Origin of the sequence: Allorhodopirellula solitaria (assembly GCF_007859855.1) — a bacterium.
GTDB lineage: Bacteria > Planctomycetota > Planctomycetia > Pirellulales > Pirellulaceae > Rhodopirellula > Rhodopirellula solitaria.
In genome coordinates this window covers 242196-357538 of sequence record NZ_SJPK01000003.1, presented here as the reverse complement: position 1 = coordinate 357538, position 115343 = coordinate 242196, and the positions used below count along the sequence as shown (strand labels likewise).

The window sequence follows — 115343 nt, the reverse complement described above, 5'->3', positions numbered from 1 at the left end:
CCTGAAGTCAACCTTCATCAAGAACCCTTCCTTTGCGTTCCATCGAGAACTGAACACCGCAGCCGAAGAATGTTTCCAGCGGCACCTGCAACCGGCAACCCAATCGTCTGTGCTGCAGATCCTCAAGGAGCGAGCCGATCAGGAAGCCATCCAAGTCTTCGGCAAGAACCTCCACGAATTGCTGATGGCCGCCCCAGCCGGACCGCGGGTGACGATCGGTATCGATCCGGGCTTTCGCACCGGCTGCAAGATCGCCGTAGTCGACGGAACAGGGAAATTCCTGGCCAACACCACGATCTATCCCACACCGCCGAAAAGCGATTTGGAACGAGCAGGCAAAACGCTGCTCGGACTGATCGAAAAACACGGCGTCGAATTGATCGCGATTGGCAACGGTACCGCCTCACGCGAGACGGACGCCTTCGTCGGTAACCTCATCAGCGAACACAAACTCGACGTGACCAAAGTGATGGTCAGCGAATCGGGGGCATCGATCTATTCGGCCAGCGAATTGGCGGGCAAGGAGTTTCCCGACCTTGATATCACCGTGCGGGGAGCGATCAGTATCGCTCGCCGACTGCAAGATCCGCTCGCCGAGCTCGTCAAAACGGACCCGAAATCGATCGGCGTTGGTCAGTACCAACACGATGTCAATCAAACGCAACTGCGCAAATGTCTCGATCGCACGGTCGAGACCTGCGTCAATCGCGTCGGCGTGGATCTGAACATGGCCAGCGTCCCGCTGCTGTCGCATGTCGCAGGCATCGGCCCCAAGCTCGCCGAGAATATCGTGGCGTTTCGAGACACCAATGGCCGTTTTAACAGCCGCCGGCAATTGACCAAGGTACCCAAGCTGGGCAAGAAAGCGTTTGAGCAGGCCGCTGGATTCTTGCGGATCCGCGGCGGAGACGAGCCGCTGGACAATTCTGCCGTCCACCCAGAAAGCTACCCCGTCGTCAGCCGTATGGCAGCCACGCTGACCGCAGATCCCAATGCACTCGTCGGCAACGCGACACTCAGCCAAAAACTCAAGCCGGAACAGTTCGTCGATGAGCAATTTGGTCTGCCCACCGTCCGCGACATAATCGCCGAACTGGGCAAACCCGGACGCGATCCGCGGAGCGAGTTCAAGGTCGCCCACTTTGACGAGTCGGTTAACTCGATGGAGGACCTTGCTGTCGGAATGGTGCTCGAAGGCGTGATCACCAACGTCACCCACTTCGGTGCCTTCATCGACCTCGGTGTTCACCAGGATGGGCTGATCCACATCTCGCAGCTCGCCAACACCTTTGTCAAAGACCCCAACGACATCGTTTCGGTCGGTGACGTCGTTAAAGTGAAAGTGCTCGAAGTCGACCTGGACCGCAAACGCATCGCCGTCACACGAAAGTTCTGACCTGAGAACGCCTTGCCAGCGCTATCCCCCCCGGCTCAGCGAGGTGCTGTGAGACCGCCGGGGATTTGGAATGGCATGCTGGGGCCGCCGGGAGCTGCAGGCTGGGCCGCTGCTGCAGCCGCTTCTGGGCTGGTCAACAACTCGTCGCGATTGATTCGCAGTTTCCGGTAGGTTTGCTCAGGAATCACGTAATACCAATCCGCAAAGCGGGCGTTCAGGTCACTCACCCGGCGCGCGGCGGCGTTGAGCCGATCCTTGCGGGCGTCGAGCAGACGCGTATTCGCTTTGAGAATCTTCTCCTGTTCGGCCTCGAGTCGCTCGAACTGCTCTTCCTCCGTCAAGTCAGCAAAAGTGATCTCACCGGATTCAGCTTCCGCATCCGCAGGAGCTTCCGTATTGGCGGGAGCTTCCGCATCGGCGGGAGTTTCCGTGGCAGGGCTCGAAGCCGCTGAGTCACCGGATTCATCAGCAGGCTCCGGCGAAGCATCGTCTTGGGCTTGGCCTTGCCCTTCGCCCGTGGCCTCGCCACTACCGTCGACCTCGATTTCCTCGGTCACCGGAGTTTCTTCTTTGGCAGGTTGATCTTCGGCGGGTTGCTCGTCGGAGGCGGCGTCTTCCTCAGCGTCTGCTTCGGAGGCGGGCTGGTCCTGCATGGCTGGTTCTTCCTCGCCGGCCGCTTCCGCTGGCTCCTCGTCGGCCGGTGCTGGCTCGTCTCCCGAGTCAGTTTCTTCCGTTTCAGCGGGCTGTTCTTCCATCTCGGCAGCTTCTGAGTCCGCAGGGCTTTCCTCCTCCTCCGCAGGTGCCTCCTCGGTCGGCTCTTCGGACGTTTCCTCGCTCGATTGCTCAGCGGGGGGAGTGGATTCGTCTGCTGCGTCTTGCGTCATTTCAGCATCGTCAGCCGCAGTCGATTCTTCGCTGTCGGAGTCGGCCGGAGTTGATTCTTCGGCTGGCGTCGATTCCCCGTCCGCTGGCATCGTCTCGCTCTGAGGCTCCTCGGCTGGCGGGGCCTCCTCTTTTTCAGCTGATTCACCGAGCATGGCAGCGAGCTCTTCAATCGACTGGGGGACAACGAGCAGATCGGGTGCAGGGAACTGTGACTCATCAACGCGAGCGGTGACGAGCATATAACGATTCACAGCTGTCTCAGACGACTCTTCGTCTTCGCCACCGGAATCCTCATCGGCCAGGCCAAACACGTTGCCGAAGCGGAGGACGTACTGCACACCATCGGTGAGCGTGACGTCGAGTTCACCGTTAGCGGACAAGACTTCGACTTCGGCGTTGGCCCCGGCTTGAACGGGAAAGAAGCCGCGAGTCGCCAATGAATTGACCGCTTCGTTATCAGAGATCAGAGATTTATCAGCGCGAAGATTAGCACTCATGCCGTCTGGTTTGCGAACCACATCGACGATTTCGAGTTCATCGAGAGCATTCTTGAGGTCGTCGATTTTCTCTTGATTGACGACCTGGTCAGGCCCCACGGCGACTTCGACGGGTTCGGCGAGCGCTTCATCGGAGGGATACTCAAGCAACTGCTCCAAACGCCACTGAGTACCGTCGGCAGCCAACTCGGCGGAGTAGTTACGATCGAGCGCGACGCCTCCACGCGGGCTCATCGAAGCGGCGTAGTCCTCAATCTGCATGGATTTGATATCGATGCTACTGAGTTGCAGGAGATCTTTTTCGATCCACGTTTGAAACTTGGTCGACACGGCTCCCTCTTCGAGCTCGACCACGTAGACGGGATCTTGGCCGGGTTTACGCACATACCGGCGGCTCGCTTCGTCCTTGACCGGTTCACCGATAATCAGCGAAGCCAGGTCTTTCTGAGATTCGTCGCGGAACGTAACCAGCCGACCGACCCCGATATCACCGGCCTCGAGGATTTCGAGTTTGGGTTCGACGACACCGAGGGCGACATGATCTTCGGGGTTACTGGTTTGGACGTCGAGGATTTCCAGGCCGACCAAGGCATTGGCGGCGTTCTTCATCTGCTCAACGGCGTCGGCGGGATAACCTTTGCGTGACGGAATCGTCCACATTCCCGACTCACGGTCTTTGCGCACTTCGAACGTATCGACTTGGCCCTGGGCCTCATCGAACGACACGATCTTCACACTGGCGGCAGCCAACGGATCTTTGAAGTTGGGGAACAGCGGTTTGCCGGCGGCCACGGAGGTCTCGTCACGCTGCGAGGCGGGCCACGAGACGAACAGACCGACGGCCAGCATGACCGCGCCGATCACACAGAAAAGTCCGGTTTTTTGTCCTTCGTTCACTTTGAAATCGTCTTTAAGAGGGAAGCGTTTGGGGGAGTGGAGAAAACAGGTGGCTGTCGTTTAATGAAATTCATCATTAGAGGCGACCGCTCACGGCATGCTTACTTGAGGCGGCTCTTGCTGATGTGTTCACGTTCACGCAATCGGCGAGACGCAAAGACCATGATGCCGACGATCAACGGGGGGATGCACGGCAACACAACCGCCAACGTCTTGACTTGGTTTTGAATTTCCGTCACATCCCGATCGGCTTCGCGGCGGACGGTAGCAATCTTTTGGTCACGTTCGTTCTCCATGCTCTTGCGACGCACGTTGAGAACGCGTTGTTGATTGTCCTGCTTGATCTGGAACGCGATCAGCTTCTCTTGCAGAACGCTCTGCGGCACGGTGCCGTCTTCGCGTTCCTCTTCGAGCTTCTCGACGTCCTCACGAAGTGCCTGCAGTTCCGTATCGATTTTCTCTTGAGCAACTCGGATCTCTTCGTCGAACTCTTTCTGGAATTCACGACTGCGTTTGCGGACCTGTTGATTAGCCTGTTCTTGACGTGCATCGATCATTTTCAAGCTAGCAAAATTCATCTGGTGACTTCGCACATCGATGAAATCAGTCTGGCCCGTCAACCAATCCACCGCGTTGAGCGCGAAGGTGACGTTCTGTAACTGCAATCGCAATTCCATCTGCTTCGGGTCGGCTCGAATGACGAGGAACTCAGGCAAGATGATATCGGAGTCGGCGATGTAGACGACTTTGATACCCCTGTTGGCATTGGATTGCGTTTCGTTGTCCGAACCTTCTTCGGCCGCTGCACCGTCGCCGCCCTCGATGGCCATGGCGATCGGCATGTTCGGGTTAAGGCCTTGGATTTCTTGAGCCAACGTGGCGGCTCCGTTCATGATCTGTGCTGTCGAATTCGCATCGAGCGTGCCCGACACGGCTCCCGTATTCAATAGGGGCGTGTGTTTGAGCGTGCTGTTGGCTTTAGCGCGAACGCCGCCAGCGAAAATCGCCAAGACCTGTTTCAGGCCTGCCGTGATCGGGCTCTCGTCACTGAGCGATTCGCCCGACTGTTTCGCGATCGCTTCGTCGATGAACAACCATAGTTCATTGGCGGCTTCGAGAGCCGGATAGGGATTGTGTTGCTGCCAGGCAAGATCCGGAGTGTACAGACCCTGGGCTGCCGCGGTTCCAGGAACCTCGATCTCCAAAAGGTCCCACAATCGCCGAATATCGCCCTTGGGCTGCGGCCCACCGCCGCCCATGCCCATGAACCCGCCGCCGGCTTGTTTCGGGTCGCCCGTCGCGGTGATGTACGAAGCTCCGACCGGCCGTGGATCTTCAAAAATTGCCGTCGGCACGCCTGCTTGAATCGCGGTGACGAGCCGATCAAATTCTGCCGGTCCCAGCGATGAGGGCTGGACCACGAACAGGGCATCGTACATGTCGGGTGAAACCGGGGCACTCAAATCGACTTCTTCGACCTCGTACTGTTTCGCCAACTCATCGATCAGGCGGTGTTTGTCGATCCGCTGCATCTGCATGCCCGCCATCGTCACGCCGCCCATTAAATTGGCGTCCGACTTGACGATCCCGAGCCGTTTGCGGGTACCGCTGGCGACGGTATCGATCGAGCGAACGAGCTCATACTCGACAGGGATTCCGTATTCGAAAATCGGCACAGTGACTTTCTCGAGCCCCGATCGGAAGGCGGCTCCCAGGATCAACTGTTTCTGCGTGTAGGCGCCTTTCTCGCGAAAGGTGCGCGTAACCGGCTCGATGCCAAACCGCTTGGCCGCGAGGGTGGCTTCGTCACTGAACAGATCGATGCCGTCATGCAAATTGACCTCGATCGTCCGATTCTTCTTGGCCGCTTCGGCTCGGAATTCTTTGAGCAGGTTGATCAATTCGTAGCGGGTTTGAGCGTAGAGCTCAGGTACCTCATTGCTAATGAACGCATCGATCACGATCGGGCGATCGTCGTTCAAGTTCTGGATCAGGTCCTTGGTCGCTGGTGCGAGCGAACTGACGCGTCCCTCGGTCATGTCCGTGCGGCCGAGCTCATGGGTCCGGAAAAACATCACCGCGCCGACCGTGAAGACGACCAGCGACAACGCGCGAAGCACATAGTGCCACGCCATCTGGTTACCGTCTTTCCCGCCCCTCCAGTGCCGCCGCCCGATCAAGATCATGCAGACGTACAGGGCCACCGCAGCGACCAACAAAAAGTAGATGACCGACGAGGAAGAGATCACTCCGCGGCCAAAATCGTCGAAAGGGCGTGCGATACCGCTGTTTTGAACCCACTCGGCAAAACGGCGACTCGGGCTGACCGCATCGGCCAGCGATGCGAATGCCAGGGGAGCATTGAACAACGCACCAAGAATGAAACCGACGGTCAGGTTGCCGGTCAAAAACGACGCGATCATGCCGATCGCAATCATCGTCAAACCCACGAACCAATAACCCAGGTAGGTCGTGAAAATCAGACCGATGTCCAGCGATCCCTCGGTCAAGATGGACAGGGTCGTGAACGTGCTGAGCTGGCTAAATAGCAGCGAAGCGGTGAAAATGGCCGCCGCTGCCATGTACTTTCCAATCACGATGTCAAAATCACTCGCCGGCAGCGTGAGCAGCAACTCGTCGGTTCCCTGGCGTTTTTCTTCTGCCCAGATACTCATCGTGATCGCTGGGATGAAGACCAGCATGATCATCGGGAACCAGTAATTGAGCTGGTCCAGCGTTGCCAGGTTGGAGTTAAAGAACTCATACGGCCAAAACGCCGCCACCGAGGTCAAGAAGACGAAAATACACAGGAAAACGTAACCGGTCGGGTTGCTGAAATAGCCGACAAAGTTGCGTTTCATGACCGCGAAGGCGGCCCGTTTCGTGTACGCGAGCAGCAGGACGATCGCGAGCAACAACAACAGAAATACCGCATCGTAGAGCAGTACACTGAGCAGGGACATCGAAACGTGATTGAGCGCCATGGGGACGATTGAAATTTGGAGAGGTGGATCGAATAGGAAGCGACGATTGGCGAACAGCGAGCGGCGGCTCGCACTGCGTGATCGAGAGAGAGAGTTAGATCTCGCTGTGGCCGGTCAGTTCATGGAAGGCTTCGTTGACATCACCGTGCCCGGTCTCACGAAGCCCGTCGACATCGCCGTCGTAAACCTTGCGGCCTTCATTGATCAGAATGACCCGGTCCGCCATCGCTTCGACTTCCTGCAGAATATGCGTCGAAAGTAAAATCGTTTTGGTCTCACTGAGCTTCCGCATCGTACGGCGCACTCCACGAATTTGGTTCGGATCCAAACCGGCCGTGGGCTCATCGAGGATCAGCACATCGGGCTCGTGCAACAATGCCTGACTCATGCCAACACGCTGTTTGAAACCTTTCGACAGCTTGCTGATCGGTTTGTAGATCACCGAACTGAGGTCGCAAATTTCAATGACCTTGTCGATCTGATCCTTTTTCGTCCCCAGCGGGAGCCCGCGTGCATCAGCGAAGAACTCCAACATCCCCATCGGTGTCATCTCGGGATACAGCGGCCCATTCTCAGGCAGATACCCCAGTCGACGACTGCCGGCGATGCGGTCGTCCATCATGTTGTGACCGGCAATCCTCGCATAACCTTCGCTCGGGGCGATGTAGCCCGTCAACATCTTCATCGTGGTACTCTTGCCAGCACCGTTGGGGCCGAGAAAGGCAACCAGCTCACCCTTTTTGACGCTGAACGAGACGTCCCGCGCGGCCGCGAAAGGCCCGTAGAACTTGCTCAAACCCACGGCCTCGATCATCGTCGTCGGTGACGACGCTGAGGATGCCGCGGTGGGAGAGGATTGATTAGAAAGCTCGATTGCGGCCGAATCGGATTGGCGTGCAGGTTCTGCCATCGAGTCGATGTCCGAAGGGGAAAGAGGTCAGAGAAAAAAGGAGGGAGCCGGCGGGGTTACGCCAGGCCTTCGCGTTTGATGATCTCGTCGGCGCCCGGCGTCATGCGGCGGAGCTTCCGCGCCGCCTCAGCCTTGTCGATCGTGCCCGCTTTGACGCGGTTGAGAAGTTGCGAAGTTTTTTTGCGACGGGCACGCAGGCGGGCGATTTCACGACGACGTTCGGTTCCAGGCATGGTCTTTATCGATCAGTTTTGGGAGTAAAATTCGGCGTAAGCATCAACCGCTTCGCCTATTGCTGCAGGATTATCATGCGATTGGGCGAATGGGGAAGGGGGGAGTCGACATCCCGGACGCAATCCGCCATGTCCCGAGCAGCCTCCGAAGGGAATTTTGGTCGCGGCTGCCAATTTTTCAGTGGACGCACGGCGCCATCACTTTGTTCGGAAACAGTCCACGCGATCAGTTTTGAAATAACGCTTCGGCGAAGGAATCGGGGTCAAAGGCGGCCATGTCGTCGAGCCCTTCGCCGAGACCAACAAACTTAACCGGCAGCTGAAATTGCTCGTGAATGGGCAGCACCACGCCGCCCTTGGCTGACCCGTCGAGCTTGGCCAACACGATTCCCGTACACGCGGCAGCGGCGCTGAACCCTTTCGCTTGGCTGATCGCGTTCTGACCGGCCGTGGCGTCGAGCACCAACAGCACTTCATGAGGGGCACCCGGCAGACGCTTGTCGATCACCTTGCGGATCTTCTGCAGCTCCTGCATCAGGTTACTCTGGGTCTGCAGCCGGCCGGCGGTGTCGATGATGGCATAGTCAGCACCGGTTTCCATCGCCTTGTCGACGCACTGGAACGCGACGCTGGCGGGGTCAGCACCGCTTTTCCCCGTCACGATCTCACAACCGATCCGGCCCGCCCAAATGGTCAGCTGTTCGACGGCGGCGGCGCGGAAAGTATCGCCCGCCCCGAGGACGAGCGAGTGACCGCCGCTGCGCAGATGGTTAGCGAGTTTGCCGATCGACGTCGTCTTGCCGCTACCGTTGACGCCCACGACGAGAATCACCGTGGGGCCAGAATCCGCCTTGGCGAGGCCGCCGTGATCCTGCCGCAGCTGCTCGCGGATCTCGGTGGTAATGGTCGCGACGACTTCCTCCAACTGCACGACGCGGCCACGATATTGCTTGGCCACCTCGTCGCGAATTTTGTTGGCGGGGCCTGTCCCCATGTCGGTTCGGATCAAACGGGCGAATAGCTCGTCAAGAAACTCCTCGTCGACCAGCCGGCCTTCACTTTTGAACAAGTCACGGATGTCGGTGCCGAGCACCCGCCGTGTCTTCTGCAATCCGCTGCTGAACTTGGTAAACATGCCTCCCTGGCCCGCCTGATCCTCGGCGGGTGGCGTCTCGCCACTTTCCGGTTGGCTCGGTGCTGTTTTCGATCGCCAAAACGCCATCGGTATCGGTTTCCTAAGAGCCTATCCGAAAAGGGGTCTGACCCTTTGGAGGCGAGCAATGGACATGTTTTTTAACAGCCTCGCCCGAGAGGGTCAGACCCCTTTTCGGATAGGCTCAAAGAAGAAATCGGTGAAGGCAACCGCCGTTGGCGGTGTGGATGCTGCCCTCAAACCATATCAAACGCCTGCGAACTGTTCGACCGGTGGCTACTGCGAAAAGGGGTGCAAGATCGCGGGTAATTGGCGATAAAGGAACCGTGGCAGCATCGCCAAATAGCGATCTGAGACCGGGTCATGCTCGATAAAAATGAGCGTGTCGGCGTGCTCCGCGGCGTCACGGATCCGCTGCAGTATTTGATCGCGTTGGGGACCGAGTTCGTCGCCAATCACCAGCAGCGGCATGCGGTCATAGGTCGCTGCCGTGCCGACCCACCAGTGACTCGGGTCCGCCATCCGCGTTTGCAGCCCCAGCGGTGCGAGTGTCTCGGCGAGCATTTCGCCGGCTGGCTGATCGGCATAGGGCAGGACGAGCTGTCCGGGGGTCAGTCGCCGCTGGCGGGCATCGTCCCAGTTCACGACGCAGGTTGCCCCATTGAGCCGAGAGGTCCGCCGCAGCAGCCCCGCCAAGGTGATCGCGGTATCGAGCTGCGAACCGGACTTGCCGCCCTCGAGCAGCGGCCATTGTTCGGCCAGCCGTTCGGGTTGATCGGAATCGCTGTCTTTTTTCAGTAACAAACCTTCGGCACGAACCGTCCAATGCGCCAGCGCCGGCTCGGGTAGCTTCGACGGCAGGCCACGGGCCAACCGCAGGCAGTCTGTCGCCAGCGCTTTTAGATTGAGCTGTTCTCGTTCATTCCAAAGTGGATTGCTGGCAAACCGCTCGGCGAGCGACTCGGCCGACTCTTGCTCGGATCCGAAATCGTCCGTGGCCAAAACGGCTCGCAGGCTCTCACGGGCATCCTCCGGGCTGGCAGTAAGAAACAACCGCGCTTCCTCCTGCTCGAATACCACGCCGGAATCACTTGCAATCGCATCCATCAAGGTCCCGACCGGTTTCCAACCCGGGGTCGCGTCGCGAACCTTCTGCGACATCGAAATCCCCATCAGATCGAACGTGAACCAATCCAACTGGATGGGGACCTGAGTCAATTCACTGAAGACCAACACCATTCCCGCCAGTGGGTACCCATCAGACTGGACGGCGACCCGGAGCTTGAGCGCGTTGTCAATATTCACTTCCGGTGGCGGAGTCGCCAGCAACATGGGGTCGAGCATCGCATCGGCGGCCTGATCGATAATCAGATCAGCAACCGGGACCTCGGGCGTGCGCACTGGTGGAGCATCCGGGGCATCGCCTGGCAAATTGAGCAGATCGACAAAAGAGGCGAGTTCGGGGGGCAGGTCGGTCAAAGGATCCGCCGCGGGTTCGTCGGTCTGCCCCGAGACAACGCTGTCGCCGTTGCGGGCGGGACGATCGGCGGGGTCGCTGCGGTCTCCACCGAGCACATCGACCGGCAGCAAATCCGATGGGATCTCCGGACTGCCACCGGCGGGAACCTGCTCGGACGCCGGCGCAGTTTCGTCCTCCACCTCGGAATCGATTGGCTCAGCGGGCTCGGACTGAGGCGACGATACGTTTCCCGAATCATTCGAGTCTGACTCAGACATGTCGGGGACGGGCTCTGACTCCGCCACTCGATCCGGTTCTGTCGCGAGTGCCTCTGGATTGGGGTTTTGGGCCGCAGGCGTGTTCTCAGCAACCGTCGGTGCCAGAGTTTGATCCGGGGGCGAATCGCTAATCAGCCACATCACGAACACTGCCACGATCAGCAGCGTCCCCGCGGTCGCGATCGCGATTAGCAGCCGTTGGCGAAACTTGCGTGTCGGCTCGCTCGTCCAGTTGGCAGTGCCCTGCCAGTCCTCCGATACTCCGGAGTCATGGGCGGGCGGCGAATCCACAGTGAACTCGGGCCGAGACGCCCCCGGTGCAACGGGAGGCTCAGGCGTGGCGAAGCCCCCATTGGCTTGTCTCGATCCATGCCCCGGATCGATTTCCTCTTCGCTGAATAGATCTCCCTGTGTGATCTCCTGGCTATCGACAGCGTCGCTGCCGACGACCATGGGCGGGTGGGGAGACTCCGCAGCCGACTGCGTTGGGGCGGGGGCAATCGGTGTCGCAGCCTCGGGGGAACCCGATTTGGGTGCATCGATTTGCACCATCGATCCGCAGCGTGGGCAGGCCACGATGGTGCCGACTAACGCCTCGTCGGTCACTCGCAAGCGACCGTGGCAACTGACGCACTGAACGGCAAAGGGAACAGACAAGGGTTATCGACGGTCCGCTTCGGTGATCATACTGGAGACTTCGGCGCTGACGAGAGAAGCCGGCAACGCGTAGCTGACCACGCGGCCAGCCCGGGCGATGTTGATTCCGATCACGCGGCCTTCGGTATCGAGCACAGGGCCGCCGCATTGCTCGGGGTTGAGCACCGTGTCGTGCTGGAGCGCCCGTTCAAACCCAGACAAACGCACGTTGCGGGCGCCGTTGACCCGCGCGTCATTCTCGGATTCTTGCATGACCGCGTATTCGCTCAGCTGCGCCGGAATATCGACCGTGCTGCCATCGCGTTCGATGGTCAGCCGCACGACCTCGCCAGGAAACATGCTCTTGAGCGTGGAGACGACGATATCGACATTGTTCTGAGCCTGTCCGTCGATGGCGATGATCCGATCGCCCGCCTCGAGCCCGGCCTCAGCGGCGCCGCTGTGCGGAAAGATGCTGCCTACCCGTGCGCCCGCTTCTTCGGTTCGCTGCAGGGCAATGCCGAGGCGCCCCTGATGACCGATCTTTCGCGGCTCGGCGCCAACGACACCGATTCCGATCACCCGCCCCGATCGATCCGGGCTCACCAAGAAACTACCGATCTGGGGAACGACAGGACTGAACTGGATCGCGTTAAGCGACTCGGCGATGGTGGTGGCATCGGCTTGGACGACCAGCAACGCCAGGTCGCTGGCCCGACGCACCGCCGCCACCCGGGCGGGCAGCAGTTGGCCGTCGGTCAAGCGGATGCGGATCGGGTCACCCGACAATTCGCTCCGCTTCGTCAAAATGTAGGCATTCTGCAGCTTCGAATCGCCAGTGGCAGTTGCCGTGGGCGGGATGGGAGCGTTTGGAGGACGACTGACGACGGTTCCCAACGCCACCGGCCGGCCGCTACTGATGACCTCGACCACACTGCCTTTGAATTCACCCGCGATCGGGTGGACGAGCTGCATCATCGCATTGCTGTCACGGCGATGGACGACACGGTCGACCAGACGCTGCTGCAACCACTCGGGGATCGGCGACGTGTCCTGAGCCTCCACCGACGATGCGGTGAAGACGGTAATGGCCGCTGCCAGGAGCGTAAGGAGGGTGAGTCGCGAGCCCCGATCGGTGCTAGCAAGGGATTGGTTCGGACTATTCATTGGCTCTTCCGATTTCGATAACCACTTGTACGAGACTGCCTTCACGTCGCAACCACACTTTCACGCGTTCACCCGGCATCGTGTCGGCAACGGCGTTTTTGAGAGATTCGAAATCGGAGATCGGCACATCACCGAATCGCTCCACCACATCGCCTTCTTCCACACCCGCCTCGGCTGCGGGCGACCCCGGATAGACCACTTTGACGTTGGCTTGGGTCGTCCCGTTGCCTTTGACGCCGAGAACCGGTTTGAATCCAGGCAGATATCCCCAGGACTCGCCTCGGCTCATCCGGTCCCAGGATTCACCAAAGTGATCGATGGGCACATGCAAATTGTCTGCCACATCGTTGCCGATCCGGCTATGCACGGCGATCAAACGTCCCGCCAGATCGAACAGGGGACCGCCGGAATCACCGCCGATCAGGGCGCAATCGGTGTCCAAGGAATCCTCGCGTACGTCCAGAATCCGGCCGACTCGAGTCACCATGCCACGCTCGCTATCGTATCCTCCCGGGTGGCCGGTCGCGATACACCACATCCCGCTGCGGAGATCCTCGCTTTTGCCGAGTGTGGCGTGTGGCCAGGGCTTGCCATTGTTCTGGCCAGCGTCGATTTTCATCAGGCCCGCGTCGACGTGGCGATTCATGCCGCGGGTGACTGCGGTCACCGTACGGCCATCAGCCAGCGTCAAGACAGCGGGTTTGCCCGGTCGCATGGCCACGTGGGCAGCCGTCAAAACGAATCCGCTACCCGTCACGATCACCCCACATCCCTGGGCGGGACCGATCTGCACGCTCACGGTCGACTGCTCGGCCCGCGCCGCGACCCGCTGTGATTGCCGCTGCAGAACCCGCAGGATATCGAGCGTCTCGGGCACGCCGCCCTCGTCAAGCAGCTTTTGCAAACTCGCCGGTGGAGCGACCCATGTGTCCCCTTTGACAGATCCTCCCTGGTTAGCGGCATTGCCTACGCCGCGATCGGAAAGGGCTTCGCTTTGAGACGAGATCGGCCCCTGAGCGACCAGGGGTGACGCCAAGGCGACGAGGAGGGCGGCCGCGAGCGTGCGAAACGCCGGGTGACGAGGAATCTTCGCCGCGGATGCGGAAGTCTTCAATTTCAAACTGCCTGCTCCGTTGCTAGAAAAAATCATTGATTGCCTACCGCGATGGCGGTCCGTCGATCTGACTGCACCCATTGCTGGGGTTGGAGCCTCGCCCCCTTGCTCCGATATTGTAACCTCTACACCCCGATTCGCCCACCTTTTTGGGGAAGACGCACCTAGAAACCGGATCCATTCGCCATGACAAAAAACACAATCGCTGTACCTTACCGCCGCCCCAGCCTACTGGTTGTGGGCTGCGGTTATCTCGGTGTCCGGGTGGGCGAGCAGGCACGAGCACGCGGCTGGACCGTCTCGGCAACCACGCGCAATCGCCTCCAAACGCTCGCCCAACAAGATTTTTTTCCTCTGTCCTTCGATTGGAACGACACCCGGGACTTGGGAACGATCGACCGAGCGATTCGGGAACACGACATTGATCGCGTCCTGATCTCAGTTAGCTACGATCGAAACAGCCGTGTGGGTCGATTTGATTCCCAGGTGGGAGGACTCGCGAGGCTCTTGCAGCAGATTCGCGTGACGTCGGAGCAGACCGGCCGGGCGACCCCAGATATCTGCTATATCAGCACCACCGGCGTTTATCACCAAACCGGCGGCGAGTGGGTCGACGAGTATTCCACCACCCGCCCGCAACGCGATGGTGGGCGGGCGCACCTGATCGCCGAAGCCAAACTGCGCAGCTGCCTCGGTGAGCGGCCCTGGACCATCCTGCGTCTGTCGGGGATCTACGGTCCCGGGCGTGTGCCCCGAGCCGCCGATGTCCGGGCCGGCCGGCCGATCGCTTCGCCGCCACAGGGACACCTCAATCTGATCCACGTCGACGATGCCGCCAGCGCCGTGATCGCTGCTCTCTCCTGGGGCGATCGCGACGATGCCGCTCGTCGCGAGCGGCTGTACGTCGCCAGCGACGATCGACCGATCATGCGCCGGCAGTTCTACGAGGAGATCGCCCGGCAAACCCGCTCCGCCGCCCCCACTTTCCTACCAGCCGCCGGGGATGGCCCCTCGCGGTACCGCAGCGAGACGGACAAGCAAATCTGGAACCATCGCTGCAAACGAGACCTGGTCGCCCAGTGGGAGTATCCCACCTTCGTCGAAGGCCTGCGAGCGATCCTCTGAGCGGCGTTCCTAAGCGGAGTCACGCTGATCGCGACGCCCCAAAGACGCTGCCCCGGGGAAGCGACTCAAGTAAATGCAATTCTTTTAGGCCGGAGGCCGACACAGGAACTGCCGATGGCGCCAGCCATCGGTCTGGCGTTTCTGTCTGAATTTCACCCTCCCGAGCGCAGCTGGGGAGGGTCGAGAAACGAGCCTTCAGCGAGTTTCTCGGGGAGGGCTCAGTCACGGCTTCACGGCAATGGATGCGTTTTCCCAGCGATCGGCCCCTCGTCGAAGAGGCTGCGCCCGTCGATTCTCCCCAAACTTCGGAGACTGCAGAAATACAAGCCCGTCACGACGCTCGGCTCACCTTCTCAGCGTTGCTTTTCTCGCTCGGCTTGCCGGGCGGGGAAATCGACGACGACGAGTTTTTGATTCGGCTCGTCCCAGGCGTATTCTTGGTAGTAGGGCAGCATCGGCAAACGGATGCCGTTGGGCTTGTCCGCCTTGATAATCTCCGCCATGAAGGTTTCGTGATCGAGTGGCCGGGGATCCTGAATACTCTGGGCATTGCGAAGCTGAATCGCTTTGTCCACCGACATCCCACCCAACTTGCCAACCGTGGTGCGGTAGGCATCTGCGCTAGCCATTAGGGGATTGCTCGCTTCCACCTTCGTACTAGCAAGGACACCGCCGTCGCCGAGGGCGGACTCGAGGTCGAGCACGTTCTGAGTGGTCTTGCCGACCGTTTCACGCGGGGTGGCTTCCTCCGCCGTCACTCCCGGCGTGGTGGATTCGCCGTTCTCCGCCGTCGGTGTTGAAGGCATGCACCCCGCCACCAGGGCGAACCCGCCCATCAAGGCTGTCGCAAGAATTGTCATCTTCATTGGTTTGATCCCGACTAGTGACCGCGTGATTAGGAAACTCCCGACTCGCTGCACACGATAGCAGATTCCGTGAGCTCAGGTTCACGGTAACGTTTCCGGGAAGCCAGCCTCACGGCCTATCGATCCCATGGACGGCGTAACCATTTGGATCTAGGTCCAATCCAGTCCGTCGTGGAGTTCGTTCAGGTCGAGGCAACCGTCTGGCGTGACGACCACCATATCTTCGATGCGGACGCCGCCAAGGTCACGACGATACAGGCCCGGTTCAATCGTCAGCGCTTCCCCAGCGAGTAGCGTGGGTCCCTTGAAATCGAGCAAGGGTGGCTCGTGAACTTCCAATCCAATTCCGTGGCCTGTCCCACATGTCATCGCGCAATAGAAATCGGGGTCGTCTTCACCGGGCAAGCCGATGTCGAATCCATTCGCTTGCAGCATCCCGATCGTGGCCACGTGAACGTCTTCGCCTGTCACACCTGCCTTCGTCGCCTGCTTGCCTGCCACGATGGCTTCACGCACCGCCGCGTGCATCGCCTTGATATCGTCGCTCACACTGCCGTGGACAACGGTTCGTGTGCAGTCGCCGTTGTAGCGGGTCTCTTGGCTGCGAGGAAAGATGTCAACAATGACGGGGCTTTCGGTCAGCAGCTCGCCAGCACCATGGTTATGACAATCGGCGCCCGCCGGGCCGCCTGCGATGATCGCTGTTGGGGTGGTAAAACCTCTCTTCAACAAAAACACATCAACCGAGGTCCGCACGCGCTCGGACGTCAGCGGTGCTCCGTCGTGATAGAGCACGCCCCCGCTCCTCGCTTCCGCCTTGGCGATCATTTCACAGGCGTACTGAATTGCTTGTTCCGTGACGCGCTGTGCTTCCCGCAGATGCTCGATTTCGACTTCGCTCTTCTGTCGACGCTCGACCACCCACAGATTTTCGTCACAAGAAACCTCAATGCCGGCGAGACCGAGGAACTTGGCGTAGATCAGCGGTAGGCTGCGGTCGGCGACGACGGACTTGACTCCTTGGCGGCGCAAATACTCGGCGGATGCCTGCGCCGTGGCTGTCTCGCGATCACCTGAGAGACCGCCCTCGGGCGTGAAGTCTGCGGGACAGCCCACTTGATCGACCTTGGCGAACTTCTTCGCCCGTTCGATCTCGACATCTCGCAACAGCAGCAACGAGTGGGTGCCCTTCTCCGCTGGCACCTCAATCAATACGGTCGGATCGCCGACGCTGAACTGGATGCGTCGATAGAGCGTGTTGTTGATGGCAGGAATTCCTGCGCAGATGGATGCAGTGGGCAATGAACTCATTCCGCAATTTTTTCGGTTGGTCGCTGGCCACTCGCTCCCAGCGGATTCAATAGGCGAACTCGTCGAGCAGAGGGTTCATTATCTGGTTGCTCGATAGGGGCGTCAACGTCCTTAACGGCCTCTCGGCGACTTGCCGTCGCCCGATCCGGCCTGGTCAAATTCCGAGACGGGTTCCTAAACAATGAGCGACTGACCGCCGTCGATCCAAACGGGGGTGCCGGTGATGTGAGCGGCGAGATCGCTCATCAGGAAGGCTGTCAAGTCAGCGACCTGTTTAGGTTCGCCGAACTCACCTTTGGTCAGCGGGATGTCGCCCTCGGGATACTCAATCGGCGTTTCGATCCTTTCAAGATGCTCGCGTTCCGTCTTCTCATGAATCTCTGACTCGATCGCGCCAGGACAGATGACATTGACACGAATTTTGACCTGGGCCAATTCGAGGGCCAACATTTGAGCCAAGGCGAATTGCCCCGCTTTGCTCGCTGCATACGCCGAAGCACCCTCATTGCTGAACGTGCGTGTTCCATTGATGGACGACATGATCACGATACTGCCTCGCCCTTGTTTGCGCATCAGCGGAACACAGTGATGAATGCAGAGATAAGTTCCAGTGAGATTGACATCGATCGTCTTCCGCCACTCTTCGGGAGTGAGTTCATCGATGGGGGCCCAGGTACCGTTGGTTCCCGCGTTGGCGACGAGCCCATCGATGCAGCCATAATGCGAGGCAATCTTATCCATCGCTGCGGCGACCTGATCGCTTTGAGTGACATCAGCCTGGGCGAACATCGCCGCGCCTCCCGCCGCCTCGATCTCGTCAACAACAGACTGCATCTCCTCGACATCTCGGCTGACGATCGCAACCTTGGCACCGCACTGGGCAGCGACCATGGCAATCCCTTTACCGATCCCCCCACTGCCACCGGTAACGATAATGACTCGGTCTGTTAAATCGATTTGCATCGAGTTTTCTCCGTGAGGGACTCGGGACGAACATCGTGGCTAGCGAAACCCTTTCCGCTCCTGAGAGCGGCGTGAGCTTCCAGCTTGCGGTCGGCAAAGATCGCAAGCTGGAAGCTTACGCCACTCTTAAACTCGCCACTTACTATCCCCACGCTCCTTAGCCGAACGCAGGATCATTTCGCCGGATGGTTGCAAACCGCATGCCGGAGTAGATAGGGCCGCCCCGTCGGGGCTGCCGCGAGGTGTCGGCATCAGAAAACCCAGGCGTTGCCTGGGGCTATCATAGGAATGCCCCGTTGGGGCGTCGATTTAGGCGTGTCCGGTGGTGCTCGCTGAGCTCGACCACCGGCTATTTTCTCCAACGCCGTCGGCGTAGGAAAACCTGTTGGTTAGAGGACGGCGCGTTGCCTGGGGCTCGCTAGGTCGGATTCAGATCTGGGAGTGCATCCTCAGCGCGACGCTTGACCCGAGGGTGTGCGAGTTCGCGGCGAATTTGGGCGAAGGTGCCCGCCAGCTGATTTCCCTGCCAGTGGGTTTCGCGTGCGGCGCCGGCGTAGAGCAACTTGGCTAGCGCCGCGGATTGTTGGTCGAGCTCGCTGACGAGCGCGGCCGATAGCCGAGACCGCCAGCTGGGATCGGAGGCGCCCATGGCGTGCTGCCAATCGATCAGCGCTACGTAGGCGGCCTCGGTATCATTGGACCGGCAAGCGGAGTGGAGTTGCTTCGCCGCCCGATTCACCGGGCTGTTCCGCTCGGCCTGCCAACGGGCAACGGCCTTGCTGATCGGCCGCCGCAATACCCAGACGCCAAGTGCTATCAATGCGATCGGGATGATGACGCTCATCGCTCTACGCAGTGGCGAAGCTGGCGGCTCGGCCGCATGCTGGGCAGCGGGCAGGACAGTGATCGACTTGCCCTCGAGTGTTTGTTTTTGGAGTGAATTGGATTTCGTGTCCCACCATACCAACGCAATGTCGGGAAGATCGAATGCGCCGCCGCGAGGGAACTGATACTTAATCGTGTCGATGCGTTGGGCATGAAACGCCCCCCGCTCGTTGTCATCTTGGACAACGGGATCGCGCGAATAGAGTTGCACGCCGGCGGGAGCGGCGGTATCGATGGGGCTGAACATCATGGCGGTCGTGTCATCGGCCTGACGCGTGATTTTGCGTTCGATTACGTCACCCGCCTTAATCGGGTCGGTGGTATCGGGATCCCAAGCCTGCGAATTTTCCATCCCGGACGCGGCCACGACGACTCCCATCTGTCGAGTACCAGGCGGTCGCTTGGACTGGAAATCCAGCTCCTTCGTCTTGCCGCTCATGGGCTCAGGATCGCCCGTGAACGTTCTCTTTCCTTCAAAACGGACTTGGAAGGTGGGAATGACGATTTCACCTTCACGCTGGGTATAGATCACGAACTCGTACAGCTGAGTGAACCAGGATTCACCATCGACTTCTTCGTTTTGAACGACGGGACTGCCGGGCGTCTTGATAATCGTGGTCAACGGTAGCTGCGGCAGATCAAAGGCAGGCGTGCCATCAAACGGCCCCGGAGAAAAGAGCTTGACCTGCATCGGCACCGCTTCACCCGTCCATGCCGTTTTCTTCTTGAGCGATGCTTCCACCGTTTTCTGCTGGGCCAGGCACGTGGAGGTCCACGCCATCACCAGAAGTAGGATTCCGAGGGACAACCGATTCATTTCGAATCCTCCTGGACAGAACCGACTGCATCTTGATAAGCGAATTTGGCTTTGAGGAACTCGGCAGGCTTTGTCTGCACACGCCGCAGCCACATCGCTTGCATGGCAGCATTCGAGATCGGCTGCTGAGCCTGCACGACGGTCTCCTGCCCTCCGGGCTTCTTTTTGTCGAATTTGATCTCGTCGGCACCCTCTTGCTGATCGCCTAAGTCGCCGCCTTCTTGAACGACACGTTTGGCTCGGATGACCGCGATCTCACGATTGGTCACCGCATCGGGGAAGTCCGGTTGTTTTTGGATCGCGCGGTCGTACGTCTTGATGGCCGCTTCGTACTTGCCGAGCATCACTTGAGAATTGGCGCGGTTGTAGATCGCATCGGGTGTTGAAATCCGAGCGAAGGATTTTTCTGCTTTCTTGAATTCCCCAGCTCGGAACCAGGCGATCCCTTGGCGCATGGGATCTTGGAATGCGGCAGCGGCTTGGGAAAACTCGCCGCGGTCGGTCAAACGTTGCCCCTGTTGGTCTGGGGAGAACCACAGATTGGACCAAGCCAAAGCGCCGATGATCAGGAATGTTGCGGACCCTTTCATGCCAGTCGCTCCTTGGGAAGCGTGGAGATGGTCCGCCGAAAGCGGATCAAGGTAAGAATCGCGAGAATCGGAATCAGCCACCAACCCGATTCGGCCCAGCGGGTTCCCTTGTCCGCCGCAGCCACACTCTGCGGCGCCCGAGCGGCTCGGCGAACGAGGGCTCGAACGTCCGCGTCGTCGGGAGTGATCGCGGTCACCCGGGCATTCAATGCCGAGGCCGCCGTCTCCATACTCGATGCATCGATGGATTCCGGTGGGACGACACTCAGTACCTGGACGAGCAGATCGTTCGATTGTCGGAACCTGCTCAGCGCCGCGGCATCGCCCGCGGGCAGAGAATCGGCGATCACAATAATCGATCCACCACTCTCTTTGAGAGTTCGGGCGGCGAGTTGCAGGGCATCGACCAAAGCGTTGCCCGGCTTGGGCATAATCTTGGAACTGATTTCAGCGGCCATTGTCGCGACCACGGATGTATCGCGTGTCGGCGGCAGGACGAGGTGCGCCGTCCCGGCATAGGCGATCAATCCGAGTGGTTCGCCTTTGCGATCCTCAGCGATATCGGCCACCTTGAGACTGGCTCGCTCCATCCGGCTGGGGGCGAGGTCGTCGAGATCCATCGACTCATCGGCCGACAGGAGTAGCATCAGTGGCACGGGATCGTCTGAGAATGGCGTCGGCTCGAGATGCCAGGTGGGGCCGGCCAACGCAATCGTTGCCAATAACCAGGCGGCCAGGACCCCGACACTCTGCCATAGATCGCGGGTCGTGTCGCCCACTGTAAGCGCCTTCAAAAGTTCACCGTCGATGGACCGCCGCCAGCCGCGCAGGGGATCATGGGCACGCCGCGCCAGCCACCAAATCAAGATAATCACCGGGATCAGCCATAACCAACCAGGTCGGATGAAGTGGAAATTATCGAACATCGACCGCTCCCTTCTTCCCGCCGGACACGGCAACCGTCTCCAGCTCAAAGGTGCGTGGATTGACCTGCAGCCGCATCGATGATTTCTCCGGGGCCAGGGAGCGACGATTGACCAGCAGCATCCAAAGATGGCTCAGCAGTGAGATCAGCAGGGCCACCCCGAGGGGCCAAAAGAAGAGATCGCGGTGAGGGCGATAACTCACCGTCTTCACCTTCCGCGTTTGCACTTTGTCCAATTCCGCATAGACCTCGACGAGCTGTTTGCGATCGAGAGCGAGGAAATAGCTGCCGCCGGTTTCGTCGGCGACCGATCGCAGGGAAACTTGATCCAGTTTCTCTTCGCCGACTGTCTTTGGATTCCCCATCGCAATGGTGTAGATCGTGATGTCGCGATCCTTTGCCACCCGCGCTGCTTCCACCGGCGGTACCGAGCTCGCCGTGTCGTTCCCATCGGTCAACGCGATGATGGTTTTCATCGGCGCCTCGCTATTGTCAAAGAGATGGATCCCCAATCCGATCGCATCACCGAGAGCCGTCCGCGGTCCAGCCATGCGAACGGCGGTCTCGTCGAGCAACTGCCGGCAGAGTTCCAAGTCTGTCGTGAACGGGACCTGCAGAAAGGGTGCATTGCCGAAGACAACCAAACCCACGCGGTCACCCTCGCGGCGGGTCAGGAAATCGCCCAACACCTCTTTGACGGCTTCCAATCGTGTGATCGGTTTGCCACCGGCACTGGTGAAATCTTTTTGATCCATGGAACCGGATAGATCCACGAGCAACAACAGATCGCGAGTTGGAACATTCTTCTCTATCGGTGGTTCCAACCATTGGGGGCGTGTGAGAGCGAGCAGGACCAATAGCCACACGACCGCGAGGATCGCGAGTGAACTATGCATGGAGTCGCTCGCATCGGTATTGAGTTCTCCCGATGTGGCCTGACGCACCCGGTCGAGAAAGGGCGTGCGGACGGCGATGTTGCTATTGGTTCGAGGCGGCACGAACCGATAGACCAGAAAGGGCAGTGGGGCGAGCAAAAACAGCCACGGGTAGGCAAAAGTCAACATGCTGCGGACTCCGTCTGCGGCGTCCGACGACCGGCACTCGACAGGTTGCGGCCGTCGGGATGGTTCTTGATCCAAGCCGCTGCAAAGGACTTCAGCTCAGCCGTACTCGCGGTCGCTTCGTGGCAGTAAACCCCGCTCGTCAATTCTTGCTTCAGCTCTGCCGAGAGCGGCCCATCGACGGACTTCGCCAGGTGATCACACCACTGGGCGCCGGTCATCGAAGCGACATCGAGCCGGGGATAGGCGACCAGCGCGGCGCGTTTCAGAATCGCAGCGATATGCACGGTGGTCGCGGCGGACTCGAGTTCTGCCATGGCGGCGCGGCGGTAGGCGTTCGCACGCCAATGCAACCAACATTTCCATATCGCGTAACACAGAGCGAGCGTCAGGACGGCCATGACGATCCACCACCCCGGTGCGGGTGGCCACCACGGCACCGGCGGCAGCTCCGCGATATCGCGGAGATTGTCCAAGCTACCTGCGTCTTTTGCCTCAGTGCTCACGAGCGTTCTCCCATTGCCGCCATGACTTGGTCGGTCACCGGTTCGTGGGTGGAAATCGGCAGGATTGGGACTCGGATCGCACCGAGTCGCTCGCGCAACCGACCACAGCGTGCTCGGAAGGCATCCTGATACGATCGATCAAACTGCTCACCTCCCGGTATCGAGTACTGGATCTCGCCATCGGTCGCTGGCAAATGGCCTTGTGCGGGCAAGCGAATCCCTAAGGGGTCATAGATGAGACAGGCCAGCAAATCGTTGTGCGAGGCCATCCGCGTTGTCAGTCGCTGCGTCGCTTCGTTGTCGCCATTGTAGTCAGTAATCAGGATGACAAGACAATCGTGCTTGGCCACATTAACACAGAGTTGCAGGGCATCGTTGAGCCGTCCCGATGAATCGACCGGGGGAGATCCAGCCGACAAACCTTGGTTCATCCGGGTAATCTCATGGCAGATATGCAGCACGCTCTCGCGACTTCGCCGCGGCCGCAGTTCGATGGTATCGTGGTCATCAAACAGAATAGCTCCGACACGATCACCGCCATCCATCGCCCGCCATGCCGCGAGGGCCGCCACCTCGGCTGCGGTGGTCGCTTTGGTGGTCCGTGCGCTGCCGAAAAACATCGAGCTTCGCTGGTCCACGAGCAACAGGACCGGTCGCTCGCGCTCTTCGGAATAGACACGGATGTAAGGTTTGCGAAGTCGGGCTGTCGCCTTCCAATCCATCTGCCGGATATCGTCGCCCGGACGGTAGTCTCGCAATTCCTCGAACATTAATCCACGGCCGCGAAGCCGGGACGCATGCTGCCCGCTGAGCAAACTGTTAATAGGTTGCTTGGGCAGTAGCGAGAATCCGGCTGCCGCATGTCGCAGCCGAACGAGGTCCTCCAGTCGTGTGTGCGCATGACTAGCCATTTCGAGCGATTCTCTTAAGCGGTCACAGCGACACGTTGGATCACTTCACCGATCACGTCTTCACGAGACTTGCCGGCGGCTTCGGCCTCGTAAGACAGGTGCACACGGTGAGCTAAACAGGCAGGCGCGACAGCCTGAATGTCCGCTGGCGAAACGAAATCATTGCCCTGCAACCACGCCCGAGCCCGCGATGCCTTGTCCAGGGCGATCGTCCCCCGTGGGGAGGCTCCCAACTGGATCATGCTGGCCAGGTCAGCATCGTATTTTGCTGGATCACGCGTGGCGACGACGAGGTCGACAATGTATTGCTCGGCGGTCGGGGCGACGTGCATCGCATCGATTTCTTGGCGGATCTCAAAAATCGCTTTCTGGGAAACCGGGGCGAAGCTCGGTTGTTCGGCACCCGCGTTCTCGCTGCGAACCAAACGGAGAATAGACAGTTCGTTCTCTGCCGGTGGATAGGGGACCTGCACGTAGAGCAGGAAACGATCCATCTGGGCTTCAGGCAGCGGGTACGTGCCCTCTTGCTCGATGGGGTTTTGCGTAGCCAGAACCAAAAACAATTCCGGCAGTTTGTGGGTCTTGCCCGCAACGGTGACCTGATGTTCTTCCATCGCTTCGAGCAACGCAGCCTGGACCTTCGCTGGCGCGCGATTGATCTCGTCGGCGAGCACGAGGTTCCCAAAGATGGGCCCGGGTTGGAATTCGAAGGTCGCCGTTTGCTCCCGGTAGATCTCCGATCCCGTCACATCCGAAGGCAACAAATCCGGGGTAAACTGCACCCGCGAGAAATCACCTTCGATCAGCCGCGAGAGGGTTTTGATCGACCGCGTCTTGGCCGTGCCTGGCAACCCTTCCATCAACACGTTGCCACCGGTCAGCAGCGCGATCAATAAACGCTCCACAACGGTCTCTTGTCCGATGATCGCGGCGTTCATCGCCTCAGAAATCTTCAATATCGAATCACGTGATGCTGACATGGCGTTGGTGCTGATGATGACGGATCCAAACCCTTACCCGCGCCGTTGGGGTAAAATATTCGTGAACAAGTTTCCAGAGTGTACTGCATGCCTCCAACGGTGTCACGATAACCATCAGCGGCGTGGTGTTCGCACCACCTCGAGAGCTTCAGAGCGGATCGGGGGTAGCGCCGAGCACGGTGTATTCGAACCGAGATTCGGGGGTATCCGCACGCAGTCGTTCAAGCGTTTTGGGGATGGCATCGACGAGCGGTTGGTACACGCCCGCTACACTCTGGGGCGCGAAAGAGACCAACAGGATCACCAACCCCTTCGGTTGTGGGAACTGCTTGTAGGCAGCAAAAAGTCGATCGGTGACTTCCGAAGTCCGCGCGGCTTGCGTCTTTCCCTCCAAGCGAAACGAATCTCGCTGTTGCCCGGCTTCGATCGCAACGTTTCCGTTGCCATCGGCATGCACGGTCCAAATCTCGGCTCGCTTGAGCAACTCGTCGTGGCCGATTAGGAATCGGATCACCGCGTCGGGAGCAGCGCGGCCGAGGCGTTTGGCCTCCGCCACCGCCTGCTCGATAGGATCGTCGAGTGATGCCGGTTTCTTGTTGGAAGAGGTCTCGGTGATAGCGTTTTCGTCGAGCGTGAACCAGTCACCGATCAAGTCCATGGCGACTTGCATTTGAGCAGCCTGCGCATCGGTCTGCGCGTATGCCTGGTCCCGGGCCGCGCGGGCTTGGTCCCGCTGCCGCTCGAGTTCCCGCTGCTGCCTCTGCATGGCTTGACGAATCCCCTCGAGTTCACTGCGTTCGCGGGCGATCTCCATTGTCAATCGTTCGCGTTGGGATTGCAACGAAATCGCCTCCTGTTGAGATGTCTCGCGGACGTCGAGGAACTGCGCGAAGACAATAATCAGCAGCAGATCCATCAACGGAGTCAGCTGAAAACGGGTCCGCCGCGACCACCAGGATGTAGACAAACGCACATCGCCGGGGTGAGACGTCGGGCTGGGGCGAGACGTCGAACGGGGGCTCACGGGGCTGTGATTCTCTTGGTTCACGCGGTCGATTCCGCCTGCGTTGTCGGGGCCTGCGTTGCAGAGGCCTGTGTCTCCTGCGGCGGGTGAGTCGCCTCGTACACCGAGAGCTCTCGTTTGACCCGGCCCGCCATCTCGCGAACGTGCAGGCGGTTTTCCGAAAGTCGCGCAAACCCGGGTTCGACAATACTACTGATCAACATCAACACGATCGCGGCAGCCAAACCCGCGAAGGTGCTCCAGATCGCATCGCCGAAACGGCTGACGATGATGTTCACCGATGCCTGTTCGTCGGCGGCCAATGCCGAGCCGATTGCGAGGATCGTACCGAGCACCCCGGCGAGCGGATAAGCTTCGATCATCGTGCGGGCAACGTTCCAAGCGGTTTCGAATCGCAGCGATTGGAGATAATCTCGCCGCTCGTCGAGGATCCGAATGCGGTCGACGAGCTTCGCGCGATCGGGGCTGTGCGGGGGCTCGGCCAAGACATCGTTGATGTCAGCAACGAACGCCTCGATCTGGTCGGAGAGATGCACATGGAAATCCATCCGGCTGCGATGCGGCAGGCCCGCGGTGAAGCGTTCGAGCGTTTGAGCGATGCGTTTGCGATCCGCTCGTGCCCACAGGATGAGAACGCCGAAAGCGATCACGTGCGCCGCGGCAGCCGCGAGGATTGCAAACGTTGAATAAGAAGAGATCAGTTCCAACATAATCACTCAGTCGAGTTCACTGGGCGCCCATCCGGCATGGCGTCTGACCCGTTGAAGGCGAGGGTCAGCCCCCTTTTCAGACAGGCAGTTATTACATGATCGGGGCAGTTTCGCTATGGTTTCGAGCAATTCATGCGCCACGGTGCTCCACTCGATTCTCGACCATCCTTCTCCCGACCGCAAGAGACATCGCCGATGACGCTGCTGCGTTTCAACCCAGCCGGCGCCCTCGACTGTGCCAATGGTCTCAGCGCCGAACGCTTGGATTCGCTCGGCACCAGGCTTGCCGCGGCGCGAGACCAACTCAGCGAATCTGACGGCGATGCGTTTCACAACACGCTGCGCTACCCTGAGAAACTTCTCACCGATTATGAAGCGAAGCGAGAGAACTCCGAACTGGGGCGTGTTTTCCGCGTCGCCAACCGCCTGCATGACCATCTCGATGCAGTCGCCGTGGTCGGTGAACAGGCGACTCTATTGGCGCCTTCGGCGCTCATGCAAGCATGCTGCGAGCCGTTTCACAACGAACTGTCCCGCGCGGCGCGGGGGAGCAAGCCTCGGCTGTACTTTTCTGCTGCTAGCTTGGACAACGATGCCGTCGAAGGGCTGCTGAGGCGATTGGCCACCGGCGGCGACTCTACACACGCCGCCGAGCAGCGGTATGGCCTCGTCGCCATCGACTCGCCTGACAACCACGCTCTGGCGTCTCAGGCAACTGCTGTTTCGATGGGATTGATCGGGGAGCAACTCACCGCGGCGCACGGTGACGCGGCAGCGAAATGGATCCCCAAATTGATGATCCCGGTCTCGCCGGCAAAGGGTCCCGTGCGAGCCATGGCGGACCACTACCACTGCGCCCGCGACTTTCAATTCGACCGAGAGCGAGGCGGCCCGCTGGGCCTGTATTCAGCTGCCCATCTGCTGCCGGCCGCCCTGTTGGGCCTGGACTGCATCCAGTTGCTCGTCGGCGCCGCCGCGATGAACGAGCATTTCCAAAAAAGCAGCTTTGCCGACAACGCGGTGCTGCAGTTTGCGGCTGTCCATTGGGCGAGCGTGCTCGCGGAAGCGCATTACTGCAACGGCCTGCGGGTTTGGAACCCGGCGCTGGGTGGGATGGCATCGTGGTGCGGGCGAGTTCTCCCAATGCAGCCTGTTGGCTTGGAATCACCACCAGGTCGAGGCGTCATCCACCATCTCTGTGTGGACGCGCCGCGGACGGACCCTCTGCCTGCTCCGAACTTTCTTTCGGGCCGCCCACTCACTGGTACAACCTCTGCGACGTCGCCGCTAGACGAAGCCGGGGAGGCACCGACGTTGCCGGATCTCATGAAGGACGCGATCGCGGCGAAGGAACTCGAAGAGAGCGGCGCAGGACAAGCATCCACGCGTCTGACCCTGCCCCGTATCGACACCCACTCACTCGGTCAGTTGTACCAGTTCATCTGGCTAGCCCGCGAATGTCTGACCGCGGTTCACCCCCGCGACGGTGACCACAAGTTACCGACGACATAGTCGACCGACGGCTCCGCCCGTCGCGAGCCTCCCCCGCTGTTCCCCTAGTGAACGGGCTGTCGATTATCCACAAGTATCCCGGAAGGGATGATAGAAAATAGCCGTCGGTCAACGCAGCGCCACTTACGGTTGTTCGTTGAAGATGGAGCGTCGCCCCCGAAGTGGGTCGCAGACCTCGTCGTGAATGATCTTCAACCTCATTCGGGGTTGGCACGCGTGTTTCGCGCCGTTTAAGAATTCGACGTTCCCTGAGCGGCCTGGGCTTGCCGGTGAATCCGTGGGCGGATGATGTGGCTGGCCAAACCGATCATGCCGAAGCAGCGGATGACGTAGTAGTTCACGTCGATTTCCCACCACCGGTGCTGCACCGAGGCGCTCGCGGGGTCGGCATGATGGTTATTGTGCCAGCCTTCGCCAGCGGTCAGCAACGTCACCAACCAATTGTTGCGACTGTCGTCGCTGGTCTCGTAATTGCGGTACCCGAACATGTGGCTGAGCGAATTGACCGCCCACGTGATGTGCCAAACCCAAACCGTCCGAGCGACGACGCCCCACACAACGATGCTGGCGATCATGCGGTACGCGGTGGGTTCATTTCCGTACACTGCCAAGCAAACCGCAGTGGTAATCAGCGTGTAGATCAGAGCGTGGCCGAGCCAAAACAGGCCCGCGGCGGACGGCAGTTTCTCGATCCAACGGTAATAGGGATCGGCCAACACATCGCGGGCGTATTTCTCGTACATCGAAAAGGTCGCCAACCGAGTACGCGTCTCATGGACGAGCCAACGCACGTGTGACCACAGGAACCCCTCGCGGGGTGAATGAGGATCGTTCTCGTGATCGGAGTGAGAGTGATGCATTCGATGCCAGGCCACCCAGTGGGCGGGAGTCTCTTGGGCAGCACACATCGCCAGCGTCACCAGCGTGCGTTCAAACCATTTCGGGGTTCGAAAGCTATGGTGGGTGAGCAGTCGGTGGTAGCCGATCGGGATCGCCATCTGGCCGAACAGGACCACGCCTGCAAGGAACGCAGCGACGCCCGCCCAGCTGAAAAACCACGGCAACAGGCAGAGGATCGTCAACACATGCAGCGAGACGAAGAAAATGGTGTAGTCCCAGCGAATCGCTCCCCGTTGTTTGCTTTGGGATGCTCGCGCCGGTGTCGATTCGGTTGGTGCCGAATGCATCGAGGCCGAGGGATCTTGAGCGGTCGGTTGCGTGGGCGCAGCCGCCGGTTCGGGGAGGGTGACATCCATGCTGAGATTAGTATCCGTGATCGATGGGGCGTTAAGATGCCCATGATCGTAAGGGAAATCCAATTCAACACACTAGCAAAACTCAGGATTCAGCCCGAAATTCCCAAGCCGTGCCCGCAGCGATTCCCTCGTCAAGCGTACCCTCGGCAGTCTCTGCAACCGTAGTAAACGTCACCATTTCCCTGAACCGCCCCCAGCCGGGAGCCTATCGCAGGCCCGCACCGGTAGGTCGTTTGCCGAGTGCACCACGCACACCGAGTTGGCGAGGGTCGCGGGCAATCTTGTCGGTGAAGACGCGCACATCATCGAGAATGGGGCGAACCCGCGCCGTCGCTGCTTCGATGTTCTGCACGGTGCGGCGGATCTCGAAATACAGCTCATCGTCTTGGAGCAACCGCTTGACGGTACCATCGGAACCGTTGAGCGTTTTGCCAAACGTGTCGATTTGGATCAACGCATTGTCAACGTTGGTAAGGCTCCGCAGGATCTGCTCAGCAAACTCCTCGCTCCGCCGCCCGAATGGGTCGGTGAACGCCTCGACATTCTGGGCCGTTGCCCGAAAACTCTCGAGCGTGCCGCCCGCGGTTGTCTTCAGCTCCGTGATGGCTTGCTCAGCGACCGATCCTACCTGCTCGAACTGGTCTCCGACCTCAGCAAAATCGTCGAAGGTTTGTTGCGCGGTCTGAAGCGTCACGGTGGCTTGGTCAAGCACGCCTGGGAATCGTTCGACGGAATCACGCAGTCCCCGGCGAATCTCTTCATTGCCGAGAATCGACCGTGCATCGCGGATCGCACCCTGCAGTTCCTCAAGAGTCTCGATCGCTTCGTTTTGCAGTTCGACGAAGGTAGCTTTGCCGACGGAACTGTTCGGTCCACCGAGCGGCAGCGTCTGTCCCGGCGGCAGAGGCACGGCCGGTGCTTCACCCGGCACCGCTGGCGGGAGAGTCGACGGATCTTGATTGGCATAAGCCATCGTTTGGATCGCAGTCGCTGGAGCATCGCCAGTCGAAACTGCCGAAACCAAACGTACCGGATGCGCCCAAGACGGCGCCGGCGGCATCGCCCCAGAGGTTCCTGACTGCGCCGACCGCAATCGATCCGGCGCGGCCCCTTGCGTGGAGTGCGCTGGGACGAGCGAGGACTGAGGCGGGTACCCGGGCGTGCGGGCGTTGGAGCGTGGTTCGATCCCAATCAATCCACGCACATCGTGAACGAGCGAGCGGATGCTATCCCCCGTGCCTTGCACGGCATCGCCAGCATGCCGAATACTCGTGAACGTGGACCGCAACTCGTCCTCCATACCAAACAACAGAGTGAATGGGTCGGCGAGTTTTTGACCGTAATCGAGATGCTCCCCGTCGCTGTAGGTGCGATCGACCATCGCCAGGTCATCGCGGAAAAGAGCATCGAGTTCGGCCGGTTCAGCTTTGCGAAACTCGAGTTTCGAATCGCCCGTGATCAGCGAGCCAATGCCGATCTGAGGAATGTATTGGTGCAACATCGGGTACGCTTCGTCCATCGCGAGCGTCAGGGTAACACCCTCGTCGCGCAGCTGGATATCGGAAACCCTGCCAATTTTCACACCGTCGCGCAACACCGGCGTGTTGGTATTGATGCCTTGCGCGGAGGGAAAATTAACGGTCAGCGTGTATTCACGACTGAGGATGGCCGGAAAGGCTCCAAAGAGGAACATGAGGATCACACCGATACCAATCGCTGCGATCACCAGCACGCCCACACCGAACCGGAGTCTGCTGTCGTCCATGATGATTACGCCGTTGCTCGAGACATTTCACGAATTCGATCGCCCGCTTCCCCACGGACGAACTGACGAACCCGCCGATCCTCGGCGTGCTCGAGTCCGCTGGGCGGTCCGTCGAATAAAATTTGAGATTGTCCCGCGTCGAGCATTCGACGGGGGAAAAACATGATCACACGGTCGGCCACTTTCCGCGCCGTTCGCATGTCGTGCGTGACCACCACGCTGGTGACGGGATAGGTCCGCCGGGTATTCAAAATCAGTTCATTGATCACGTCGCTCATGATCGGGTCGAGTCCCGTGGTCGGTTCGTCATACACAACCAACTCCGGTTTCAGCACGAGGGCGCGTGCCAAGCCGACTCGCTTCTGCATGCCGCCGGAAATCTCGGCCGGATACTTGGCGGCAACCTCCTCGGGCAAACCCACTTCGAGGAGGTGCTGCCGGACGCGGCGGCGGACTTCATCCTCGTCCGTCTGCGGTTCGTTCTGGCGAATGGGAAAGGCCACGTTGTCGAAGATATTCATGCTGTCAAACAGCGCCGCGTGCTGAAACACGAAGCCAAAACGACGCCGAATTTGGGCAAGCTGTGCTGGCGATTGACGGTTCAAATCACGCCCGTCGAACATCACATGTCCCGTCGTTGGCTTGATCAGCGCGACGAGTGTTTTCATGAAGACGGTTTTTCCACAACCGCTTTCGCCAATCACAGCAACCGTCTGTCCCCGTTTGATACTGCGGGTGATCCCCGACAGGATCACGTGCCCATCAAACTCGACGTGCAAGTCCTTGACTTCGATCAGCGGAGTCGCATCAAGTTCCTCTGAGGAGACTTCATGCGACGGCATGGAGGTTTCAGCTAGATTCAAAACAGCACCGGTCCCTGCGGATAGATCATGAAGTAGATCGAATCCAAAGCGATGTTCAAAAACAAATCAACGGCGAGGATCAGGACAAAGGAATAAACGAACGCGGCCGTGGCAGCTTTGCCAACACCCTCGGCTCCCGGTTGGCAATGGAAGCCTCGGTAGCAACTGACGATCGCGATAATGGCCCCAAAAAAGAAACTCTTGAAAATCCCCATGAACAAGTCGAAGCCGACAACGCCCTCACGCGAATGGTGCAGATACGCAGCTCGATCAATCCCGAGAATGACCACGCTGTAAAAGTAACCGCCGACGATCCCCATGAAGTCGGCCATGATGGTCAACGCCGGGATCAGCAATAAACAGGCGAGAAAACGGGGGACGACAAGATAATGAATCGGATCGGCACCCATCGTCGTCAACGCATCGATCTGCTCGGTAACCCGCATCGTGCCAAGCACCGCGGCCATGGCACCGCCGACCCGACCGGCGAGCATAGTCGCCGCCAGCACCGGTCCGAGCTCGCGGACGAGGGATGTATTGATGACCACACCCAGACGGCTGGCCAACCCGATCGCTTCAAATTGATAATAGCTCTGGACGGCCAGAACCATGCCGATGAACGTCCCCGTCAGGGCGACCACGGGCAGGCTGAGTACACCGACTTGATAGAAGTTCGTCAACAAGGTGCCCCGGCGAGGCAACCTCGTGAACATCCACCCCAGCATCTGCCAGGTGAAACATGCCAGGTCGCCGATGGCCGAGATCCCTTCGACGATCGCGGTCCCCCACTGCATGATCCAGGCGTTCAGCGTTGGCGGCAGACGCGATTGTAACGCGTCGATCCGACGATATCGGTCGAGAGAACTCGTATCGCTCGACATGAAAGAAACCTCGCGATGAAACAACCCAGGGAAATTGCACCCATGCGGCCCCCCCTCACTCCACAGGAGCCAGGGCGCAGCGAGAGTGCTCACGTTGGATTGTATCGGCGAGATAAGAAATGCGGATTAGCGAAAATGAACCGATTATCGATCCGCTCAATCCGACTTGCGGTTGAAAAAACCCTTCTTGGGATCGCGTTTGGAGACCCCAGCCCGGTCCATCAGGGAGCTCTTCATCACTTCCTCGATGTAATTGTCGTCCGGCGGGGGCGGCCCGTAGGCGCCAAGCACCTGGGGATCGTACTCGAGGACGTAGTTGTGCCGGGCGATCGTGACTTTGCAGTTGGGGTCAGCACGCTTGCGGATCACAGGACGACCGTCGACCTTGGTCCCGTTTCGGCTGTTTAAATCACGGATAAACCAATATCCATTTTCCAAGGTCATCCGGCAGTGCTGGCTGGACACGTTGGGAAAGTCCAAGCAAATGTCACATTGCTTGCGGCGACCGATCAACAGGTTGTTCTTGATCAGGGGGATCGGGTCACCACCACCGGTCGGCGTCAATTGGCCAAAGGCACCCGCTAGTTCATCTTCTTTTTCTTCGCTCATGACAGGTCCACGGAAAAACTCGTTTCAATAAGGTCATTCAGCGGGAATGGAATAAATCGCTGAGATATTTATTATAGAAACGCTCTGTCCGGTACTCCAGAGACCAATTTCAGAAGAGATCAAGAATTCGCCGTATCCGCGCTGCGACGTGCGGATCGGGCTCGTCGACAACCCGTTGGCGGAGTGCGGCCAACACAGCCGCATCCTGGGTCTGAGCTAGTGCCGAGGCGGCCTGCAATCGCACCCTGCGGTCGGCATCACCGAGCAGCTCGAGCAACTCCTCCGAGCCGAGCGTGTCCAGCGACGCGTCTTCCTGGTGAGCGGCCACTTGGATGACGCCGTCAACGGGGCGACGGGCCGCGACAACAGCAGCCGGAGCCTGCAGGGTTTCGGGCACAGGACCTACAGCGACTGATTCCTGGGAGGAGACTCGTCCCAGCGGCACGGTGACGCCACGGGGAACCTCCTGCAATCGACCTTCGTTTCCCGGCGAAGACGCCGCGACGCCAAGCCGTGTCTGACCGGCGGTCGAGCGAACGATGCGAGCGGTCTGCATGCTCGCTGGCGGTGGCCAATCGGTCCAGCCCGATCGTTGGACAGGCGTCGACGGGCGGCCGCCAGATTGTACGGGCGTCGAATCTGCCGCTCCACGCAGCCTTGCCGCCGAGCGAACCAGCCTCGCGCGGGGAGCAGCGGATTGGGGAGCAGCAGGTTGAAGAGCAGGCGATTGAACCGCGGAGGCTCCAGCCACCTCGAGTTCGCCGAGCAAGCGATTGGCAGCGACGAGCAGCTCAGAATTGAGGGAAGGCGTGGCTGAAAATTCGAGCACGGATTGCTGCACCAGCTCCTGGGCTCGAGCTCGCGAGGCCGGACTGCAGCCCGCTCGCCTGCCCGCGGCATCGTTCGGCTCGACATTCGCCGGGGGTCCGAGCGAAACCGCAAAGGTATTCGCGATCGCATCGACCAACCGGTCATGAGCAGCCCGGCCGGCGGCCGGTGGAAGGGTGATCCAGTCGTTCTGCATTTTCCGCAGCAGCTCGAAGGCGGTCGCCGACACCGCCTCCTCGTCAGCCACCAACTGGCCGACCAGGGGAGCGATCGCGTCGGTTCCAAAACCCGCGATCTGCGTCAGGCGATTCTGTTTGCCCGCCGAGCCGAGTCCATCCAAACTCGCCACCAATTGAGAGAGCAAAAACTGCTTGCCGAAAAACAATCCTGTGAGCAGCAGGGCGGCCAACGCAAGAGTAGCCACGAGCGTCTTGGCGGCACGTAAAAAGCGAGATTTCGCCGTCGGTTCACTGGCGGCGAGTACGCGGGCGAAAGGGTTCGGCGTATCGCCCCATTGAGCCTCATTGCCCGCTTCGTAGCCAGACCGCTCGTCTGGACCAAGCTGGCCGCGTTGATTTTCGTGCGTCGACTCGCTCGCGACCGCATCACGGCGCGGTATCGCTGCGGTTGACGGGGGACGGGAATCGATCGATGGAGAGCGTTGGGACATGCCGCCGATTGTGCCGTCGCCTCGGAATCGACGGCAAGATCAATTCACCAGTCACAAAGCATGAATTCCCGTCCGGCACGCGGACAGGTGATTCGATTTAGCAGGCAATCATCACGACGTATGCAGCACCACGGCGTGGTTGAAATGCAGCTCGAGCGAACCATTGGGATCGCCGCTCAGAGCAGCCCGGCTATCGAGCAGCAACGGTGGCAGTTCACCGTTGATTTGAAGGAACTCCGCGATGTCGGGCCCAGACATGGTACCGTCGTTGGGATGCAAGCTCTGAGAGGGATCGGCTAGGCGGCAAACGACAATCAATTGCTCCTCGCCGCGGCGGAACTGCAACGCATAGCAACCACGCTCGGTATCGGTTCGCACGATCAGATGCTCGCCGGCCAGCAATCCCGATTGGGTGAACTCGCGCCGGACCGCAATCAGCTCACGATACCAGTGATGCATGGCGAGATTGCCCGCTGCGACGGCGCCGATGCGGGCTGACTCGAAAGCGTGCTCATCGGTGGGCAGCACACCCCCGGACCAATCGTGCTGGGGGTACTCGTGACGACGGCCTTCCACCACCGCCTGACGCAGCGACTCGTCACCGAAATCGACGAAGAAAGCGAACGGGTTCTCGCAGGCAAATTCTTCGCCCATGAACAGCATCGGTATCGCTGGCGAGAGCAACAGCAGGGTCGCCGCGGCGGCCTGCGTCTCGGGCGCTGTGATCTGATGAAATCTCTGGCCCAAGGGGTGGTTGCCGATGAAGTCGTGATTCTGGATGCAGTACACCACGCTCGACGTGTCGACTCGCTGGGCGGTGGCATCTCCCAACTCCTCCCGACCGCGATCGCCACCCACGTCGCCGCGAAACACGTATCCACGCTGCAGTGCTCGCGCCAAGTCTTCGTGGGGTTGATAGGTCCGGACGGTCAAACGGTCGTGGGACCGCACGCATGCCAACAGCGCATGAGCGAAGTCATCCCCCCATTGGGCGTCAAACCCACAGCCATTCTCATCCAACGGCGCTGTCATCGACCCATCGTACACATTCGTTTCCGCGATCAGCCAAACCCGCCGCTGGGCACGCTCGGACCACTGGCGAACCTCTCGGCCAAATTGACGCGTGATGTGTTCCTCACTGTGGTCACGCATGCAATGGATCGCGTCAACCCGCAGACCATCGAGGTGAAACTCGTCGAGCCAGTAAATCGCGTTGTCGATCACCAGACGGCGAATCGCGGTAGCCGAATCGCCAGCGTCAAAATTGGGGGACGCGCCCCAGGGCGTGTCATGACGGGTCGAGAAATAATCGCCCAGTTGCGACCAATAGTTGCCCTCGGGACCGAAGTGGTTGTACACCACGTCAGCGAAAACGTGCAGGCCGCGCGCGTGAGCGGCGTCGACCAAACCGCGGAGATCGTCGGGGGTGCCCATCGCGTTCATGGGCGCGAACCAGTGCGTCGCGTCATACCCCCAGTTCCATCGTCCCGGGCACTGGGCAATCGGCATCAATTCGATCGCGGTGATCCCCAGCTCAACGAGTTCATCGAGCCGCTCGATCGCGCCGGTGAACGTCCCTTCCTTCGTGAACGCGCCAATATGCAGCTCGTAGATGACCAACTCTTCTCGACGCTCGCAACGCGTGCGGTCGTCGTGTTGCCAAGGAAACTGTTGAGAGACGACCCGGGAGGGGCCGTGGACTCCCGCGGGCTGATACCGTGACGCGGGGTCGGGTATCGATGGTTGGCGATCCTCCACACTGGCTGCTTGAGAGCCAATTCGCAAGCGATAATCGGTTCCGACCGGGCACTCATCCACGCAGGCAGTGAAGAAACCCGACTGGTTTCGAGTCAACTCGACCGATCTGGGTTCACCCGCCGACGCATCATTCGGCTGGATCTCCAGCGTCAACGATTCGTGAGCGGGGGCGAAGACGGTGAACTGCGTGCGGCGGTGGCCCACCGGGACGGCGCCCCAGGCGAGCGGAAAGGCGGGCTCTTGGTCTGTCACGACGGACGTCTCACCCGCCAGCGAATCCTCCGGTTTCCAGCCAAACCAACGCAATCCTTCGAGCACGCCAGCCGTGCTCGATTGCGAGGCGAGCAACAGCCGGTCACTCCACCCTTTTTTCATGTGGGCGTCGTGGACGCGGGCGGCGTGCCGGCGGTCGGCGTTGGCAACGACAACGGCACGGTAGCCCGCAACGAGAGCGGCGTAGTCGTTGCCCGAATCGCCGCAAAACACAACCTCATCGTTTCGGTAACCCTGATCATGACACCACCAATCCAGCGCAAAGGCTTTGGAAACATTCGCCGGCAGCACGTCGACGAGCCCATCTCCGTTGAACGGATCGACGCTGCTGATCACGCCATAGGGAAGTGCATGCTGGGCAAGATAGGCCTCCACCATGACGTGACAGTCTTCGAGCGATTCTTCGGCAACGTAATAGCTCAGTTTGTGACGCTTTTGCTTGACCGGTTCTTGAAGCCGAAATCCAGGCAGCCCGGCGATTTCGCGGCGGACGTGTTCGATGTCGATCTCGCCGACGATCTCGTCGAGTCGATCAGCAAACCCCTGGCTCGGTCGATACTCCGCAGCGAGCGATGTGATCGCCTCTGCGGTAGCCTCACCTGACGCGGGCATCGCAGCATCCCCGCCGCCCGCGCCGGCCCCCCGCTCGCCATCGCAACGGGAGACCCGCTCGTACACACTCGTACCCACATCGCAGAGGATCCAGTCGGGCTGCGGAAGTTGCTCCTGGACGATGGCTTCCAAGACAAAGTCGAAATGCCGGCCGGTCACAAACGCTAACGGCAAGCGGCCTGACGCAAATTGGTCTCTTATTTGCTCCAAGGCCTGCTCAGCCGCCGAATCATTGTTCAGCGGGATAAAGGTGCCATCGAGATCCGTGGCCAATGCGTGAGGGCGATGAGGTGTTGTCATGCGAACTAATGTATAATGCAAGAATAAGTGATGGGTGCCAAACAGTTTGTTTCGTATCTGTGACGGCCTACGCTGCGAGGGGATTCGGCCCCCCGCTTCCACTGATTGTTTCTGAAAGGATATCCCCGCGACATGTCTAATAAACCGACCGCCATCATCGTAGGGGAAGTTTTGTGGGATTGTTTTTCGCCGGAGGACGGCGGGCAACGAGTGCTCGGCGGAGCACCGCTGAACGTGGCATGGAACCTGGCAGGCCTCGGCCTGAACCCTCTCTTTATCAGTGCTGTCGGCGACGATGAACTCGGTCAGGAAGTCCTATCTCGCATGACGGGCTTCGGAATGTCAACCGAGGGTGTCGCCATATTGCCCGGCGTGCCGACGGGTAGGGTGAACGTCTCCATCGTTGATGGTGAGCCTCACTACGACATTGTCAAGGACGTCGCCTGGGACCAGATCCCGGCTCCGGACGCGTTGCTTTCAGAGGCGATCAGCGACCGCTTGGCGGACTGCCATCGATCTGGCCGGCCGGCGTTGTTTTATCATGGTTCGCTGGCCTGCCGTGATGAGCGTTCACGCAACACGATCGTGGGATTGTGTGACGCGATCTTGAACGACCCCATCGACGCGCACATCTTTTTCGACGTCAACCTGCGAGCACCGCACTACGAACGGTCGGTACTCGATCAACTCCGCCAATCGGCCGCCTACCTCAAGATGAACCTGGACGAGTTGTCGGAACTCACCGACGGAATCCATGGCGATGCCGTTGAGAAAACCCTGGCGGCGGGTAAGAAGTTTGAAGAGGACCCCGGCGAGGTGCCTCTGTCGGGGTTGCTGGTTACACGCGGATCCGAAGGTGCTCTATGCTATACGCCTGGGTGCAGCGAGCCACTGCATGTGCATACACCCGAGCCTGAGAAAATGGTGGACACGGTCGGAGCGGGCGACGCGTTTGCCGCTGTCGTGATGCACGGAATCGTCACCGGCCGGCCGTTCACCAACTCCTTGCACGACGCAGTGGCATTTGCATCGAAGGTCTGCGGGCTAGCCGGTGCAACCTGTGACACTCCTGAATTCTATCAGCTACCCTCCAGATAAGTAATAATTATTGCTATGAAATCGCCGGACAATGACGGGCTTCGAATCACGCTGCTCAGCCTTCATGGGTTGATCCGCGGTCACGATTGTGAACTCGGTCGCGATGCCGATACGGGTGGTCAGATCAAGTACGTGCTCGAGCTCGCTCAAGAATTGGCGACACGTGACGAAGTTGCCTCCGTGGAACTCGTCACCCGTCAATTGTTTGATGATCGAGTGGGCCCGGACTATGCGCAGGTCGAGGAGCATCTCAGCGACAAAGCGAAGATCGTCCGCATCCCCTTCGGCCCCCGGCGGTATTTGCGCAAAGAGGCCTTGTGGCCGTATCTCGAGACGTTCATTGACCAGATGCTCGGCCACTATCGCCGCACAGGGTTGCCTGATTTGATCCACGGGCACTATGCCGACGCGGGGTACGCCGGCGCTCAGCTCGCCCGCCTACTGCATGTTCCCTACGTGTTCACAGGACACTCCCTCGGCCGCGTCAAGCGAGAACGTATGATCGCCTCGATGGCGAAATCTAAGAGCAAGAAAAAGCCTGAGGACTTGGAGAAGAAGTTCAAGTTCAAGGCGCGTGAGGAAGCCGAGGAGACGGCTTTGGAAACCGCCGCAATGGTTATCACGAGCACCGGCCAGGAGGTCGAGCAACAGTACTCGATCTACCACCATTACCAACCCGATCGGATGGAGGTGATTCCGCCCGGCGTGGACCTCACAAACTTCTATCCAGATGATCCTGCTGAACCTCTGCCGCCGATCTACGACCAGCTATTGCCATTTCTGCGGGATCCCGACAAACCCATGGTCGTCGCCATGGCCCGTCCCGATGAACGCAAGAACCTCGAGCAACTCGTCCGTGTCTACGGTGAAAACCCTAAGATGCAGGAAGCTGCCAACCTCGTGTTGGTGATGGGAGGCCGCGATGACTTGCGTGATCTGCCGCCCTCGCAGCGCAAGGTGATCACGAACGTCTTGCAACTGATTGACGTCCACAACCTGTATGGGAAAGTCGCTTATCCGAAGTCGCATCGGCCCTCCGATGTCCCCGACCTCTACCGGCTCACCGCCCGCCGCAAGGGGGTGTTCGTGAATCCGGCCATGACTGAGCCCTTCGGCTTGACGCTGCTCGAGGCTGCGGCCAGCGGCGTGCCGATCGTGGCCACCAACGACGGTGGCCCCCGCGATATTATTGCTAACTGCCAAAACGGATTGCTAATCGATCCCTTCGACCGGGAATCGATTGATCATGCGATCATGCGTTGCCTCAGCGAACCCGAACAGTGGGAGGAATGGTCGCAAGCAGGAATCAGCGGCACGCGGGAACATTACAGCTGGAGCACCCACGTTGATCGCTACCTGCGAGACGTTTCAGAGATCATCGACACGGCGCCGCCGCCAGTCCTCTCGCAGGCGGTCACGCGGACGTCCAAGAGATTGCCGGAGTTTGATCGGATCATCATGACCGATCTCGACAACACGCTGACGGGTGACAACGATGCGCTCAACGACTTCGTCGAGTTGATGAAGAACGCGGGCCAAGACGTCGGTTTTGGAATCGACACAGGACGCTCGCTCGCCGAGGCGATGTCGCTAATCAACGAACTCGGCTTGCCCCGGCCCGACGTGCTCTCGACCGCTGTCGGAACCGAACTCTACTACGGCAGCCGTCTGGCGCAGGACAAATCCTGGCACCAGCAGATTTCTCACCAGTGGGATGGTGCTCGCGTTCACGAAGTCCTCGACGAATACCCGGGCTTGTATCTGCAGAAAGACAAGGATCAAACCGAGTTCAAAATCAGCTACCGCATCGATCCCGAAGTGATTTCGTCGGTCGACGATGTGCGGCGGGAACTACGAGAAGCCGGTCTGCGTGTGAAGGCAATCCTGTCGCTCGGTTCGTTCTTGGACATTATCCCCATCCGTGGCGGCAGTGAACTCTCGTTGCGGCACCTCGCTTATCGCTGGGGTTTTGAACCCGAGCACATGCTCGTTGCCGGTGATTGCGGCAACGATGAAGGCATGCTCAAGGGAGGCACCCTGGGGGTGATTGTGGGGAACTACAGCCCTGAGTTGGAACAACTCCGTGGGCGGCCCCGGATCTATTTCGCCGAGGGTCATCATGCACGCGGTGTGATGGAGGGAATCGACTACTATGATTTTCTTAATCATATTCGCATCCCCAACGACCGTACCGAGGCGGATTCGTCCAAAGAGGATACCAACGAATCCCAAGCATCCAACTCCGAGGCGGCCTCGACTTCTCGATCGACGAGTTAGCACCCCTTCGACGCGGACCCGTTTCCGCTGTGGTCACGACACATCGGGACCGTGACCAGACCATCGCCGGAGGGCGTCCTCACGTCGCCCTCGCAGAGCATGGCCGACAGCCAATCGAGAATGCAGGCCTCGTAACGGCTGAGAACCTTGCCCACCCTTTGGGGTGGGTTCATGAAGTTGTGTCACATCACGGTCCCGCGATCCTCAGCGTGGATTCCCTCACCAAACCGCAATAATACGTGACAGACACGCATCTGTGACGTATATCACCTCATAGTGTCGCGGCGGGCTACGTTGGGGTTTCGTTCACCGCAGAAGTCGTCAAAACTTTCGGAAATTTACGCGGCGGATGGGAATATGTGGCACGCCCCTGCTACCCGCCATGGTTTTCACGCGCACGACATTGAATCACATCACTTTGAGACCTCTCGCTCTTTTTGCGAAAATATGATTGCCCTGAAACTGAATTCACGACCTCGCGACGGACACGGCGTTGCCGAGACCCGCAACGAGAAACGCGCCCGAATAGCGTTGGAGCGGATGCTGCCCACGCTCGAAGCGTTTTGGGAAGCGGAGGATGTCGAGCAGGTCGAAATCGATGAAGTGATGGAGCGACTGCAGCGCCACTGGCCCCGCTTGTTCGGGCTTCTGGTGGGTCTGTACGGGGAACAGTGGGATTTCTTCTATCATCTCGAGCAGATCGTGATGACGATGATTCGCGGTTGGCGGATGCGGGATGAGTCGCTGCGGCAATCCGATCGCCAGCGGATCAACAACCCGGGCTGGTACACATCGGAAAAGCTGGTCGGCGGGGCACTCTACGTCGATTTGTTCAGCGAAAACCTGGGCAAGCTCCGTGACCAAATCCCGTACTTTCAGAAACTCGGACTGACCTACCTGCACCTGATGCCCCTGTTCGCCGTCCGCCCGGGGAACAACGACGGCGGCTATGCGATCAGCAACTATCGCAGTATCGATCCACGCGTGGGCACGCTCGACGACCTCAAACAACTCGCCGCTGCGCTCCGCGAAGCTGGCATCCTGTTGGTGCTCGATTTTGTCTTCAATCACACCGCCGACGACCACTACTGGGCTCAACAAGCTCAGTCGGGAAATGAGGAATTCGAAGACTACTACTTCCTGTTCGACAATCGCACGGTTCCCGATCAATACGAACAAACCTTGCGAGAAATTTTCCCCACCGTTCGCCGCGGCAGTTTTACGTGGCACGATGGGATGCAGCGATGGGTTTGGACGACCTTCAATAGCTTTCAGTGGGACCTCAATTATCACAACCCGGAGGTCTTCCGTGCGATGCTCGCCGAGATGCTGTTCATCGCCAATACCGGCGTCGATCTGCTACGGCTCGATGCGGTTGCGTTCATCTGGAAACAGATGGGTACGATGTGCGAAAACCTGCCCGAGGCGCACGAGATCATCCAAGCTTTCAACGCTTGTGCGAGGATTGCCGCGCCGGGCCTGATCTTCAAGAGCGAAGCGATCGTGCATCCCGATGAGGTCGTGCGATACATCAGCGAGGAGGAATGCCAAACGTCCTACAACCCGACACTGATGGCATTGCTATGGGAATCGCTGGCCACACGCGACACGAAGTTGCTGCAACGATCGCTCGCCCGCCGGCATCAACTACCCAGCCAAACGACATGGGTCAATTACCTGCGTTGCCACGATGACATCGGGTGGACCTTTGACGATGACGACGCCGCTGCCGTGGGAATCAACGCCTATCATCACCGGCATTTCCTCAACGCCTTTTACACAGGCCAGTTCGAAGGGTCCTTCGCTCGCGGGGTCCCGTTCCAGCACAATGTGGATACGGGTGACATGCGAATCAGCGGCACATTGGCGTCGCTCGCGGGACTGGAACAGGCGATCGAGCTCGATCGTGTCGACCTCAAGGAACTAGCCATCCGGCGCATCCTGTTGCTCAATGCCTCGATGCTGAGCGCCGGTGGTATCCCATTGATGTACTTAGGCGAAGAGTGGGGCACGTTGAACGACTACGACTTCGTTAAGGATCCCGCCAAAGCAGGTGATACACGCTGGGTCCACCGGCCGAAGATGCAGTGGAACTACCTCGATGAACTCGGCGATGACGGGTCCATCCGTGGCCGAATTTTCAAGTCGCTGCAGAAGCTGATCGAGATCCGCAAGCAAACACCTGCGTTTTCTGGACTGGAGATGGAGCTCATCGCAACACAGTCGCCGCAACTGCTCGCCTACGTGCGGTCCAACGCCGGCAACCGCGTCATCGTGGTCTCCAATTTTAGCGAGCACCCGCAAACGATCGATAGCAACCGGCTGCGGACAGCCGGCATGGGGCGTTTTTTCGAGGATCTGTACACTGGGCAGACAATCACGACCGCTGAGGACGTGCATTTGGAACCGTATCAATTTTTGTGGCTGCACCGTGTGTGATCGCCTCCTCCACCGACACCCCGGCGTTGCATGACCCCATCGAATTTCACCGCGGCGGCTCAACTCGTCGACCAACTCCGCCGCTCCACTTCTCGGATCGCCCTGGCTGAGAGTTGCACGTGTGGGATGACCGCGGCGCTTCTCGGCGGCGTGCCGGGTGCGAGTGAGGTTTTTTGTGGCAGCGCGGTTACCTACCGGGAATCGGTGAAATCCGATTGGCTCGGTGTTGAGACAAGCACCCTGCGTGAGTTCACCGCCGAGAGCCAACAGACCACCGATGAGATGGCCCGCTGCCTGCTCGACCGCACGCGTGAAGCGGATTGGTGCGCGGCCATCACAGGGCACCTCGGCCCCAACGCCCCGAGGCCAATCGATGGACGCGTCTATGTTTCATTGGCCTGCCGCCCGGTTCGGCAGAGCGACGATCCCATCGTCTGCCGGCATGACTTTGTGCTGAAGGCCACCGCTCGCGTGGAACGCCAAGTCGAAGCGGCGCAGACTCTGATCGGCTGGATACTCGATCAGACAGCGACGTCCAGTCGGTCCTGAGCAAGCGACCTGCGGGTGCTCACTTCTTGATCAAACGGATCTTTCCACCGAGATCGGGAAAATCCACTGATTGCCACTGGGCGATATCGTCATCCGCTGCTCGGAGGATCACCCCGGAGGCTCGATCAGCCGCCATCGACACGACGTGGGGCAACTCAACGCTGCGGCTGACATTCAGCAGGTCCGGTGCGTCTCGATTGCGAGCTGGCAAATCGGTCAGCTCGAGTTCAGCGATACGGTCTTCGAAGAGCGAGGCATACAAGGCCCAAACGGCGGCGTCTCCGCGACCGATTAGATTGCGTGTGCCACCGACTCCGTCGATCGCGTCGATCGCTTGCAGGCCGCGACGCACGTCATAGATCTGCATCGATGCCGCGGTCTGACCGAGCAACATGAATCGCCGACGAAGATGAGTGCGCGTTTTTTTATCCGTCGACCACTGCGTAAGACCGACTCCACGAGGAGCCACGAAAACGGTCGCTGAACCCGACAACGACTCGCTAGTCGATTGCCAGAGTTCGGCATCAGATTTCACGCCGACAACAATCTCGGGAAACAGGTAGCTCCAGGCGGGAGCCATGTCGTCCCAGCCCTGTTGATCAAGAATGCGGACGTCGACAGCCTCCGCCGCGGAGGTCGATTCATCGTCGCCGGATTCTGACGGTGAGGGTTCCACAACAAACATCGTCAACCGATACGGCGACTGGGACGTGTATTCGATGGCGCGGACCAAACAACCGTCCTGCTGCGACTGAGCGACAACCTTCGAATCGAGAGCTTCCGAGGTCGACGAGGGCCATCCCCGAAACGACTTCTGCAGTAACGCTTCTTTCCAATGTTTGCTCTGTTTTTTGAGGTCCGAGTGCGATTGCGGCAGTTCCTCGGCAGTCACCTTCGGGACAAACGATTCGTGGATTTCGGTGACACGCTCGTCCACCGGCAGCTCATCGAAGACCTTCAGTTCGCCAGTTTCAAAATAGGGGGTGGCCACGGTCTCGATCAGCGAACGATCGTTCTTGAGAAATCGATTGAACCATCGGAATGCGTGTACCCGCAGCTCCTGAGTGTCCTGGTGAGGGCCTTCGGTGATCTGCAGCCCCAGCTTCGATTCGGCATCATAGAGTTCGTAGATGCGTCGGACCTTGCGATGCAGTTCGACAACACCATCGAGTGGAAAGATCGGATCTTTGTCCGAGTTTGAGATCAGCAGTGGCCGGGGCGCGACCAAGGCTGCGACCATGGGGTAATCCCAGCGGTACGTGTTGACCATGAACATACAGTCACAGTGCCCCTCGACGCATCCATCGACGACATGATTTTGCAGTGTAGTGATCCCAGCAACGGGAACCGCGGCTTGGATGCGTTCGTCCAATGCCGCGAGCCACCACGAATAGGCACCACCGCCACTACGTCCAGTCACACCGATTCGACCCGGATCCACTTCGCCGCGCGACTGCAGGTAATCGACCGCACGAATCGAGTTCCAAGCCTCCACTCCCGCTGGCGTGTAGCCGCGATTGTTCCACCACCACTTATCGTGTCGATAAGTGCCGTGGTGCATGCCTTCGATTTCGCCCAATTGAATTGTGTCGATAGTCAAGCAAACGTAACCATTGCGGGCGAACCATTCGCCGTGATGTTGGTAATGCGTTTTATTTCCGACGCTGACACCGTCGACTTCTTGACGCCCATGACCGCAGACGTACAGCACGGCGGGCAAGGCCCCATCGACCTGTCGCGGGCGATACAGATTCCCTGTGACGTAGAGCCCTGGCATCGATTGAAACTGCAGTTTCTCGACCACAAATTCGTCGGTCTCGAGCGTGCCTGTGACGACAGGATGCAAGTCGGTTCGTTCGGGCATGGGATCCAAACCGAGCATCTCATGCAGCTCGTCGCGGTATCCATCGCGGAGACGCTCCCAATCCTCGAGCGTCTCGATTTCAGCGAACGTCGCCTCGCTCAGCTTCGCGGTTTCGAGTGCAAAATACTCTGCGGCGAGCCGGTCGCCGTGCTCGGTCGGCGAGTTGGAATCTTCCGCGTGGCAGCAGTGTGAAAGAACGAGCAACGCGGCAATCGGGACAGCGGTCCGGTAGTGAAACATGATCGAGGTGGGCTAGAGAGGCGGGATGAAGTTCGCGATCTATCTTAGCCGCTACCGGCTACACCGTGGCGATTCGCTCTTCAACGGCCTGTTGATTGAATCGACGTTGGCGCCGCAATGTTGAGCCGAGTGTCTTGAGGCACCGGGTAGTGCCGCTTAGGAACGCAGGAGCAATAAGTGGGTCGCAGATCCCGTCGTGAATGATCTTCAACCCCATTCGGGGTTGGCGATTGCGTCTCACGACGTATCCGGTGGTGTTCGCTTGCGTGCAAACCACCGGCTATTTTCGGCTCATCCGACGGAAGCGTGCGCGGAGCACAGGGGAAGGTTTTTCTAGGCATGGCTCTCGTATCCAATAACCTTACAAAAATGCGTCCCTGACGAACAAACGCTCGCCAGGGACCGACAACACCATTGGCGTACCGCTTTTTCAGGGAAACGCTGGCGACCGAGATATCACTTGCCAAGCCAGCACCTCTGCAGAGCTCGGCTCCGTTTCTCCCGGCAGTGCCAGTCTAACATTGATAATCACATCCCAAAAATAAATCCTTCGATACGGGAGCCATGCCTTGAAAACCTCGGGCGCACGCTTCCGTCGGATGAACCCTATTTTCTTCAACGCCTTCGGCGTAGGAAAACGTGCGGGGCACAACAGTTCGTCGCCTTGTCCACCACAGGAAAAGCTTTCGCAAAATTCGCCGCTTCTTGATCACCCGGCCGCCCACGCGTCTCGGCTCAATAAATCGGCGGGGGTGTCGTTGGGTGAACGAAGCCTCTATTTCTTGGGAGCTCACTGACACGATCAGGCAGCCAAATCGTCGGTGAGATCGCTTCCGGGGAAATCAGTGGAACTCAATCGACCGCGCGCCGCCGGCTGGGCCGGGGGAGCCCCGTCGAGCATCTGCTGCAAGCGGTCGAGCGTCATCACCATCTCGGTCCACTGGCCCATCACCTCCATCGTCGACAATTGCTGCGCGTCATCGCGGTCGAATCCACGCTCGCCGACTCGCACGCGAGCGGACAGAACGGTGGCCGTTTCGGCCTGCGAGGCACTCGGCTGTTCCTCGGTCGGCAGGATCTGCTGCATGACCTCGTTCACTGCCCACAACGCAGCCTTGTGGCATGATTGAGCAGCGACAACACGACGAAAGGTACCGGATTGAACATAATATTTTGCCATGGGTCGTTCCTTGCGATTGAAATCGGTTCGTTGAGATGTTGACAGCGGGCAATTGCCGCCTCACAAGAAGTATCGGAGGTGGGGCGGACACGTTTGGTCAGGGATGTCGGTAGCCTCCCGCACTTCGCGGGCATTGTGGTAGGATCGTGGAGTAGAGATGATCCGTCCCGATCCCATCCCGGAGGTAGAAAACATGAAAACTGCTTTGTTCAGCCCTGCCACGCTTCTTTCTCGTACCACCCAGATGCTCTCGACTTCGTGTTGCTGGATCCTCGCCGGTGGCGCGATCCTGACTCCCCTAGCTGTGCAAGGAGCACCGCCGGCGGCGGTTTCGGGCGACGAAGCGACCGCAGCTGAGCAGTCAACCGAGCCTACGGCAACGATCCAGATCTTTGGCGACGCGGGCACGCTGGTCGTACCAGCTGATTTCAAGAAGGCTAAGAAAGCCAACAACATTATCGATCATGAATTTTCCGCCAGCGCCGGCGAGGGCGAAGACGTGAAAACCGCTCGTCTGACGATGATGCCCGCCAGCGGCGGAGTCGATGCGAATATCGACCGCTGGATTGGCCAGTTCAGTGGGACGAGCAAGAAAGTCAAGCCGACCCAGGAAACGGAGAGCGGCAAGTGGAATGTGTATGTCGTGGAGATCTCCGGTGATTTTGCCGAGCGGATGGGGGGCGGCCCGTTCGCAGGAGGGCGATTTGTCAAACGTTCCGATTACGCCATGATAGGCGCCATTCTCGTCGAGCCGGACCAGGATTCGCCTGGCCAGCCCGAGTTCGCCCACCACCGGCAGTACTTCGTCAAAATGATCGGCCCCGCGCCGGTGATCGCTGCCCACGGCAAAGCGTTCAAGAAAATGGTCCATTCCGTCGGTAAATAAACCAGCACGCTTGTGAATACTCAATCCTTTCTCGAACACCACGGTATTGTCCGCAACCCCTTCGCCGAGGAGGACGCGCAGACCGACCCGGTGTTCAAACAGCACTGCATCCGCAACGCCTACCATCCCGCCTGGGACAAGGTATATGGCGACCCGACCGAACCGGCGACCGCGATCATTTTCGGCCCCAAAGGGTCCGGAAAAACGGCGATGCGTTTGCAGATCGATCAGCACTTGGTGCAGTTCAACGCCGAACATCCCGACGACCGCGTCTATATCATTCGCTACGACGACTTCAATCCGTTCCTGGATCACTTCTGTGAGCGATTGGGCAAACGGGCGGCCCGCAAGCCAGAAAAGGCACTCGATGCCTGGCGTTTGTGGGATCACATGGACGCGATCCTCTGTATTGGCGTCACTGATCTGATTGATCAGGTACTGTCCGACGAAGACCGTCGTCGCGGCGATGATGGCAATCGCATCGACGCCGGGCGAGTTGCGAAGCTCGATCGAAACGATGCGCGCGACCTGTTGCTGCTCGCAGCGTGTTACGACCAATCCACCACATCGACCTTCACCGGTCGGTTTGCCCAGCTCCGCCAGCGGCTGGGGTTTACCAATTGGTGGGCCTCGATCGATTTTTACTTCGCGGTTTTCTGGTCCATCCTCGTCACGCTCGTCGTCGGCTGGATGTTCTGGAACTCGGCCGATGAACAGGGCGTGCGGACTTGGAACCTGCTATGGCTGATCCCGATTCTCGTCTTCCTGGGCAAACTGCCCTATTTGATTCGACTGACCAAGAACCATTTTGCTGCCGCCGGCATCCACCGGCACATGCGTGTGGGCAAGCGGGAAACCGGGTCGGTGCGCAAGGTCCTGATGCAGTTCCCCTCCGGTGAACTCGAGAGCCAGCCGGCCCCCCGCTACGATCGCACCGACGATCGCTATGAACTGCTGCGGAAATTCCAAGGCCTGCTCGCGCGGCTGGGCTTTGACGGCATGATCGTGTTGATGGACCGTGTCGACGAGCCGCACATGACGGGCGGCAAGCCTGAATTGATGCGGCGATTCGTCTGGCCCTTGCTCGACAACAAACTGCTCAAACACCCCGGGCTGGGATTCAAGATGATGCTGCCCGAGGAGTTGTACCGAGACACCGAGCGGGAGACGCGAGAGTTTCACGAACGAGCTCGACTGGACAAACAGAACGTCATCCCGGCCTTCCAATGGACTGGTGAATCGCTCTACGACCTGGCCCGGGCCCGGATGCGAGCCTGTGCCGCCGAGGGGCAGAGCCCCGAGCCACGCGACCTTTTCGAAGACTCACTCTCGTACGAAAAGATGCTGGTGTCGTTTGAATCGCTGCGAGTCCCACGGCATTTATTCCGATTTCTCTACCGAGTTGTTGCCGACCACTGCAACCGATTTACGGACTCGGACCCGCAATTCAAAATCGAAAAGTCCACGTTTGAGACGGTTTTAGCGGTCTACACGCGGGAAATGGTGCGCGAATAAATCGCGACCATTCCCATAATTCGGTAGAAAAGATACGATTAGGGTGATTTTGACGCGCCCTCATGCTCGATAGAATCGCTAAAGTCCCCGCCATCGTGCCCTCAATTGATCACGCCTTATGAGCGGAATGCGGCCTTGTCGTGTTCCGATCAGCCTCCCCTCTCTCGCTCTCTCATGATCGACACCAGCAATTCTTCGTCCACCTCCAAGACGATCGAAACCGTCTCGGGCATCACCGTCCGATTGTGCGGCGACTCGGGTGATGGAATGCAGTTGCTCGGCACCCAGCTGACCAATACGTCAGCGTTGGCGGGCAACGATGTGGCGACATTCCCGGACTTTCCGGCCGAGATCCGGGCGCCACGCGGTACCCGCGCGGGCGTCTCAGGGTTTCAGGTCCAATTTGCTAGCCGTGAGATCTTCACCCCCGGTGACACGCTCGATGCACTCGTGGTGATGAACCCCGCCGCCATGGTCACCAATTTGAGCGACCTTCGCAAAGGCGGCATTCTGATCGCCAATGAGGATGGTTTCAACGACAAGGAATACAAGCTCGCAAAGGTCGAGAGCAATCCGCTCGATGCTGACGTGATCGAGCAGTCCTACCGTGTCGTGCGGGTCGCGATGACTAAGTTAACCCGCGAGGCAGTGAGCGAATTTGGGCTGAGCACAAAGTTCGCCGACCGCTGCAAGAACTTCTTCGCGATGGGCCTCGTGTACTGGCTCTTCGGCCGCTCGCTCGACCCGACACTGCGATTTATCGAAGAAAAGTTCTCCAAGAAACCCGACATCATGAATGCCAACATCGCCGCCCTGCGGGCCGGTTGGGCATTCGGCGAGACGACCGAAGTGTTTGGGGAAAGCTACCAGGTCGAAGCGGCGAAATTGGCCCCCGGTACCTACCGCAACATCATGGGCAACCAAGCCCTCGCGTGGGGCTTGATCGCAGCTTCGAGCGTCAGCAAGAAGGAGATGTTCTACGGCACCTATCCGATCACGCCAGCATCGGACATTTTGCATGAGCTGACCCGGTTCAAGAATTTCGGCGTGCGAACCTTTCAAGCCGAAGATGAGATCGCCGCGATTGGCGCCACTATCGGAGCGGCGTTTGGTGGTTCCATGGCCGTCACGGCGAGCAGTGGTCCAGGGATCGCGCTCAAGGGCGAAGCGATGGGCCTTGGCATCATGCTCGAACTGCCGATGATCATCATCAACGTTCAACGCGGCGGCCCCAGCACGGGGTTGCCGACGAAGACCGAGCAGAGCGATCTATTGCAGGCCATGTACGGCCGCAATGGGGAGGCCCCCATGCCGATCCTGGCACCGCGATCACCCGGTGATTGTTTCGACATGGCCGTCGAAGCCTGGCGGATCGCCGTCGAGTGCATGGTCCCGGTGATGGTGCTCTCGGATGGCTACATCGCCAACGGCAGTGAACCGTGGAAGATCCCTGACGTCGCCGACCTGCCCGAAATTTCGTGCACCCATCCGGCCGGAGGTGAGTCCGAGGAACCCTTCCTGCCGTACTCTCGCAACGAGAATCTAGCGCGACCCTGGGCCGTTCCCGGCACACCCGATTTGATGCACCGCCTCGGCGGTTTGGAAAAGGAAGATGGCACGGGCAACGTTTCCTACGACCCCGACAACCACCAACACATGGTCGACACCCGGGCGGCCAAAGTGGCCAAGATCGCTGAGCGGATCCCCGACCAAGATGTCTTTGGTAACACGTCCGGTGACATCTTGGTGATTTCATGGGGCGGCACGTACGGGGCATGTTTGACCGCCGTCGCCCGATGCCGGGATGCGGGGCACGACGTCAGTCACGCCCACATTCGCTACATGAACCCGATGCCAGCGAACATCGGCGAGCTGCTCGGTTCGTTTCGGACGATTCTCGTGCCGGAACTGAATTCCGGGCAACTCCGGATGCTGCTGCGGGCGGAATACCTCGTCGACTGCATCGGGATCAACAAGATCCAGGGCAAGCCCTTTGCGGTCTCCGAACTTGTCGACGAAATCACTCACCATGCCACCACGCGGCGGCAGGACGCATCCGCACGCCGCACGGCCAAAGTGGGCTAGCGAAACGTTGCCCAGACGTTCGCTCCCCATCCGCCAAACCACTCTCTGTCCAACCTGAATCTTTCCCATGAATCTTCCAGTCCTCAAAGCTGCCGATTTCGCCTCCGACCAAGATGTCCGCTGGTGCCCCGGCTGTGGCGACTACTCGATCCTCGCGCAGATGAAGAAGGTCTTGCCCGAACTCGGGTACCCACGCGAGAAAACTGTCTTCATCAGCGGTATCGGCTGCAGCAGCCGGTTTCCGTACTACATGAACACCTATGGAATGCACAGCATCCACGGCCGTGCTCCGACGTTTGCAACCGGTTTGAAGTCCACGCGTCCCGAACTCATGGTCTGGGTAATCACCGGTGACGGCGACGCCCTGTCCATCGGCGGGAATCACTTCATTCACTGCCTGCGACGCAACCTGGACATCAACATTGTGCTGTTCAATAACCGCATCTATGGATTGACCAAGGGCCAGTACAGTCCCACGAGCGTCGAGGGCCAAGTCACCAAGAGCACGCCCATGGGTGCGATCGACCATCCGCTCAGCCCACTGTCGGTGGCTCTCGCGGCCGAAGCCACGTTCGTCGCTCGCAGTATCGACGCGCACGTCAAGCACCTCGGTCAAACGCTCAAGGCCGCTGCCGAGCACAAGGGTACCTCCTTGGTCGAAGTCTACCAGAACTGCAACGTGTTCAACGACGGCGCGATGGCGTACGCTCAAGAAAAGAAACAGCGGGCAGAGAACGTCGTCGAACTGGAGCACGGCAAACCCTTGATTTTTGGTGCCCAGAGCGACAAAGGCATCCGCCTGACAGGCAACCAGTTGGAAGTCGTCAACACAGCCGATGTGCCCGCGGATGACCTGCTGATTCACGACGCTCAGGCACCCAACCCCGCCATCCAAATGATGCTCGCCCGGATGCGATATCCGGAGATGCCCGAGCCCATTGGGGTGCTGCGGTCGGTCAAGGGCGTCACGACCTACGACGATCAGATTAACGAGCAGGTCACCGCCGCCAAAGCCAAACAGGGCGATGGCGACCTGAACGCTCTGTTTCACTCCGGGGATACCTGGCAAGTCGCCTAAGCAGGTGCTCGGGAGTCCTTCGGTGTCACCCAACGAGCCGGTGGGCGCTAGCCCCGGTTTTTTCACGCCAAACACGTAGCGTTTTGAGAACCGGTGCTAGCGTTCACCGACTCCTGTACCGAACAGTTGCTCACACCCCTTAGTGGTTCATCGGTGTCAACATTGAGTGTTGACGCTCAGGGATCATTGAGAGGCAATGGCCCGTTCGGATCGATTGGTTATGCAATCAGTTCCAAGACTGGAAACTTGACTTAAAGGATTAGATCATGGCTCGTGGAAAATCGTATGACAGTGTCACCCGTAGTATCGGTGACACACCAATGGTGCAAATCAACCGTTTGGTGCCCGCAGGCGGGGCGACGGTCTTTGCCAAGTGTGAGTTTTTTCAGCCGCTCAACAGCGTCAAGGATCGCATCGGCGTTTCGATGATCGAGGCCGGGGAACGCGACGGCAAGATCAATTCGGAAACGCACATCGTCGAGCCGACCAGCGGCAATACTGGAATCGCACTCGCCTTCGTATGCGCAGCCAAAGGTTACAAACTCACCTTGACGATGCCCGAATCGATGTCAGTCGAACGGCGCGCCTTGCTGCGTGCCATGGGCGCAAACCTGGTTCTCACGCCGGCCGGCGACGGCATGAACGGGGCGATCGAGACAGCAAAGAATCTCGTCGACAAAACCGACAACTCATTCATGCCGCAGCAGTTTGAGAACCCAGCCAATCCAGCCATTCATGAAGCGACAACGGGACCGGAGATCTGGGAAGACAGTGGCCATCAAATCGATGCGATCGTTGCTGGCGTGGGTACGGGCGGCACGATCACCGGGGTGGCTCGCTACCTCAAGAAAATGAACCCTGATTTCAAGGCGTTTGCCGTCGAACCCACCCATTCCGCTGTCATCAGCGGCGGCTCGCCGGGCAAACACCGCATCCAGGGGATCGGGGCCGGATTCATCCCGAAAAACCTCGACACATCGATCATCGATGATGTCGTCTTGATCGATGACGAGGATGCGTTTGCCTGGGGGCGTCGACTGGCCAAGGAAGAAGGCATTGTCGCCGGGATCAGTAGCGGTGCCAACATGTACGCCGCTGCCCAAGTCGCTGCCCGGCCGGAGATGAAGGGCAAGCGGATTGTGACGGTCATGTGCAGCCTCGGCGAACGCTATCTCAGCACTCCATTGTTTGGTGACCTGGGACTGTAGACTCGAATTTGGAAGATCACGGCGAGCCACGCGACTATTGGAAACTGCATTTCATCGTGTTCCTGTGGGGATTCACGGGTGTGCTCGGCGAACTGATCGACTTGCCGTCGATCGAACTTGTTTTCTATCGCTGTCTCTTGGCCTCGATCACGCTGGGCGTGATTTTGAGAAAGAAGCTGCGCGTGCCCGCCCGCCGCGCGATTGCCATGTTCGCAACCGGTGGTGTCATCGGGTTGCACTGGGTGCTGTTCTTCCTCGCGGTCAAAGTCGCGAACGTTTCGGTGTGCATGGTCGGGGCCGCAACGATTTCACTGTGGACCGCGCTGCTCGAACCGCTCATGGTCCGAGGCCGCGTTCTCAAACGCATGGACCTTGTGTTCGGGGTGCTCGTGATCGGTGCCGTCGCGATAATCTTCCAGAGTGAAACGCAGTACGCAGTGGGTTTCGCTATCGCCATCGCTGCGGCGATCGCGGCGGCTGTGTTTTCCATCATCAACGGATTCTTCGCTAAGCACACGCCACACCGTGTGATCACGTGGTACGAGTTAACCGGAGCCTGTCTATTCTGCGCCCTATGTCTGCCCATCTCCGCTCACTGGCTGAGCGAGGGGCGCGGCCTCGATCTCATGCCATCGGCCATGGATTGGTTCTGGATCGTTATATTGGCTGAGCTGTGTACGGTGTATGCGTATAGTGAATATGTCTCTCTGCTAAAGCGACTTTCCGTATTCACAATCAACTTTGCCAACAACCTCGAGCCTGTTTATGGAATCATCCTGGGAGGAATTATCCTCGGTGATTACCAACATCTAGGGGCGGGTTTTTACATCGGCACGGCGCTGATCGCATTACTCGTCCTCACCCACACCGGGATGTCGCGCCGCAAACGCTTGACGATCGGCTAAGCAACGCGTGGTCAATAATTGGCGAATTGAGCGAAAGCTTTTCGGTGGTGGACGAGGCGACGAACTGTTGAGACCCGCAAGCCTTCCTACGCCGAAGGCGTTGAAGAGAATAGCCGGTGGTTTGAGCGCAAGCGAACACCACCGGATACGACTTGTGGGTAACTGACAGGAGGCGACGAGTCCTGCGGCTTTGGACTCGTCGTCTCCTGTTGATTACCCACAAAATCGGATCCCCTGTCGGCTTGTCCGACAGGAATCCATGTTTTGTAGTTAGGAAGGCTCAAGCGTGCACCTCGCTCCCATGCGGGCTTGCCCCGCATGACAGCAAAGTCTTTCGGCTTGGTTTCCTGTCGGGCAAGCCGACAGGGGAACGACCATCGGTGCCACGGATTTCTAATTCCAAAACGTCGCTTCCCGTGTGGCAAGCACACAGGGGAGCAAACTTGTGGGTAAAGGACAGCTCGTCGTCTCGTCCACTACGACAGAAATTGATCGTGCGTTGCTAAGCAATAACAAGCGACCCGCACTGGCCTCTTGCTCCGCCAGACTGCTAGAGTCGACGCGGGCGGTACAGATCCAATTCCGCCCGCCCTGCTAACTGCGCGTAGATCTCGGTGATCCGTCGCCATCCAGCTCGAATTTCGTCGTCGGCTCGAGAGTGGTCCGCTGAAGCGATTTCAAAGAAGTAGTCAGCGGGCAAATCGAACTCTCGCTCAGTGGAATCGAGTGGCACGTCCGCGACGATGATGCACTCGCACTGCAGGGAACCGTTACCGTCTTTTCCGATAGGCTCGCCGCGGAGCGTGAGCACGAAGTCAGGTGGGATCTCATCATCACTCTCATCGGCACCTCCATTGGAGTCTGCCTCGGAGGCCCCTTCCTCGTCGACACTCACGTCAGCCAATGCCATCGACTCAACGAAGGTATCGGCAAAGCAACGCCCACGCAGGAGGTCGGTCTCGAGGATCGCTTGCAGGCCGTCTTGGATCCATTGCCGCATACTGATGGGCAGCGCACTCGCCTCCTCGTCACGCTGCGCCGCGATCGCTTCGGTCGCCAGCGGGGAGAGGCATTGATCGGGCATCATCGGCATGGCATCGTCCCAGCGAGATGCGATCGATTGCTCTCCCAGCCAGTGACGGGCGAACCAGTCATCTTGGAAGGTCGGGCCGATCCGCCCCGCGTCAGGACGCTCGGATGTCCAAGCATCGACCGCTGCGATCAACGTCACGTTGTAACCAAGGAATCGGCCATACAGGGCTGCTTCCACGCCGACGGGTGTCGTGCCCAGCACCACGATGGAACCGGGGGGATCGAGCGTCGGCAAGTCAGAATCGGAATCGGTGGTCATGGCGGCGTGGCGAGTGGGACGAGAGAGAGTGGGACGCTGAGTCATTTTAGTCGCCTTAGCGTCTCAGAAACATTGGTTGTCATCCACTCCAAAACGGCGTTAACGAGCGACCTGCGCTGAATCGCAAACGCCGACGAGACCGGCAACGCCCGGATCGACCCGAAGACTCAAGCCGGCAAGAGTGCCGAAGCGACTAAACAATTCTGGCAGCCCGCGTTCAGAAAGGTCTTCACATCCTCGGCATGGCGACACCCGCCCCCGGAGATCCATTGCCAGGCCGGCAGTCGCTCGTGGAAATCGCCGCAGAGATCGGCCGTGCGCGGGCCAGCCCCTGTCCCAACGGTGGCGACATCGAGCACCATGCCGCTGCGCAGGCCCGCTCGTTGGGCGGCGATGAGCCAGTCATCCAGTCCGGCTGGCGGACCGACGAACACTCCATCACGGAAATCCAAACCAAGGATGAGCGATCGAGATGAGAGCGACTCGGCGATTTGCCCCAGCCACTGCGATGAGGTTGCCGATTCACTCGCGATGATCCAATTCACGTTGGCGTATCGGGCGCTGATTCGCTCGATCCAGCCGATCTGGGAGGCGGCGTTCTGTTGGCTCATACCGACATCGACGAGCCAGCGGTCGGTGGGATCGCCGCAAGAGATGAGCGATTCGATCGCAGTGTGCTGGGCCGCTTTCCCCTGCAAGGCATCCAAGTCCGCAATATAGAACTGGCGAATTGGGAGCCGGCTGCGGTACCAATCCACCAACGCCAGCGGATCTCCATCGGCGGCCCGTCCCAATCGGCGCAGTGGCTTGACGGCCGCGTAGTGCTGGCGATTGCCTGCGATTCCGTGCACAGCGACGCCGTCCTGGAGATCAATCACGCCGACGAGGTGATCGACCACGCTCGCCCAGTCTGAGCGATCGCGCACTTCGGACTACTCCGGCAAACTGAACAGCGACTCGACTTTGACGATCGCGTAGTCGTCGGGAAACGTGTGGATCGCCTGAACGAGCATGGAGTTCAGACGCGTCTCGATATTGACGTAACTGATCGCGCCCAATGCCATCCGCCCGCTCGAGCCAAAGCGATGCAGTAACCCTTCGGTTTGGCCCTTGCCGAGTTGTTTCCCGACCATCCAGAACATGTCCGCACCGACGGTTTCGAGCTGAAAGTGGGTGCGATACTCCAACCCGCCCTGGCAGGTCGCCTCTTCCGTGCGGCTGCCCTTAAGCGATTGATGAACGAGACAACGCCGGGTGGGCAGCGGCTGCTGAGCGCTGGTGGCCACCTCACAAAGAGTGGACTTGCCGCCATTGAACGTGATGACATGCCCACAATTGGTGATGTCGACTTTGGCGTTATAGTGTCCACGCTGGATCATTCGCGACTGTTGCACGACGATCAACTCAGGGTGAATCGGTCGACTGAACAGGTGGAAGGCGAGTTCAGCGACTTTAGGGCGAACCGAAATCACGTCGATGAGTCCAAGAAGGAGGCAAGACAAGCGAATGAGCAAACGCGGCGAAAGCGACAACTCTCTTCTCGAATGAAAAGGTCACGGGAATCTCTCGCTGGCCCCAATTATACGCCGACGCGACTCCAATTCTAAAGAGCGTTTACGTCTTGACTCGCTAAGAATATCCTTTCCGTTATTCTGATCCGAATCTCTCTTGACATTTCCAATTCTGTTTGCCGGAAAATTTTCATGTTGTTGGTCATCGATAACTACGATTCCTTCACCTACAACCTCGTGCAGCGTTTCGGCGAAATCGATCCCGCCATCGATGTGCGAGTGATTCGCAACGACGACTGCACCGTCGCACAGATCGAGGAAATGTCCCCGACCCGATTGCTGATCTCACCGGGCCCCTGCACCCCGAGTGAAGCCGGCGTGAGCGTCGAGTGTGTCCGCCACTTTGCCGGGAAGATTCCCATTCTCGGCGTTTGCCTGGGACATCAATCCATCGGCCAGGCGATGGGAGCCACCATCGTCCGCGCCCCCCAGCTAATGCACGGCAAGACCGACGAAATTGTCCATGACGAACAGGGCTTCTTCGCTGGGCTAAGCAATCCCTTCGTGGCGACACGCTACCATTCGTTGGTCATCGACCCGCCGACTTTGCCAGACGAACTCATCGTCACCGCCTGGACCGACACGGGCGGCGAGCGTCAGATCATGGGCGTCCGGCACCGCGAGCATGCCATCGAGGGATGGCAGTTCCATCCCGAGAGCTTCCTGACCGCTCCCGGGATCGAGCTGCTGACCCGATTCCTGAAGTCGTAGCGGCGGCGACCGCTGGTCGCAAATCAGACAGCGGGCTGTCGATTCGATCGCCGCCGCCGCAATGAGCCGAGTGTCGTGAGGCCCCGGGTAACACCGCCCACCCGGCAACTAAGCAACACACGATGAAGCAAGTGTCGGTTTTAGTAGTGGGCGAGGCGACGAGCTGTCAGTTACCCACAAAACCGGATCCCCTGTCAGCTTGTCTGACAGGAATCCCGGTTTTGTGATTACCCGCATGTATCCCGAAGGAAGCGTTCTTGAGCCCCAACGGGGCGGCTGTATGAAAGCCCAGGGCATCGCCCTGGGGTCGGATAATCGGATAGCGAAATGTTTCGGTAGCCCCAACGGGGCGGCCCTCATGTTCGCCGCAATCCTGCCGTTCGGATGGCATGTGCAAATAGAGCCGCCCCCGTTGGGGCTAACGCGAGGTGGTGGCGTCTGAAACCCCAGGCGTTGCCTGGGGCTTTCATAGAACTGCCCCGTTGGGGCGTTGTCATGAGCTATCTTCAGCAATCGATAGAATGCTGCACTTGTGAGTAATCAACAGGAGGCAACGAGTCCTCCCGCTGCCTGGCCGACAGGCGGACCTCCTACTGGCGGCGCACAAAAAAAGCCACCGATTGGAAAACCGGTGGCTTTGAAAAGAGCGGCTGATCGGATTCGAACCGACGACAATCACGTTGGCAACGTGATGCTCTGCCAACTGAGCTACAGCCGCGTGGCAGGACAGGAGTCGGGGACACCCAGAAAGCGTGCAACCACGTTTCTGGCGTGAGTGGCTACTTTGCTGCGACTCACCTCCTGTCGTGTGGGCTAGAGTATAAGAGCGTCGGGCCAGGTGACAAGGGCGTCTGGCAATCTTTTTTCACTCCCAGGCATTTTTTCAGAAGGCGGCCGGAATCTGCGGTCATCTTTTCGACTATCGGCTTGCCCTTTTGCCTCATTGGGCATTACACTTGCAGGATTCTCACGGTCAGTGTGCCTGCAAAGAGGCACCGACCGAAAACTCAAACCATCCCCGTCCCGCGGCGGCCCCTCCCTTTCGGGACGCCCTCCTCTGGCATAAGTAAGAATACAGGATGTCCACGTCCGTCGACATTGATCCCACCGCGACCGATGAGTCGCCTGAGAAGGCTCCGCTGCAGCTGGAAGTCACCGTGGAAAAACCACAGGCGTGTCTCCGCGAAGTCGTGGTTTCCATCCCACGCGGCGAAGTTGAACGCTATCTCAAAGAAGCCTACGACGAACTCGTCCCCGATGCCCAGGTGCCTGGGTTCCGCGCCGGTCGCGCCCCGCGGAAACTGGTCGAGAAGCAGTTCAAAGACCGCATCCAGGAGCGGGTCAAAGGCTCGCTATTGATGGACAGTCTCAGCCAAGTCACCGAGCAAGAAGACTTTTCAGCAATCGGTGAACCCGATTTTGAATACGAGTCGATCCAACTGCTCGATGAGGGACCGTTCAAGTACCAGTTCAGCATCGAAGTTCGCCCAGAATTCGACACCCCAGACTGGAAGGGCATCTCGCTCACCAAACCGGTCGAAGAGGTTTCCGAAGAGGACATCGACAAAGCTCTCGAGCGTGTTCTCTCTCGCTACGCTTCCCTCGAAGCCAGCGAAGAGCCCGCTCAAATCGGCGACAAGCTGTTGATCACTGCCGTCTTCCGAGACGGTGATGCAGTGCTCTCCGAAATGGACGAAGAGCGGGTTACCCTCGCCAATCGATTGAGCCTCTCCGATGCCGTCTGTGAGAACTTCGGCGAAATGATGACCGACGCGAAAGAAGGCGACGTCATCACCGGCAAGGCTAAACTGAGCGAAGGGCACAGCGACGAGTCGGTTCAGAACAAGGAAATCGACGTCGAATTCACCGTCGTCGAAGTCCTCAAGTTGGAACTTCCCCAACTGACTGCCGATTTCTTGGACGAACTGGGTGAATTCGAGTCCGAAGCCGAACTGCGAGACTTCGTTCGCAATTCGCTCGAACGACAAGCCAACTATCGCACCGAGCAGGCAATGCGAACCTCGATCGTCGAGCAACTGCTTTCGACGGCCGAATTCGAACTGCCACCAACACTCGTTCGCCGGCAAACCAAACGTGAACTCGACCGCAAAGTCCTCGAGTTCCGTCGCAGCGGTTTCGATGAAGACATGATCCGTCGCTTCGTCAACGCCAGCAGCCAGAACCTGCAAGCGGGAACCGAAGCTTCACTGCGTGAACACTTCATCCTCGAACAAATCGCCGAGAATGAGAACATCGACGCCTTGCCCGAAGAGTTTGAGGCCGAGATCCAATTGATCGCCGAGCAAAGCGACTCGTCGCCGCGGAAGATCCGGGCCCGCTTCGAGAAATCGGGACAAATGGATGCACTGCGAAACCAAATCGTCGAACGCAAGGTGATCGAAACCATCTCCGCTGCGGCCAACGTGACCGAGGAGCCTGTCTCCAAAGAAGCGGAATCCGAAGACGAAGAATTCGCGGTCTACCACGAGGTCGTTCCCGTCCGTGACCTCGATGCGATCCCAGAAGCCAAGTACGACGACAACACCCCCAAGGGTGCCGAAACCGAAATGGAAGACTCGAAAGAGTAACCATCTCGACTGATTCGCACCGCACCGCGGCAGCGATGACGATCACCAGCAAAGGGAAGTCCGGTTCATCCGGGCTTCCCTTTCTTCATGGGCAGGAGGCTAGGTCGTGTACAGCGAATTGAAACGCACGTAGTCCTCGGTTAAATCACTCGACCAGTATTTGGAATCGCCTGGCCCGTCGCCGACGGTCAGCTCAAGCTTGACTTCGGAAGCTCGTTTCATCCGCCCACTCATGTCGGCAGCATCAAAAGCGAGCGGCTGGCCGTCGCGAAAGACACAATGCTCCTCGATCAGCAACGACATCCGCTCAACATCGATCGGAGGCCCCGCGTAGCCAGCCGCCGAGACGATCCGCCCCCAATTGGGGTCGCCGCCTTGGATCGCCGTTTTGACGAGCGGACTCGCTGCGACGCATCGAGCGATGCTCAGGGCATCGGCATCGCTTGCCGCCCCTCGGACAGCGACCTCAAAAAATCTCGCCGCACCCTCGCCGTCGGCAACCAAAAGCTTGGCCAGCTTCAAACACACGTCAGCGGCGGTTTCAACAAACAGGGAGGCGTCCGATTCCGAGGTGACCCAGTCACCTTGGCCACTACTGAGCAAGACCACGGTATCATTCGTACTGGTGTGCCCGTCGACGCTGACGCGGTTGAACGTTCGCTCGACGATTCGCCGCAATGAGGACTGGGCCAGCTCACTGCTGAGAGGAAAATCGGTGACGATGACGCCGAGCATCGTTGCCATATTCGGCGCGATCATCCCCGCGCCCTTGCACATCGCTGCAATCCGATAGGTTTGCCCGTTGGCTCGAAATGTCGCCGACGCCGTTTTCCGGAAGTTGTCGGTGGTACAGATGGCATCGGCCGCGGACAGAAAATCGCGTTCACTGTTGCCCAACGATTCACTGGCCCGATCGATGCCGCGTCGCACTTTCTCCATCGGCAGACGCTGGCCGATGACACCGGTGCTCATGACCAACACGTCCTCAGCGGCGCAGCCGATGCGAGCAGCCGTCTGCTCGCACATGGCTGCAGCATCCTCGAGTCCCTCCTGACCAGTACACGCGTTGGCATTGCCGCTATTGGTGATGACGGCACGACAGGTTGTCCGCGGTGTTCGCTGGCGGCAGAGCAGGACGGGTGCGGCGAAGACCTGATTGGTGGTCGTGACTGCAGCCGCGACACAGGGATCGTCTGAAACGATCAAAGACGTGTCCGACTTGCCACTGGCTTTGATACCACCAGTAGCACCGGCGAATCGGAACCCGCGTGGCAGTTCGTGAGGGCTTTCCGGTTCGGATTTTTCCGTTGGACTCATGAGATGGGGTCGGTGGGCAATGAGGAATTCAAAAATGGAGATCGAGCCTGAGCTCCCTGCTATTGTAGAGGGCGGCGTGAAAGGGAGTCGAGGCACGGTCCGGGAATCTTCCATCTACCCCAGCCTTCCCACTACCCCTTGTTTTCTTGATATTCTCTTGCTCAGACTAACTATGATGTTGGCTTTGACTCTTTTGCCTTGGAGGTGCTTTGTGATCCGGTTTGTCTCTTTTGTCGTTGTCGGTTGGATGGCCGTCGTGTCAGTCTCGGCCCAGCAGCTGAGTAATCCCAAGCATGTCGACTCGGCGGACAAGTTCCACACGATCCAAAGTTGGTTGCCCACCCCTGGGGTGTACCGCACCGCATCGGGAGCCCCCGGTCCGATGTACTGGCAACAGCGCGCCGACTATGACATCGATGTGACACTCGACGCCGAGCAGCGGAGCCTCACAGGGAACTGTCGAATCACGTATCACAACCATTCTCCCCACACGCTTTCTTACGTCTGGGTTCAGCTCGACCAGAATCGCTTCCGCACCGACTCCGCCGCGATCATGAGCCGCACAGCTCCCTCGCTGACCGGACGGTCGCCTTTTTCATCGATCCAAACCCTGCTGACTGAACAGACATTTGACGGGGGCTACAAACTCGATTCAGTCACCCAGGGAGCCCCGGACCAAGAGCAAGGCGATCCAGCACCGCACCTCATTGTCGATACGATGATGCGAATCGACCTGTCCGAGCCGTTGGAACCAGGGGAATCGACGACGTTCGGGATCGGTTACCACTACAACATTGTCGACGCCAAGTTGATCCGAGCCCGGGGTGGTTACGAACACTTTGAGGAAGATGGCAACGACATCTTCGAAATCGCTCAGTGGTATCCACGGATGACTGCATACACGGACTACACCGGCTGGCAGCACAATCAATTCCTCGGTTCCGGCGAATTCACTCTGGAACTTGGTGATTATCACGTCGACATCACCGCCCCCGCCGACATGGTTGTCGCCGCCACGGGAACGCTCTCGAACCCGCAGGAAGTGCTCAAGGAGGAATGGGTCGAACGTCTCAGCAAGATCGCAGGGAAAAAGAAACCGAGTTTCATCATCACGCCTGAGGAAGCCAAGGAGAACGAGTCAAAAGAATCAGACGAATCCGACGATGGCGAGACCAAAACATGGAGTTTTGCCGCCGAGAACGTGCGTGACTTTGCCTGGGCCGCCAGCCGCAAGTTCATCTGGGACGCGATGGCAGTGAAGGTCGGTGATCGCTCAGTGATGGCGATGTCCTACTACCCCAACGAAGCCGAACCGTTGTGGAGCCAATACTCGACCGAGTCGATCGCCCTCACGCTGGAAGTCTACGGCCGATACACATTCGATTATCCCTACGATGTCGCCATCAGTGTCAACGGGCCGGTCTACGGCATGGAATACCCGATGATCTGTTTCAACGGGCCCCGGCCCGACGACGATGGGACGTACTCCAAGGCGACGAAGTACGGATTGATCAGTGTGATTATCCACGAGGTCGGTCACAACTTCTTTCCAATGATCGTCAATAGTGACGAGCGACAATGGACCTGGATGGACGAGGGACTCAACACGTTCCTGCAATATCTCGCTGAGCAAGAGTGGGAAGAGGACTATCCGTCGGGTCGTGGGCCAGCGGAAAAGATCGTCCCTTACATGCGTGGCGGAAACCAACGCCCGATCATGACAGGCAGCGACCAGATCCTGCAGTTCGGAAACAATGCCTACGGCAAACCAGCCACGGCGTTGAATATCCTGCGTGAAACCGTGCTCGGACGCGAGCGATTCGACTTCGCCTTTCGGGAGTATGCCCGCCGCTGGAAGTTCAAACGGCCGACCCCCGCGGACTTTTTCAGGTCCATGGAAGACGCTGCCGGCACGAACTTGGATTGGTTCTGGCGAGGTTGGTTCTACAGCACCGATCATGTCGACATCGCGATCGATTCAGTCGAACTGTTCGTGATCGACAATGGCGACCCCGACGACGAGTTCGAGCGAAAACGCCGCAAGGAGGAAACCGAAGAAATCACCCTCGACGAGGAACGCAATCGTGAACTCCGCCGCCGAATCGATTGGCAGCCAGGTCTCAAGGACTTCTATAACGCACCTGATTACGACGAAGACAAAGTCGAAGAATCTGATCGCAAGGCCTACCAGAAACATCTCGAGTCTCTCGATGAAGAGCAGCGTGCCCTGCTGCGGCGGACGACAAAATTCTACGTCGTCAAATTTGTTAACGAAGGCGGATTGGTGATGCCGATTCCACTGCGAATTCACTACGCCGACAACACGCAAGAACACGTCGTCCTCCCACCCGAGATCTGGCGCCGCAACTCCAAGGAAGTCAAGAAACTGTTCCTGACTGAAAAGGAAATCGTACGCTTGGAAATCGATCCGAGGAAAGAGATCGCGGACACCGACAAAAGCAACAACCACTGGCCACCGAAACTAGAGCCCACCCGGTTTGATTTGTACAAACGCAAGAAGGGTGACTCCAATCCGATGCGCAAAGCTGTCGAGGCTGCCAAGAAGGCCGAAAAGGACGCTGACCAAGAGGATGACAAGGATGCGGACGAGGACGCAGACAAGGACGCCGATGAAGAAGCCTCGGAATCGTCGGATGCTGATGAGCAACAGGACGGTAAAGAAAAATCTCCCAAAGAGAGTAAAAAGGCTGACCCCAAATCTGAAGACGCCCCCAAGAGCAAAGGCAAATCAGCAGGCCAGCAGGAGGATTCGAAGAAGGATGCAAAGAAATCCGGCAAGCCACCTGCTAGCAAGGAGGATGATCAATGATCGCTCTGGCTTTCACCATGCTATCGGCCATGCTTCTCCACCCCGCCCAGGAGTCGCTTGCCGAGCTGCAGTACAACGAGGAAACGCAGCGTGTCGAGGTGGCCCTGCGTCTGAGCCTAGCTGATGAGCAACAATTCTTGACGTCGGCATCGAAGTCACCGATCGAGGATCTGATCGCGAGCCCAGCGGAACTCGAGAAAGCCGCCCTCGGCGTGCTGCGAACCCGCTTGCGGTTTGGGACCCGTGATGAGGTGACCGCCACGAAGGCTGCTTCGGAAAGCGCAAAAGCGTACCATTGGGTGGGGCGTGAAAGCGAAGGCGGCCACGTGTGGTGGTACTTTGCCTACGCGGGCACGCCCAAGCAGATCACGCACCTGCGCTGCACCCTGTTTAAAGCCCCCGGTCACGCCCGGCATCCATCTCGCAGCGCGACCGCCCACGACCATCTCCACGCCATGCCGGTGAGCACGTTCCTCGTGATGCAGCCCAACCAGGCCGGGGAACCGAACTCGTTCACCACCACGCGTGAAAAACCGGTACACCGGATCGAGTGGTAGGCCCAGCGACGATGAGACGCTGGGAGCGAACAAGGGCGGCAGCTTGCTCTACGCCCTGGCGGCCAACCGGGCTATCGATTTATTCGTTGTCAGTGAACTAGATAAAAATCAGGCTCATCCGACCGATGCGTGCGGTAACAAGCGTCTACGAACGGCACGGAACACGTGGTCGCCGCGAACGCCTGAACACCTCGTAAATGCTGATTTCGCCACTTCGGTTCATGGCTTTGGTTCTGTGAGATACTCTACCAGAAGAAATTCCGTGGCTCGAGCTCTCCTTCTAGCATTTGCGATGCATTCGTTATCGCTCGCTTGCATCGCCAGTGATCGGCGATCGGACAACACTGTGTGAGTTCAGCACTGACGCTGACGGCCTCGTCTCGATTGATCACAAAGGCCGCTTGCATTAGCAGTAGCAATGCCTCGCTTCGAGATGCTGATGGCTGCACCTGTCGAGCTGTTCTGACCGCATCTCGCAGTGCGATCTTTGCTTGCCCAAAACACTTGCGTTCAGCCAATGCCGCAATCTCCCACGATCGAACTGCGGATCTCTTGTAGTTGTCGTCGCATGCCGCAGCCGCATTTGCAGCTTGGGCGGCTATAGGCTGGGGATCCGCGTCAGTAAAACGCGCAACCCACGACAGTGCTTGCGCACGAAACCACGGATCGCTCACCGAACGCGCCTTCGCCAATGCCTTGCGAGCATCGGTCTTCGCGAGTTCGATGGCCTGATTGCGTTGTTCTGTAGCAGTCATCTATTGTCGCAAACCGTCGAGGATCAGCCGGCGGCGGCGGTTGATCTGCCACTCAAAACAAGCGGCTCATCCGACGGAAGCGTGCGCTGGAGGTTTTGGAGGCATGGCTCCAGTATCCAATGATTGATTTGTCGGAGGTGATAGTGGATGTTAGCTCGGTCGATGGTACGCCAATCGTGTTGCCGGTCCCTGGCGGACATTCGTTCGTCGGGCACCCATTTTTGTAAGATTGTTGGATACTGGAGCCATGCCTAGAAAAACCTTCCCCCTGTGCTCCGCGCTCGCTTCCGTCGGATGAGCCAAAAAAGCCTGACTTCGCCGCACGGTTGAATCGTTTAGTTACCCGCCAGTTTGAGCGTAAGTTGATTCAATCGCGGGCGGGGGAGCAATGTCGATTGCCACGGCGTCGCTGGGAGCGGCGAATGGCATTGGATTGATCATCCAGGCGGTGTAGATCATGCCAAGCACAGCAACAGAAAGCAGAACCAGGTTGGATGCAGCTGGAAGCCAAGCCGATCCGGCGCGTTTACGCCGATAAAGGACGAATAAATAAATCGACGCCAATCCGATGAACACCCAGGTGAACGAGGACAGATAGTCCGAGATTACATGAGCACGACTGAAAAGGGGAGTCTCAGGAATCGAAAACCGAGAGTAAAAATCTACTACGGTTGGACAGATGAAGACTGGGACGAAATACAGCGTGACCAACGCCAGGGCGTGGACCATCGTCAAACCAAGCGAGGAAAGACGGGATGGCGTCCGATCAGGTTGAGTATCCATCGGTGTATCCAGTTTGAGCTAGGAAGAACATTGGACTTCAGTCGGGTAACGCCGAAGGTCGCGGGATAACGTCGCACCCTAGCCGAGGCGGTGAAATGGCGAAGCCTCCGCCGGAGTGGAGACGACGCGTTACTCCAGTGCACCGCAGTAGTTCGTAACGCACCCTCGATCACACGCGTAGCAACACACGACGCGAGCGGAGGCACTCCAAATCGTATCGAACGGGGAAAGCACACGCAAGCAAATTCAGGTGACGGGCTTCTGGACGCCGGAAATCACGATTGTTGGATTAGTGTGCGATTAGCGAAGATTCGTGTTCGACTCAGTCTGGTTTTCACAAACACTAATCCGCACTATTCGAACACTAATCTCCAAGTCGCGACGGAGATAAAGACACAGATGAGTTACCCTCGTCTACGAACGTTTAGCGTAGCCGGGTGGCGACGGTTGACGTTGATTTCAAATTCAGCGTGAATCGCCACTCCGGTTCACGCTTTTGTTATCCGTCATTTCTACGGCGCGGATTTGTGAGCAAGTGACTCACGACTTCGATATCTGCGGCATTGCTGATGGGAGTCACAATGGGGTACACGAGATTGTAGTTGCCCTGCGGGTCAGATCGATCGAAGTAGAACCGTGCATCTTGATTGATAATGTACTCGTACCATTCGTTTGGTGTCCCATCATCGACCTCACTGCATTCGGCGGGAACTGGATCTGCAATCTTGCTTGGAGTGAGTGCCGCGATATCCAGAAACTCGCCACGCTCTTCATTGGTCAGCGTTCTCCACCATTCCACAACGGCGTCATTGTGTTGATTGTCGAGGGAGATCACGAGCGACTCGGGCAATGATTGATGTTCGCATCTATGGTGAACCAGCGAAAGGCGTCGGGCTTCGGCCAGCGCGTCATCAATAGTCGAGACCAGATCGTATTTGGCGCCGCCGGTTCGACATTCGCGACAGAACCAAGAACCGAAGTAGCCGGTTGATTCATCTCTGACGACGAGTTCGTACTGAACGCCGTCAATCTGTTCGGTGTGTTCCGATTCCTTCATTCGATTTGACGGCTAACGCCCAGCGTCACCGGGCAGGGGTGTGGAGTGGAGACGATACAATGCCGAAGGCAACCGTCATAACGGAGCACACCTGCTCCGCGTGCACGCAAAAGTTATCCGCCGCACGGGACGGGCGTTGGAGTTAGAGCAGAAACCGCACGGCGGAATCGACTGAAAGCCAGGCACCCACAGCAAAAGTGAAGGACATCATCCAAGGCCGCAACTTACGCCTCCGAGTGTAAACAATTGAAGCAATCGATGCTAACGAGGCAACGCCATAGATTAAAACTGGAGCAACGAAATACAGCGGGAGGTCAGGGGATTCAAGTATGACAATGGAATCGTAGAGCCAACTTGCGGCTACGTACGCGCAAAAGCAGAACGCAGCAAGCGAAATACTTGCAAGCAAATAGCCGAGAAAGGCGGCGACACCCCACGGGATGGATCGTGGACGACGCACCAAGTTTTCGCGGGGTGGACAATATGGATTTGGCGTAGTCGTCAAGCGTTCACGCAGTTCAACAGCGAGCTTCAGTCGAATAACGTAGAGGTCACCGGGTAGCGTGGCGCCGCAGCGGAGGCAGTAAAATGGCGAAGCCAACTGCCGGAGTGGAGGTGACGCGATACTCCGGTGCACCGCCGTTGTTCGTAGCGTACCCTCGATCACGCGCGTAGCGGCACACTACATAACCAGCGATAGCGTAATCGTATCGAGTCGCCAGTGCGCACGCAAGCAAATTCGGGCGTCGGGCTTTTGGGCGCCGGAAATCACGCACGTTGGATGAGTGTGCGATTAGCGAAGATTAGTGTTCGAATCAGCCTGGTTTTTGGGAACACTAATCCGCGCTAATCGAACACTAATCCCAGTTGCAAGGTCGCAATGAAGCCGCCAACGTTGAGGAGTCGGTCTTTGCGGTCACCAGCGTCATACGAACGACCGAGGTAACCCGGCAGCGGCCAAGAACCGTTGATTTCAAATTCCGCCCGATCCGCCTCTCGGGTTGACCGCTTGGTTAGGGCTTCGTGACCTTAAGGATTTCAATGTCGTCGATATAAATCCGGTTGTCTGTTTCAATCGCCGGGTGACGATACATGCCCAGCTTCAGGTAGTGCTGGTAGTCATTATTCATGTTTGGTCCTTTGGCGGACATGACCGGGTCTAAATTCTCATCGATAAACACCCGAACTTCGCCTTCAGATCCTTGTGACCACAGAACCTCCGTCGCGATTCGATGCCACTTGCCGCGTTCGAGAAAAGCTGGCCCGACTGAACGCTGCTGATGATCCCCATCCGTCACGCCGCAGGTAAGGCCGATTGCCAGTTTGCCGTCGAGTTCACCGAGACCGAGCAGCACAGGCGGGCTGCGCGATTCAAAGTTGTCCCAAGTCTCGCCGTTTGTTGAATTGGGCTGATCGTGCCACTGCCCAATCAACCACCATCGATTTCGAGGAGCATCGGACACGAAATCTACGGGTAGCATGAACCGCCATGAGTAGCGGATGATGTCACCTTGCTGGAATGGATAATCAACGCTCACTTCAGCACGAATGCCTCTGTTGACCTTGGACTGCCCTCGAAACACATGCAGTCCCAGATATTGAGATTGCCCATCACCCAATATCGAGACGCTCTGCTCCGACGCAACTTCAAGTTGAGCCTTGTCGAGAAGCGTCTCCGGCAACACGGACCGAAGATAATCATGCTCATCGAGCTTGGTGGCAGCATTATCGCAGCCACACAGACAGGCACCAATGATCCCAGCTATGACGAGGACTTCACGCATGTTGATGGCCCCTAACGGTTGCCGTCACCTAGGACGGACGATTGATTTTCCATTGGTATAATCGCGCAAGCCGGCCTTAGGTGCACGGCTTGGTTCTGGCTTTCTTTCGTGCTCGTGCTCAGCGTCGCGGTGCTCGTGCTCGTAATCGTTCCCCAGCTCATAGTCTACCGACGGCTCCCTAACGCCGTCAAACTTCATCGCCATTCGAGTTAGCATCGAGACAATTCGTTTGAGCATCCGTTTCAGTTCTCGACTCGCCACGTCCTCCAAACCGTCCGTCGCAACCAGAACATCTTGAATCGCAGCACATTCAAACGCAGATCCGCGAGCAATGTCGAAAAATCGAGCACGATCTTTCAAGCTGCGCTTGCCGTTACCCTCGGCGATGTTCAGCGGAATCGATTGAGCAGCGCGAAGCCATTGATCACGAGCGTGGCGATGCAAACCGCTCAGCGATTTCGAAACGTCGAATGCAGCAGCGACGTATCCGATTGACAAACGGTAGACGTCGAGTCGATCGTGGTCGAAGATTGGTTCGGTCATGGTTGCGCCATTTCGATTACGAGCACGAGCACCGTTTCACTGAGCACGAGCACGAGCACGATGGCCACTTTGTGCCAGAACAATATATTCACCCCTTGTGAGAAGGGTCGTATTAGGAAAATTCCCGAATACGACCTGGGTGAGCAGGGGGGACTTGACTAGTATCACATAGCCCGGCAGGGTGTCAAGTGATATTCCTTTTTTCCCTCAACTCGATTAATACAGCCATTCAGGGAGATAATTGAGATACGCTTGAATCATGTTTCTGCAGGGGCGAACAGTCGACTTGTGATCAATATCGTGTTCCGCGGCGCGCTTCTTTCAATGCTGCCGCGCGAATTCGAGTAGGAGCACGAGTACCGGCTGACGCCTGAGGACGAGTACGAATGCTCGAGTTAGCGAAGGTTTTGAGCAGGTTCATTTGCTGTCCGCACTCGCCCGGAAATATCCGAACGAGTGCAAGCAGCCAATATCTTGAAAATCCCGCGTCCTGAACGACTGCCACTCGCATCCGAGAAGAACCTCCTAAGTCAGTGCGGTTGGTCGATCCCTAGCTTCGTGGCAGTTTGCTGAGATCCACTTCAGGTTGGCTGCCGCTCGGTGCTCGCTCGAAGGATTGGTCGAGCTCAACGCGGTCGCTGAAGAACCCGCAATTGCGGAGGAAGAAGTGTTCGCTTTCACTGCCGCCAGCATAATCGAGCCGTTGCCGGGTTCGGGCGGTGTTGTCGCCCGTCAGAACCGCGTTGGTCACTTCGTGCCAATTGCCTTGTGTGTCACCGACCCATTGGTTGCCGTAGTGGGCTGAACGCGTGACGTTGCCGTAGGCGGGTGAGAAGTTCTCCAGAAAGGAGTGAAAGTTTGTCAGATGCACGTCCGTTTTGGGGCGACGGAAACTGGCAATCAATTGCCATTGATCCGCATCCTGCTCACTGAACCAGGACGTGTAGCGTGTATTGCCGTCGCCATCGGGCTGCACCTCGGTCAGAAAGCGATAGGTCTTTCCTGCTTTCCAAGGATAGACCAAGTAGCTCTGCCCCCCCGACCCTTCATTGCCAAATTTCTGTGCATGAACCTCCTTGCCTTTGGCCAGTGTGGTGATGCGATCCTCGGGGGGAATGTCGGCTGGGTTGTCGGTGTGAAAGGGGCTCCAAACCGAAAAGAGAACGCGGCGTTCGGTGTCGCTGTTGACCTGCATCCCGAAGTATCCTTCGCCGAATCCGTTCGCCATGAAGTAGGTTCCCATCGCGTCCTCGCCCTCGGGCACCATGATTTCGCTGTAGGCATACGTCAGCGGGGTGTCCTGGGGCAGACGGTATTTCAGGTGGACCGAGGGCCCGCGGCGCCCCCAGTAGAACATGTTGCCCTTGTTGCTCTCGACACAATCAAGTTTTAGGCCGTCGACGTTCGAGCTGACAATCAAATTGCTGAGCATGACTGCGGCTCTACGATCAGACGAGCTGCTGCGTAAGTCGACGCGAACGTACCCCGGTTTCTCGATCACGACCTCACCCAAGGAGTAGGGATCGGTCGGCGAATCACCAATCGATGCACTGAAGTTTTCGTCACCGACCTGGGCTTGGATTTCGGCCTGCCCGCGACGCGTTTTTCCTTCGACTGCGATCTCGATCGGGCCGGGTCGATCGATATGGAAGTAAACAGAGTACTCGCGATCACGATCGAGTCGCAGGGCACCATCGGCAAGCGGCAGGCGGCCACCTGAGGACGGGTCGAGATGAAAAGTGTTGCCCGCCAGTGGCACAGACCACTCCCCAGCGGTCAGCGGTGACAGCACGAGCGATAGACTAAGTAAGGTTGCAGCGAAGCCGATGCGAAAGGTTGGCAGGATCATGGGGCCTCCAGGCGGGTGTCTCAAATGGGATCGTCCCGGCCAAGGTATGTTTCCAGCTCGGGAGGAGAGTCCTCAAACTACGCAAGCAACCGCCCAGCGCCTATCTGTGTGAACTTGAAGGACTGACTTTTGGGCAGTGAGGGATAGCAATGGCAATTTCGTCCTGTTTTGCGTTCGGTAAAACGACACTCGCTCGGACCGCTGACGCCACACGGTCACCGGCGGGCCCGTTATCATGATGGACTTGCAAACACGAACCCGCGAAAATCGATCATGAAAATACTGCATCCCATTTGCCTGTCGCTGCTGGCCTTGCTCCTGCTCACTCCGTCGCTGTCAGCCGAACAGGCCAAGCCAAACTTTGTCTTTCTGTTGGTGGATGATTTGGGCTGGGGGGACTTCGGCTGCTACGGGGCCGAGTTTTACGAGACGCCACACATCGACAAACTGGCCAGCGACGGGATGCTGTTCACCAACAGCTACGCCGCCTGCACGGTATGTTCCCCGAGCCGAGCGGCGATCTTGAGCGGATGTTACCCTGCCCGGTTGCAGCTGACTGATTGGATTACCGGTCACAAACGCCCCCATGCCAAACTCTCGGTTCCGGATTGGAACATGCGGATCGAGCACGACCGGGTCCTTTTGCCCGAGGCACTGAAGGAAGCTGGCTACGCGACGGGCTTCTTTGGAAAATGGCACTTGATGCCCATCGGGGAGCCTGATTTTGACGAACATTACCCGACCAGCCATGGGTTTGACGTCAATGTGGGCGGTCGCGAATGGGGGCAACCCAAAGGTCCAGGCCGATACTTCTCCCCGTTCGGCATGCCGAACTTGGACGATGGAGAATCCGGTGACTTCTTGACGGACAAGCTCACCGACGCCGCTGTCGATTTTCTCGACACAGAGGCTGACCAGAACCCGTTTCTGCTGTATTTCTCTTACTACACGCTGCACGGCCCGATCATGGCGCCCCCGGAATTGGTCGAGAAGTATCGAAACAAAGCCAAGACGTTTGAGAATTCGAAGAACGAGTTTCTCAACCCGGCTCGAGCCGGGATGGTTGAAAAGCTCGACGATAGCGTCGGCCGGATCATGGCCAAACTCGAAGAGCGGGGGATCGCCGAGAACACGGTCATCATTTTGACGGGCGACAACGGCGGCGACAACGATCGGACGACCGGCGGCCTGCGCGACTTCAAAGGGTTTTCACACGAGGGGGCCGTGCGTGAGCCGCTCGTGGTGAAGTGGCCTGGGCATGCCGAGCCGGGTTCGACCTGCGATGAGATGGTGATCGGCACGGACCTCTATCCGACGATGCTGCAGATCGCAGGGCTGGCACCGCGGCCGGACGAACATCTCGACGGAGTCAGCATCACACCCTTGTTGACGGGGGCGGAGACAACTCTGCCGCGTCAATCGCTGTACTGGCACTATCCGCACTACCACCGGACCCAGCCCTACGGCGCCGTTCGGCACGACGATTGGAAATTGATCGAGTTCTTCGAGGACGGCCGATTGGAGTTGTTCAATCTGAAGACCGACCCCTTCGAGACCAAGGACGTGGCGTCGAAGCGTCCAGAGAAAGCCAAGCAACTGCTCGCCGAATTGAACCATTGGCGTGACGAGGTCAACGCCCAACCCATGACAGCGAATCCCGACTGGATTCCGGAAAACACGAAGAAGAAACAAAGGCAAAAATCCCAACAGCAGCGTCAGGATAAAAAGTAATGGCACTGAATGTCGATGAGATCCCCAATCCAACCCCCGCCCAACTCGCTGAATTGCCCAGACAAGTTGGTTTTGTTCCCTCGGTCAACGCGCATCCGCAGACGCTCAGTGCCGCCCAGATCGAGCAGTACAATGAGCAGGGGTTCCTGATGCCGCTGGACGGCTTGGCAGCCGATGAGATCCGTGAAATTCGCGCGTTCTTTGACGGTGTCTTGGCCGCGTTCATGGAGTTAGGGCGGACAAGCTATTCGATCAATACCGCTCATCTGCGGTTCGCCCGCATCTACGAATTGGTGCAGCATCCTCGCATTGTTGCCGCAGTTGCTGATCTGCTCGGCCCCAACGTGGTTTGCTGGGGATCGCATTTCTTCTGCAAGCTGCCCCATGATGGCAAAAGCGTTCCCTGGCACCAGGACAGCACGTATTGGCCGCTCAGCCCTACCAAGACGGTTACCGTGTGGTTAGCGATCGATGATGCCGACCCGGACAACGCCAATATGAAATTCATTCCCCGGTCGCATCGACACGGATTGATCGATTACGACGAGTCCCAGGATGCCAATACCGTGTTGAACTTAGCGGTTGAGAACCCTCATTCCTACGGCGACGCCGAGGTGGACGTGACGCTTCCGGCGGGGCAGTTTTCGATGCACTCGGATTTGCTACTGCACGGATCCGAAGCGAACGACTCCGACCGGCGACGCTGTGGACTGACGATCCGCTACGCAGCTGCGGATGTCACGACGTGGTACGACTGGCATCAGAAAGGGATCGTCGTCCGCGGCGAGAACGTCAGTGGTCAGTGGGCCAACCCCGTCGTGCCAGATCACTGATTCGTGCCATGCTCGTCATTTCGTCGTTGGGTTGGTAAAACAGGAGCCTCGGCTCGACCGCAGGTGAAGGGCCTCTGTCTATTCGCTCCAACCTTGTTTTTTTCGCCCATGAACGCGGCTCCCGATCCCACGGACATGCCTACTTGTGAGATTCGGCAGGCGCTGCCTGCCGATGCGGCAGCGATCCATGCACTGATGCGTCCATTCGTTTCGCAGCATTTGTTGCTGGCCCGCAGCGAAGCGGAGATCATCGAGTTGACGCGGCATGGCTTCGTCGCGATGCAAGCGGAACGATGCGTGGGGTTCTCTGCCGTGGAGATTTACTCGCCCAAACTTGCCGAACTGCAGTGCCTTGCCGTCCACCCGGTCGCCCAGCGCACCGGCGTGGGGCGGCAATTGGTCGGGCAGTGTATCGAACGCGCCCGCTCACTCGGCGTGATGGAAGTGCTCGCGATCAGTTCCTCCGAGGATTTTTTGCGTTCCTGCGGATTCGACTTTTCACTGCCGGACCAGAAAAAAGCACTGTTTTACCAGATCCATGAACGTCCCTTCGATGAGAGATAACTGACATGACTCCACTCGAGTTTCTCGAACAAGCCATCCGCACGCCCAGCCCCTCGGGATACGAGGAGCCCATCCAGAAACTGATTTCACAGTACCTTCAGCCTCATACCGATGAGCTGTCAATCGATGTCCATGGCAATCTCACCGCCTGCGTCGGCCCCGCCGATGCACCGCGCCTGATGCTCGCCGGTCACTGTGACCAGATTGGTATGCTGATATCGCATATCGATGAAGAAGGATTCCTGTACGCGCAAACGATCGGTGGCTGGGACCCTCAACAGCTGATCGGCCAAGCGATGACGATCTGGACGAACAATGGTCCCGTCTCCGCCGTGATCAGCCGCAAACCGATCCACCTGCTCTCCACCAAAGAGCGTGGCGAGGTCGTGCGACTGGAGGATATGTGGTTGGACATCGGTGCCACCAGCAGTGAGCAGGCAGCTCAAACCGTTCGCATCGGCGACCCCGTTACCCTGGATCTGCAGTATCGACCGCTGCTCGGCGACTACGTCAGCGGCCCGGGAATGGACAACAAGACGGGGATGTGGACGGTGATGGAGGCCGTCCGTCGCTGTGCCACGGAGTTGGACGCGAAACCGCTACAGTGCCAACTGCACAGTGTCGCAACAGTCCAAGAGGAGATCGGACTGCGTGGTGCCCGGACAGCAGCCGCCCGCATCGAACCGGATGTGGCGATCGCAGTGGACGTGACCCATGCCTCGGACTGCCCGACGATCAGCAAACAACAGCAAGGCAACATTCGGCTCGGCGGCGGCCCCGTGATTGTCCGCGGCCCCAATGTCAATGCGAAGGTTGCCGCCCGTTTGATCGCGTTGGCAGAGGAGCATGAGATCCCTTACCAACTCGCCGCCCTGGGCCGCGCCGCGCCGAATGACTCCAACGTGCTACAGATCTCCGGTGCAGGCGTCGCCACGGGATTGGTCGCGGTACCCAATCGCTACATGCACTCCGCAGTCGAGACGATCTCAACGGCGGATATCGAAGCGGTTGCCCAGCTGCTGGCGCTGTTTGCCCAGAGCCTCACTGCGGACTGCTCGTTCATCCCCGGATAAGCACCGCGTGGTCAATAAGTGGCCAATTAGCGGAAGCTTTTTGTAGTGGACGAGGCGACGAGTCCTTAGAATCCGACCACGCGAGCAGAGAGAATGGACTCGTCGCCTCGTCCACTACGCCACTTTTTAGGTCCATCAGGAACTATTGTGGGTTTCGCTGCGGTGAGCCAAGTGTGCGGGATTTTCAAGGCATGGCTCCCGTATTCAAGGATTTATTTGTGGGATGTGATTATCAATGTTAGACTGGCACTGCCGGGAGAAACGGAGCCGAGCTCTGCAGAGGTGCGGGCTTGGCAAGGGATATCTCGGTCGCCAGCGTTTCCCTGCAAAAGCGGTACGCCAATGGTGTTGTCGGTCCCTGGCGAGCGTTTGTTCGTCAGGGACGCATTTTTGAACAATCATTGGATACTCGAGCCGTGCCTAGAAAAACCTTCCCCCTGTGCTCCGCGCACGCTTCCGTCGGATGAGCCACTTCGGCTGGCAGCGGACGCGTCCGCCGCCAGCATTTATTCTGTGACGGCATCGCTCATTTCGGACACCACCGCCATGCCTCTAAAATCCAACACGCTGGAGTTACCCACGACAAACCCGGATGGACAACTTTTTACTCAGAGGATCGAACCGGGAGACTCTGTCAGGCGGCATCCCCGTTCTCGGCGGCTGGTTTCTTGGCGAAACGTCGCAGGACGACATAGAACACGGGCGTCAGGAAGAGCCCGAATACCGTCACGCCGAGCATGCCGGCGAACACGGCCGTGCCGAGCACTCGCCGCATTTCGAACCCAGCCCCGGTGGCGACCAACAAGGGTAACACGCCGAGAATGAATGAGAACGCCGTCATCAGGATCGGCCGCAATCGCATTCGACAGGCGTCGACAGCCGCTTGAAAGCGATCTTTGCCCTTGTCCTCTTCCGCCTTAGCGAACTCGACGATCAGAATCGCGTTCTTGCAAGCCAATCCGATCAGGACGATGAATCCAATCTGAGTCAGGATGTTATTGTCCATCCCGCGGAACCAGATCCCGCCGATCGCGAACAGCAAGCACAGAGGCACGATCAGGACGATCGCCAGCGGCAGTAGCCAGCTCTCATATTGCGCTGCGAGGGCTAGAAATACGAACAACACGGCCAGTGGAAACAGGAACGCGATCGTATTGCCCGCTTGCCGTTCCTGGTAGGCCAGTTCGGTCCACTCATACCCGAAACCAGGTGGCAACGTCTGGTCGGCGAGCTCTTCCATCGTCGACAGCGACTGGCCCGTACTGAACCCCGGCACTGTGCTCCCATTGATATCCGCAGCGGGATAGAGATTGAACCGTACCAGCCGATCGGGGCCCGCAGTCCGGTCTACTTTCACGACCGATCCCAGTGAGACCGTGTCGCCGGCGACGCTGCGGGTACGCAGCTTGAGAATGTCGCTCGGCTCGTCGCGGAATTCGGGTTCGGCCTGGGCAATCACCCGGTAGGTCCGGCCGAGCAGGTTGAAGTCATTGACGTAGACCGAACCGAGGTAGACCTGCAAAGCTTCGAAAACGCTGTTAACAGGCACATCGAGCATTTCGGCTTTGGTGCGATCGACGTCGGCAAAGACCTGCGGGACACTCATGCGAAAGTTCGTAAACACCTGGGTCACGCCGGTTTGCTGATTGCCCTTGCCCACCATTTGACCAGCGACGTCGCTGAGCACCGCCGATCCGGCACCGCTGCGGTCCTGGACGTACATCTTGAATCCGCCGCCGCGGCCGATACCACGCACCGGCGGTGGCGGAATAATGAACACTTGAGCTTCGTTAATCGACGCGACCTCACGCCGCATATCGGCAACGATCTTGTCGACACCTCGGTCACGCGCCGCACGCTCCTTGGCATCTTCGAGCGGCAGGAAGCAAACGGCTGCGTTGGGGCTGATCGTGAAGGTCGAACCGGACAGGCCGACAATGCCCACCGAATGAGCCACGCCATCGATCTTCCCGCCCATGCTCGTGACCCGCTTGGTCACCTCATTGGTACGGGCTAACGAGGCACCGTCAGGCAGCCGAACAGCGACGATCACGTACCCTTGATCCTGCTCAGGAATGAACCCAGTCGGCACCGCAGAGAAACTAAAGCCGGTCGCGACTAAGAGACCGACGTAGCCAACCAGAACCAAGCCCGAGACACGCACTAAACGCGAGACGATGCTAGCATACACGTTGCTGGTGGCGTCGAAGGTGCGGTTGAACAACCGAAAGAACCAACCGAACAGAAAATCGACGATGCGTTGAGCACGGCTCTGCTTGGCATCGCGCGGCTTCAACAGCAAGGCGCATAACGCGGGTGTCAACGTCAGCGAAACAAATGTGGAGATCGCCGTCGATATCGAAATGGTCAATGCGAACTGCTGGTAGAACTTCCCGCTAATGCTAGGAATGAACACCGTCGGGACGAACACCGCGATCAACACGAGCGTGGTGGCAATCAAAGCGGATCCCACCTCATCCATCGCCTGGTGCGCCGCCTCCCGCGGCGTTAACCCCTCTGCGATCAATCGCTCGACGTTCTCGACGACGACAATCGCGTCATCGACCACAATCCCAATCGCCAACACCAAACCAAAGAGCGACAGCGTGTTGAGCGTGACGCCGAGCATCTGCATGATCGCAAACGTTCCAATCAGCGAGATGGGAATGGCTACGACCGGAATGATCGTCGGACGCCAGTGATGCAGGAACAAAAAGACCGTCAGCACCACGAACAGAGTAGTGATCAGCAGTGTGAAGAACACTTCGGCAATCGACTCTTCAACAAAATCGGTTGGGTTGTAGGCAACCTCGTATCCGATGCCGTGCGGGAAGGTCTCGCTCATCTCCTCCATCGTCTGCTTGACCTGGGCCGCAGTCTCGACCGCATTGGTACCAGGACGCTGGTAGACGAGCACGGCGATAGCGGGTTTGCCATCGAGATAGCTCAAGCGGGAATAGTCTTGAGCCCCCAGTTCGACTCTTGCCACATCGCTCAAGCGGGTCACACGGCCATTCTCGCCGCGTTTGACAATGATGTCGCCGAACTCATCTGTTTCGATCAACCGGCCGCGCGTGGTCACGTTGAGCTGAAACTCACTGCCGGTATCGATCGGAGGTTGTCCGATCACCCCGGCAGCAACCTGCGCGTTCTGACCACGAATCGCCGCGATCACGTCCCCTGCAGTGAGGTCCACGTGAGCCATCTTTTCGATGTCCAGCCAGATTCGCATCGCGTATTCATTACCACCGGCGATGCGAATTTCCCCGACGCCATCGAGCCGCATCAGAGCGTCGCGAACACGCAAGAACGCATAGTTACTGATGTAGAGAGTATCGCGACTCTCATCGGGTGATTTCAGGTGGACCACCATCAGCATGTCAGGGATCTGCTTGGTCGTGGTCACACCGATCTGGCGAACCTGCTCCGGCAGTTTGGACAAGGCCACGGCAACCCGGTTCTGCACAAGCACTTGAGCATCGTCGAGGTTCGTGCCGAGTTTGAAGGTGACCGTCAACTGCATCGTCCCGTCGGCGCTCGACGACGATTCCATGTACAGCATGTCGTCGACGCCGTTCATCTCCTGTTCGATCGGCGTGGCGACCGTATCGGCGATGACTTGCGGCGTCGCACCGGGGTAGCTAGCGCGGACCAAGACCGTTGGCGGCGCGACGTTGGGATACTGGGAGACCGGCAGAGACAGGTAGGTAATCCCGCCCACCAACACGATCAAAAACGACAGTACCGTGGCGAAGATCGGGCGTTCGATAAAGAAGTGAGGGAATTTCATTTACTTCACCTCCGCACGATTGACCTGGGGCGAGATCCATTGGCTCTCGGGAACGGGCTCATACACATCGGGCAACCCATCCTCGAGCACGTCGATCGTCCCTTCCACTGTCGTTACCTCCAACCCCTCACTCGCCTTCAAAAGGCCTTCGATGACCAGGTCTTCGTTCCCTTCGATCCCACTGCGAACGACTCTCAGGCCGTGCACCAACGGCCCCACCTCGACCGTTCTCTGTTCGATCTTGCCATCGAGAACGATAAACACGAACTGCGACGACTGGTCTGTGCCGATGGCGGAATCGGGAATCAAGACGGCTTCATAGGGAGCGCTCCCAGGAATTCGTATCCGCGCAAACATCCCCGGCAAAAGGACCTGACCATTGTTGGGGAAGACAGCCCGGGCGCGCATCGTCGCCGTGGCCGCGTCAAAGCGATTGTCGACAAAATCCATGTGCCCGTGATGTGGGAAATCGGGCTCGTCGACCAAGCCGAGGTACGCAGGATTCTTGACCTCGCGTGAACTGCCCCGTTTGCCTAGGGCTGCGAGCCGAATGTACTTCAACACCTCCTGTTCGTTGGCGTCGAAGGTGCAGTAGATCGGTTGGACCGATGTGATGGTCGTCAATAGCGTGGCGGTGGCGGTCGTGCCGCCACTGATCAGGTTCCCTTCGTTGACAAACTCGCGGCTGATACGGCCCGTGATCGGTGCGGTGATCTTGGAATACTCCAGGTTGAGCTTGGCCGTTTCAACACCTGCATTGGCTGCCTCGATAGCCGCCTTGGCGGTTTCAATCATGGCGTTGGCGGATTCCACGAGGGCGTCGCTGGCTTCCTGATCCGCGTTGGCTTGCAGAATCTCAGCCTCACGCTGGTCCAGCTCATCTTGACTGGTCGCATTTCGGCTCATCAGAGTCCGGGCCCGATTGACCCGGGTGCGGGCAAGTTCGACAGCAGCAGTGCTCTGCAACTGCTGTGCTTTCGCTTCGGCAACTCCCGCCTCGGCCCGCAGGAGCTGGGACTCGGCTTGGCTCACCGCTGCTTGCATCGACTTGAGCTCGGCCTCGAAGGGCCTCGGGTCAATGAGAAAGAGAACATCATCCTTTTGAACGATTTCGCCTTCGTCAAAGTGAATTGACTGCAGGTACCCACCGACGCGGCTGCGAACCTCCACAAATTCGATCGGCTCGAGCCGTCCGGTGTACGAATCCCACTCGACGATTTGCTTGACAACCGGCTTAGCAACGGTGACTTGCGGTGGGGGAGGTTTAGCGGCCGCTGGCCCAGGGCCCTTGGGACTGCAGCCGGCCAAGCCCGCGCAGCCCACGACGGCCAGCGCCCCCAGCAGGCTGATCCCGACACCGCGGTGGCTTGCCAATGGGACTCGGGGCGGGACTTGGAAAATATCAGCAATTCTCATCGGCGGCTTCTATCGATCGGTGTGGTTCCAAGAAAATATATTTGCAGGCGATATTTTATCGATGAAATACTTGTCGGTCAACAAGCGATCGCTATGATATTCCTCATGAAGCTGCAAGAGGAACTCAAGCGACCGGCGCCCTACACATCGCTCCAACAGGAGACGCTAGTCAATCTGCTGCGTGCCGGCGACCAGATCGAGAATCGGCTGTCGCGATTGTTTCGCGAACACGGGCTGACCCTGTCGCGTTTCAACGTACTCCGCAGCCTGGCGTTGGCGAACCGCCCGTTGACCTGTGGCGAGATCGGCGAGCGGATGATTCAGGTCGTCCCGGCGATCACGTCGCTTGTCGATCGACTCGAAAAACACGCTCTGGTCGAGCGTCATCGCTGCCTCGAGGATCGCCGCGTGGTGCACGTATCGATCACCCAGAAGGGAAGGCAGCTCTCCGATGCGGTCGACCCTTCGCTCAGAGCAATGGAGGAGTCTCTGCTGAAAAGCCTCACTCAGGCGGAATTGAAGACACTGCTCGGGCTACTCGAGAAAACGCGTGAGTCGCTCTCTGCAAGTGAGTATTGAGATGGTACCGGCAGCATGCGCCGAAACAACAGCCGAGCTCGACCGAGGGGGTTCAGCAGACGTATCGGCCGAAACCGTCATTGTCGAACTCGCCCGCAGTTTGCATGCGAGCGGGGCACCCGCCTACGAACTGGACCAGGGGATGGAGGAAGTTGCCGCGTTCCTAGGCGAGCCCGCTACGTTCTTTTCGACTCCCACTTCGCTGTTCATCACATTCACCCACGAAGAGGGACACACGCGATTACTACGCGTCTACCCCAGCGACACGAACCTTGGGCGATACGCGGAACTGCACGAGACACAGAGGGCGATTCAAGTCGAAGGGATGTCGGTGTCGCAAGCCTGGCGTCGGATTGAGACGCTCGAGTCCACACTGGCGGCCTACAGCCCCGTGCTTCAGGTCATCGCTTTTGGAATCGCCTCAGCATGCTTCGGCGTGCTCGTGGGCGGAAACGCCACCGTCGTGACGTCCGCGGGCGTGATCGGATTGCTGACCGGCGGACTGCTCAAAGGGCTCGGACGGTGGAACTACCCGACCCATCTGATCAACATTGTGGTGGGCTTGATCGCGTGCATCCTTGCTAGCCTTGTGCAGTTCTGGGTTCCCAGCGGCAATGTCGAGCTAACGTCGCTGGCGGCCTTGATCGTGCTCGTGCCCGGCCTGCAACTGACGATCAGTATCAACGAACTGGCCACGCAGAACCTCGCCTCGGGATCGGCTCGCTTTGCCGGAGCGATGATGTCACTTTTGACACTCGTGTTCGGTGTCTACATGGGACACGCGTTGATCCATTCATGGGTGGAGATGCCAGCTCCGACACCGGCCAGCACTCCCGAGATCATCGTCTCAATGGCCTCGGTCATCCCCCTGGGCCTGTCCCTTGCGGTACTGTTCCAAGCCCGCTACCGAGACATCGTCTGGGTGGTCCTGTCGACGTTGATCGGTTACGGGTCGCTGCGATTGGCCGGTTTATGGCTACTCCCTTTTGCTGCTGTTTGGGCGTCGGCTGTCGGGGTCGGGGTCTGCGGTCACTTGATCTCTCGGTGGCGGCACACCCCTGCGGCGATCATGTTGATGCCAGCATTGATCTTGCTCGTCCCCGGCAGCCTGGGTTTCTTCGGCCTCTCGGCGATTCTGCTCGACAAAGATCTTCCCGGCGGCATCCATATCGTGTCGACGATGATGCTGACCTCGGTCGCAATTGTCGCTGGGTTGCTGACGACCGACGTCATCGTGCCGCCGCCGACGGCCACACCGGCCGGCCAGGGTAGCGAGACGGCGCCGCCCCGCTGACGGATCGATCCCCGCACGCCTCGCTGCGGACGGCGTCACTGGTGGGCGTCTGCCGGTGAGCGTCTGCCGGTGTCAAACGCCTTCACGGATGCCACCGAACCATTTAGAATCTTGCCTGATTTGAAAAAACACATTTTGACAACCTACCCACCCCGCGGATAAGAGATATGAGTGGTGACTGTGATTTTGGGCTGATCGGTTTGGCCGTGATGGGCGAGAACTTGGCCCTCAACGTGGAAAGCCGCGGTTACAAAGTGGCTGTCTACAATCGGACGACCAGTAAAGTCGACGATTTGTTAGCCGATCGAGCCAAGGGCAAGAACTTTGTCGGGGCGCATACCCTGGAAGAATTTGTCGGCGCCGTCGCCCGGCCTCGCAAACTGATGATGCTCGTCAAAGCAGGCCCCGCAGTCGATGCGATCATCGACCAACTCATTCCCCTCTGCGATGAAGGCGATATCCTCATCGACGGCGGCAACACCTACTATACCGACACCGAAGAACGCACCACGCGGGTCGAAGCAGCCGGGATGCTGTACGTGGGAGCGGGCGTATCGGGTGGTGAAGAAGGCGCCCTGAAGGGCCCGAGCCTGATGCCCGGTGGCACCAAAGCGGCCTGGCCCGAGATCAAGGAGATGTTCCAAGCAATCGCAGCCAAAGTCGGCCCCAATGACGACATTCCCTGCTGCGAATGGGTCGGTCCACGCGGTGCCGGGCACTACGTCAAAATGGTGCACAATGGCATCGAATACGGTGATATGCAGCTGATCTGCGAAGCCTATCAGATGCTGCATGAGCTCGGCGGTTTGTCCAACGATGAACTCTACGATGTGTTCGCGAAGTGGAATGAAGGGGAACTGCAGAGTTATCTAATCGAAATCACACGTGACATTTTCAGTGCCAAAGATGATCTCGGTGGCGATGGATACCTCGTCGACCAGATTCTCGATGTCGCCGGTGCCAAAGGGACTGGCAAGTGGATGAGCCAACTCGCCCTCGATCTGGGAGTGCCCAGCAGCTTGGTCACCACGGCTGTCTTCGCTCGCGGATTATCGGCGCAAAAGGAAGCTCGTGTCCGTGCTAGCAAAACGCTCAATGGTCCCTCGAAGGACCACAACCCCGAGATGTCGGCACTGGCCCAGCAGCTCATCGGTGACAAAGAAAAATTCATTGCCGCCGTCGAAGATGCGCTGTACGCGTCGAAAATCGTCAGTTACGCCCAAGGCTTCGTGCAACTCCAAGCGGCCTCGAAGGAGCATGACTGGGGACTCGATTACGGCCAGTGCGCCCTGCTGTGGCGCGGCGGATGCATCATCCGGGCCAAGTTCTTGGACCGGATCAAAGAAGCATTCGGTGAGCAGCCAGACCTCGAAAACCTGTTGCTCTACCCGTTCTTTGAAGAGGCTGTCGAGAACGCACAAGCCGGTTGGCGAGCCGTCGTTTCGGCTGCCTCGCTACTCGGGATTCCTGCCCCCGCCTTCAGCGCGGCCCTGAACTTCTACGACGGCTATCGTCTCGAACGCTTGCCCGCCAATCTCTTGCAAGCTCAGCGGGACTACTTCGGCGCCCACACCTACCAACGTGTCGACCGCGAGGGTGTCTTCCACAGCGAATGGCTCGACCTTCGCAAGCCTGTCTGAGACCTGCTGGAAACTCCCAGCAGGCTTGACGTCGGCTGACCGAGCCGTCGGTTTATTCGATGCTGGCTCCGCAATGATAAGCCGAGGGCCGCAACGGCCCCGGGTAGCGCCGCCTGCCCGGCCGCTTAGGAACCGGGGCTGAGTAAGTGTCATATTGGACGAACCAACGAGCTGCTCAGTATCCAGAAGTATCCCGTCAGGGCTGATAGAAAATAGCCGGTGGTTTGAGCGCAAGCGAACACCACCGGATAAGACGCGAGACGCAAGAGCCAACCCCGAATGGGGTGGAAGATCGTTCATGACGGGATCTGCGCCCCACTTCGGGGTCGACGTTCCACGACCAACGAGACACCACAGGTGGCGCTGCGCTGACCTACGGCTATTCTCTTGAACGCTTCCGGCGCAGGAAGACTTGCGAGGCTTAATAGTTCGTCGGCCCGTCCACCACGAAATAGCTTTCGCTAAATTCGCCACTTATTGATCACGCGTCTCGGCTCAATAACTCGACAGCGCGTGACGCCAACGGCAGGGGATGTGTCGGCCTCCGGCCTAAAGACGCGTCACAACAGCGACTGACACAAAAATGGTATCAACACGGTTCATCCGACGGAAGCGTGCGCAGAGCACAGCGGAAGTTTTTTTTGAGGCATGGCTCTCGTATCCAATGATCGTTCAGAAATGCGTCCCTGACGAACAAACAGTCTAACATTGATAATCACATCCCACAAATAAATCTTTCGATACGGGAGCCATGCCTTGAAAACCTCGGGCGCACGCTTCCGTCGGATGAGCCATCAACACCAACCTTTTAGCGCCCCAGCGATGACACTTTCCTGTCGGGGATGCCTGATCGGCTGCGCGTGTCAGTCGGTTGGTCGACGTTCTGCGGGGGCTTGGCCACTGGGCGATTTGGGACTGCCCTTGATGAACTTCGTTATCGCGGCCGGCAGTGGCGAATCCACTGTCAACTCTTCCCCGGTGACAGGGTGTACGAAACTCAGTGAACTGGCGTGCAAGGCGATTCGCCGCCGGATCCAGCGTGGGTGCGCCGCTCGCTCGGGTTGATAGTGCGTGTCGCCGAGTACGGGATGCAGAGCATGAGCAAACTGCACCCGAATCTGGTTGCGTTTCCCGGTCTGCAGGATGACCTCGACCAAGGTCGTGTCGCCAAGATCTCGAAGGACACGGTAGTGCGTAATCGCTTCCTCGGAATCCTTGAACGGCGTGGTCACATAGCGGTCGAGGTTGTTGCCCGTTGCCAAGTGATCGCGGAACGTGCCCTCTTGATCGGGTAGCTTCCCGGCAACGATCGCGTTGTAGATACGGCGCGGCTTTTGAAGCTTGAACTGTTCGATCAACAACTGCGCGATCGCCGCGTGCTTGCCAAAAATCAGCAACCCGCTGACCTCGCGATCGAGCCGGTGGACTAAACAGGCCTCGCGCTCGCTACGCGAATGACTGAGGTAGACCGAAACCCGCTCGACGAGCGTGTTCGGGTCTCCACGATCTGTGGGGACAGTGAGCGTGCCGGCCGCCTTGTCGACCACGATCAGATGGTCGTCTTCGTAGGCGATCGTGAAGGTACGGTCGTCCCACCGCTTGATCTTCTTCTCCCGGTACCGCTGCGTGGGGTCGTACGAGACAGAAACCTCATCACCGGGGCTCACCTGTTGGGACGGGTCACCACAGGCCTGGCCGTTGACTCGCACGCAACCGCGATCGATCATCCCACGTGATTGACTGTGTGAGGTCTCGCAGATCTGCCGCACAAAGGCATCCACTCTGCCGGTGGCGGATTCCGTAACGGTTTGAGAAACGACTTGGAGCGACATGGAGGTCCAGGGTGAAGTTCGCAAGAAAAGCGGCGCTGACGTATAGCCGGGTGGGCGTGTCGCAGAGGTTATATCCGAAAATGGCGATTTGCATAATCTGCAGCAATACTGCGCGATCGGTACTGCACGCGGCATGCCTTCGGTTGACCTTGTCGGCGCCGCTGGAACCGCGATGGCTGCGGCGCTGAGGTCAAGGACGCAAAAAATCTCGTTAGGGCGGGGGACTCGGTGCACGAACCCCGGCCCGGGGTACTAGAATCAGCATTGAAAACATCAACCTCGCGCTACCGGATTGTAAGTGCAGCGTTCCCCTACGGCATCCGACTCGAGCCAACGCTCGTGCGTTCTGCTGATTGATTTGGACAACTGTCCGCACGAGATACTCGATCTCGCTGAGACGGCTCAGCGTTACGATCTGATCATCGCTGCGCATGGCAGTCGCGAGCCCCGGGTACCGCTGGGACTGGCGACGGTACTGGGAGAGCTCGTCGCCCAAAGAAAAATTGAAATTTGGGCCATGCCGCCGGGCAAGAACGCGGCCGATTTCGGGATCACGTTTGTGGCCGGACGCTTGGCGGCGGAAATGCCCGGCAATACGACGTTCGCCATCGCATCGAAGGATCGTGACCTCGAGCATGCGGTGCATCTGCTCCAACGGAGTGGCTTTCAAGCAAGCCGCATCGATTCATCGAGCCATGCTACTCCCGGTACACCATCGCCAGCGGACATCTCGTTGATGGCCTGTCAATTGGCCAGTTCGCTCTGCGGGCGGGGAGCGAACTCGCGGCCCAAACGCCGCCGGGCGTTGCACTCGGTCGCCAAAGCCAGGGCGGGGACCGCCGAGGCGGGGATGTCCGCGTTGAAAGAACTCGAAGCAACAGGAGCGATTGAGTACGTCAACAACATCCCCGAATACAACAGCTCACTGTTGAAGTGCTTTGCGGCCAAGGCTCCCAAGAAGAAGCAGAAAACCGAGCCGCTGCCGTTGCAAAAATTGGTCACGCCACCTGCCCAGCCGCGGCCCGATGAACCGACCCAGTTAGAGTTGTTTCCGTAGCGAAGGTTGACTCAACGGCGAAACAGCCCGTACTTCGCAATGCAGTAGAGAGCCGCCACACCATCTTTCCAGGTGATCTTTTTGCCCTCATCGTACCAGCGATGCTGATAGCGGATCGGCCGTTCGGTAAAACGCAGTCCACGGCGGGCCCAGCGAGCGGTCAGCTCGATCTCGATTCCGAAGCGATTTTCTTGCAAGTCGGGCAAGATCGCTTGAAAGGTTTCTCGTGATGACAGCTTGTAACACGTCTCAACGTCACTCAGACGCGGACCGATGGCCATGCTCGCCAGCAATGTGATGAAGCCATTGACCGACTGATGCCACCATGGCGAGAGTTGGCGGTCGCTGTGCCCATAACGAGTCCCATAGACCACATCTGCGGAGCCCTCGATGAGCGGTTGCAAGAGACCGCGAATGTCATCGGGATCGTATTCGCTGTCGGCATCTTGAATGACGATGACGTCCCCCGTTGCGGCGGCGATACCGCTGCGGATCGCTGCGCCTTTGCCGCGGTTGACTTCGTGACGAATCAGCTGCACATCGCCCTCGGCACTACAGCGATCGAGAACGTCGGATGAACCATCGTTGGAGCCATCGTCGACGAGAATGATTTGCAGTGGCAGGCCGGTTTGGCGGAGGCGTTCGAGCACTTCACCGACCGTGGAACATTCGTTGTAGACCGGGACGATTACGGTCAACACGAAGCCCGGTGGCAAGGCGAAGATGGCCAGTCGCCGACAGGCATTTGACCCCAGAAAACGCTGCATTTCGTCGACATACTCGTCGGAGAACCAGCGGCCTCGCGAGGACGCTCGCAGCGCCGCATCAGCGGGTGGACTCGGGATTGCAGGGGGGACTTCATTCATGGCGTGGTGGGCAGACCGCTCGCACGGGCTCGGTTCAGTTTCTGACGAGTTTTGCACAAAAAAATCTTCCCACAAACATACCGTAATTTTCACACTCAAACGTCACCAATTCAAAAATCTCTGGAACATCGAGCTACTTTGTTGTTGACTTTTCGGTCCGCTAACGACAAAGTCTTGATGGCTTCAACACACGGGCTTTGCAAACGCCAAACGGGAAGCCGATCAGCTTGATCGGCCACCGTCGCGAGCACTTATCTTGCAAACCCCACGCTATTCCCAACGGAGTGCCGACGATGCATTTTGATCGAGTTACGAACACACTGTGCAGAGTTAACTCACCTCGAAAGTCTTCGCTTCACCCACACGCTGCTCGCGCGGCAGTTTCTTTCCAGCGACAATCCCTCTGGTTTTCGAGTCGCTGATCTCCAGCTCATTAGTCAACGCACCGGAAAGCGTTGTCTCGTGGTACGTCACAACGAATGTTGACGAGTCACCGGGAGATGGTAACAGAAGGACGCCACCACCGAACACTTGTGTTCGAGACACGGATCGTCACTCCCTTTTTTTCAGTTGATCCCTTGCGGTTTGCAGTTTTTAAAACTGGTTGACAACATTTTTGTCATGCAGGCTGGGGTTCCAGTGCGTCTCATGGACGAAATGCACCGGGGTTTCATTTCGGGATCAATGAAGCGGTTCCAGTGACACATGAAGTGAAACTGGACCGCTTTTTTTCGGAGTCTTCCAAACAAGGGACGAGGAAAAAAGTTGCGCTCGGGCGTTGTAGAAAACCACCAGTGGTTTCAACGCACGCGAACACCACCGGAAACGTCGCGTCTGCTTAACCGACCCGCTGCATCACCGTGTCGAGTGTTTTTCGCAGTGCCGAACCACTGGCGCGAATCCCTTGCACCTCCTTGGGCCATAGGTCGATCTCCATGGTCGCTTGCACACCCGTCCGGCCCAACACCGTGGGGACGCTCAGGGCCACGTCACGGATGCCATAGCAACCGCTCTGGACACTGCTGACCGGCAGCACCACTTGGCTATCGAGGACGATGGCATCGACGCAATCACGGATTGCGATACCGACCGCGAACCCAGCTCCACCCTTCCGCTTGATCACCTCGGCACCACTGCCACGGGTGCGTGTGAACAATTCACCCGCCATCGCAGGCGTCCAGCCGGGGTATTTGTCCAGTGGCAATCCGGCAATCGTGGCACTGCTCCAAATCGGCACCATCGATTCACCGTGCTCACCCAAGATCAACGCACGAGTCTGTGCCGGTGGCGCCTGCAACTGCTCAGCGATCAGTGAGCAGAAGCGGATCGTGTCGAGCTGTGTGCCGAGTCCCACCACCTGGCCGACAGGCAGGTCGAGCTTGTCCGCGGCCACGTAGGTAAGAATGTCAACCGGATTGCTAACCACCAACACGATCGCCGACGGCTTCGGACCAGCCGCTTTGATATCACGCAGAATTTGCATGAACAAATCGGTGTTCCGGTTGATCAAATCCAAACGCGACTCGTCGGGTTTGCGTCGCAGGCCTGCCGTGATGCAAATAATGTCGCTGCTAGGAATGTGCTCGTATCCACCTCCAGCGAACGTCTGGTTGGCAACGCTCGTTGAGCCATGACGCAGATCCAAGGCGTGACCGACCGCGAGTTCTTCATTGACGTCCAGCAGAGCAATCTCATTGACCAGACCACCGCATTGCAGTGCATACGCGGCGCATGAACCAACCAGTCCACCGCCACCAATAATTGAAATTTTCATTGTCAGAAATCTTTGTTGATTAGCTACTAGCTATTAGCTGTTGTGGGAACGAGGGGGATGGGTAAATTTCGGCCGATTGATGCAGCGACATTTCTTGCTGAGCCGCTAGCTGGGAAGCTGGGAAGCAATTAGCTAAGCAACGCACGTTCAATTTCTGTCGTAGTGGACGAGTCCAAAGCCGCAGGACTCGTCGCCTCGTCCACTACAAAAACCGACACTTATTCATCGTGTGTTGCTAACTGCCAAATGCCAACTCACTATCGGCCCATTTGACGAATGACTTCGTCGGTGATCGCCTTGACCAATTGGGCTTCATCGACGCCTGGGGGCAGCGCGGGTTTGCCGTTGCTGTTGGCATCACCGGAGGTCTTGATCGGTGGCGGTGCTGGGAAGGCGCGACGTTCCACGCCCGTGTCTTCCCATGAGTCGCGGAAGATATCGTTGGCGCAGATATCGCAATCTTCGTAGTCGGGTGTGTTGCGTGGGTCGGCGAAGCCCCATTTCTGTTTCAGGTCGAGCAGTTCCCGTGACTTCTCTTCGTTAAGGAACGAGACATTGCCGAGCTGCTTGGCGAGCATCAGCATCCGGCAGTAGGAATCGAGAATCTCTGTCCACCAATACGCTTGCTCGACTGTTTCGCCGTAGGAAACCGTGCCATGGTTGGCAAGGATCATCACGTTGGTTCTGTTGACGTACGGAATGATTGTGTCGGCAAAGGCCTGACCACCAGGGGTTTCGTATTTCGTGATCGGCACGTCACCGAGAAAGACTTCCACCTCAGGCAAAATGCACTGGGGGATCGGCTCACGGGCGATCGCGAAGGCCGTGGCGTGAGGCGGGTGACAGTGCACGACGCTGCGGATGTCGTCGCGTTGTTTGTAAATTTCCAAGTGCAGCAACGCTTCGCTCGATCGCTTCTTACGTCCCGAGAGCTGCTTTCCGGTCATGTCAACGAGCGAAATGTCGTCGGGTTTCAGGAAGCCTTTGCAGTGCAGCGTCGGAGTGCAAAGAACTTCGTTTTCGCTGATCCGCACGGTGATATTGCCATCATTGGCAGCGGCAAATTGCCGGTTGTAAATCCGGCTGCCGATGTCACACATGTCTTGTTTGATCTTATGAATGTTTTCCATGAGTTTGCTTTCTAAAGGTGAGAGTGAGGGTTATCGGCGGCGAGTCAGTGGGCTATCCCAGAAGGGGTCTGACCCTTTGGAGGCGAATCATTTGAAGTGGTTTTTTAGCGGCCTCGCCGGAGCGGGTCAGACCCCTTTCCGGTTAGGCTCCTGGTAGATTAGTTCGAAGGGTCAATATTCAAGTGGTCTAAAATCGCGACGATGGAGGCGTCGATCGGTTTAACGTCGGGTTGAAACGGTGCTGCGGCTTCGGGCCCCTCAGCGAGCGCCACGAGGTCGCCGTGGCCACATCCGCATAGATCCCATGCAACGATCAGATCATTGCCCGGCACAGGAACATCGAGGTCTTCGATTCGCTCGACCACCTCCACGCACCGCAGCGTTGCGGCATGCAGATCGGGATGCATACGCGATAGCGTGGTATTGCCGAGCACACGAGCGATCTTCATGACAATCCTCCGGCAACGGTGATCTTCGGGTTCACTCGCGATGCCCCGGAGTTGGGCCTGGCGATTGCTGCGATCGCCCCCGCGAGGGCGACCAGGTGCAGGTGAGCCGTATCGAGCACGAAGGTGTTCGGGCTGAGATCACTCAGAAACCGCGGGATGTCATCGAGTCGATTGATCGCAACGACACAGCGGTCTGATCCAGTGTGCTGGTGCGCGGTGATCGCGGGCCGGCTGGACAAGATCACTGCGAGTGACGATTGATTGCAAAGCCGAACTCCGCGGCTGATGGCCTGCTTCTTCACCGCAGCCAAGAGCTGGTCGGGGACACTGCCATCTCGCTGCAGGTGGACGGCGCGGGAACCGGGCAGGAATTTGGCCTGCGTCACCTCGGCACCTGCCGTCGTCCCCGCATCGACTCGGGTCAGGGCGATGCCCCGCTGACGCAGTTCATCGCGGGCCGCTGGGGTGACCACGGTGCGAGCCGATACCTCAACGCAATTGGTCGATGCATTGATCGCAGCGATGTCGTCGAGCGAGCAAACGCCGCCGGAGATAACGTGCGTTCCCGGCGCCGTCTGCGACGTGGGAGATTCGCTATCTTTTCCTGCGGCCTGCTGCCGCAACTGAGCCAGCACGCGGCCAACGACCCCTTCGATATCAATCGAGGCATTCGTCGAGGCGTTCGTCGATGCATTCATCGAGGCACTCTTCAATGCGGAATCGGTAGGGCGATACAGGATTCGGGACACGGGATACGTTGGCGAGCGGATGTCGGTGGAAGATAAAGGAAGAAGCAGTGTGAAACGCGTCAGTCGATGAGGCCACAAACACTCCACCGCGCCGGGCAGGAGCGGTCACCTGTGATGTCGCCGATCGCCGACCCATCGCTGGTGACCATCACGAAGTCACCACTGCGACAACCGAGCGGGTCGAGCATCAACAGAGGCGGTCCATCAGCGGACTGGTCAGCGGTGAGTGGTTGGGCGACCACCAGACGGCGGCCAACGAGCGATTCGTGCTTGACGGTCGCTCGGGCATGGCCCAGAACTTTCGCGGTTTGCATGAGCGTTTAAATCACCCGCAATTCGTCGACCATGCTACAGCGGCGTTCACGCGTGAACGTGTTCGGGCTGGTCACGCCTTCGCCTGTCGGACCGGCAATGGAAAAGGAGAGGTATCCTTCGCCGCCCAACCCGAGGCTGGCCATGCAAGGACCGTTCTTGACATACAAAGTCGTGTCGAGCTCGCGCCCCATCTGAGTCATGTTGTGAACGTTGCGCGAGTGGATGATCGCGGTGTGACGGAAACCGTGTTCGTAGTGTTTGGCCATCGCGATGGCGTGATCGATGTCACGAGCACGCACGAACGGAACGAACGGCATCATCTGTTCGACGGTGACGAAGGGGTGGTGCTCGTCGGTTTCACCGAATACCAATTCGCAACCTTCGGGCGCGTTGGCACCCGCTGCCCGGGCCAACACACTGGCGTCTCGGCCGATGAAGTCCTTGGCTGCGGCATCGTGTTGGTCGTCGCCGACCTTGACGATGGCTTGCGAGGTGAGTTTGGCGATCTGGGCGGCGTCGAGTTGCATGGCACCGGCGCGTCGCATCGCGGCCATCATGTCATCGAAGACTTCCTCGACAACGAAGACTTCTTTTTCGGAAATGCACAGTAGGTTGTTGTCGTAGGACGCACCTTGGATGATGCATCGGGCTGCGTTGTCGAGATCGGCGGTTTCATCGACGACCACAGGTGGGTTGCCCGGGCCCGCGACGATCGCGCGTTTCCCACTGCGAAGCGCGGCCCGTCCCACCGCTGGTCCGCCCGTCACGCAGATCAGGGCAATGTCGCGGTGAGCGAACAGGCCGTCGGCGCTCTCGAGCGTCGGCTCCGCGAGCACACAGATCAGGTTATCAATACCGACCTCCGCAGCAATCGCTGCGTTGAAACGGCGGACGCCTTCCACGGCAACCTTCTTGCCCGACGGGTGCGGGTTGACGACCACCGCGTTGCCGCCGGCAATCATACTGACGGCGTTGCCTGTGATCGTTGGGAGGCTGTGTGTGACGGGGGTAATCGCGGCGATCACGCCAAAAGGTGCTCGCTCGATCAAAGCGAGTCCATGATCACCACTGAACGCCTTGGTCTCGAGAAACTCCGTACCGGGCGAGAGTTCGCCGAGCGTCCGCAGTTTTTCGATCTTGTGTTCCGGTCGGCCGATGCCCGTTTCATGCATCTCCATCAAACCGAGTTCTTCGCACTGCTCGATGCTCACTCGGCGGATGATGTCGATGACTTGTTTGCGTTCCTCCATCGTGCGGCTGCGCAGTTGCTCGTGAGCGGCACGGGCCGCCGCCACCGCTTCGTTGACATCGGTGAAGATACCGTTGCGTCCCGCACCGGGCGCCACGTTTCGGCGGAGTGGCTCGGTTGCTCCGGGAGGCATCGGTCCGACCTCAGAGAGGACAGCCGAAACGACGTTGCGAATCAGGGTTTCGTCAAATTGCATGATGTTTAGGCTTCCTTTGTTCTGTCAAAGACAGATTTCTTTTCAATGTGAACGCTGTCGACGATGCCGGTGATGACCGCGTCGATGGGAAGTGATTTGGTCTCCGGGGTCAGACGCGCGGAACTGCCCTGGCAAACCAGAACGAGGTCCCCTTCGCCCGAGCCGAGCGTGTCGACCGCGATGAATGTTCGTCCCGTTGTGACCAAGGACGCCCGCGTATCGGCATCGAGCCGATAGGGCTCGACAATCAATAGCTTGTGACCTTTCATCGACGCCACTTTCTGGGTCGCGACAATCGATCCGGTTACGCGTGCTAAGAACATGAGAGAGTGGGTACGTGGAAAAGTGGGAGGGGTGGGTGGCTACTGGCCAATCGCTTGTTTGGCCCGTTTGGCAACGATCCATTCTTCGTTGGTCGGGATCACCCAAATTTGAACTTGGCTGGATTCACTCTGCAGTGAGCCCTCGCCACCGGATTGCTTGGCCTGTTCGCGGTGATTCACGTTTCGATCGCTGTCGAGTTCGATGCCGAAGGACTGGAGCTGGTCGCAGACTGCCTCGCGAACAACCTCCGAGTTCTCGCCAATCCCTCCGGTGAAGACGATGGCGTCGAGGCCGCCCATGGCAACCATCATGCCACCGAGATGTCGACGAATCTCTTCGACGAACACCGACAGGGCCAACTTCGATTTCTCGTCACCTTCGGCAGCCGCCGCTTCAATGTCTCGAAGATCACTGCTGCGATCACTCAAACCTTTGAGACCTCCCTCGTGGGCCAGGGCGGTCAGCAATTCGTCGAGTGACTTGCCGGTTCGCTCGATCAGCAGCGGAAGTGCGAACGGATCGAAATCGCCGACTCGGTTGTTCTGCGGCAGGCCCGTTTGCGGGGTCATGCCCATCGTGGTCATCACGCTCTGACCGTTTTGGATCGCGGTCAACGAACTGCTGCCACCGAGATGGCAAGAGATCACGCGGGCGTCGTTTCGGCCGAGCAAATCAGCAACGCGTTCAGCGATGTACCGATGACTGGCACCGTGAAATCCCCATTTTTGAACTTGGTAGTCATCACGCCATCCCTGGGGAACCGCGTATAACCTGCGGGCTTCGGGAATGGTGTCATGAAACTCAGTTTCAAAAGCGGCGACCAAGGGCAGATCGGGGAATCGCTCCCGCAGTAGCTTCATCGCTGCGATATAGGGTGGGTTGTGCGCGGGGGCGGCGGCATTCATCTCCGCCATCGCCTCGAGCAGATCGTCATCGACCAAAAACGTCCCGCTCTTGCGTCCGCCATGAACGGCTTTGAAACCGATCGCAGCAACCTCGGACGCATCCTTGACACACCCGTGCTGCGGGTCGGTCAACTGATCCAAACAGGCCTGGACAGCCACACCGTGGTCCGGGACAGGCATCTCGGAGACCTCGTGATACTCGCCAATGGTGACCTCGCATCGACTTGTCGAAGCGTCACCGATGCGTTCGACCGCGCCGCGTGCAAGCACACGGGCATCCGGACGCACGTCGGGCGATTGGAGGTCGCCGCTGACGTCGAGCAGTTTGTATTTGAAGCTGGTCGAACCCAGATTCGCAACGAGGATGAGCATGGGAGATCTTCCTTGAGTAACAGAGGTCAGGCGGGGAACAGTTCAGCCGAAGTAAGCCGCGACCAGCCCTTCGGCAGGTCGTGGGATGATATGGCTGCTGACCAATTCACCGATTTGAGCTGCGGCGCTGGCACCGGCTTCAACGGCTGCACGGACACTGCCAACGTCACCGCTGACGACGGTCGTGACCAAGCCACCACCGAGATCGACTCGCTTGACAATTTCAACGTTGGCAGCCTTGGCCATGGCGTCGGTCGCTTCAACGAGGGGAAGCAGACCTTTGGTTTCGATCAAACCGATTGCATCATTCATGATTGTGGGTTTCGTGTATTGAGTTCAAATTTCAGAATTGGGGAGGGCAAGCGAAAGCGGTAGAGAGACTACTTTTTCGCTGCTGCTGTGGCGGGTAGCTTGATAACCTTCTCGAGGTCACCGTGAGGCCGAGGAATGACCTGCACACTGACGACTTCGCCGATCCGGCCCGCTGCAGCGGCACCCGCGTCCGTTGCTGCTTTCACAGCTGCGACATCGCCAGTCACGAAAACTGCCGCGAGACCCGCGCCGACCTTGTCCCAGCCGAGGAACTGCACGTTGGCAGCCTTCATCATTGCGTCGGACGCTTCGACGAGGGCAACGAACCCTTTCGTCTCGATCATGCCGAGCGCTTCTTTAATTTTTGCCATCGATTTCAACCTTCTTTAGAGAGAGGGGGGGAGTTGGGAGAGAGTAAATGAAAAGGAGTCACTAAGAGCCTGTCGCTCGTAGCTGTTATTCAATGCCCACAAGCACAGGGCTGAGGCATGGGTTGGAGGTGGACCTCACTGGCGGCGTCCAGATGGCACGCGTTGCCTTCGTCGGTATCAATGTGAACTTCAAGCTTGGCCGCCTTGTCAGCTCGTACCAAGACGTCATCGAATGTCATGCTGCAGTCCGCACTCTTGATCAGAAGCTGCATCATGTCACCGTTGGCGACACCGAAGTAGGCTGCGTCGTGATCGTTCATATGAACATGGCGGGCCGCCCGAATCACACCCTGATCGAGCTGGACCGTTCCGGCTGGGCCGACCAACACGCATCCAGGTGTACCTTCAATGTTGCCGCTGTGCCGGACCGGCGCGTCGATCCCCAACGAGATGGAATCGGTGAAGGCCAGTTCGAGTTGGCTGAAGGCGCGTGTGGGACCGAGCACACGGACGCTGGGGAGCATCCGGCGACGTGGGCCGACAACCATCACAGTCTGCTTAGCGGCATAAAAACCGTCTTGATACAGATCCTTGTCCGGCTCGAGCACGCTGCCCTTGCCAAACAAAATCTCGACGTGTTCGTCCGTCAGGTGACAATGACGGGCCGATATGCTCACGCGCAGATTCGGCTTGCCATCGACCCAACCCAACGGGGAACTCGACTTGGCCACGGGGGGATTCGCCGACGCAGATGGTAGCGCAGAGCCACCTGGGGGTTGCGTTTGACGGATAGCGCTGCGGACGAGCGCCTCGATCTGCGTTCGATCGACTGTCATGCTCATAGGGAGTTAGCCGAACCGGCTTGGTCAGAGGAAATGGGATGAGAATTGTGTGCGATGGGCGAGCACTGCGGTGATTCAGCCTCCGCCGGGCGAGCAGGCGATGTCGCCTCGCCGATGGAGGCCAATAGTAGTTCGACGCAAAGGGAATCGAATGATTCGACCCAGCGATTTTTCAATTCGCTGTCGGTCACCACCCTACCCACGTCTTCCAACCCGCATATCTGGGACAGACTGACTCTGCCGAACTTGCTGCTGTCGGCCAACACGATCGTTTGGTCAGCAGCCGTCAACATCGCCCGTTCACTCTCGACCAACATCATGTCGCTGTTGAAAAAACCCCGCTCGGTCACGCCAGCGACCGAAAGAAAGGTCTTGGTCACGTTAATGTCCGCTAACATCGCGTCAGCCATCGGGCCGATCGCAACCGATGTGCGGCGCCGGACACAACCTCCGATCATGATCAAATCAATCGAGTCACTCGTCGACAGCAGATGCGCGACAGGCAACGAGTTGGTCACCACCTGCAGAGGTCGATGGACAATTAATCGAGCAAGTTCGTAAACCGTGCTGCCGCCATCGAGCAGGATCGTATCACCGTCATCGATCAGTTCAGCTGCCGCCCGGCCGATCGCCTGCTTCCGTGGCCAACCGTCATCACGATGGCTGCGGAAAGTGTTGATCGTGTCGGATTGCCCCGTCCAATAGACGCCACCATGAGTGCGCCGCGCCTCACCTGCCTCCTCGAGGACTTCCAGATCTCGGCGGACCGTCGACTCGCTCACTCTCAATACCGACGTCAACTCGCCCAACGCCGCAAACCCTTGGGCGCGGACATGGTCGCGAAGTCGTTCTCGGCGAGCCTCAGTGGACAAAGCTTTTCTTTCATCCGGGTGACAGAATTCAGTCATTGCCGGACAGTATTCATTCACCGGTGGCGCTTTTCAAGCATGCAAATGCCGGATCCCCCGATTTTAGAGAAAATAAGAAGGATGGGCGATCGAGAACCACGCCTGAGCCGGTCGCGAGCGTGGCTGGCCCGAAACGGGCGGAAAGGCGGATCGCAAACGTTCCGCAGCCATGACGGAACCGGTCGCTACGCAGGAAGTCCCTCGGCGTGTCCCCCCTGAACCGACAACTTGATTCGATCCTCAGCCGCTCGGAACGCCGGAGCGGCTTTCCAGAAAATTCTCCGCTCCCAGGACACCTCGCAAAAAATCCGGCTCCAATTCAGCGTCCGAATTGCTTGAATGCAGGACCGAAATATCGCCGGTTGTCTCAAAGATCACTGCGAGAACCTGATCGTAGTTCAACGCATTGGCTTCGCGCAGCTTGCCGAAGACGTCGGCTCGGCTGACGTTGGCTTTGCGGAGGTTGTCGTCAAGAAAATGACGGCCGGCCATCAGTAACAAAGGCTCATTGTCGACCACTTTGCTGACACCGGAGATGCGCGATCGCAGGAACGCGAGGGCCCACTGACCGAAATAGAGGCATCCAATCGCGAGCACGCCCATTACCAGAGTTGGATTGGCCGAGGATATCGTCGACGCGAACAAGGAGCCCACAGCAACTGTCATCGCGAAGTCCGCAGCTGACATTTTGGAAAAGCTCCTCAGCCCGACTAAACGCGTGAAAAGCAGTATCGCCGCATAAGTCACTAGCGACGAGAGCAGCACCATCGCCATGTCGGGCGATGCGGCGGTTATCCATTTTTCGATCATGTGTGCTTCCTTATTATCCGCGCCCCATTGGCAAAACGACACCCTCTTTCAAGTCGGCACTTGCGATATCGACGCAGGTAACCGTGAGGGGTTAGAACCGGTAGATCGCCGAGGTTGTCGCTGACGGGCACGTGAGCGCGGCCACGGATCCACCCGCCAGTAGAGTTTCCCGCACCGCGAGACTAACGAGGTCGCAATCGCCCCGCTCGTCCACGCGAGCCGTGCTGGAATCACGATCAAAGACGCCACACTGAGCTTCTGGCTCACCCGCGTCCTCGGATTTAGCGAGCAAGAGCGTATCGACGCGCCCCGATGCTGCTTGCGAGACGATTTTGGCGATATCCGTCGAGCCAGCCTCATTCGCAACAGCGGTTCCTAACGACTCCACCAGCGCATCTTCGGATCCCTTCAGCAGGCAAGCCGACGCCTCCACGAGACGCGACTTCAACTGCGAGTCGCTCAGTCCGTCGGGACTGGCGTGGACAACCGACGCGATTTTGACATCGTTTCGCCCTCCGAAGTGACCGGCTACCTCCTCGGTCGCGAGCACGATCAGCGGGTGAGCGGTGTTGTACAAGGCGTCCGCAAGACGCTTGCCCACCCGGGACAGGTACATGTCGCGATCCGCTTCGATTTTGCCTTCGCCCTCACCGTGTCCATGGAACATCGCATTCTCGCCGCTGCTGGCGCCGGAAGGCCCGCGTGCGGCGGACTGGGTCGAGAACTGCAACTGCTCCTCTGGGTCTCGAGCAGTCACCAAATCGTCCATCGTGACTGGGAATGACTCAGTCGCAAGCTCGCGAGCCTGGTGCCCGTCGCATTCAAAAAGCCTCGCCTGTTCCCATGAGAGAGCCAACGCCCGAACCGTTCCTCCACCACACGCCGCAGCGGCGATTGAGGGCAAGTAGTAGTGCTCGGCAACGCAGACATGCTCGGCGGGCGAATGAGACAACCTGAACCGATGCTGACCGTCCTTGGACAGAAACAAGGCGAAACCTGCGAGTTGGTTCTGCCAGAATTCGTGGTCTTGAGCGAGCCCCTCCAGCTCCACCAGACTCTGACGCACCTGCGAGCACTGATCCCCCACTTCTTCAATGGCCTGCTTGAGCAGATTCTTGAAGCGGATGGGGTTCTCGGTGGTCTTGTGGCCGTCCTCATGCGTGGGCATCAGGATCGACACACAGAGCCCCGATTCACTGCCTATCAAATCAACGAGATCTTGTTTTGTGGGATGATCGATCATGGTGGTCTCCTGGCGGTTAGTTATCGATAGTCGAAACTTCTATCCCACAGTGCAGCAAACGGAATACCAGAGCGGCAGTTCGGCCGGTGAGATTCCGACGATCTTCGCGACACCCCATACGACGAAATCGCTTTGGGAACGGCAGTTGCGGTGCTAGACGATTGGTCGCGTGAGGGAATTTCCTGGGCAGAAGCGATGCTCGCCCCCTCACAGAACAGAATCTTTTCCCCACATAAATGAAGGAATGAAACCATGAAGAATCACATCAAACGAATCGCCTATGCCACAGCACCTTTCATCGCGTTGACGTCGCCGGCCTCGCTGCTGCATGCGGACGAACCCAACGACGCAGGGCCACGTTACGAAGACGATGCCTGGTACGACGTCTCCGAATGGTTTGACGGCAATGACTACAACCCCACCGACGAAGCGATCGGACGTTGGGATAATGAGACGTTCAGTGTCTACGAACAGCGTGATGGCACCGACCAAGACAACGACGTCGAGAGCGTTAGCGCCGAAGAGTTCTACGGTGAAGACTGGGACGATGGATACGGCACCTATACCGACGCCGATGAAGATGGCGTGTACGAATCTTTCGCCCGCTACTTTGACACCGACAACGATCGCTTAGACGACAGCTATGCGACCTATCGAGACGCCGATGGTGATGGGACCTACGAGGACTACGAATTCAGCGAACTGGGCAACAACACCGAGCACGACGTTCGCAGTAGCAACGTAGCCCAGACGACGCAGCAAGGGCTCAGCGGAAAAGCTGTCAAGGTCTCCGGCACGATCACTGAAGTCAAGAACGTAAAACGTCTCCGGGAGATGTCTCGGCTGCTGAAAGTGGAATACGGAGACGGTGAATCGCTGTGGGTCGACATGGGCGGCGATCGAACGATGAGTCTGTTCGAAGGCGATAAATTCACCGCGATCGGGCCGATTGCCAAAGCAGGCAACAAGCGAGTCCTGATGGCAACCACAGTCGAAAAACTGGGGTTGAGCCGGGCAATCACACGGGAAGGACGCAAATACAGCGGAACGATCGATTCGACCAAGGTCGCAACCGTGCAAGGCGAAAAACACACTGTCGCCAAGCTGAAAACCGAAGGAGGTAAGATGATGACCGTGGATATGGGCGTCGTCGACGACTCCAAGAAGTACCAAGACGGCGACCAAGTTGACGTCACCGGCGTCCCCGTGAAGCTCGGCGACCGGGTGATTCTCATCGCCGACAAGACCACCCTCTAGAATCGCTTAGCAACACACGAGGAATAAGTGTCGGTTTTAGAAGTGGACGAGGCGACGAGTCCTGCGGCTTTGGACTCGTCGCCTCGTCCACTACGACAGATATGGATCGTCTGTTGCTAAGTCGCCCGATAGCATTGATTGTTTGCGCACAGCGACCCCCGGGGCCGCTGTGCTCGCATTCGTTAGTAGCCGGCCGATGCTCTCGCCGGCAGCCAGCCGGAGCGACCGCCCGCCCATGCATGGGCGGGCGCAACCGATTGGCGAGATCGACTCGCCGCAGGTGGCCCCGTCGCGGCCGGCGGTTGAGCGTCCTACCGTGGCAGCATGCCGCAACATGGGAATGATTAGCGAACGGCGATCAAGCAGTTGCCAACCCGGATAACGAAGGTTCCGTCGACCGCGGCGGCACCGTAGAGAGTGGGCTTGCTAAACATCGCCGCCGCGCGTTTCCGCTCCTCGGATGTTTCTTCTGCCATCGGCTCGGCCGCGGGCAGCGTCTCTTCATTCCAGGTTTCGTTCTCTGCGAGAACTTTGAATTCAGGACCGGCTGCTAGCACAGTGACCACACCTTGTTGACCGAAGCAGTAGATTCGATCGCCCACCGCGATGGGTGTCGCCCAACATGACTGCTCGATGCGTTTGGTGTAGACATCTGCTCCGGTCTCCGCATCGAAACAGTAAACGACCCCTGCGCGATTGATCCAATATGCCAGCCCCTGGTGGATGATGGGCGAGGCCCAACTCGGTGACGCTTTCTCGGCGACCCATTCCCGCTGCACCGACCATTCGCCGTTTTGCTGGGCCACTTTCAATAGACAGTTTGAGTCTTTTGACGACCCAGCATCTTCGCCGTTGCGGCCCGCCGAAGCGCCAATGAGGAACCGGCCGTCGCCCGAGTCAATCGGCGTGGTGCCGGTGTTGCCGCCAATGTCAGTAAAGGTCCACAGGAGTTCACCGGATTCAGGATCGTAGCCATCGACGCTCCCTGCGGAACTGACCACGACTTGCGAGGTGCCGTCGATTTCCATCAGGGCTGGCGAACTCCAGCTACGGCGGGGAGTCCGCTCGGCTTTCCACGAGGTTTCACCGCTCTTCTTGTCCAGTGCCAGCAAGCAGCTCGGCCCATCGTGTTCCAGCAAGACAAACACCTTTGCTTCACTCTGGCAGGGCGATGCGCCCAGACCAAACTCCGCGGTTAGCGGCCCGTTATCTTTACCAAGGTTCCGTCGCCACAATTCGTCGCCATCGTGCGAGTATGCAACGCAGTCTCCACTCTCGTAGAGCGCGACCACACGGTCGGCGTCGACAACTGGCGTCGGAGCGGCGCGACTGACATAGTGGGAGTTTTTGACGGGAAACGAATTCGCAATACTCTCGCGCCACAACTCTTTGCCGCTTCCCAAATCCACGCATGTCGTGTGATAGGTGTCCTTGTTAGGCCCCTCGACGCTAGTGACGAACACGCGATCGGCCCACACCACCGGGCTGGATTGCCCTCCTCCGGCTAGCTCCGCCTGCCAGGCGACGTGTTCGGTGGGAGTCCAGTTCAATGGGAGTGATTGTTGGGTTTCAGAAGTGCTGCCCGCGCCCAAGAATGCCGGCCAGGCATCGACGCTTCCAGTTGCCGATACGAGAAGCAGTGTGAATATCCAGGTCATGATGATCTTTCGAATGTAAAAAGGGTTGGCTCAGTCGGATCCGACCGGTTGAGTGAATAAAAAATCAGTAGGCGGGAATGACTTGTTGGTCGGCAATGGAACCGATCAGACGCCACGCTTTCGCATCGATCGAATCGGTCGTGAATCGCACCGAACCGTCGGCGAATAATACCATCACGCCACCCATGTGACGACTCCGCCCGCTCTTGATCGCCGCGTAACGGGAGTAACAGTCGTTGATAATGGAGTTGGGACCGTGGGTATGATGATACCCCGAGTCATTGACCGAACCGTCCGCCCATTTTTCGCCGCGGCGAAAGATCGCAGCACTGGAATCGTCCAAGCACCACGAGTCCTCAATCGTTAACGCGTCGGCGTTCCAGACCGACGCGGTCTCACGCTCGGCACCGAGGTTGGCAACCCCTCGCGTGCTGTCGGGAAGTCCGGACCCCACCAAGGTTTCACAGAATGCCGCTGTGTTGGATGTGCCGTCGAGCATATCGCGAAACCGTTTCTGGGAATCGGTGAAAAACAGCCCATCGCAGTTTTCATAGACACCGCCGTCGGCAGCAGTGCCGTTGTTTGCATGGTAGTTGCAGGCGCCCCATTCCTCGCTGATGTTCTGACGGACGTCACTCGGGCACAGAAATGTTGGCACTCGCGTGGCCACCGCCGTCCCCAGGTCCGGATGCGTAACGACACCAGGAGGAGGCCCCATTGAGAAAAGGTAAAGCGGCTTCTTCAAGTCGATTGCCCCATAGACGGCGGACTGCTCCAGGTAAGGTGTCAGCAGCGCCAGGGGTCCCCAGCGATAGAACGATTGCTGTGAGGCTGGGACCGGTGCCTTTGCTTGCAGTCGCTGCGAAGGAAAGTGGTTCAAGGTGTCGTGGTGCATGTGCAGGGCCAAACCGATCTGTTTCATATTATTGCTGCACGACATTCGCCGAGCCGCTTCCCGCGCCGCTTGGACCGCGGGCAGTAACAGACCGACTAGAACTCCAATGATGGCGATCACAACGAGCAGCTCGACGAGCGTGAAGCCCGATCGCCGGTGGCATGAGCGGTGTCGTTTCAACCGCCCCGTGCAATGGTAAGTATTCATGATATGAGTGAATTTGAGTGAAAGTGATTCAAGAGCGAGGTTCCCGATGGCTGCGCAGCGTCGATTCCAAACGCTTCGGTGCAGTGCGCAACGCTCCGCCGACCGGTTGCGATCGGCGAAAAGGGAAACAGAGAGTTCGACCGAGGTCTCGCCTAGGGAACGGGCGGATCCACACTCTCACTCATCGATGGCGCCGACTCACTGAGCAACGGCAAACGATACAGCAGGGGAGGGTCGGGACGCGAAATCCCTGAGGGCGGCACGTCAAGAACGGCGGAGGACAAGAGTGTCCAAACGAGGTCGATGCCCCGACAATGGCTGACACTCTGCAGCGATAGGAGCCGGAGCGACGTCGGGGTGGCGGCCGCAGGCTCCGCGGGCCGGTCGGAACAAGTTTGCCCGCAACAGCGACCGCAACTCTTCTCGTCGGCAGCCGGTGCGGTTGCCAGGTCGGATTCGCTCGATTCTCGAGCCGCTCGAGCAACGAGGAAATCAGGCGCTTTGACACCGTTGTCATTGGCCCACTGCAACTTCTCAGCATCGCTATGGCAGCAACAACGGTCCCAGCAGAAATCCGCATCGGTGCAACCGCAGGGGCAATGCTCGCAAGGAAATCGCCCCTCTTTGGTCGGGACTGGGCGGGAGAGCGGAACCCCTGTCAATCCAAGCAGCAACACCAACAGCAGAACGCTGCTGATCGAGCGCTGCCAAATCGCTTTGACGCCGCGGCGATAGAAAGAAAGTGCCAAAGAAGAAGGTTCCGAATTCAATCACGAACGCATGCAGGTCCGCTCCTCACCCCAGATAGATTAATCAAACTCCGAAGTAGGACAAAGGGGCGAAATGTCGCAGTCCGTCGACCGGAGGAGGGGCGGGGAAACGACCGCCCGAACCGGGCCCCGGTTGCAGCGCCAGGAGACCTCGGTCGCAGCGCCAGGGGACCTCGGTCGGAGAGGCAAGAGACCTCGGTCGCAGAGGCAGGGACCTCGGTCGGAGCGACTGCGGGGCCCGCGCGGCAGATTTGGACGGCATCCCCGCTCTGCTCTCCCTCGCCTCGGTTGGCCAGGACGGCTATGATGCCGATTGACCCGACCGACAGTTCCCCTCCGTCCGCCGACGAAACACATCGATGCTCTCGACCGCCGCCCAGCACAACGCCGCTCAATCCGACCTTGCCTTTCAGCGCTGCATCAATCCCAACTGCGCTGCGACCTACGAGACGATGAGCATCCGCACCTCGTGTGACCGCTGCGGAGACCTACTCGATATCGCTTACGATTGGGACCGGGCCGCTGTCCCGGGCCAGCTCAGCGATTTCGAAGCGATGTGGAGCCAACGCAACAACCCCGTGCGGTTTTCGGGGGTATGGCGATTCCATGAACTGCTGCCGTTCGCCCCGCAGAGCAAAATCGTGACCGTTGGAGAGGGTCAGACGCTGCTCCAGCAAGCCGATGAGGTTGCCAAGTACGTCGGACTGAATCCTGGCCAATTGCACTTGCAATACGAGGGGATGAACCCCTCGGGCAGCTTCAAGGACAACGGGATGTGCGCCGCCGTGACGCACGCGGGCATGATGGAAGCCCAACGGGCGGCGTGCGCCAGCACGGGCAATACGAGCGCGTCACTCGCTCTGTACTGTAGCGCCACCCGCGCCATGAAAGCCGTGATCTTCATTGGCAGTGGCAAGATTAGCTACGGAAAGCTCAGCCAAGCACTCGACTATGGCGCCTTGACGGTCCAAATCGCCGGCGATTTCGATGATGCGATGATCCGTGTGAAGGAAATCGCCAAGAAACTCGGGATCTACCTCGTCAACAGCGTCAATCCATTTCGCTTGGAAGGGCAGAAAACGATCATGTTTCGGGTCCTCGAAGCACTCCGCTGGGAAGTCCCCGATTGGATCGTCGTGCCCGGCGGCAACCTCGGCAATAGCAGTGCGTTTGGGAAAGCCTTCAGTGAATTGTATCAGCATGGATTGATCGACCGCATCCCGCGGCTCGCAGTCATCAACGCCCGGGGCGCCAATACGCTGCATGAACTCGTGCAGAAGCACGGGGTGAAATGGAACGGCGGCAATGTCAGCATGGAGCCCATCACTCAGTACAACGAATCGATGGACCGTGATGGCAAACGTGCCGATACGATCGCCAGCGCGATTGAGATCAACCGGCCCGTGAACTTGAATAAGTGCCTGCGAGCGCTGGAAGTCATGGATGGTGTCGTCCGCGAAGTCGATGACCAGCAGATCCTGGACGCCAAATCCCAAGTCGGTGCCGGTGGGTTTGGCTGTGAGCCTGCCTCGGCCGCTAGCGTCGCGGGGGCGAAATTGCTGCGGAGCGAAGGGGTGATCGCACCGAGCGACCGAGTCGTGTGCATTTTGACGGGACACGAACTCAAAGATCCCACCGCCACCGTTGCCTACCATTCGTCCGATCGAGAACTCTTTGAAAAGACGCTTGGCAGCCGTGGCGTTACCGAGGCCAACTACGCCAACCGCGCCGTTCCGGTCGCCAACGAACTGTCCGCCATCATCGACGCGATCGAACAGCACAGCTAGCGCGTATCTTCAAACGTTCTTCATCCCTCAACAACGCGAATCCTACACCGAGTGGCTCTAATTCCAGGCAAAATCCTGGAACCAAGCTAGCAACTCAATGAAGGAATGTGCGGATGTGGAAACGCCCCACCAAACCAACAGAGCGAACCCGCTCTCTCTCCCAAAGCATCAGTGAACACCCGGGCGACATCGCCTCCTTGATGCTTTTCCTATTGGGGGTTTATGACCCCTTCACCTCGGTCGAAAACTCTCGCCCAGAGACCCCACCGGCGGCTCTCGATCCAGCACGCCCTGAGCGCGCGAGGTGCGCAGAACCAGTGCAGAGATGCCGTGTTTCTTAGCGGTCCGCTGCGCGAATCTCACGCGTGATCACGGGTGGCCGACGCGATTCCACGTAGCACTACCGCAACGGCACCTTAACTACCCTTATGGCGAATGGCACAAGACGTGCATGATCGCCCCGATCAAACACCCCACGTCGCGTGTCGAGATGGAAGACGGCGATGCCCCCCATACCTTTGGATGCTTTGAATGAAGACTGGATTTCTGATCGACATGGACGGTGTGATCTACCGTGGCAGCCACCTGATCCCCGGAGCCGATGAGTTCATCAACGTGCTGCTCCGCAAGGAGATCCCGTTCCTGTTCTTGACCAACAATAGCCAGCGTACCCGGCGGGACGTGCAAACCAAGCTTCAACGTATGGGGATCCACGTCGAAGAATCGCACGTGTTCACGTGCGCCATTGCGACCGCCCGGTATCTTGCCAAGCTCAAACCCAACGGCACCGCTTACATCATCGGCGAGGGCGGTCTGTTGCAAGCGATGCACCAGAACGGTTTCTCGATTGTGGATCATGCACCGGATTTTGTCGTCGTTGGCGAAGGCAGAACCGTCACTCTCGATGCCCTGGAATCCGCGGTCAATATGATCCTCGGTGGCGCCAAATTGATCGCCACCAACATGGACCCGAGTTGCCCGACACAGTCGGGGACGCGCCCGGGATGCGGCGCAACAGTCGCCTATCTTGAAGCCGTTACGGGTCGCAAAGCGTTTAGCGTCGGGAAACCGAGCCCCATCATGATGCGAGCAGCACGCAAAGAACTGAATCTGGCGACGTCACAAACAGTCATGATCGGTGACACGATGGACACCGATATCCTTGGCGGCGTGCAGATGGGCTATCGCACCGTGCTGACACTCACGGGCGGCACCCGTCGCGAGGATCTCCCACAATTCGCCTATGGCCCGGATGTGATCGTCGAATCCGTCGCGGAACTCTGCGACATCAATCAGTTCGTGCAAAGCAGTCTGCCGATCGGCAATCGTGAAGACGACACGATTCACAACTTTCGCGAATGGGCTCTTGCCAACGCGTAATCATTCACTCTCTTTCTTATTTCTAACTCCTACGAAAAGCTATTTACATGAAGAAAAATCGAAATGGTTTCACCCTGGTGGAACTACTGGTTGTCATCGCCATCATTGGTGTCCTGGTCGGTCTACTACTGCCAGCCGTTCAAGCGGCACGTGAGGCAGCCCGTCGGATGCAGTGCTCCAACAACCTCAAACAGTTGGGGCTTGCCATCCATAACTACCATAGTGCGTACAATCAGCTCCCGGTGGGGGCGACGCATTTCCAAGGTTACAGCGGCGCCTATGCGGATTACCCGCACGTCAGTGCCTCGATTTTCCTGATGCCGTTCCTGGAGATGGGCAATCTCTATGAACAGATCGAGCAGAACGCTCGAGTGGCTGCTCCGGGATCCTCCATCTGGACGTCGCCAGCCCTGCAGGCAGCGGGACCTCAGGCTGCATTCCTGTGCCCGTCAGCCGCCCAAGCGTCGAACTCGGAGTACAGCACGGTTTCCAAATGCCTCTACGTGTTTTCCACTGGCGATGCGATGTGGCACAACAACCGTACCAACGCGCAAGAATCGGCGAACACGTCGAAGATTGACTCGCGCAGCATGTTCGTCAACGCGCTCGAAGGCTCGATGCGTGCGAGCAAGCGTAGTTTTCGCGATTGCCTCGACGGTTTGAGCAATACCGTTGCGATGAGCGAGGTCACCGGCGCACCACGAGAACAAGCGGTTGTCAAAGGAGACGTTGGGTTGTTTCAGGGCCTCTACAACGGAACGACTGCCGTACCAGCCGGCTGCCTGAACGTGCCCCTGACGACCGATCGTCGGCAGTACCAAACCGGAATCGATTGCTGGCGAGGCTTGATTCTCGGTGACGGCCGCGCAGTCAACAATCGCTTCACGACCACCCTTTCCCCCAACTCACCCTCCTGTGCTTACTCTAGCAGTAACTACTCCTGGGGGTCGTTCGCGCCCACGAGCGAGCATCAAGGCGGTGTCCAAGCTCTCATGCTCGATGGTTCGGTTCGCTTCGTCACCGATTCAATTGATTCGGGCAATCTCAATGCTGCCCAAGTCAATTCTGGGAACAGCCCCTACGGAATTTGGGGTGCCATGGGCTCGCCGCAGGGCAATGAAACGACCTCGATGTAGCGAGTCGCCCAACCCTGCACTCATCTGCTCGTGGTGCTCGAAAGTCGAGCGCCACGAGCTTTTATCATTCCACTAGATCGATATCTCCTCAACTCAATCCATCGAACTCAAATGCAACTCACATCAGCCTCCCCAATCCTGTACTGCCTGGCCATCCTCCCCTGCATCGCATTGGGATGCGCCAAGGAAGATCGCCCCGAAGGGCTGCCGGAACTCCAGCCCACCGTGGTCAAACTCGTGCAGGGAGACGCCCCTCTCGCGAACGCCAGCATCCGTCTGATTCCCCAGGACAGCTCCAACCGTTGGTCGACGGGCGGGACAACGGACGAGAATGGCGAAGCTACACTGCGAACCCATGGTAAGTACGAAGGGGCTCCACTGGGTGAATACAAAGTAACCGTCAGTAAGATTGAATCCGACGCGTCCAACGGCGACGTCGACGATCCCTCCGGGGCAGTCGACAATAAAACGTATCAACTGGTTGACCTCGCCTACCAATCCGAGCAGAAGACCCCCGCGAAAGTCTCCGTTTCTGCTGATCAAGACCCCGTGACGACCATCGATGTCGGCGCGCCGATCAAGAAGACGTTGCCGAAGCTCTAAGGCACTGCGGGCGTTCACCGACGCCGTGAAAAATTGATATACTGGGCGGACCGCAATGCGGCCGCCCGTCGGCTGCGCGGGATGTTTGAGCCCCAGTCCTTTTCGAAGAGAGTTCCATGAGCAAGTATCTCGAGAACGTCAAGAAGTATGTCGACTCGCCCAATGAGACTGCCGTCGAGGCATTGGTGGCCCATCTCGGGCTCGCCCTGCAAAGCCATGATGCATCGATCGTGGCTGCGACGGATGCAGACGAACTGGCTCGGATCAAAACGGGGTACTGCTCCAAGACGCTCGATCTAACGGCCGAAGAAGCCGATGCAGCGATCGCGAAGACCTGCCAGAAAATGACCGGTGACAAGGCGAAGTGCCGCGTCACCTTCTACTACCTGCTCGCCGAGGCAAGTGATTCCATGGGACGCTTGGCAGCTTAGCAACGGACGATCCATATCTGTCGTAGTGGACGAGGCGACGAGTCCAAAGCCGCAGGACTCGTCGCCTCGCCCACTACGAAAACCGACACTCATTCATCGTGTATTGACTAGGCCAATCGGTCGCTACTGCAGATTCAGTTCGTCCAGGATCTCACGGATCAAATCCGTTTCGACCTGGCGATGCCCTTTCCCGTCGGGATTCAGGAGAATGCCGAGCTCGTCGTCGAGATAATCGAGCATCGTGCGGCCGTCGACCCAGAATCCACCGACTTCCGATTCGCTCTCAAAGAGATCGCTGCGGGTCTCAACGAATTGGCTGGCGTGATCCTGGCTGGAGAACACGACCAGGTAATCGCGGCCGCCACTGCTGGCCGTGAGCGCCCCGAGCACCTCTTCGGATTCCGTCTCGTCACCCAAGTGGATGAGAACGAATTGACTCTCGATAAGCTGACGGGTGACCGAGGCGATGTCATGACGCGAAATCGCATCCTGAAAACTGCGACCGTTTAGCTCCGACTCGACACCCATGAAATACCATCACCTGCAAGGCGTTCGGCGTACACTGCATCATCCCTCGGGCAGCTCGATTGTTTGGGAGAGATCCGTTCCCGCCGCCTCAATGCACTCGCATCCTGAGTCGACCCTGACAATATAGCTGGTCTAGAGGGAATACAGAAGATATGGCTCAAAGCAGCCAATATTTTCAGTCGCCCCCCTACCGAAGCTCGAGGTGAGCTTCGCAGAGGAGAAATCAAAGAGGTCGATCCAGCACGGCTCACGCCGATAGATTCGAGCCGACGTCGGTGCGATAGGCAGCCATGGCTGGCACAATCCCCGCCACCAAACTCAACAGGATCACGAACGGCAGAATCAGCCATTCGTACTGAGTGACGGTAAAGAGACCGACTTGGACACCGGTTTGCTGTTCAATGAAGGAACCGGCGGAGAAGATCGCCGCATGAGCCAAAAACCAGCCGGCTGCGCCACCGACGACTGCGATAATCAGGCTTTCGAACAGGATAATCCAGGTCACGCTGCTCCGCCGCGCCCCCAACGCCCGCATCACAGCGATATCCCTCCGTCGATCATTCATCGAGTTGTAGATCGACACGAGCACCCCGAAGGCGGCGACAATGCAAGTGATCAGCGTGATCACCAGTAGCGCTGAGAGCAGTGGCCCCACGATCGCGGACATCAGCTTGTTAATTTCCCCGATCGGTGCAGCGGCTTGAGCCTGCCCGCTTTCATTGATGCGGTTCTGCATGCCGGGGGCGAACATCAGATTCCCATTGCGGACGAGAATCGAAGTGACCTCCCGTTCGGGGATCATCAACAGCGGTGGCCGCTCGTCATCCGGGTCTCGCTCGGGCGGCTCGATCACGGCATCTTCCTCGAGTGGTTTCGCGTGACCTTCGAGCAGGTAGAAGCCTTCAAGATTGACGAAGACAGCTCGGTCGTTCGGCGTTCCCGTCGGCGCCAGCTCACCGACGACTTGGAATCCCTGTCCGTGTCCCTTGCCCTCGGGATCGCCGTGGGTTGGATTCATCGTGTCGCCGACGTGCAGACCGCTCTGCGCCGCGACCCGAGAACCAACCACGCATTCAAAGTACTGATTCTCAGGCGTGTAGGCTTCAAAGGCACGCCCATGGCGGAAAGAAAACGGTTGGTCAACGTCGGGCCCATGCCGCAACTTCTCAAAGAACTCGGGGGTTGTGCCCACGACACGAAAGTCGCCGAAGTAATCACCCAGAGCCAGCGGAATGGCATAGCCGCCCGCAACATAGCCGGCATAGTGCCCATCACGCTGGCCAAGTGCCGGATCGCCGCCGTAGGTTCGTACCATCTCCGCTCGCTCTTCCTGTGGAAAGAACTCCATGTACTCCGTATACGGCAGATTCTCGATGGGTTGGCTGAGGTAGTAAACGCTATTGAGGGTGAGCTGCAGGGCGCTGCCCCGCGGTCCAACGACCAGGTTGTAGCCCACCGATGCATTGCGCACGAAGGCTTCGCTGATGATGCCGTAAATCGCCATCACCATCACGACCAAGCCGACGCCGAGCATCAGGGATAGTGTGGTTAGAAAACTCGAAAGGGCGCGGTAGCGAAAGTTACGCCACGCGATGAACAGGAGATTCATGAAGCTGAGTTGTGATGGAGGGCAGCGATGCGATTGATATCTTCGAGGCGGTCGATTCGGCTGAACCGGTCAGCGACGTCCATGCTATGGGTGACCATCAGCAAGGCGATGGAGTCCTGTTGGCATGAGTTGATGATCAGGTCCAACACCGAATCTGCACTGGCAGGATCCACGTTGGCCGTCGGCTCATCGGCCAGCAGCAATTTGGGTTGGCCCGCCAGGGCGCGAGCGATAGCGACACGCTGTTGCTGGCCGACGGATAGTTGTTTGGGCCGGTAGTGGGCGCGATCAGCCAGCCCGACGCGGTCGAGCAGGTTCATGGCACGGTCTGCGTCAACGCCACCGCGACCAAAGGTCATGCCGAGCTTGACGTTTTCCAGGGCCGTGAAAGCGGGCAACAGGTTGAAGGTCTGGAAAACATATCCGATCGTGGCTGCTCGAAACCGGTCCCGCCCCTGTTCGCTGAGTTTGGTCAGTTCGAGATTGTCGACGCAAACGGACCCGGATGTCGCTGACAACATGCCTGCGATCAGGTGCAGCAGCGTTGTCTTGCCGCCGCCACTCTCACCGATCAATGCGACCTGCTCGGCATCCGCCATTTGGAAACGCGGCACATTGAGCACGGTCAGCTCACCCCCACCGGGCTGCTGGAATTTCTTCACGAGATCGACGATGTTTAACATGGCATCCGTTTTTTCTTCAGGAGATCTATCAGTGGGGAGCGCCCCGTGTGGGCGTCGCTGTTCAGCGACGTCGCATGGCTCGTTTCAATCCCATCTCTGCGTCACGTTTCTTCAACGTTTCCCGTTTGTCGTGAATTTTCTTGCCTTTGACCAAGCCCATCACACACTTGGCGATCCCACGGTCATTGAAATACACCCGCAGTGGGATCAGAGTCAGGCCTCGTTCGAAAGCCCGCCCAGAGAAGCGGTTGAATTCTCGTAGATGGACGAGCAATTTGCGGGCCCGCCGCGGATCGTGATTCCATAGCCCCGCATTGTTGTACTGGGCCAGGTCCGCACCGACCAACCACAATTCGCCGTTGGTGACACGGATATGGGCTTCGTCAAGCGATAACTTGCCCTCCCGCATCGATTTCACTTCGCTGCCCCGCAGCATCATGCCGCACTCGATGGAGTCGAGAATTTCGTAGCGGAATTTTGCCTTGCGGTTCTCCGCCACCGGGGTGGTCGAGGCCGCCTGCTTGCCCGAATGCTTCCCACCCTGCTTTTTGCCAGCCTTTTTCTTGGCCTTCGTATCGGCGTCTTTCCTGCCCGCAGCGGTCAGTGATGTTTTATGCGACTTGGTTTTGGACTTCGACATGGCGGTCATTGTATCGCGGTTGCGAGATGGGACAGCCCCGGCAATGGTGATATTTTGCTGGGGCGGCTACACTATCGGTTCGTCGCGAAGTTTTTTCCTGATTTTGAACGTGAAAGTACCGATGGCTTTTCGATTGCCAGTAGTCGCCGAACCCGAGATGCCCGAGGGCACGTCCGTCAGCGCCACAGGCCGGCTGCCTCGTTGGCTCAAACGACCGATCCCGAAGTCGAATTCCAATCACCTGACGGATCAGTTGATGGATGAACTCGGGCTGGAGACCGTTTGCGAGAACGCGAAGTGCCCCAATCGCATGGAGTGTTATAGCCAACAAACGGCGACATTCATGATCTTGGGAAACGTCTGTACGCGTCCCTGCGGTTTTTGTGCGGTCCACCGGGGACGTCCCCCACAAGCTCCCGCCGAGGACGAGCCCGGACGGATCGCCGAAGCCGCCGCCCGCTTGGGCCTCAAACACGTTGTCATCACCAGCGTCACACGCGATGAC

97 protein-coding genes and 1 tRNA gene (2 of these 98 cut by a window edge) are annotated in these 115343 nt (G+C 58.6%); 32 read left to right on the top strand and 66 right to left on the bottom strand.

What is annotated here, in order from left to right:
• On the top strand, positions 1-1396 hold the 3' portion of the coding sequence (locus tag CA85_RS07580; RefSeq protein ID WP_146390705.1) for a Tex family protein. 767 nt of this gene lie to the left of the window's left edge; the window shows 1396 of its 2163 coding nt (coding positions 768-2163); its start codon lies off the left edge, out of view; its stop codon occupies positions 1394-1396.
• 35 nt (positions 1397-1431) lie between these two features.
• On the opposite strand, the gene CA85_RS07575 is transcribed toward CA85_RS07580, so the two are convergent.
• The 8 genes from CA85_RS07575 to CA85_RS07545 all read right to left on the bottom strand — a co-directional run bounded on the left by CA85_RS07575 (position 1432) and on the right by CA85_RS07545 (position 13615).
• Positions 1432-3675 carry a DUF4340 domain-containing protein gene (locus CA85_RS07575; RefSeq protein ID WP_146390704.1) on the bottom strand — a complete coding sequence of 748 codons (2244 nt, stop codon included), beginning with the start codon at positions 3673-3675 and terminating at the stop codon, positions 1432-1434.
• Positions 3676-3776: 101 nt separating this feature from the next.
• Positions 3777-6659: a Gldg family protein gene (locus CA85_RS07570; protein ID WP_146390703.1), complete on the bottom strand. Its 2883-nt coding sequence runs from the start codon at positions 6657-6659 to the stop codon at positions 3777-3779.
• A 94-nt stretch (positions 6660-6753) separates the two neighbouring features.
• The gene (locus CA85_RS07565; RefSeq protein WP_186774824.1) at positions 6754-7473 is read right to left on the bottom strand and encodes an ABC transporter ATP-binding protein; all 720 of its coding nucleotides are present in this window, start codon (positions 7471-7473) and stop codon (positions 6754-6756) included.
• Between the two features lie 152 nt (positions 7474-7625).
• Complete coding sequence (locus tag CA85_RS24775; RefSeq protein WP_186774807.1) at positions 7626-7802, bottom strand: DUF6800 family protein; 177 nt, start codon at positions 7800-7802, stop codon at positions 7626-7628.
• Positions 7803-8028: 226 nt separating this feature from the next.
• The gene (ftsY, locus tag CA85_RS07560; protein ID WP_146390701.1) at positions 8029-9024 is read right to left on the bottom strand and encodes a signal recognition particle-docking protein FtsY; all 996 of its coding nucleotides are present in this window, start codon (positions 9022-9024) and stop codon (positions 8029-8031) included.
• 207 nt (positions 9025-9231) lie between these two features.
• A complete protein-coding gene (locus CA85_RS07555) occupies positions 9232-11349 on the bottom strand; it encodes a hypothetical protein (RefSeq protein ID WP_246112579.1) in 2118 nt (705 codons plus the stop codon).
• Between the two features lie 3 nt (positions 11350-11352).
• Complete coding sequence (locus tag CA85_RS07550; RefSeq protein ID WP_146390700.1) at positions 11353-12495, bottom strand: PDZ domain-containing protein; 1143 nt, start codon at positions 12493-12495, stop codon at positions 11353-11355.
• Positions 12488-13615, bottom strand: coding sequence for a S1C family serine protease (locus CA85_RS07545; RefSeq protein ID WP_246112578.1), 1128 nt, complete (start codon positions 13613-13615; stop codon positions 12488-12490). The genes CA85_RS07550 and CA85_RS07545 overlap by 8 nt, the downstream gene beginning before the upstream one ends.
• Before the next feature lie 180 nt (positions 13616-13795).
• Between CA85_RS07545 and CA85_RS07540 the strand changes: the two genes are divergently transcribed.
• A complete protein-coding gene (locus CA85_RS07540; protein WP_146390699.1) occupies positions 13796-14734 on the top strand; it encodes an SDR family oxidoreductase in 939 nt (312 codons plus the stop codon).
• A gap of 353 nt (positions 14735-15087) precedes the next feature.
• On the opposite strand, the gene CA85_RS07535 is transcribed toward CA85_RS07540, so the two are convergent.
• The 12 genes from CA85_RS07535 to CA85_RS07480 all read right to left on the bottom strand — a co-directional run bounded on the left by CA85_RS07535 (position 15088) and on the right by CA85_RS07480 (position 26283).
• Positions 15088-15600 (bottom strand): hypothetical protein, encoded by a 513-nt coding sequence (locus tag CA85_RS07535; protein ID WP_146390698.1) that lies wholly within the window; start codon positions 15598-15600, stop codon positions 15088-15090.
• A 150-nt stretch (positions 15601-15750) separates the two neighbouring features.
• Positions 15751-16911, bottom strand: a complete 1161-nt coding sequence (locus tag CA85_RS07530) for a M24 family metallopeptidase (RefSeq protein ID WP_146390697.1) — start codon at positions 16909-16911, stop codon at positions 15751-15753.
• A gap of 174 nt (positions 16912-17085) precedes the next feature.
• A complete protein-coding gene (locus tag CA85_RS07525; protein WP_146390696.1) occupies positions 17086-17874 on the bottom strand; it encodes an SDR family oxidoreductase in 789 nt (262 codons plus the stop codon).
• Between the two features lie 418 nt (positions 17875-18292).
• Complete coding sequence (locus CA85_RS07520; protein ID WP_146390695.1) at positions 18293-19576, bottom strand: BatD family protein; 1284 nt, start codon at positions 19574-19576, stop codon at positions 18293-18295.
• On the bottom strand, positions 19573-20166 hold the full coding sequence (locus CA85_RS07515) for a tetratricopeptide repeat protein (RefSeq protein ID WP_146390694.1): 594 nt from the start codon (positions 20164-20166) through the stop codon (positions 19573-19575). Before CA85_RS07515 ends, CA85_RS07520 begins: the two co-directional genes overlap by 4 nt.
• Positions 20163-21092, bottom strand: a complete 930-nt coding sequence (locus CA85_RS07510) for a vWA domain-containing protein (RefSeq protein ID WP_146390693.1) — start codon at positions 21090-21092, stop codon at positions 20163-20165. The genes CA85_RS07515 and CA85_RS07510 overlap by 4 nt, the downstream gene beginning before the upstream one ends.
• Positions 21082-22155, bottom strand: coding sequence for a VWA domain-containing protein (locus tag CA85_RS07505; RefSeq protein WP_146390692.1), 1074 nt, complete (start codon positions 22153-22155; stop codon positions 21082-21084). Before CA85_RS07505 ends, CA85_RS07510 begins: the two co-directional genes overlap by 11 nt.
• Positions 22149-22658, bottom strand: a complete 510-nt coding sequence (locus tag CA85_RS07500) for a DUF4381 domain-containing protein (protein ID WP_146390691.1) — start codon at positions 22656-22658, stop codon at positions 22149-22151. Before CA85_RS07500 ends, CA85_RS07505 begins: the two co-directional genes overlap by 7 nt.
• On the bottom strand, positions 22655-23569 hold the full coding sequence (locus tag CA85_RS07495) for a DUF58 domain-containing protein (protein ID WP_146390690.1): 915 nt from the start codon (positions 23567-23569) through the stop codon (positions 22655-22657). The genes CA85_RS07500 and CA85_RS07495 overlap by 4 nt, the downstream gene beginning before the upstream one ends.
• Before the next feature lie 14 nt (positions 23570-23583).
• Positions 23584-24549 (bottom strand): AAA family ATPase, encoded by a 966-nt coding sequence (locus tag CA85_RS07490; RefSeq protein ID WP_146390689.1) that lies wholly within the window; start codon positions 24547-24549, stop codon positions 23584-23586.
• Positions 24550-24697: 148 nt separating this feature from the next.
• Positions 24698-25522: a hypothetical protein gene (locus tag CA85_RS07485; RefSeq protein ID WP_246112621.1), complete on the bottom strand. Its 825-nt coding sequence runs from the start codon at positions 25520-25522 to the stop codon at positions 24698-24700.
• A 71-nt stretch (positions 25523-25593) separates the two neighbouring features.
• Entirely contained in the window at positions 25594-26283 is a 690-nt protein-coding gene (locus CA85_RS07480; protein WP_146390687.1) for a MotA/TolQ/ExbB proton channel family protein, read from the bottom strand.
• Positions 26284-26415: 132 nt separating this feature from the next.
• Here CA85_RS07480 and CA85_RS07475 point away from each other — a divergent pair, with 132 nt between their 5' ends.
• On the top strand, positions 26416-27795 hold the full coding sequence (locus CA85_RS07475; protein ID WP_146390686.1) for a glucose-6-phosphate isomerase: 1380 nt from the start codon (positions 26416-26418) through the stop codon (positions 27793-27795).
• Between the two features lie 230 nt (positions 27796-28025).
• Here the strand turns inward: CA85_RS07475 and CA85_RS07470 are convergent, their stop codons facing one another.
• The 7 genes from CA85_RS07470 to CA85_RS07440 all read right to left on the bottom strand — a co-directional run bounded on the left by CA85_RS07470 (position 28026) and on the right by CA85_RS07440 (position 37610).
• The gene (locus tag CA85_RS07470; protein ID WP_146390685.1) at positions 28026-29051 is read right to left on the bottom strand and encodes an acyl-CoA desaturase; all 1026 of its coding nucleotides are present in this window, start codon (positions 29049-29051) and stop codon (positions 28026-28028) included.
• A gap of 205 nt (positions 29052-29256) precedes the next feature.
• Positions 29257-30816 carry an MlaD family protein gene (locus CA85_RS07465; protein ID WP_146390684.1) on the bottom strand — a complete coding sequence of 520 codons (1560 nt, stop codon included), beginning with the start codon at positions 30814-30816 and terminating at the stop codon, positions 29257-29259.
• 5 nt (positions 30817-30821) lie between these two features.
• Positions 30822-31658, bottom strand: a complete 837-nt coding sequence (locus CA85_RS07460; protein WP_146390683.1) for an ABC transporter ATP-binding protein — start codon at positions 31656-31658, stop codon at positions 30822-30824.
• 17 nt (positions 31659-31675) lie between these two features.
• Positions 31676-32473: an MlaE family ABC transporter permease gene (locus CA85_RS07455; RefSeq protein WP_146390977.1), complete on the bottom strand. Its 798-nt coding sequence runs from the start codon at positions 32471-32473 to the stop codon at positions 31676-31678.
• 243 nt (positions 32474-32716) lie between these two features.
• Positions 32717-33169 carry an FHA domain-containing protein gene (locus tag CA85_RS07450; protein ID WP_146390682.1) on the bottom strand — a complete coding sequence of 151 codons (453 nt, stop codon included), beginning with the start codon at positions 33167-33169 and terminating at the stop codon, positions 32717-32719.
• 109 nt (positions 33170-33278) lie between these two features.
• On the bottom strand, positions 33279-34667 hold the full coding sequence (locus CA85_RS07445; protein WP_146390681.1) for a HEAT repeat domain-containing protein: 1389 nt from the start codon (positions 34665-34667) through the stop codon (positions 33279-33281).
• Positions 34668-34778: 111 nt separating this feature from the next.
• On the bottom strand, positions 34779-37610 hold the full coding sequence (locus CA85_RS07440) for an HAD family hydrolase (RefSeq protein ID WP_146390680.1): 2832 nt from the start codon (positions 37608-37610) through the stop codon (positions 34779-34781).
• Between the two features lie 132 nt (positions 37611-37742).
• On the opposite strand from CA85_RS07440, the gene CA85_RS07435 reads away from it, so the two are divergent.
• The 4 genes from CA85_RS07435 (at position 37743) to CA85_RS07420 (ending at position 43973) form a co-directional block, all read left to right on the top strand.
• A complete protein-coding gene (locus CA85_RS07435) occupies positions 37743-38708 on the top strand; it encodes a carbohydrate kinase family protein (RefSeq protein ID WP_146390679.1) in 966 nt (321 codons plus the stop codon).
• Positions 38709-38723: 15 nt separating this feature from the next.
• Complete coding sequence (locus tag CA85_RS07430; RefSeq protein ID WP_146390678.1) at positions 38724-40985, top strand: HAD family hydrolase; 2262 nt, start codon at positions 38724-38726, stop codon at positions 40983-40985.
• Positions 40986-41432: 447 nt separating this feature from the next.
• Complete coding sequence (locus tag CA85_RS07425) at positions 41433-43424, top strand: alpha-amylase family glycosyl hydrolase (RefSeq protein ID WP_146390677.1); 1992 nt, start codon at positions 41433-41435, stop codon at positions 43422-43424.
• A 30-nt stretch (positions 43425-43454) separates the two neighbouring features.
• A complete protein-coding gene (locus tag CA85_RS07420) occupies positions 43455-43973 on the top strand; it encodes a CinA family protein (protein WP_146390676.1) in 519 nt (172 codons plus the stop codon).
• Between the two features lie 19 nt (positions 43974-43992).
• Here the strand turns inward: CA85_RS07420 and CA85_RS07415 are convergent, their stop codons facing one another.
• Positions 43993-46077 (bottom strand): alpha/beta hydrolase family protein, encoded by a 2085-nt coding sequence (locus CA85_RS07415; protein WP_146390675.1) that lies wholly within the window; start codon positions 46075-46077, stop codon positions 43993-43995.
• Positions 46078-46879: 802 nt separating this feature from the next.
• A complete protein-coding gene (locus CA85_RS07410; RefSeq protein ID WP_146390674.1) occupies positions 46880-47257 on the bottom strand; it encodes a hypothetical protein in 378 nt (125 codons plus the stop codon).
• Between the two features lie 193 nt (positions 47258-47450).
• On the opposite strand from CA85_RS07410, the gene CA85_RS07405 reads away from it, so the two are divergent.
• The 6 genes from CA85_RS07405 to CA85_RS07380 all read left to right on the top strand — a co-directional run bounded on the left by CA85_RS07405 (position 47451) and on the right by CA85_RS07380 (position 54934).
• On the top strand, positions 47451-48143 hold the full coding sequence (locus CA85_RS07405; RefSeq protein ID WP_146390673.1) for a gluconolactonase: 693 nt from the start codon (positions 47451-47453) through the stop codon (positions 48141-48143).
• 12 nt (positions 48144-48155) lie between these two features.
• Positions 48156-49658, top strand: a complete 1503-nt coding sequence (locus tag CA85_RS07400; RefSeq protein ID WP_146390672.1) for a hypothetical protein — start codon at positions 48156-48158, stop codon at positions 49656-49658.
• A gap of 174 nt (positions 49659-49832) precedes the next feature.
• Positions 49833-51743, top strand: a complete 1911-nt coding sequence (locus CA85_RS07395) for a 2-oxoacid:acceptor oxidoreductase subunit alpha (protein ID WP_146390671.1) — start codon at positions 49833-49835, stop codon at positions 51741-51743.
• A gap of 67 nt (positions 51744-51810) precedes the next feature.
• Positions 51811-52821, top strand: a complete 1011-nt coding sequence (locus CA85_RS07390; protein WP_146390670.1) for a 2-oxoacid:ferredoxin oxidoreductase subunit beta — start codon at positions 51811-51813, stop codon at positions 52819-52821.
• A 266-nt stretch (positions 52822-53087) separates the two neighbouring features.
• The gene (gene cysK / locus CA85_RS07385) at positions 53088-54029 is read left to right on the top strand and encodes a cysteine synthase A (protein ID WP_146390669.1); all 942 of its coding nucleotides are present in this window, start codon (positions 53088-53090) and stop codon (positions 54027-54029) included.
• An 8-nt stretch (positions 54030-54037) separates the two neighbouring features.
• Complete coding sequence (locus tag CA85_RS07380; RefSeq protein WP_146390668.1) at positions 54038-54934, top strand: DMT family transporter; 897 nt, start codon at positions 54038-54040, stop codon at positions 54932-54934.
• Positions 54935-55484: 550 nt separating this feature from the next.
• Here CA85_RS07380 and CA85_RS07375 read toward each other — a convergent pair.
• The 3 genes from CA85_RS07375 to CA85_RS07365 all read right to left on the bottom strand — a co-directional run bounded on the left by CA85_RS07375 (position 55485) and on the right by CA85_RS07365 (position 57757).
• A complete protein-coding gene (locus CA85_RS07375) occupies positions 55485-56330 on the bottom strand; it encodes a hypothetical protein (protein WP_246112576.1) in 846 nt (281 codons plus the stop codon).
• A gap of 122 nt (positions 56331-56452) precedes the next feature.
• Entirely contained in the window at positions 56453-57211 is a 759-nt protein-coding gene (locus CA85_RS07370; protein ID WP_146390667.1) for a HisA/HisF-related TIM barrel protein, read from the bottom strand.
• A 6-nt stretch (positions 57212-57217) separates the two neighbouring features.
• On the bottom strand, positions 57218-57757 hold the full coding sequence (locus CA85_RS07365) for a DUF2617 family protein (protein WP_146390666.1): 540 nt from the start codon (positions 57755-57757) through the stop codon (positions 57218-57220).
• A 231-nt stretch (positions 57758-57988) separates the two neighbouring features.
• On the opposite strand from CA85_RS07365, the gene CA85_RS07360 reads away from it, so the two are divergent.
• The gene (locus CA85_RS07360) at positions 57989-58567 is read left to right on the top strand and encodes an anthranilate synthase component II (RefSeq protein ID WP_146390665.1); all 579 of its coding nucleotides are present in this window, start codon (positions 57989-57991) and stop codon (positions 58565-58567) included.
• Between the two features lie 645 nt (positions 58568-59212).
• On the opposite strand, the gene CA85_RS07355 is transcribed toward CA85_RS07360, so the two are convergent.
• Positions 59213-59285: transfer RNA gene (locus CA85_RS07355), tRNA-Gly, on the bottom strand.
• A 361-nt stretch (positions 59286-59646) separates the two neighbouring features.
• Here CA85_RS07355 and tig point away from each other — a divergent pair.
• The gene (tig, locus tag CA85_RS07350; RefSeq protein ID WP_146390664.1) at positions 59647-61155 is read left to right on the top strand and encodes a trigger factor; all 1509 of its coding nucleotides are present in this window, start codon (positions 59647-59649) and stop codon (positions 61153-61155) included.
• A 99-nt stretch (positions 61156-61254) separates the two neighbouring features.
• Here tig and argJ read toward each other — a convergent pair whose 3' ends face one another.
• Positions 61255-62472: a bifunctional glutamate N-acetyltransferase/amino-acid acetyltransferase ArgJ gene (gene argJ / locus CA85_RS07345; RefSeq protein ID WP_146390663.1), complete on the bottom strand. Its 1218-nt coding sequence runs from the start codon at positions 62470-62472 to the stop codon at positions 61255-61257.
• A 247-nt stretch (positions 62473-62719) separates the two neighbouring features.
• Between argJ and CA85_RS07340 the strand changes: the two genes are divergently transcribed.
• Both CA85_RS07340 and CA85_RS07335 read left to right on the top strand, forming a co-directional pair.
• Entirely contained in the window at positions 62720-65302 is a 2583-nt protein-coding gene (locus CA85_RS07340) for a M1 family metallopeptidase (protein WP_246112620.1), read from the top strand.
• Positions 65299-65859, top strand: a complete 561-nt coding sequence (locus CA85_RS07335) for a DUF6702 family protein (protein ID WP_146390662.1) — start codon at positions 65299-65301, stop codon at positions 65857-65859. The genes CA85_RS07340 and CA85_RS07335 overlap by 4 nt, the downstream gene beginning before the upstream one ends.
• 245 nt (positions 65860-66104) lie before the next feature.
• Here CA85_RS07335 and CA85_RS07330 read toward each other — a convergent pair whose 3' ends face one another.
• The 6 genes from CA85_RS07330 to CA85_RS07305 form a co-directional block, all read right to left on the bottom strand.
• Positions 66105-66614 (bottom strand): hypothetical protein, encoded by a 510-nt coding sequence (locus CA85_RS07330; RefSeq protein ID WP_146390661.1) that lies wholly within the window; start codon positions 66612-66614, stop codon positions 66105-66107.
• 339 nt (positions 66615-66953) lie between these two features.
• Entirely contained in the window at positions 66954-67397 is a 444-nt protein-coding gene (locus CA85_RS07325; RefSeq protein WP_146390660.1) for a hypothetical protein, read from the bottom strand.
• Between the two features lie 499 nt (positions 67398-67896).
• Positions 67897-68454 (bottom strand): hypothetical protein, encoded by a 558-nt coding sequence (locus CA85_RS07320; RefSeq protein ID WP_146390659.1) that lies wholly within the window; start codon positions 68452-68454, stop codon positions 67897-67899.
• A gap of 1013 nt (positions 68455-69467) precedes the next feature.
• On the bottom strand, positions 69468-70238 hold the full coding sequence (locus CA85_RS07315) for a polysaccharide lyase (protein WP_146390658.1): 771 nt from the start codon (positions 70236-70238) through the stop codon (positions 69468-69470).
• Between the two features lie 24 nt (positions 70239-70262).
• Positions 70263-70781, bottom strand: coding sequence for a four helix bundle protein (locus tag CA85_RS07310; RefSeq protein WP_146390657.1), 519 nt, complete (start codon positions 70779-70781; stop codon positions 70263-70265).
• Between the two features lie 550 nt (positions 70782-71331).
• Positions 71332-72630, bottom strand: a complete 1299-nt coding sequence (locus CA85_RS07305; RefSeq protein WP_186774806.1) for a DUF3472 domain-containing protein — start codon at positions 72628-72630, stop codon at positions 71332-71334.
• Positions 72631-72903: 273 nt separating this feature from the next.
• Between CA85_RS07305 and CA85_RS07300 the strand changes: the two genes are divergently transcribed.
• The 4 genes from CA85_RS07300 to CA85_RS07285 all read left to right on the top strand — a co-directional run bounded on the left by CA85_RS07300 (position 72904) and on the right by CA85_RS07285 (position 76831).
• A complete protein-coding gene (locus tag CA85_RS07300; RefSeq protein WP_146390656.1) occupies positions 72904-74361 on the top strand; it encodes a sulfatase in 1458 nt (485 codons plus the stop codon).
• The gene (locus CA85_RS07295) at positions 74361-75194 is read left to right on the top strand and encodes a phytanoyl-CoA dioxygenase family protein (protein WP_146390655.1); all 834 of its coding nucleotides are present in this window, start codon (positions 74361-74363) and stop codon (positions 75192-75194) included. Before CA85_RS07300 ends, CA85_RS07295 begins: the two co-directional genes overlap by 1 nt.
• A gap of 135 nt (positions 75195-75329) precedes the next feature.
• Entirely contained in the window at positions 75330-75758 is a 429-nt protein-coding gene (locus CA85_RS07290) for a GNAT family N-acetyltransferase (RefSeq protein ID WP_246112575.1), read from the top strand.
• Between the two features lie 5 nt (positions 75759-75763).
• On the top strand, positions 75764-76831 hold the full coding sequence (locus tag CA85_RS07285) for a M42 family metallopeptidase (RefSeq protein WP_146390653.1): 1068 nt from the start codon (positions 75764-75766) through the stop codon (positions 76829-76831).
• 634 nt (positions 76832-77465) lie between these two features.
• Here the strand turns inward: CA85_RS07285 and CA85_RS07280 are convergent.
• Both CA85_RS07280 and CA85_RS07275 read right to left on the bottom strand, forming a co-directional pair.
• Positions 77466-80621 carry an efflux RND transporter permease subunit gene (locus CA85_RS07280; RefSeq protein ID WP_146390652.1) on the bottom strand — a complete coding sequence of 1052 codons (3156 nt, stop codon included), beginning with the start codon at positions 80619-80621 and terminating at the stop codon, positions 77466-77468.
• Complete coding sequence (locus tag CA85_RS07275) at positions 80622-82037, bottom strand: efflux RND transporter periplasmic adaptor subunit (RefSeq protein WP_146390651.1); 1416 nt, start codon at positions 82035-82037, stop codon at positions 80622-80624.
• Positions 82038-82142: 105 nt separating this feature from the next.
• On the opposite strand from CA85_RS07275, the gene CA85_RS07270 reads away from it, so the two are divergent.
• From CA85_RS07270 to gnd, 3 genes are all read left to right on the top strand, one after another.
• Positions 82143-82616, top strand: coding sequence for a MarR family winged helix-turn-helix transcriptional regulator (locus CA85_RS07270; RefSeq protein WP_146390650.1), 474 nt, complete (start codon positions 82143-82145; stop codon positions 82614-82616).
• Entirely contained in the window at positions 82588-83910 is a 1323-nt protein-coding gene (locus CA85_RS07265; protein ID WP_246112574.1) for a threonine/serine exporter family protein, read from the top strand. The genes CA85_RS07270 and CA85_RS07265 overlap by 29 nt, the downstream gene beginning before the upstream one ends.
• Positions 83911-84077: 167 nt before the next feature.
• Entirely contained in the window at positions 84078-85550 is a 1473-nt protein-coding gene (gene gnd, locus CA85_RS07260) for a decarboxylating NADP(+)-dependent phosphogluconate dehydrogenase (protein ID WP_146390649.1), read from the top strand.
• A gap of 863 nt (positions 85551-86413) precedes the next feature.
• Here gnd and CA85_RS07255 read toward each other — a convergent pair.
• Positions 86414-87382, bottom strand: a complete 969-nt coding sequence (locus CA85_RS07255; protein WP_146390648.1) for an RluA family pseudouridine synthase — start codon at positions 87380-87382, stop codon at positions 86414-86416.
• Between the two features lie 298 nt (positions 87383-87680).
• Here CA85_RS07255 and CA85_RS07250 point away from each other — a divergent pair, with 298 nt between their 5' ends.
• Entirely contained in the window at positions 87681-88439 is a 759-nt protein-coding gene (locus CA85_RS07250; RefSeq protein WP_186774805.1) for a PIN domain-containing protein, read from the top strand.
• Positions 88440-88450: 11 nt separating this feature from the next.
• On the opposite strand, the gene CA85_RS07245 is transcribed toward CA85_RS07250, so the two are convergent.
• From CA85_RS07245 to CA85_RS07170, 16 genes are all read right to left on the bottom strand, one after another.
• Positions 88451-89305, bottom strand: a complete 855-nt coding sequence (locus CA85_RS07245) for a glycosyltransferase family 2 protein (protein ID WP_146390646.1) — start codon at positions 89303-89305, stop codon at positions 88451-88453.
• 330 nt (positions 89306-89635) lie between these two features.
• Positions 89636-89851 carry a hypothetical protein gene (locus CA85_RS07240; protein WP_146390645.1) on the bottom strand — a complete coding sequence of 72 codons (216 nt, stop codon included), beginning with the start codon at positions 89849-89851 and terminating at the stop codon, positions 89636-89638.
• Positions 89852-90143: 292 nt separating this feature from the next.
• A complete protein-coding gene (locus CA85_RS07235) occupies positions 90144-91079 on the bottom strand; it encodes a lactate/malate dehydrogenase family protein (protein WP_146390644.1) in 936 nt (311 codons plus the stop codon).
• Between the two features lie 257 nt (positions 91080-91336).
• Entirely contained in the window at positions 91337-92209 is an 873-nt protein-coding gene (locus CA85_RS07230; RefSeq protein WP_146390643.1) for a class II aldolase/adducin family protein, read from the bottom strand.
• Positions 92210-92367: 158 nt separating this feature from the next.
• Positions 92368-92658, bottom strand: coding sequence for a EutN/CcmL family microcompartment protein (locus tag CA85_RS07225; protein ID WP_146390642.1), 291 nt, complete (start codon positions 92656-92658; stop codon positions 92368-92370).
• A complete protein-coding gene (locus tag CA85_RS07220) occupies positions 92655-93356 on the bottom strand; it encodes a hypothetical protein (RefSeq protein ID WP_146390641.1) in 702 nt (233 codons plus the stop codon). Before CA85_RS07220 ends, CA85_RS07225 begins: the two co-directional genes overlap by 4 nt.
• 110 nt (positions 93357-93466) lie before the next feature.
• A complete protein-coding gene (locus CA85_RS07215; protein ID WP_146390640.1) occupies positions 93467-93721 on the bottom strand; it encodes a EutN/CcmL family microcompartment protein in 255 nt (84 codons plus the stop codon).
• Positions 93722-93727: 6 nt separating this feature from the next.
• Entirely contained in the window at positions 93728-95167 is a 1440-nt protein-coding gene (locus CA85_RS07210; protein WP_146390639.1) for an aldehyde dehydrogenase family protein, read from the bottom strand.
• A gap of 5 nt (positions 95168-95172) precedes the next feature.
• Positions 95173-95490, bottom strand: coding sequence for a EutN/CcmL family microcompartment protein (locus CA85_RS07205; protein ID WP_146390638.1), 318 nt, complete (start codon positions 95488-95490; stop codon positions 95173-95175).
• 39 nt (positions 95491-95529) lie between these two features.
• The gene (locus tag CA85_RS07200; protein ID WP_146390637.1) at positions 95530-96768 is read right to left on the bottom strand and encodes an acetate/propionate family kinase; all 1239 of its coding nucleotides are present in this window, start codon (positions 96766-96768) and stop codon (positions 95530-95532) included.
• A gap of 42 nt (positions 96769-96810) precedes the next feature.
• Positions 96811-97080 carry a BMC domain-containing protein gene (locus tag CA85_RS07195; protein WP_146390636.1) on the bottom strand — a complete coding sequence of 90 codons (270 nt, stop codon included), beginning with the start codon at positions 97078-97080 and terminating at the stop codon, positions 96811-96813.
• 68 nt (positions 97081-97148) lie between these two features.
• Positions 97149-97451 (bottom strand): BMC domain-containing protein, encoded by a 303-nt coding sequence (locus CA85_RS07190; protein ID WP_146390635.1) that lies wholly within the window; start codon positions 97449-97451, stop codon positions 97149-97151.
• 89 nt (positions 97452-97540) lie between these two features.
• Entirely contained in the window at positions 97541-98293 is a 753-nt protein-coding gene (gene pduL / locus CA85_RS07185; RefSeq protein ID WP_146390634.1) for a phosphate propanoyltransferase, read from the bottom strand.
• Positions 98290-99165, bottom strand: coding sequence for a DeoR/GlpR family DNA-binding transcription regulator (locus CA85_RS07180; RefSeq protein WP_146390972.1), 876 nt, complete (start codon positions 99163-99165; stop codon positions 98290-98292). The genes pduL and CA85_RS07180 overlap by 4 nt, the downstream gene beginning before the upstream one ends.
• Positions 99166-99441: 276 nt before the next feature.
• Entirely contained in the window at positions 99442-100011 is a 570-nt protein-coding gene (locus CA85_RS07175; protein WP_146390633.1) for a DUF421 domain-containing protein, read from the bottom strand.
• 91 nt (positions 100012-100102) lie between these two features.
• Positions 100103-101254, bottom strand: a complete 1152-nt coding sequence (locus CA85_RS07170; RefSeq protein ID WP_146390632.1) for a baeRF3 domain-containing protein — start codon at positions 101252-101254, stop codon at positions 100103-100105.
• 252 nt (positions 101255-101506) lie between these two features.
• On the opposite strand from CA85_RS07170, the gene CA85_RS07165 reads away from it, so the two are divergent.
• On the top strand, positions 101507-102511 hold the full coding sequence (locus tag CA85_RS07165; RefSeq protein WP_146390631.1) for a hypothetical protein: 1005 nt from the start codon (positions 101507-101509) through the stop codon (positions 102509-102511).
• Positions 102512-102855: 344 nt separating this feature from the next.
• On the opposite strand, the gene CA85_RS07160 is transcribed toward CA85_RS07165, so the two are convergent.
• The 3 genes from CA85_RS07160 to CA85_RS07150 all read right to left on the bottom strand — a co-directional run bounded on the left by CA85_RS07160 (position 102856) and on the right by CA85_RS07150 (position 106020).
• The gene (locus CA85_RS07160) at positions 102856-104169 is read right to left on the bottom strand and encodes an outer membrane protein assembly factor BamB family protein (protein ID WP_146390630.1); all 1314 of its coding nucleotides are present in this window, start codon (positions 104167-104169) and stop codon (positions 102856-102858) included.
• A 64-nt stretch (positions 104170-104233) separates the two neighbouring features.
• Entirely contained in the window at positions 104234-105271 is a 1038-nt protein-coding gene (locus tag CA85_RS07155) for a DUF1559 family PulG-like putative transporter (RefSeq protein ID WP_146390629.1), read from the bottom strand.
• A gap of 152 nt (positions 105272-105423) precedes the next feature.
• Complete coding sequence (locus tag CA85_RS07150) at positions 105424-106020, bottom strand: hypothetical protein (RefSeq protein WP_246112572.1); 597 nt, start codon at positions 106018-106020, stop codon at positions 105424-105426.
• A 380-nt stretch (positions 106021-106400) separates the two neighbouring features.
• Between CA85_RS07150 and thrC the strand changes: the two genes are divergently transcribed.
• The 5 genes from thrC (at position 106401) to CA85_RS07125 (ending at position 111378) form a co-directional block, all read left to right on the top strand.
• Positions 106401-107828: a threonine synthase gene (gene thrC / locus CA85_RS07145; protein ID WP_146390628.1), complete on the top strand. Its 1428-nt coding sequence runs from the start codon at positions 106401-106403 to the stop codon at positions 107826-107828.
• Positions 107829-108359: 531 nt separating this feature from the next.
• Positions 108360-109208 (top strand): HAD-IIA family hydrolase, encoded by an 849-nt coding sequence (locus CA85_RS07140; protein WP_146390627.1) that lies wholly within the window; start codon positions 108360-108362, stop codon positions 109206-109208.
• Positions 109209-109255: 47 nt separating this feature from the next.
• Positions 109256-110344 carry a DUF1559 domain-containing protein gene (locus tag CA85_RS07135; protein ID WP_146390626.1) on the top strand — a complete coding sequence of 363 codons (1089 nt, stop codon included), beginning with the start codon at positions 109256-109258 and terminating at the stop codon, positions 110342-110344.
• 111 nt (positions 110345-110455) lie between these two features.
• Complete coding sequence (locus CA85_RS07130) at positions 110456-110947, top strand: carboxypeptidase-like regulatory domain-containing protein (protein ID WP_146390625.1); 492 nt, start codon at positions 110456-110458, stop codon at positions 110945-110947.
• Positions 110948-111063: 116 nt separating this feature from the next.
• Entirely contained in the window at positions 111064-111378 is a 315-nt protein-coding gene (locus tag CA85_RS07125; RefSeq protein WP_146390624.1) for a DUF2853 family protein, read from the top strand.
• Positions 111379-111501: 123 nt separating this feature from the next.
• Here CA85_RS07125 and CA85_RS07120 read toward each other — a convergent pair whose 3' ends face one another.
• From CA85_RS07120 to smpB, 4 genes are all read right to left on the bottom strand, one after another.
• Complete coding sequence (locus tag CA85_RS07120) at positions 111502-111906, bottom strand: SseB family protein (protein WP_146390623.1); 405 nt, start codon at positions 111904-111906, stop codon at positions 111502-111504.
• A 247-nt stretch (positions 111907-112153) separates the two neighbouring features.
• On the bottom strand, positions 112154-113515 hold the full coding sequence (locus tag CA85_RS07115; RefSeq protein WP_146390622.1) for an ABC transporter permease: 1362 nt from the start codon (positions 113513-113515) through the stop codon (positions 112154-112156).
• On the bottom strand, positions 113512-114198 hold the full coding sequence (locus CA85_RS07110) for an ABC transporter ATP-binding protein (protein WP_146390621.1): 687 nt from the start codon (positions 114196-114198) through the stop codon (positions 113512-113514). The genes CA85_RS07115 and CA85_RS07110 overlap by 4 nt, the downstream gene beginning before the upstream one ends.
• A gap of 61 nt (positions 114199-114259) precedes the next feature.
• Positions 114260-114847 carry an SsrA-binding protein SmpB gene (gene smpB, locus CA85_RS07105; RefSeq protein ID WP_146390620.1) on the bottom strand — a complete coding sequence of 196 codons (588 nt, stop codon included), beginning with the start codon at positions 114845-114847 and terminating at the stop codon, positions 114260-114262.
• Between the two features lie 112 nt (positions 114848-114959).
• Here smpB and lipA point away from each other — a divergent pair, with 112 nt between their 5' ends.
• On the top strand, positions 114960-115343 hold the 5' end (the start) of the coding sequence (gene lipA / locus CA85_RS07100; protein WP_146390970.1) for a lipoyl synthase. 534 nt of this gene lie beyond the right edge of the window; 384 of the gene's 918 nt are visible here — the first part of the coding sequence; its start codon is at positions 114960-114962; its stop codon lies off the right edge, out of view.

Bases quoted from the DNA above. Each gene is read 5' to 3' on its own strand.
- CA85_RS07125 (WP_146390624.1), top strand. From the start codon at position 111,064: ATGAGCAAGTATCTCGAGAACGTCAAGAAGTATGTCGACTCGCCCAAT.
- CA85_RS07540 (WP_146390699.1), top strand. From the start codon at position 13,796: ATGACAAAAAACACAATCGCTGTACCTTACCGCCGCCCCAGCCTACTG.
- CA85_RS07300 (WP_146390656.1), top strand. From the start codon at position 72,904: ATGAAAATACTGCATCCCATTTGCCTGTCGCTGCTGGCCTTGCTCCTG.
- CA85_RS07420 (WP_146390676.1), top strand. From the start codon at position 43,455: ATGACCCCATCGAATTTCACCGCGGCGGCTCAACTCGTCGACCAACTC.
- cysK (WP_146390669.1), top strand. From the start codon at position 53,088: ATGGCTCGTGGAAAATCGTATGACAGTGTCACCCGTAGTATCGGTGAC.
- CA85_RS07295 (WP_146390655.1), top strand. From the start codon at position 74,361: ATGGCACTGAATGTCGATGAGATCCCCAATCCAACCCCCGCCCAACTC.
- CA85_RS07525 (WP_146390696.1), bottom strand. From the start codon at position 17,874: ATGCAAATCGATTTAACAGACCGAGTCATTATCGTTACCGGTGGCAGT.
- CA85_RS07445 (WP_146390681.1), bottom strand. From the start codon at position 34,667: ATGTCCCAACGCTCTCCATCGATCGATTCCCGTCCCCCGTCAACCGCA.
- CA85_RS07570 (WP_146390703.1), bottom strand. From the start codon at position 6,659: ATGGCGCTCAATCACGTTTCGATGTCCCTGCTCAGTGTACTGCTCTAC.
- CA85_RS07440 (WP_146390680.1), bottom strand. From the start codon at position 37,610: ATGACAACACCTCATCGCCCTCACGCATTGGCCACGGATCTCGATGGC.
- CA85_RS07470 (WP_146390685.1), bottom strand. From the start codon at position 29,051: ATGGATGTCACCCTCCCCGAACCGGCGGCTGCGCCCACGCAACCGACC.
- CA85_RS07515 (WP_146390694.1), bottom strand. From the start codon at position 20,166: ATGAAAGGGTCCGCAACATTCCTGATCATCGGCGCTTTGGCTTGGTCC.
- smpB (WP_146390620.1), bottom strand. From the start codon at position 114,847: ATGACCGCCATGTCGAAGTCCAAAACCAAGTCGCATAAAACATCACTG.
- CA85_RS07335 (WP_146390662.1), top strand. From the start codon at position 65,299: ATGATCGCTCTGGCTTTCACCATGCTATCGGCCATGCTTCTCCACCCC.
- CA85_RS07120 (WP_146390623.1), bottom strand. From the start codon at position 111,906: ATGGGTGTCGAGTCGGAGCTAAACGGTCGCAGTTTTCAGGATGCGATT.
- CA85_RS07455 (WP_146390977.1), bottom strand. From the start codon at position 32,473: ATGCAGTGGGGGACCGCGATCGTCGAAGGGATCTCGGCCATCGGCGAC.
- CA85_RS07495 (WP_146390690.1), bottom strand. From the start codon at position 23,569: ATGGCTAGTCATGCGCACACACGACTGGAGGACCTCGTTCGGCTGCGA.
- CA85_RS07285 (WP_146390653.1), top strand. From the start codon at position 75,764: ATGACTCCACTCGAGTTTCTCGAACAAGCCATCCGCACGCCCAGCCCC.
- CA85_RS07165 (WP_146390631.1), top strand. From the start codon at position 101,507: ATGAAGAATCACATCAAACGAATCGCCTATGCCACAGCACCTTTCATC.
- CA85_RS07220 (WP_146390641.1), bottom strand. From the start codon at position 93,356: ATGAATGCATCGACGAACGCCTCGACGAATGCCTCGATTGATATCGAA.
- gnd (WP_146390649.1), top strand. From the start codon at position 84,078: ATGAGTGGTGACTGTGATTTTGGGCTGATCGGTTTGGCCGTGATGGGC.
- CA85_RS07550 (WP_146390700.1), bottom strand. From the start codon at position 12,495: ATGAATAGTCCGAACCAATCCCTTGCTAGCACCGATCGGGGCTCGCGA.
- tig (WP_146390664.1), top strand. From the start codon at position 59,647: ATGTCCACGTCCGTCGACATTGATCCCACCGCGACCGATGAGTCGCCT.
- CA85_RS24775 (WP_186774807.1), bottom strand. From the start codon at position 7,802: ATGCCTGGAACCGAACGTCGTCGTGAAATCGCCCGCCTGCGTGCCCGT.
- CA85_RS07130 (WP_146390625.1), top strand. From the start codon at position 110,456: ATGCAACTCACATCAGCCTCCCCAATCCTGTACTGCCTGGCCATCCTC.
- CA85_RS07565 (WP_186774824.1), bottom strand. From the start codon at position 7,473: ATGATCGAGGCCGTGGGTTTGAGCAAGTTCTACGGGCCTTTCGCGGCC.
- CA85_RS07160 (WP_146390630.1), bottom strand. From the start codon at position 104,169: ATGACCTGGATATTCACACTGCTTCTCGTATCGGCAACTGGAAGCGTC.
- CA85_RS07215 (WP_146390640.1), bottom strand. From the start codon at position 93,721: ATGCAAACCGCGAAAGTTCTGGGCCATGCCCGAGCGACCGTCAAGCAC.
- CA85_RS07465 (WP_146390684.1), bottom strand. From the start codon at position 30,816: ATGGACGACAGCAGACTCCGGTTCGGTGTGGGCGTGCTGGTGATCGCA.
- CA85_RS07425 (WP_146390677.1), top strand. From the start codon at position 41,433: ATGATTGCCCTGAAACTGAATTCACGACCTCGCGACGGACACGGCGTT.
- CA85_RS07475 (WP_146390686.1), top strand. From the start codon at position 26,416: ATGCGCCACGGTGCTCCACTCGATTCTCGACCATCCTTCTCCCGACCG.
- CA85_RS07305 (WP_186774806.1), bottom strand. From the start codon at position 72,630: ATGATCCTGCCAACCTTTCGCATCGGCTTCGCTGCAACCTTACTTAGT.
- CA85_RS07415 (WP_146390675.1), bottom strand. From the start codon at position 46,077: ATGTTTCACTACCGGACCGCTGTCCCGATTGCCGCGTTGCTCGTTCTT.
- CA85_RS07460 (WP_146390683.1), bottom strand. From the start codon at position 31,658: ATGCCGTCGCATGAAGTCTCCTCAGAGGAACTTGATGCGACTCCGCTG.
- CA85_RS07375 (WP_246112576.1), bottom strand. From the start codon at position 56,330: ATGACTCAGCGTCCCACTCTCTCTCGTCCCACTCGCCACGCCGCCATG.
- CA85_RS07175 (WP_146390633.1), bottom strand. From the start codon at position 100,011: ATGATCGAAAAATGGATAACCGCCGCATCGCCCGACATGGCGATGGTG.
- CA85_RS07390 (WP_146390670.1), top strand. From the start codon at position 51,811: ATGAATCTTCCAGTCCTCAAAGCTGCCGATTTCGCCTCCGACCAAGAT.
- pduL (WP_146390634.1), bottom strand. From the start codon at position 98,293: ATGAGCATGACAGTCGATCGAACGCAGATCGAGGCGCTCGTCCGCAGC.
- CA85_RS07330 (WP_146390661.1), bottom strand. From the start codon at position 66,614: ATGACTGCTACAGAACAACGCAATCAGGCCATCGAACTCGCGAAGACC.
- CA85_RS07155 (WP_146390629.1), bottom strand. From the start codon at position 105,271: ATGAATACTTACCATTGCACGGGGCGGTTGAAACGACACCGCTCATGC.
- CA85_RS07115 (WP_146390622.1), bottom strand. From the start codon at position 113,515: ATGAATCTCCTGTTCATCGCGTGGCGTAACTTTCGCTACCGCGCCCTT.
- CA85_RS07315 (WP_146390658.1), bottom strand. From the start codon at position 70,238: ATGCGTGAAGTCCTCGTCATAGCTGGGATCATTGGTGCCTGTCTGTGT.
- CA85_RS07290 (WP_246112575.1), top strand. From the start codon at position 75,330: ATGCCTACTTGTGAGATTCGGCAGGCGCTGCCTGCCGATGCGGCAGCG.
- CA85_RS07195 (WP_146390636.1), bottom strand. From the start codon at position 97,080: ATGAATGATGCAATCGGTTTGATCGAAACCAAAGGTCTGCTTCCCCTC.
- CA85_RS07110 (WP_146390621.1), bottom strand. From the start codon at position 114,198: ATGTTAAACATCGTCGATCTCGTGAAGAAATTCCAGCAGCCCGGTGGG.
- CA85_RS07200 (WP_146390637.1), bottom strand. From the start codon at position 96,768: ATGCTCATCCTCGTTGCGAATCTGGGTTCGACCAGCTTCAAATACAAA.
- CA85_RS07270 (WP_146390650.1), top strand. From the start codon at position 82,143: ATGAAGCTGCAAGAGGAACTCAAGCGACCGGCGCCCTACACATCGCTC.
- CA85_RS07140 (WP_146390627.1), top strand. From the start codon at position 108,360: ATGAAGACTGGATTTCTGATCGACATGGACGGTGTGATCTACCGTGGC.
- CA85_RS07235 (WP_146390644.1), bottom strand. From the start codon at position 91,079: ATGAAAATTTCAATTATTGGTGGCGGTGGACTGGTTGGTTCATGCGCC.
- CA85_RS07245 (WP_146390646.1), bottom strand. From the start codon at position 89,305: ATGAATGAAGTCCCCCCTGCAATCCCGAGTCCACCCGCTGATGCGGCG.
- CA85_RS07190 (WP_146390635.1), bottom strand. From the start codon at position 97,451: ATGGCAAAAATTAAAGAAGCGCTCGGCATGATCGAGACGAAAGGGTTC.
- CA85_RS07310 (WP_146390657.1), bottom strand. From the start codon at position 70,781: ATGACCGAACCAATCTTCGACCACGATCGACTCGACGTCTACCGTTTG.
- CA85_RS07410 (WP_146390674.1), bottom strand. From the start codon at position 47,257: ATGGCAAAATATTATGTTCAATCCGGTACCTTTCGTCGTGTTGTCGCT.
- thrC (WP_146390628.1), top strand. From the start codon at position 106,401: ATGCTCTCGACCGCCGCCCAGCACAACGCCGCTCAATCCGACCTTGCC.
- CA85_RS07530 (WP_146390697.1), bottom strand. From the start codon at position 16,911: ATGAGTTCATTGCCCACTGCATCCATCTGCGCAGGAATTCCTGCCATC.
- CA85_RS07490 (WP_146390689.1), bottom strand. From the start codon at position 24,549: ATGTCAGCATCACGTGATTCGATATTGAAGATTTCTGAGGCGATGAAC.
- CA85_RS07395 (WP_146390671.1), top strand. From the start codon at position 49,833: ATGATCGACACCAGCAATTCTTCGTCCACCTCCAAGACGATCGAAACC.
- ftsY (WP_146390701.1), bottom strand. From the start codon at position 9,024: ATGGCGTTTTGGCGATCGAAAACAGCACCGAGCCAACCGGAAAGTGGC.
- CA85_RS07505 (WP_146390692.1), bottom strand. From the start codon at position 22,155: ATGTTGACTTTTGCCTACCCGTGGCTGTTTTTGCTCGCCCCACTGCCC.
- CA85_RS07450 (WP_146390682.1), bottom strand. From the start codon at position 33,169: ATGAGCGAAGAAAAAGAAGATGAACTAGCGGGTGCCTTTGGCCAATTG.
- CA85_RS07275 (WP_146390651.1), bottom strand. From the start codon at position 82,037: ATGAGAATTGCTGATATTTTCCAAGTCCCGCCCCGAGTCCCATTGGCA.
- CA85_RS07325 (WP_146390660.1), bottom strand. From the start codon at position 67,397: ATGGATACTCAACCTGATCGGACGCCATCCCGTCTTTCCTCGCTTGGT.
- CA85_RS07230 (WP_146390643.1), bottom strand. From the start codon at position 92,209: ATGGAAAACATTCATAAGATCAAACAAGACATGTGTGACATCGGCAGC.
- argJ (WP_146390663.1), bottom strand. From the start codon at position 62,472: ATGAGTCCAACGGAAAAATCCGAACCGGAAAGCCCTCACGAACTGCCA.
- CA85_RS07170 (WP_146390632.1), bottom strand. From the start codon at position 101,254: ATGATCGATCATCCCACAAAACAAGATCTCGTTGATTTGATAGGCAGT.
- CA85_RS07135 (WP_146390626.1), top strand. From the start codon at position 109,256: ATGAAGAAAAATCGAAATGGTTTCACCCTGGTGGAACTACTGGTTGTC.
- CA85_RS07520 (WP_146390695.1), bottom strand. From the start codon at position 19,576: ATGAATCGGTTGTCCCTCGGAATCCTACTTCTGGTGATGGCGTGGACC.
- CA85_RS07510 (WP_146390693.1), bottom strand. From the start codon at position 21,092: ATGTTCGATAATTTCCACTTCATCCGACCTGGTTGGTTATGGCTGATC.
- CA85_RS07405 (WP_146390673.1), top strand. From the start codon at position 47,451: ATGAAAACTGCTTTGTTCAGCCCTGCCACGCTTCTTTCTCGTACCACC.
- CA85_RS07225 (WP_146390642.1), bottom strand. From the start codon at position 92,658: ATGAAGATCGCTCGTGTGCTCGGCAATACCACGCTATCGCGTATGCAT.
- CA85_RS07430 (WP_146390678.1), top strand. From the start codon at position 38,724: ATGAAATCGCCGGACAATGACGGGCTTCGAATCACGCTGCTCAGCCTT.
- CA85_RS07205 (WP_146390638.1), bottom strand. From the start codon at position 95,490: ATGTTCTTAGCACGCGTAACCGGATCGATTGTCGCGACCCAGAAAGTG.
- CA85_RS07255 (WP_146390648.1), bottom strand. From the start codon at position 87,382: ATGTCGCTCCAAGTCGTTTCTCAAACCGTTACGGAATCCGCCACCGGC.
- CA85_RS07480 (WP_146390687.1), bottom strand. From the start codon at position 26,283: ATGTTGGAACTGATCTCTTCTTATTCAACGTTTGCAATCCTCGCGGCT.
- CA85_RS07210 (WP_146390639.1), bottom strand. From the start codon at position 95,167: ATGCAATTTGACGAAACCCTGATTCGCAACGTCGTTTCGGCTGTCCTC.
- CA85_RS07340 (WP_246112620.1), top strand. From the start codon at position 62,720: ATGGCCGTCGTGTCAGTCTCGGCCCAGCAGCTGAGTAATCCCAAGCAT.
- CA85_RS07360 (WP_146390665.1), top strand. From the start codon at position 57,989: ATGTTGTTGGTCATCGATAACTACGATTCCTTCACCTACAACCTCGTG.
- CA85_RS07320 (WP_146390659.1), bottom strand. From the start codon at position 68,454: ATGAAGGAATCGGAACACACCGAACAGATTGACGGCGTTCAGTACGAA.
- CA85_RS07435 (WP_146390679.1), top strand. From the start codon at position 37,743: ATGTCTAATAAACCGACCGCCATCATCGTAGGGGAAGTTTTGTGGGAT.
- CA85_RS07280 (WP_146390652.1), bottom strand. From the start codon at position 80,621: ATGAAATTCCCTCACTTCTTTATCGAACGCCCGATCTTCGCCACGGTA.
- CA85_RS07535 (WP_146390698.1), bottom strand. From the start codon at position 15,600: ATGAAGATGACAATTCTTGCGACAGCCTTGATGGGCGGGTTCGCCCTG.